The 115,343-nt window shown below is 67.3% G+C and carries 93 protein-coding genes and 1 pseudogene (2 of these 94 running past the window's edge); 59 read left to right on the top strand and 35 right to left on the bottom strand.

Translation table 11 applies throughout. The annotated features are described in order from the left end of the window. Window positions 1-173, top strand: partial view of a manganese-binding transcriptional regulator MntR gene (gene mntR, locus CKW06_RS14015; RefSeq protein WP_005413716.1) — the final stretch only. Its footprint begins 298 nt before the window's first position; 173 of the gene's 471 nt are visible here — the last part of the coding sequence; its start codon lies beyond the left edge, outside the window; its stop codon occupies window positions 171-173. 40 nt (window positions 174-213) lie between these two features. On the opposite strand, the gene CKW06_RS14010 is transcribed toward mntR, so the two are convergent. The 4 genes from CKW06_RS14010 to fabR form a co-directional block, all read right to left on the bottom strand. Further along, a complete protein-coding gene (locus tag CKW06_RS14010; RefSeq protein ID WP_024957652.1) occupies window positions 214-762 on the bottom strand; it encodes a thioredoxin-like domain-containing protein in 549 nt (182 codons plus the stop codon). After that, complete coding sequence (locus CKW06_RS14005; RefSeq protein WP_024957651.1) at window positions 752-2,911, bottom strand: TonB-dependent receptor plug domain-containing protein; 2,160 nt, start codon at window positions 2,909-2,911, stop codon at window positions 752-754. Before CKW06_RS14005 ends, CKW06_RS14010 begins: the two co-directional genes overlap by 11 nt. Before the next feature lie 260 nt (window positions 2,912-3,171). Further along, a complete protein-coding gene (locus CKW06_RS14000) occupies window positions 3,172-5,529 on the bottom strand; it encodes an autotransporter family protein (RefSeq protein ID WP_024957650.1) in 2,358 nt (785 codons plus the stop codon). 366 nt (window positions 5,530-5,895) lie between these two features. Beyond that, window positions 5,896-6,552, bottom strand: a complete 657-nt coding sequence (gene fabR / locus CKW06_RS13995) for an HTH-type transcriptional repressor FabR (protein ID WP_005409961.1) — start codon at window positions 6,550-6,552, stop codon at window positions 5,896-5,898. A gap of 92 nt (window positions 6,553-6,644) precedes the next feature. Here fabR and CKW06_RS13990 point away from each other — a divergent pair, with 92 nt between their 5' ends. Both CKW06_RS13990 and CKW06_RS13985 read left to right on the top strand, forming a co-directional pair. Continuing rightward, on the top strand, window positions 6,645-7,715 hold the full coding sequence (locus CKW06_RS13990; RefSeq protein WP_050426960.1) for a ferredoxin reductase: 1,071 nt from the start codon (window positions 6,645-6,647) through the stop codon (window positions 7,713-7,715). Window positions 7,716-7,726: 11 nt separating this feature from the next. Then, window positions 7,727-8,875 carry a fatty acid desaturase family protein gene (locus CKW06_RS13985; protein ID WP_024957648.1) on the top strand — a complete coding sequence of 383 codons (1,149 nt, stop codon included), beginning with the start codon at window positions 7,727-7,729 and terminating at the stop codon, window positions 8,873-8,875. Between the two features lie 5 nt (window positions 8,876-8,880). On the opposite strand, the gene CKW06_RS13980 is transcribed toward CKW06_RS13985, so the two are convergent. The 5 genes from CKW06_RS13980 to CKW06_RS13960 all read right to left on the bottom strand — a co-directional run bounded on the left by CKW06_RS13980 (window position 8,881) and on the right by CKW06_RS13960 (window position 12,762). Further along, the gene (locus tag CKW06_RS13980; RefSeq protein ID WP_024957647.1) at window positions 8,881-9,216 is read right to left on the bottom strand and encodes a tetratricopeptide repeat protein; all 336 of its coding nucleotides are present in this window, start codon (window positions 9,214-9,216) and stop codon (window positions 8,881-8,883) included. Further along, window positions 9,216-9,791, bottom strand: a complete 576-nt coding sequence (locus CKW06_RS13975; RefSeq protein WP_024957646.1) for a flavin reductase family protein — start codon at window positions 9,789-9,791, stop codon at window positions 9,216-9,218. The genes CKW06_RS13980 and CKW06_RS13975 overlap by 1 nt, the downstream gene beginning before the upstream one ends. Continuing rightward, window positions 9,788-10,417: a superoxide dismutase gene (locus CKW06_RS13970; protein WP_038646098.1), complete on the bottom strand. Its 630-nt coding sequence runs from the start codon at window positions 10,415-10,417 to the stop codon at window positions 9,788-9,790. The genes CKW06_RS13975 and CKW06_RS13970 overlap by 4 nt, the downstream gene beginning before the upstream one ends. A gap of 245 nt (window positions 10,418-10,662) precedes the next feature. Further along, window positions 10,663-12,183: a thioredoxin family protein gene (locus tag CKW06_RS13965; protein ID WP_038646095.1), complete on the bottom strand. Its 1,521-nt coding sequence runs from the start codon at window positions 12,181-12,183 to the stop codon at window positions 10,663-10,665. Window positions 12,184-12,312: 129 nt separating this feature from the next. After that, the gene (locus tag CKW06_RS13960) at window positions 12,313-12,762 is read right to left on the bottom strand and encodes a GNAT family N-acetyltransferase (RefSeq protein ID WP_024958579.1); all 450 of its coding nucleotides are present in this window, start codon (window positions 12,760-12,762) and stop codon (window positions 12,313-12,315) included. Window positions 12,763-12,828: 66 nt separating this feature from the next. Here CKW06_RS13960 and CKW06_RS13955 point away from each other — a divergent pair, with 66 nt between their 5' ends. The 10 genes from CKW06_RS13955 (at window position 12,829) to CKW06_RS13910 (ending at window position 24,639) form a co-directional block, all read left to right on the top strand. After that, window positions 12,829-13,764: a TIGR03571 family LLM class oxidoreductase gene (locus CKW06_RS13955; RefSeq protein ID WP_024958580.1), complete on the top strand. Its 936-nt coding sequence runs from the start codon at window positions 12,829-12,831 to the stop codon at window positions 13,762-13,764. 125 nt (window positions 13,765-13,889) lie between these two features. Further along, window positions 13,890-14,201: a DUF3817 domain-containing protein gene (locus tag CKW06_RS13950; protein WP_024958581.1), complete on the top strand. Its 312-nt coding sequence runs from the start codon at window positions 13,890-13,892 to the stop codon at window positions 14,199-14,201. Between the two features lie 153 nt (window positions 14,202-14,354). Then, a complete protein-coding gene (locus CKW06_RS13945) occupies window positions 14,355-15,551 on the top strand; it encodes an MFS transporter (protein ID WP_024958582.1) in 1,197 nt (398 codons plus the stop codon). Continuing rightward, a complete protein-coding gene (locus CKW06_RS13940) occupies window positions 15,548-16,741 on the top strand; it encodes an isochorismate synthase (RefSeq protein ID WP_024958583.1) in 1,194 nt (397 codons plus the stop codon). The genes CKW06_RS13945 and CKW06_RS13940 overlap by 4 nt, the downstream gene beginning before the upstream one ends. Next, a complete protein-coding gene (locus tag CKW06_RS13935; RefSeq protein ID WP_024958584.1) occupies window positions 16,738-18,390 on the top strand; it encodes a (2,3-dihydroxybenzoyl)adenylate synthase in 1,653 nt (550 codons plus the stop codon). The genes CKW06_RS13940 and CKW06_RS13935 overlap by 4 nt, the downstream gene beginning before the upstream one ends. After that, window positions 18,390-19,022, top strand: coding sequence for an isochorismatase family protein (locus CKW06_RS13930; RefSeq protein ID WP_024958585.1), 633 nt, complete (start codon window positions 18,390-18,392; stop codon window positions 19,020-19,022). Before CKW06_RS13935 ends, CKW06_RS13930 begins: the two co-directional genes overlap by 1 nt. Next, the gene (locus CKW06_RS13925) at window positions 19,022-19,279 is read left to right on the top strand and encodes a phosphopantetheine-binding protein (protein ID WP_024958586.1); all 258 of its coding nucleotides are present in this window, start codon (window positions 19,022-19,024) and stop codon (window positions 19,277-19,279) included. The genes CKW06_RS13930 and CKW06_RS13925 overlap by 1 nt, the downstream gene beginning before the upstream one ends. Then, window positions 19,276-23,166: an enterobactin synthase subunit F gene (locus tag CKW06_RS13920; RefSeq protein WP_024958587.1), complete on the top strand. Its 3,891-nt coding sequence runs from the start codon at window positions 19,276-19,278 to the stop codon at window positions 23,164-23,166. Before CKW06_RS13925 ends, CKW06_RS13920 begins: the two co-directional genes overlap by 4 nt. Next, entirely contained in the window at window positions 23,157-23,915 is a 759-nt protein-coding gene (locus CKW06_RS13915) for a 2,3-dihydro-2,3-dihydroxybenzoate dehydrogenase (protein WP_024958588.1), read from the top strand. The genes CKW06_RS13920 and CKW06_RS13915 overlap by 10 nt, the downstream gene beginning before the upstream one ends. A gap of 277 nt (window positions 23,916-24,192) precedes the next feature. Continuing rightward, the gene (locus CKW06_RS13910) at window positions 24,193-24,639 is read left to right on the top strand and encodes an REP-associated tyrosine transposase (RefSeq protein ID WP_024958589.1); all 447 of its coding nucleotides are present in this window, start codon (window positions 24,193-24,195) and stop codon (window positions 24,637-24,639) included. A 363-nt stretch (window positions 24,640-25,002) separates the two neighbouring features. Here CKW06_RS13910 and CKW06_RS13900 read toward each other — a convergent pair whose 3' ends face one another. The 4 genes from CKW06_RS13900 to CKW06_RS13885 are packed head-to-tail and all read right to left on the bottom strand — an operon-like array spanning window position 25,003 to window position 28,924. Then, window positions 25,003-25,437: a DUF2894 domain-containing protein gene (locus CKW06_RS13900; protein ID WP_076738475.1), complete on the bottom strand. Its 435-nt coding sequence runs from the start codon at window positions 25,435-25,437 to the stop codon at window positions 25,003-25,005. Beyond that, the gene (locus CKW06_RS13895) at window positions 25,361-25,999 is read right to left on the bottom strand and encodes an OmpA family protein (RefSeq protein WP_024958591.1); all 639 of its coding nucleotides are present in this window, start codon (window positions 25,997-25,999) and stop codon (window positions 25,361-25,363) included. Before CKW06_RS13895 ends, CKW06_RS13900 begins: the two co-directional genes overlap by 77 nt. Then, the gene (locus CKW06_RS13890) at window positions 25,996-28,260 is read right to left on the bottom strand and encodes a DUF802 domain-containing protein (protein WP_024958592.1); all 2,265 of its coding nucleotides are present in this window, start codon (window positions 28,258-28,260) and stop codon (window positions 25,996-25,998) included. Before CKW06_RS13890 ends, CKW06_RS13895 begins: the two co-directional genes overlap by 4 nt. Window positions 28,261-28,270: 10 nt before the next feature. Continuing rightward, window positions 28,271-28,924 (bottom strand): DUF3348 family protein, encoded by a 654-nt coding sequence (locus CKW06_RS13885; RefSeq protein ID WP_024958593.1) that lies wholly within the window; start codon window positions 28,922-28,924, stop codon window positions 28,271-28,273. A 145-nt stretch (window positions 28,925-29,069) separates the two neighbouring features. Here CKW06_RS13885 and CKW06_RS13880 point away from each other — a divergent pair, with 145 nt between their 5' ends. Beyond that, a complete protein-coding gene (locus CKW06_RS13880) occupies window positions 29,070-29,990 on the top strand; it encodes a M14 family metallopeptidase (RefSeq protein ID WP_024958594.1) in 921 nt (306 codons plus the stop codon). On the opposite strand, the gene eptA is transcribed toward CKW06_RS13880, so the two are convergent. The 12 genes from eptA to CKW06_RS13810 all read right to left on the bottom strand — a co-directional run bounded on the left by eptA (window position 29,894) and on the right by CKW06_RS13810 (window position 41,727). Then, the gene (gene eptA, locus CKW06_RS13875; protein WP_024958595.1) at window positions 29,894-31,705 is read right to left on the bottom strand and encodes a phosphoethanolamine transferase EptA; all 1,812 of its coding nucleotides are present in this window, start codon (window positions 31,703-31,705) and stop codon (window positions 29,894-29,896) included. The two genes, CKW06_RS13880 and eptA, sit on opposite strands and share 97 nt — an antisense overlap. 73 nt (window positions 31,706-31,778) lie before the next feature. Next, window positions 31,779-32,165, bottom strand: a complete 387-nt coding sequence (locus CKW06_RS13870; RefSeq protein WP_005409934.1) for a diacylglycerol kinase — start codon at window positions 32,163-32,165, stop codon at window positions 31,779-31,781. Window positions 32,166-32,224: 59 nt separating this feature from the next. Continuing rightward, the gene (locus CKW06_RS13865) at window positions 32,225-33,457 is read right to left on the bottom strand and encodes a sensor histidine kinase (protein WP_024958596.1); all 1,233 of its coding nucleotides are present in this window, start codon (window positions 33,455-33,457) and stop codon (window positions 32,225-32,227) included. Beyond that, entirely contained in the window at window positions 33,454-34,128 is a 675-nt protein-coding gene (locus CKW06_RS13860) for a response regulator transcription factor (RefSeq protein ID WP_012480497.1), read from the bottom strand. The genes CKW06_RS13865 and CKW06_RS13860 overlap by 4 nt, the downstream gene beginning before the upstream one ends. A gap of 104 nt (window positions 34,129-34,232) precedes the next feature. Then, window positions 34,233-34,763: a Cif family virulence factor gene (locus CKW06_RS13855; protein ID WP_024958597.1), complete on the bottom strand. Its 531-nt coding sequence runs from the start codon at window positions 34,761-34,763 to the stop codon at window positions 34,233-34,235. Window positions 34,764-34,798: 35 nt separating this feature from the next. Continuing rightward, window positions 34,799-35,251 (bottom strand): YbbD-related protein, encoded by a 453-nt coding sequence (locus tag CKW06_RS13850; protein ID WP_024958598.1) that lies wholly within the window; start codon window positions 35,249-35,251, stop codon window positions 34,799-34,801. Window positions 35,252-35,282: 31 nt separating this feature from the next. Further along, window positions 35,283-35,891, bottom strand: a complete 609-nt coding sequence (locus CKW06_RS13845) for a hypothetical protein (protein ID WP_005413686.1) — start codon at window positions 35,889-35,891, stop codon at window positions 35,283-35,285. 859 nt (window positions 35,892-36,750) lie between these two features. Then, a complete protein-coding gene (locus tag CKW06_RS13830; protein WP_005413685.1) occupies window positions 36,751-37,098 on the bottom strand; it encodes an RcnB family protein in 348 nt (115 codons plus the stop codon). Window positions 37,099-37,232: 134 nt separating this feature from the next. Then, window positions 37,233-38,669, bottom strand: coding sequence for an efflux transporter outer membrane subunit (locus CKW06_RS13825; protein WP_024958601.1), 1,437 nt, complete (start codon window positions 38,667-38,669; stop codon window positions 37,233-37,235). Beyond that, entirely contained in the window at window positions 38,666-39,550 is an 885-nt protein-coding gene (locus tag CKW06_RS13820; protein WP_024958602.1) for an HlyD family secretion protein, read from the bottom strand. The genes CKW06_RS13825 and CKW06_RS13820 overlap by 4 nt, the downstream gene beginning before the upstream one ends. Before the next feature lies 1 nt (window position 39,551). After that, on the bottom strand, window positions 39,552-39,761 hold the full coding sequence (locus tag CKW06_RS13815; RefSeq protein ID WP_024958603.1) for a DUF1656 domain-containing protein: 210 nt from the start codon (window positions 39,759-39,761) through the stop codon (window positions 39,552-39,554). A gap of 4 nt (window positions 39,762-39,765) precedes the next feature. Next, a complete protein-coding gene (locus CKW06_RS13810; protein WP_231910777.1) occupies window positions 39,766-41,727 on the bottom strand; it encodes an FUSC family protein in 1,962 nt (653 codons plus the stop codon). 79 nt (window positions 41,728-41,806) lie between these two features. Here CKW06_RS13810 and CKW06_RS13805 point away from each other — a divergent pair, with 79 nt between their 5' ends. Further along, window positions 41,807-42,601, top strand: a complete 795-nt coding sequence (locus CKW06_RS13805; RefSeq protein WP_024958605.1) for an AraC family transcriptional regulator — start codon at window positions 41,807-41,809, stop codon at window positions 42,599-42,601. A 35-nt stretch (window positions 42,602-42,636) separates the two neighbouring features. Here the strand turns inward: CKW06_RS13805 and CKW06_RS13800 are convergent, their stop codons facing one another. Further along, window positions 42,637-43,458, bottom strand: a complete 822-nt coding sequence (locus CKW06_RS13800; protein WP_024958606.1) for an alpha/beta fold hydrolase — start codon at window positions 43,456-43,458, stop codon at window positions 42,637-42,639. A 356-nt stretch (window positions 43,459-43,814) separates the two neighbouring features. Here CKW06_RS13800 and CKW06_RS13795 point away from each other — a divergent pair, with 356 nt between their 5' ends. Both CKW06_RS13795 and CKW06_RS13790 read left to right on the top strand, forming a co-directional pair. Beyond that, window positions 43,815-48,482, top strand: a complete 4,668-nt coding sequence (locus CKW06_RS13795) for an RHS repeat-associated core domain-containing protein (RefSeq protein WP_231910775.1) — start codon at window positions 43,815-43,817, stop codon at window positions 48,480-48,482. A gap of 357 nt (window positions 48,483-48,839) precedes the next feature. Further along, window positions 48,840-49,175 (top strand): DUF6984 family protein, encoded by a 336-nt coding sequence (locus CKW06_RS13790; RefSeq protein ID WP_024958378.1) that lies wholly within the window; start codon window positions 48,840-48,842, stop codon window positions 49,173-49,175. Window positions 49,176-49,220: 45 nt separating this feature from the next. Here CKW06_RS13790 and CKW06_RS23975 read toward each other — a convergent pair. The 4 genes and pseudogenes from CKW06_RS23975 to CKW06_RS13770 form a co-directional block, all read right to left on the bottom strand. Next, window positions 49,221-49,409: pseudogene (locus CKW06_RS23975) on the bottom strand (hypothetical protein); the annotation flags it as partial. A gap of 117 nt (window positions 49,410-49,526) precedes the next feature. After that, the gene (locus CKW06_RS23615) at window positions 49,527-50,336 is read right to left on the bottom strand and encodes a hypothetical protein (protein WP_024958379.1); all 810 of its coding nucleotides are present in this window, start codon (window positions 50,334-50,336) and stop codon (window positions 49,527-49,529) included. Further along, window positions 50,315-50,815, bottom strand: coding sequence for a hypothetical protein (locus tag CKW06_RS13775; RefSeq protein WP_024958380.1), 501 nt, complete (start codon window positions 50,813-50,815; stop codon window positions 50,315-50,317). Before CKW06_RS13775 ends, CKW06_RS23615 begins: the two co-directional genes overlap by 22 nt. A 206-nt stretch (window positions 50,816-51,021) precedes the next feature. After that, the gene (locus CKW06_RS13770; RefSeq protein ID WP_024958381.1) at window positions 51,022-51,399 is read right to left on the bottom strand and encodes a hypothetical protein; all 378 of its coding nucleotides are present in this window, start codon (window positions 51,397-51,399) and stop codon (window positions 51,022-51,024) included. A gap of 573 nt (window positions 51,400-51,972) precedes the next feature. On the opposite strand from CKW06_RS13770, the gene CKW06_RS13765 reads away from it, so the two are divergent. Next, the gene (locus tag CKW06_RS13765) at window positions 51,973-52,302 is read left to right on the top strand and encodes a hypothetical protein (protein WP_005416862.1); all 330 of its coding nucleotides are present in this window, start codon (window positions 51,973-51,975) and stop codon (window positions 52,300-52,302) included. Here the strand turns inward: CKW06_RS13765 and CKW06_RS13760 are convergent. After that, window positions 52,296-52,700 carry a hypothetical protein gene (locus CKW06_RS13760; protein ID WP_024958877.1) on the bottom strand — a complete coding sequence of 135 codons (405 nt, stop codon included), beginning with the start codon at window positions 52,698-52,700 and terminating at the stop codon, window positions 52,296-52,298. The two genes, CKW06_RS13765 and CKW06_RS13760, sit on opposite strands and share 7 nt — an antisense overlap. Window positions 52,701-52,894: 194 nt before the next feature. On the opposite strand from CKW06_RS13760, the gene moaA reads away from it, so the two are divergent. The 19 genes from moaA (at window position 52,895) to CKW06_RS13665 (ending at window position 72,832) form a co-directional block, all read left to right on the top strand. After that, window positions 52,895-53,875, top strand: coding sequence for a GTP 3',8-cyclase MoaA (moaA, locus tag CKW06_RS13755; RefSeq protein ID WP_038646093.1), 981 nt, complete (start codon window positions 52,895-52,897; stop codon window positions 53,873-53,875). An 8-nt stretch (window positions 53,876-53,883) separates the two neighbouring features. Next, window positions 53,884-54,879, top strand: coding sequence for a bifunctional molybdenum cofactor biosynthesis protein MoaC/MoaB (gene moaCB / locus CKW06_RS13750; protein ID WP_038646091.1), 996 nt, complete (start codon window positions 53,884-53,886; stop codon window positions 54,877-54,879). Continuing rightward, the gene (locus CKW06_RS13745) at window positions 54,879-56,132 is read left to right on the top strand and encodes a molybdopterin molybdotransferase MoeA (RefSeq protein WP_038646088.1); all 1,254 of its coding nucleotides are present in this window, start codon (window positions 54,879-54,881) and stop codon (window positions 56,130-56,132) included. Before moaCB ends, CKW06_RS13745 begins: the two co-directional genes overlap by 1 nt. Then, window positions 56,132-56,392 carry a MoaD/ThiS family protein gene (locus tag CKW06_RS13740; RefSeq protein WP_019337814.1) on the top strand — a complete coding sequence of 87 codons (261 nt, stop codon included), beginning with the start codon at window positions 56,132-56,134 and terminating at the stop codon, window positions 56,390-56,392. Before CKW06_RS13745 ends, CKW06_RS13740 begins: the two co-directional genes overlap by 1 nt. 3 nt (window positions 56,393-56,395) lie before the next feature. Beyond that, on the top strand, window positions 56,396-56,896 hold the full coding sequence (locus CKW06_RS13735) for a molybdenum cofactor biosynthesis protein MoaE (protein WP_024958916.1): 501 nt from the start codon (window positions 56,396-56,398) through the stop codon (window positions 56,894-56,896). A 108-nt stretch (window positions 56,897-57,004) separates the two neighbouring features. Then, complete coding sequence (gene mobA, locus CKW06_RS13730) at window positions 57,005-57,547, top strand: molybdenum cofactor guanylyltransferase (protein ID WP_038646084.1); 543 nt, start codon at window positions 57,005-57,007, stop codon at window positions 57,545-57,547. Continuing rightward, window positions 57,544-57,909 carry a hypothetical protein gene (locus tag CKW06_RS13725; protein WP_038646082.1) on the top strand — a complete coding sequence of 122 codons (366 nt, stop codon included), beginning with the start codon at window positions 57,544-57,546 and terminating at the stop codon, window positions 57,907-57,909. The genes mobA and CKW06_RS13725 overlap by 4 nt, the downstream gene beginning before the upstream one ends. 145 nt (window positions 57,910-58,054) lie before the next feature. Continuing rightward, window positions 58,055-59,473 (top strand): NarK family nitrate/nitrite MFS transporter, encoded by a 1,419-nt coding sequence (locus CKW06_RS13720; protein ID WP_024958836.1) that lies wholly within the window; start codon window positions 58,055-58,057, stop codon window positions 59,471-59,473. A gap of 72 nt (window positions 59,474-59,545) precedes the next feature. Further along, window positions 59,546-63,301, top strand: a complete 3,756-nt coding sequence (locus CKW06_RS13715) for a nitrate reductase subunit alpha (RefSeq protein ID WP_038646080.1) — start codon at window positions 59,546-59,548, stop codon at window positions 63,299-63,301. Beyond that, window positions 63,301-64,845 carry a nitrate reductase subunit beta gene (narH, locus tag CKW06_RS13710; RefSeq protein ID WP_032959969.1) on the top strand — a complete coding sequence of 515 codons (1,545 nt, stop codon included), beginning with the start codon at window positions 63,301-63,303 and terminating at the stop codon, window positions 64,843-64,845. The genes CKW06_RS13715 and narH overlap by 1 nt, the downstream gene beginning before the upstream one ends. Beyond that, the gene (narJ, locus tag CKW06_RS13705) at window positions 64,845-65,525 is read left to right on the top strand and encodes a nitrate reductase molybdenum cofactor assembly chaperone (protein WP_038646078.1); all 681 of its coding nucleotides are present in this window, start codon (window positions 64,845-64,847) and stop codon (window positions 65,523-65,525) included. Before narH ends, narJ begins: the two co-directional genes overlap by 1 nt. After that, window positions 65,522-66,229, top strand: coding sequence for a respiratory nitrate reductase subunit gamma (gene narI, locus CKW06_RS13700; protein ID WP_010485313.1), 708 nt, complete (start codon window positions 65,522-65,524; stop codon window positions 66,227-66,229). The genes narJ and narI overlap by 4 nt, the downstream gene beginning before the upstream one ends. Window positions 66,230-66,232: 3 nt before the next feature. After that, window positions 66,233-67,132: a peptidylprolyl isomerase gene (locus CKW06_RS13695; RefSeq protein WP_032959967.1), complete on the top strand. Its 900-nt coding sequence runs from the start codon at window positions 66,233-66,235 to the stop codon at window positions 67,130-67,132. Window positions 67,133-67,171: 39 nt separating this feature from the next. Further along, on the top strand, window positions 67,172-68,503 hold the full coding sequence (locus tag CKW06_RS13690) for an MFS transporter (RefSeq protein WP_038646068.1): 1,332 nt from the start codon (window positions 67,172-67,174) through the stop codon (window positions 68,501-68,503). Window positions 68,504-68,721: 218 nt separating this feature from the next. Further along, window positions 68,722-69,936, top strand: a complete 1,215-nt coding sequence (locus tag CKW06_RS13685; protein WP_038646065.1) for an oxygen-independent coproporphyrinogen III oxidase — start codon at window positions 68,722-68,724, stop codon at window positions 69,934-69,936. Window positions 69,937-69,947: 11 nt separating this feature from the next. Next, on the top strand, window positions 69,948-70,724 hold the full coding sequence (locus CKW06_RS13680) for a helix-turn-helix domain-containing protein (RefSeq protein ID WP_010485317.1): 777 nt from the start codon (window positions 69,948-69,950) through the stop codon (window positions 70,722-70,724). 19 nt (window positions 70,725-70,743) lie between these two features. Beyond that, window positions 70,744-71,487, top strand: a complete 744-nt coding sequence (modA, locus tag CKW06_RS13675; RefSeq protein WP_038646061.1) for a molybdate ABC transporter substrate-binding protein — start codon at window positions 70,744-70,746, stop codon at window positions 71,485-71,487. Between the two features lie 3 nt (window positions 71,488-71,490). Further along, window positions 71,491-72,174, top strand: a complete 684-nt coding sequence (gene modB, locus CKW06_RS13670) for a molybdate ABC transporter permease subunit (protein WP_005409908.1) — start codon at window positions 71,491-71,493, stop codon at window positions 72,172-72,174. Further along, the gene (locus tag CKW06_RS13665; protein ID WP_038646058.1) at window positions 72,164-72,832 is read left to right on the top strand and encodes a sulfate/molybdate ABC transporter ATP-binding protein; all 669 of its coding nucleotides are present in this window, start codon (window positions 72,164-72,166) and stop codon (window positions 72,830-72,832) included. The genes modB and CKW06_RS13665 overlap by 11 nt, the downstream gene beginning before the upstream one ends. A gap of 492 nt (window positions 72,833-73,324) precedes the next feature. Here CKW06_RS13665 and CKW06_RS13660 read toward each other — a convergent pair whose 3' ends face one another. After that, complete coding sequence (locus tag CKW06_RS13660; RefSeq protein ID WP_038646055.1) at window positions 73,325-74,854, bottom strand: diflavin oxidoreductase; 1,530 nt, start codon at window positions 74,852-74,854, stop codon at window positions 73,325-73,327. Then, window positions 74,851-75,279, bottom strand: a complete 429-nt coding sequence (locus CKW06_RS13655) for a PAS domain-containing protein (protein ID WP_005409905.1) — start codon at window positions 75,277-75,279, stop codon at window positions 74,851-74,853. Before CKW06_RS13655 ends, CKW06_RS13660 begins: the two co-directional genes overlap by 4 nt. Window positions 75,280-75,858: 579 nt before the next feature. Between CKW06_RS13655 and glgA the strand changes: the two genes are divergently transcribed. The 7 genes from glgA to glgX are packed head-to-tail and all read left to right on the top strand — an operon-like array spanning window position 75,859 to window position 87,853. Beyond that, window positions 75,859-77,247 carry a glycogen synthase GlgA gene (gene glgA / locus CKW06_RS13650; protein ID WP_229297726.1) on the top strand — a complete coding sequence of 463 codons (1,389 nt, stop codon included), beginning with the start codon at window positions 75,859-75,861 and terminating at the stop codon, window positions 77,245-77,247. Beyond that, the gene (locus CKW06_RS13645) at window positions 77,244-79,481 is read left to right on the top strand and encodes a 1,4-alpha-glucan branching enzyme (RefSeq protein WP_038646052.1); all 2,238 of its coding nucleotides are present in this window, start codon (window positions 77,244-77,246) and stop codon (window positions 79,479-79,481) included. The genes glgA and CKW06_RS13645 overlap by 4 nt, the downstream gene beginning before the upstream one ends. After that, window positions 79,478-81,196, top strand: coding sequence for a malto-oligosyltrehalose trehalohydrolase (gene treZ, locus CKW06_RS13640; RefSeq protein WP_038646050.1), 1,719 nt, complete (start codon window positions 79,478-79,480; stop codon window positions 81,194-81,196). The genes CKW06_RS13645 and treZ overlap by 4 nt, the downstream gene beginning before the upstream one ends. Further along, the gene (locus tag CKW06_RS13635) at window positions 81,193-83,037 is read left to right on the top strand and encodes a 4-alpha-glucanotransferase (RefSeq protein WP_038646047.1); all 1,845 of its coding nucleotides are present in this window, start codon (window positions 81,193-81,195) and stop codon (window positions 83,035-83,037) included. Before treZ ends, CKW06_RS13635 begins: the two co-directional genes overlap by 4 nt. Then, on the top strand, window positions 83,034-85,607 hold the full coding sequence (gene treY, locus CKW06_RS13630; RefSeq protein ID WP_038646044.1) for a malto-oligosyltrehalose synthase: 2,574 nt from the start codon (window positions 83,034-83,036) through the stop codon (window positions 85,605-85,607). Before CKW06_RS13635 ends, treY begins: the two co-directional genes overlap by 4 nt. Continuing rightward, complete coding sequence (locus CKW06_RS13625; protein ID WP_005413658.1) at window positions 85,576-85,746, top strand: DUF2934 domain-containing protein; 171 nt, start codon at window positions 85,576-85,578, stop codon at window positions 85,744-85,746. The genes treY and CKW06_RS13625 overlap by 32 nt, the downstream gene beginning before the upstream one ends. Further along, window positions 85,733-87,853 (top strand): glycogen debranching protein GlgX, encoded by a 2,121-nt coding sequence (gene glgX / locus CKW06_RS13620; protein ID WP_038646041.1) that lies wholly within the window; start codon window positions 85,733-85,735, stop codon window positions 87,851-87,853. The genes CKW06_RS13625 and glgX overlap by 14 nt, the downstream gene beginning before the upstream one ends. 52 nt (window positions 87,854-87,905) lie before the next feature. Here glgX and CKW06_RS13615 read toward each other — a convergent pair whose 3' ends face one another. Then, window positions 87,906-88,220 (bottom strand): AzlD family protein, encoded by a 315-nt coding sequence (locus CKW06_RS13615; protein ID WP_005409898.1) that lies wholly within the window; start codon window positions 88,218-88,220, stop codon window positions 87,906-87,908. Next, on the bottom strand, window positions 88,217-88,948 hold the full coding sequence (locus tag CKW06_RS13610; RefSeq protein WP_038646038.1) for an AzlC family ABC transporter permease: 732 nt from the start codon (window positions 88,946-88,948) through the stop codon (window positions 88,217-88,219). The genes CKW06_RS13615 and CKW06_RS13610 overlap by 4 nt, the downstream gene beginning before the upstream one ends. 127 nt (window positions 88,949-89,075) lie before the next feature. Between CKW06_RS13610 and CKW06_RS13605 the strand changes: the two genes are divergently transcribed. The 15 genes from CKW06_RS13605 to CKW06_RS13535 all read left to right on the top strand — a co-directional run. Beyond that, window positions 89,076-89,540, top strand: a complete 465-nt coding sequence (locus CKW06_RS13605; RefSeq protein WP_005413654.1) for an Lrp/AsnC family transcriptional regulator — start codon at window positions 89,076-89,078, stop codon at window positions 89,538-89,540. A gap of 553 nt (window positions 89,541-90,093) precedes the next feature. Beyond that, entirely contained in the window at window positions 90,094-90,774 is a 681-nt protein-coding gene (locus tag CKW06_RS13600; RefSeq protein ID WP_038646034.1) for an STN domain-containing protein, read from the top strand. Between the two features lie 16 nt (window positions 90,775-90,790). Beyond that, on the top strand, window positions 90,791-91,321 hold the full coding sequence (locus CKW06_RS13595) for an RNA polymerase sigma factor (protein ID WP_038646494.1): 531 nt from the start codon (window positions 90,791-90,793) through the stop codon (window positions 91,319-91,321). Between the two features lie 69 nt (window positions 91,322-91,390). Next, window positions 91,391-92,371: a FecR family protein gene (locus CKW06_RS13590; RefSeq protein WP_038646031.1), complete on the top strand. Its 981-nt coding sequence runs from the start codon at window positions 91,391-91,393 to the stop codon at window positions 92,369-92,371. Window positions 92,372-92,429: 58 nt separating this feature from the next. Further along, window positions 92,430-92,981, top strand: coding sequence for a hypothetical protein (locus CKW06_RS13585; RefSeq protein WP_038646028.1), 552 nt, complete (start codon window positions 92,430-92,432; stop codon window positions 92,979-92,981). 120 nt (window positions 92,982-93,101) lie between these two features. Then, complete coding sequence (locus CKW06_RS13580; RefSeq protein ID WP_032964911.1) at window positions 93,102-93,686, top strand: hypothetical protein; 585 nt, start codon at window positions 93,102-93,104, stop codon at window positions 93,684-93,686. Between the two features lie 57 nt (window positions 93,687-93,743). Next, window positions 93,744-94,181, top strand: a complete 438-nt coding sequence (gene gspG / locus CKW06_RS13575) for a type II secretion system major pseudopilin GspG (protein ID WP_024958831.1) — start codon at window positions 93,744-93,746, stop codon at window positions 94,179-94,181. Between the two features lie 9 nt (window positions 94,182-94,190). Beyond that, window positions 94,191-95,096 carry a type II secretion system minor pseudopilin GspK gene (gspK, locus tag CKW06_RS13570; protein ID WP_038646025.1) on the top strand — a complete coding sequence of 302 codons (906 nt, stop codon included), beginning with the start codon at window positions 94,191-94,193 and terminating at the stop codon, window positions 95,094-95,096. After that, complete coding sequence (gene gspL / locus CKW06_RS13565) at window positions 95,093-96,256, top strand: type II secretion system protein GspL (RefSeq protein ID WP_038646022.1); 1,164 nt, start codon at window positions 95,093-95,095, stop codon at window positions 96,254-96,256. The genes gspK and gspL overlap by 4 nt, the downstream gene beginning before the upstream one ends. Next, window positions 96,253-96,780 (top strand): type II secretion system protein GspM, encoded by a 528-nt coding sequence (gene gspM / locus CKW06_RS13560; RefSeq protein ID WP_038646019.1) that lies wholly within the window; start codon window positions 96,253-96,255, stop codon window positions 96,778-96,780. Before gspL ends, gspM begins: the two co-directional genes overlap by 4 nt. Continuing rightward, window positions 96,777-99,158, top strand: coding sequence for a type II secretion system secretin GspD (gene gspD / locus CKW06_RS13555; protein WP_038646017.1), 2,382 nt, complete (start codon window positions 96,777-96,779; stop codon window positions 99,156-99,158). Before gspM ends, gspD begins: the two co-directional genes overlap by 4 nt. Continuing rightward, window positions 99,155-100,588 (top strand): type II secretion system ATPase GspE, encoded by a 1,434-nt coding sequence (gene gspE, locus CKW06_RS13550; protein WP_024956494.1) that lies wholly within the window; start codon window positions 99,155-99,157, stop codon window positions 100,586-100,588. The genes gspD and gspE overlap by 4 nt, the downstream gene beginning before the upstream one ends. Before the next feature lie 7 nt (window positions 100,589-100,595). Then, a complete protein-coding gene (gspF, locus tag CKW06_RS13545; RefSeq protein WP_005409884.1) occupies window positions 100,596-101,795 on the top strand; it encodes a type II secretion system inner membrane protein GspF in 1,200 nt (399 codons plus the stop codon). A gap of 410 nt (window positions 101,796-102,205) precedes the next feature. Next, complete coding sequence (locus CKW06_RS13540; RefSeq protein ID WP_005409883.1) at window positions 102,206-103,381, top strand: substrate-binding domain-containing protein; 1,176 nt, start codon at window positions 102,206-102,208, stop codon at window positions 103,379-103,381. A gap of 199 nt (window positions 103,382-103,580) precedes the next feature. Continuing rightward, window positions 103,581-115,343, top strand: the 5' portion of a protein-coding gene (locus CKW06_RS13535) for a filamentous haemagglutinin family protein (protein ID WP_024956495.1). Its footprint extends 621 nt past the window's final position; the window shows 11,763 of its 12,384 coding nt (coding positions 1-11,763); its start codon is at window positions 103,581-103,583; its stop codon lies beyond the right edge, outside the window.

Raw genomic sequence — 115,343 nt, 5'->3', positions numbered from 1 at the left:
TGGCACATGCCAGCCGCCAGCGCCACCAGACCGTGGAGCGATTCCTGCTGGCGCTGGGCGTGGACGCGGATACCGCGCGGCGCGATGCCGAGGGCATCGAGCACCATGTGAGCGAGCAGACGCTGGCGTTGTTTGAAGCGTTCGTGCGCAAGGCCGAGGGCGGGGCGCCGTAACGGTAGCGCCGGGCCATGCCCGGCGGCATTTCGCGCGACCCTAGAATCCAGGCGGGCAGCGTGCCTGTTCCTGCGCGAACGCCCGTTTCGTCCATTCCTTCAACACCGGCTGCAGGCCTTCATAGCGCCGGCCTTGCCAGCCATTGGCCAGCACCGTGCCGTCGGCATCGATCAGTACCAGATTCGGCGGTGCCAGCCCGGCCAATGCCTGCAGCGCCGGCATGCGCGCGGCGCGGCGCGGGTCCAGTACCGGCCACGGCATGTCCTGCGCGTGCATGTAGCGGCGCAATGCAGCCTCGCTCTCATCCAGGCTGACGTACACCACTTCGGTATCGGCGCCGGCCTCGCGCAACGCGTCGCGCACGCTGCGCAACGTGGGTACGAAGGCGTGGCACGGTGCACACCAGTCGGCGCCGAAGTACAGCGCCACCAGTTTCGGCGGCGGCGTCCACTGCATCGGCCGCAGCGAGCGCTGTTCCGGCCGCATCAGCGAGGCCGAAACCTGCGCGTGCAGGTCCGCAGCCACCGCCGGTGCGGCCAGCAGCGCGGCACAGGCCAGCAACAGCGCTCGCAGTGCTTCAGAACGCATAGCGCAGGTTGACGTACCACGAGCGCGCGAAACGCGGCCCGTAGACATAGTCGCTGTCACGCAGCGCGCCCATCTCCAGATCCTTCTGGCGCTGATCGAACACGTTCTTGACGCCTGCGGCTACCGACACTTCCTGCTGCGCCTGCGCGCCCAGATGCCGGTGCCAGCGCGCACCAAGATCGGTGACCAGGAACGAGCGCGTACGGTGCAGCTCGCCCAGCCGGTTTTTCAGCACCGACATCGGGCCGGTGTGGCGCAGCGCGACGAAGGTTTCCCACGGCTCGGCGGGCATCCAGCTGAGCTGGGCCAGGCCGGTCCAGCGCGGGGTCTTCAGGTAGTCGCGGCTTTCGATCACGGTGTCGCCGCCATCGCCGGTGTCGTCGAAGATGCGCTGCGGTTCGCGGAAGCGTGAGCGGTACCACGAGGCACCGGCGGTCAGGCGCCACTGCGGCGACGGCTGCCAGCCGAGGTTGGTTTCCGCGCCCAGCACGTTGGAGCCGGAGGCGTTGTAGCGCAGCTGGCTCAGCTGTCCGTCATCGCCACGCTGGATCTCGCCCAGCGCGAAGGTGTCGCGGATGCGTGCATAGGAGGCAGTGGCATCCCAGCTCCACACCGGATTGGCCGGGTCCGAGCGCCAGTCGAAGCCGAACAGGGTGGTCAACGCGCGCTCTTCCTTCAGGCCGTCGGTGTTGCGCACGCGCACCTGTTCGCCACCCAGCGTGTCGACATGCACGTCCTCGACGAAGATCTCGGGAGCACGGAAGCCGGTGGCGATGCTGGCACGCCACTTCAGGTTGGGCGTGGCCTGCCAGGCCAGCGCGATGCGCGGCGAGAACACCGCGCTGTCCAGTTCCGAGCTCTTGTCCACGCGTGCACCCAACACCAGGTCGACGTTGTCGCGCAGGCTCCACTCGTCCTGGATGAAGGCGCCCAGGTTGTGGAAGGTCGCATCCTCCAGTACCGCAAGACGCTGGCCGTCACCGGTGCGGTTGTCGTCGCGCAGCGCCTCGTGCTTGTACTGCACGCCGAAGGCCAGCGCGTGCGCACCCAACCGCCAGTTCAACTGGCTGTCGATGTAGTGCAGCGGGTTGTGGGTGCGGCCGTACTGGCGCCACGAACGCGAGGCCGCGCTGCCGGCCACGTTCGGGTCCAGCTGCGACGGGTCATAGCCCGGCGCGGACGGATCGGTAACGACGTCGCCCAGACCGCCATAGAAGCTGTCGCGGTCAATGTCGGCGAAGGCGTAGGCCAGGCGGAAATCGACGTCGGCATTGATTTCCTGGTCCCACGACACGCTGCCGCGGCGGTATTTCGTATCCAGCGATTCGGCGATGTTGGCCAGGTATTCCGGCTGGTCCAAGCGGTTGCCGCCACGCCGGGTTTCATCGGTCACCTGCAGGTCCAGGCGCAGCCGCGTTCCCGGCGTCGGTGCGTACCAGGCCTGCAGCCCGCCGACCTTGAGGTTCTTGCGGGTGATTTCGGTGTAGCCGTCACCGTTGTAGTCGATGCCGCTGTTCCAGTTGCGCTGGGCAATCACCGACAGGCCGGCGTCTGCTTCCTTGGCCACCAGGTCCAGCCGCACGTCGGCGTTCTTCTGCGGCGTGCCTTTCAGGACATCCACGCCGGCCTGCACATGGCCACCGCTGCGCGCCGGCAGCGGCGGAATCAGGTTGATCACACCGGCGACCGCACCCGGCCCATACAGCGCCGAACCACCGCCGTTGACCACTTCGATGCGGTCGACGAACCCGGCCGGGATCTGTTCCAGGCCGTACACGCTGCCCAGCGTGGACAGCAGCGGGATGCCATCGAACAACAGCTGGTTGTAGGCGCCGGGCAGGCCCAGCAGCTGTACTTCGCTGGTGTTGCAGTTCTGGCAGTTGCTTTCCACGCGCAGGCCGTTGATCAGCTCGGCTGCACGCGAGAAGTCGGTGGCCGCGCGCAGCGCGATGTCTTCCTTGCGCAGCACTTCGGTGCGGATCGGGACATCGGACAGCAGGCGTTCGCTGCGGGTGGCGGTGCTGACCTTCACCTGCACGCGATCCAGCTCGGTCGGCTTCGGTGTGGCGGCCAGTGCGGGCAGCGGCAGGGTCAGGGCGATGGCGGCGGCCAGGGGCAGCCGATGAAAGAGGGGTGTGGCAACGGGCATGAGGGCGTCGTCCTTGGGAGAGGAAAGGCGGCGAGGGCGACCTGGCTGACGCATATGAAAGCAGAGGGTCATAGATATAGCAACGGCTATATAAATAAGTCAGTGCAATCACGAAGCCGAAAGCGGGATCAGGACATCGCGGACGACGGTGTTATAACATTACAAAGTAACGCCAGAACCCTGCCGGATGTCATGCACGGCAGGGAGCGAGGGAAGTTGAGGAACGCCGCCCCAGGCCTGGGCCCGGGGCGGCGTTGGCCTTACCAGGCGGCGCGCAGGCCCACCTGGGCACCATGGTTGCGGTAGCCGCTGTCGCCACGCTGCACACGCAGGTCACCCCATGCGCTCCAACGCTGGCCCAGCTGCAGCTGGGCACCGGCCTGCACTTCGTAACGGTTCTCCGGCGTCTTCGCGCTCAACGACTCGCTGTTGAAGCGCATGGCCTCATCGCGCTGGCCACGCAGCCAGTTCGCTGCCAGGAACGGCTGCACGCGGTTGCCCTGCAGCGTGCTCTGGCCAAACAGGCGCAGGCCGAGGCGGCTGTTGAGGCCGCCGCCGCGACCGTCTTCCACCGTGGTGCCATTGTCTTCGACCAGGCTGTCGCCGTCGTAGTCGGTCCAGGTCAGCTGCGCCTGTGGCTGCAGGTACAGCGTGCTGGCCTCAGTGCTGCGGATGGCCCAGGCATAACCGGCTTCCAACGATGCACTGCGGGTCCTGGAGTCGTAGGTCTCACGGGCGATGCCTTCGCTCTGCACCTCGTTGTCGAAGCGCGCCGCCTGCAGCCAGCCGTCCACATACAGGCCGGCACTGCTCTGTGCATCCTGCACCCAGCCCAGGTAGACACCGGCCGACTTGCCCTTGATCTTGCCGCGGGTGCCATAACCGCTCAGCGTCGACACCGCCTGTGTGGTCGCCTCGCCGGTGCCGAGCATCACGCCGGCCTGGCCACGGCCATCGCCCCAGCGCCAGACATCGCTGCCCAGCTGCAGGGTGTTGATGTGGGTACGGGCGTCGACCTGGCCGGCCACGTTGGCCTGCAGCTGGTCACGCCCGGCGCGCACCCAGCTGCCGATGCGGGCGCGGTCGAAGCCGGGCTCGCCGCGGTCATGGCGGCGCAGCTGGAACATCTGCACGGCCGCGGCCTGGTTGGCCAGGTACGCGCCCGGCTCCGGACGCAGCACGGGGACCGGATCGACCGGATCGGTGGGATCGACCGGGTCCACAGGGTCGACCGGATCCACCGGGTCCACCGGCGTGCACTCCGGCAGCGACGGATTGATATCGCACGGATTGCCGGTGTAGGCCGAGGTCAGGTACCAGTTGCCGTTGTTGGCGCCCGGCGTGCCCTTGCGCAGGAAATACTCGTACATGCCACCGATGGCGCGGCCCTGCAGTGCGAGGTGGCCATTGCTGGCACCGTCCACCTGCATCAGCGGAATGCCGTTGACGGTCTGTGCGCCAGCACCGGCAATGTTGTTGACGGTGACCTGGGTGGTGCCGCTGGTATCACCGGTCACGTGCATGCGCGAGCTTGCTGCGTCGTCGCCGGCCAGCACCGTGTTGAAGTGCAGGGTGCCGCCATTGCCGGTGTAGTTGCCGTTGACGGTCAGCTGCGGATACGCCGCAGTGTTTGCAGCACCAAGGAAAATGTCACTTCCCGCACCCAGAGTGAGGTTGCCGGTGTTGCTGTCGCCGGACAGTGTCCAGCGGCCGCCCTGGTCGACGATGACGTCGGCTGGGCCGAGGATGCGGCCGGTGAGGTCGAGGCCGTCAAGGAAGCGCAGCGTGCCGGTGGCGGTATCGGCAATGGTGAAGTTCCCGGCCAGCGTGGAAGTTCGGCCGGTAAAGTCGAACAGGGCACCTGCGTTGGCCTGCAGGAGGTTGCCGTTGCCACCCTTCAGCGTGGCGCCGTTCTGCACGACGAAGCGGTTGACCTGCGGAGTTGAGCCCACGGCTTGCGCGCTGAGCGCTGCGCCAGCGGTTCCTTCCACCGAAGAGCCATCGACAAGTACGTACCACCCATCCGGGCCGATGGCGGGTTGGCCGCCAGCGTTGAGTCGGCTGTAGATGCCATCCTGCGCGCCAACGACGGAAGAACCGCTGCGCAGTTCCAGAATGCCCGCCAGTATCTCGACGCCGTGCACATTGCCAGCAAAGGCCGTCGATGAGGCACGGATGGTTCCGCCGCCCGAAATGCGCGAAGCCGTGAAAGGACTTTCGACGCGGCTGTTTGAAATGGTGATGACTGTGCGCGCCGATGCCGGGTTGGACAGTACTGCACCAGTGTTCAGGCCGACCAGCGTGCTGCCTCGGATGTCGCCGACGGAATCCGTCAACGTGACCTGGCCGGCGGATGCGTTGCTGAGGGTGAGTGTCGAAACTTGCGAATTTACTGAGCCGACGCGAGTGCCGTCGACGGTCAGCTGCGAATTGCCACGGAGCGTGAAGTCCTGCCCGACCCAGACATGGCCCGGAACGACCGTAGCGGATGCGCCGTTGGTCAGATCAACGGCCGCGGCCTCCAGGGAGGGCACGAGAATCAGCCCGGCGAGTGCAAGCGCCAACCGCGAATGGACGAAAGTGGAAGGAAACTTCGGCGTGAACTGCATCATGCGCATGGGTGTTTCTCCTTGAAGCTCATTGGGGTGGGACCTGCATCCGCAGGGCCGGAGGCGGCACTGTGCGGATCGGGTCTTGCCTGGGCCATACAATTAATCTGAAACGACTGCAGCGGCACTTGCCGGATTCAAACCTCGTTCAATAACTCACCAAACTGAATGGAGCGCGCGGTCTGAATAATTCAGCGTGCGTGAGGGCGCAGTGAATGGCGCGTGGAAGATGCCCAAACTGCCCGTTCGCAATGCAGTTCTGTGATGGCACCCGCAGTTCCCCGGCACGGCGGCGCCGTGGGAGGCTCCATGGAGTCGGGGGATGCGGGCCAGGACCCCTTCCTGCGGAAAGGGATCCGGCCCAGGGGAGCTTGATCAGCCGCGGCGGAACGCGGCGGGGGTGCGGGCGCCGACGATGATCATGCGGATCATCGTGGAGATCTGCTCGACCAGTTCCGGATCCTTCTCCGGCGGCAGGTCCATGGCGGTGGCGCCCATCGCGAACACCAGCCGGGTGATGGCCTTGGCCACCAGTTCCGGGGCATGCAGTACGGCGCCATCCAGTGCGGCCAGACGCACCAGGTCGTGCTGCAGCTCTTCCTCGAAGTAGTGCAGTTCGCGTTCGACCGCGTGCTTGAAGTCGTCCGAGCCGACCGCGCCTTCGCGCAGCAGCACGTGCAGCAGCTTGTCGTCGGCGCGCAGCTGCTCCATGAAGGTCTCCACGGAAACGCGCACCACGCTGGTGGCGGTGGAGGTGGCGCGCTGGCGGGCCTCGCCGATGATGGTGCGCAGCGAGCGGCCGGCGGCGTCGATCAGCGCCACGGCCAGTTCATCCATGTCGCGGAACTGACGGTAGAAGCTGTTCGGCGCGATGCCGGCCTCACGTGCCACTTCGCGCAGGCTGAGCGTGGACAGGCTGCGGTGCGGCCCGATCAGTTTCAGGGCGGCGGCCAGCAGATCCTCGCGGCTCACCGTACGGCGGGCCGGGCTGTTGGCATCTTCGGGCGTCGACAAGGCGGTGGCGGCGGCCATGGGGGTTCCGGTGGGGCGAGGCTGAATCATACCCAATCCGGTTCAATATACACATGTATACACAGGTGTATGTGCGCCCGTATAGTTCGCTCATGAGCGCTGTCGTCCGTCCGTCCCTGTTCTCTCCGTACCGCTGGGTCTCGCCGTCGCTGTTCGATTTCTGGGCGGGCCAGCTCAATCCCCTGTGGACCCTGCGCGAGCCGGTGGCCCGCCTGGTCCGGCGTGAGCCGGCCGGCGAGGGCGCGGCGACCCTGGTCCTGCGCACCAACCGGCACTGGGCCGGCATGCGCGCTGGCCAGCACGTCACCCTCGGCGTCGAGATTGAAGGGCGCTTGTGGCAGCGCAGCTACAGCCCCACCGCACTGGGTCGGCGAGAACTGGCGATCACCGTCAAGGCGATCGACGGCGGCCGGGTCAGCCAGCATCTGGTCAACCATGCGCAGCCGGGCGAACTGTTCCGCCTCGATGCCGCCTTCGGCGAATTCCATATGCCGGCCGCGGCGCCGGTGCTGCTGCTGGCTGCCGGCAGTGGCATCACGCCGATGCGCAGCCTGTTGCGCGACGCCTGCCATCGTCCGCTGGCAGCGCCGGTGGACCTGTTCTACTGGGAGCGCACCGCCGCCCATCTGCAGTTCCGTGATGAACTGCAGGCGCTGGCCGCGGCGCATCCGAACCTGCGCGTGCACCTGCTGACCACCCGCGAGGGTGAGGCGCCGGCAGCGCGAATCGATACCCATGATCTGCAGGTGGCCGGCGATGACACGCCGCTGGCGCAGCGCCATGTGCTGGCCTGCGGCCCGGACGGCTTCGTTGCTGCTGCGCGTGAACGCCTGGCGCAGCAGGTGGCTGGCTTCCAGGCCGAAGCCTTCACCCCGCCGGCACCGCTGCGCGATGCCAGCAGCGAAGGCGAGGTGTCGCTGACGCTTGCGCGCAGTGGCCGTCAGCTGAGCGTGCCGCGTGGCCGCTCGCTGCTGGAAAGCCTCGAAGCCCACGGCATCAAGCCCAAGCATGGTTGCCGCATGGGCATCTGCAACAGCTGCAGCTGTGACCGCGTCAGTGGCGCCACTCGCCATCTGCGCACCGGCGACCTGCAGTCCGAATCGGCACAGCCGGTGCGGATCTGCGTGAGCGCACCGACTACCGACCTGACCCTGGATCTCTGAGGACGCCTGCCATGACCCGCGCTACCGACCGTGCCCTGAGCACCGCCGAGATGCATGCCTTCGGTGAGGAACTCGATGCGATCCGCGACCGTGTGATCGGCAGCCTCGGCGCCTCCGATACCCGCTACATCCGCCGCGTGGCTGCCGCCGTGCGCTGGTTCGGCGTGGGGGGGCGCGGCCTGCTGTTCCTGGCGGCGTTCTCGCCGCTGTTCTGGATGCCGCTGCTGTGGCCGGCTGCGATCACCGGCACGCTGCTGCTGGCGCTGTCGAAGATCCTGGAGAACATGGAGCTGGGCCACAACGTCATGCATGGCCAGTTCGACTGGACCGGTGACCCCAAGCTCAATGGCAACACCTACGAGTGGGACATCGTTGCCACCGCCGACAACTGGCGCAAGACCCACAATTTCCGCCACCACACCTACACCAACGTGCGTGGCATGGACGATGACATCGGCTACGGCCTGCTGCGCATCTTCCCGGAACAGCGCTGGAAGCCGTTCTATCTGCTGCAGCCGATCATCGCACCGATCTTCGCGCTGCTGTTCCAGTGGGGCGTGGCCGCGCAGGACCTGCGCCTGGGCCGTTGGCTGAAGGGCCGCATCAGCGGCCGTGCGATGTGGATGCAGACCCGCCCGGTGGCGCGGAAAATGGCCCGCCAGGTGCTGAAGGACTACGTGTTCTTCCCGCTGCTGGCCGGCCCGTTCTTCCTCACCGTGATGCTGGGCAACCTGGTCGCCAACGGCCTGCGCAACATCTGGACCTACGTGATCATCTTCTGCGGCCACTTCACCGCCGAATCGGAAACCTTCCCGAAGGAATGCCTGCGCAATGAATCGCGCGGCCACTGGTACCTGCGCCAGCTGCGCGGTTCGTCCAACATCAGTGGCGGCTTCCTGATCAACGTGCTGTCGGGCAACCTCAGCCACCAGATCGAGCACCACTTCTACCCGGACCTGCCGGCCAACCGCTATGCGGCCATTGCCAAGGAAGTGAAGGACATCTGCCGCCGTTACGGCCAGCACTACAACAACGGCTCGCTGCCGCGTCAGTTCGGGCAGGTGGTCTGGCGCATCCTGCGTCACGCGTTCCCGAGCAAGCCGCGCCGCCTGCCGATGTCGGACATCATGTCCGCACCGGCATCGGCCAACGCGGGCTGATCGACTCAGCCCGCTTTCGCCAGGTCCGCCTGCTCGCGGTCCAGGCGTCGCAGGAACACCTGCATTTCCTTGCGTGCCTGCTGGTCGCCCTTGCTGCCGGCCACGCTCAAGCCGCGTTGCCATGCTTCGCGCGCCGCCTGCGGCTGGCCACTGGCCAGCCAGGCCTTGCCCAGCAGCTTCCACGCCGCCGAGTATTGCGGATCAAGCACCACGCAACGGCCCAGATGGGTCGCCGCGCGCACCGGGTTGCCGGCATCCAGCCAGCCCTTGCCCAGGCCGAAGCGCAGCAGCGCGCCGTCCTTGCCGTCGGCAAGCATGCATTCCAGAGCTTCAATGTTCATCAGCGCACCTCCACCAGCAGCTCGGCCGGGCCGGGCTGGAAGCGGCCCCGATGGAACAGCAGCGGCGCGCCGCCGTTCTCGTGCACTTCGATGATGCGGCCGGCCAGCAGCAGGTGATCGCCCACCGGCCACTGTGCGTGGCGGGTACAGGTGAGATGGGCCACCGCACCGGCGATGCGTGGCGGGGCGTCCTCGTCGTCATCCAGCAATGCCAGGCCGTCGAAGCGGTTGCGTACCTGCGGATCGGCAAAGCGCCGGGCCAGCGCTTCCTGGTCGGCCGCCAGCACGCTGATCGCAAAGCGGGTGGCGCTCTGGAAGGTGGACAGGCTCTGCGCGTGCAACGCCAGGTTCCACAGCACCAGGGGCGGCTGCAATGACACCGGCACGAACGAATTGATGGTCAGGCCGATGGGCTTGCCCTGCGCATCGCGTGCGCAGACGATGGCCACGCCGGTAGGAAAGTGGCCGAGCAGCCGCCGCAGTGCACGCGGCGGCATCTCGACCGACGGCACCGGCGCCGGGGCGGGGAATACCCCCGCCCACGGCCCGGCGTACGGCAGTGTCTCGCCGCTCATGAGGCCCTGGCCTGGCGGTAGCGCCGGCCGACCTCGGCCCAGTTGATGATGTTGAAGAACGCACCGATGTAGTCCGGGCGACGGTTCTGGTAGTGCAGGTAGTAGGCGTGTTCCCAGACATCCAGTGCGAGGATCGGGGTGTTGCCCGACAGGCCCACGGCTGCACCCATCAACGGGCTGTCCTGGTTGGCGCTGCTTTCCACCTGCAGGCGGCCATCGCGATCGCTGGTCAGCCAGGCCCAGCCGCTGCCGAAGCGGGTCTGCGCCGCCTTGGTGAAGGCGTCCTTGAAGGCATCGAAGCCGCCAAGATCGCGGTCGATGGCGGCGGCCAGCTCATCATCGGGTGCACCACCGTGGGTGCTGAGTACGGTCCAGAACAGGCTGTGGTTGGCGTGGCCACCACCGTTGTTGCGGACCGCGCCGCGCTGCGCCTCGGGCACGGCATCGAGGTTGGCGATCAGCGCCTCGACCGGCTGCTCGGCGATGCCTGCCTGCTCGGTGGCGGCGTTGAGGTTGTTGACGTAGGTCTGGTGGTGCTTGCTGTGGTGGATCTCCATCGTGCGCGCATCGAAATGCGGCTCAAGGGCGTCGTAGGCGTAGGGGAGCGGGGGAAGCGAGTACGACATTGAAGCAATCTCCGTGGGGAAGGCCAGAGGGCTGGCCGTGGGGAGACTGTTATCGCACCTCAACATTGGTTGAGGTCAAGGGGCGGGGGGGGGGGGATGCGTGAAAGGGAGCAAGAGCGGCATGGTAGTGCCGGCCGCTGGCCGGCAATCAGCGAAGGTCGGGTTGCCGGCCAGCGGCCGGCACTACCAGAACCCGCTTTTCGAACCTCACCGGCGCGCTGACGTGCCCGCTGCCAGCGTTATCATCAACTCAACCAGTCCTTGCACGCACCATCAACCTGTTCGCCGCACGCCTGCTGCATCCGCTGCTGCAGCCGCGCCAGCGTCTCCGCACCCTGGTGCTTGCCGCTCCACGTCTTCAACTGCCCGGCCAGGCGCTCGAAGCGCTGGCGGGTGCGCTGGTGGTAGCCCGACGGCTGCGCTTCCAGTTCGGCGATCAGTGAGGCGGTGGCCTGCTCGATGCGCGGTGCGTCGTCCGGTGCCAGCTTCAGCAACCCTTCCACGTACAGCACGCCCCACTGCACGCGGGTGGCCGGGCCCTGTGCACCGTCGTAGGCGCGCTTCAACCACTCCAGTGCACCGGCGGTATCGCCGCGCTGCTCGGCCAGTTCGGCCAGCTCGGGCATGTAGTAATACGGCTGTTCGCTGCGCTTCAGCTCGGCCAGCAACAGCGCCTCGGCACCGGCGTCGTCGCCAACCTCGCGCAGCGCATGGACCGCGCTGCTGATCGTGGCCTGGCGCGCATGCGCATCGGTGGCGGCGGCATCGGCAGCGGCCACGCGCTGCTTGACCCGATCAACCAGGGCCGCGGGCAGTGCACCCTTCGGCTGCTGCTGGCGGGCCAGCGATACTTCGGTCAGCGCACGCGACAACGCGTCGTCGGCGCGATCACCGCGCTCGGCATCTGCGCGCTCCAGTGCGACCAGCAGCTGCTGTCCCAGCGTGTTGCTGGTGGCCGGCCCGGCACTGGCCTGCTTGACCAGTTGCACGCCCGCATAGCCCAGCAGCTCCCGGTTGCGGCGCACTTCCGCCGGTTGCGCCAGCACCGCCTGCAGCAGCTCGCGTACTTCGGTGGGCGAGGCATCGGGCTTTTCGGCGGTTGCCAAGGCAAGCAGAGCGAAGCGACGCTGCAGGGCGGCATCCGGTGCCGCCTTGGACAACTGGCGCAGTACGTCCTGGCTCTTGCGCTCGCCGGCGAGGCGGTTGGCGTCCACTTCCCAACCGTAGTCGCCCAGTACCTGCCAGTCTTCGGCGGCCAGGCGGTCCGGCGTCGCCAGCGCGGTGGCCAAGGTGGCGGCAACAGCACTGCGGCGGCCTGCGGCAACGGTCAGTGCCCGGGTCAGTTCGGCGGCGTCGTTGCCGCCGGCCACGCGGGTGATTTCGTTGCGCTGTGGGTCCAGCACGATCAGGGTCGGATAGCCGCGTACGCCGAAGCGTTCGCCCCAGGCCTGCGCACCTTCTTCGTCGCCATCCAGATAGACGGGCACGAATTTGCTGGTCAGCGCGATGAAGGCCGGGTCCTTGAACAGGCCCGCCTTGAGCTGGTTGCACGGTGGGCACCAGACCGCGCCCCAGTACAGCAGCACCGGCTTGCCGCTGTCGGCGGCTTCGGCGAAGGCATCGTCCACATCGCCCTGGCGCCAGGCGATGGCGGACGCCGGCGCGGGTGCCTCAGCGGAGTTGGCGGTGGAAACCGGGGCCGGGGTGCAGGCGCTCAGCGCCGAAGCCAGCAGCAACACGGAAAGCGCGACGCGCATCGGCAGCATCTCGAAGGGCAGGGTGACAGGCCATTGTAGGAACCGCCGGGGAGCCCGCTGATTCAGTTTGCTCATGACGGGCGTGCTGCAGGGCATGACGCCCACCGGGCATTGCCGGGCAACGCCGGGCGGATGCCTTCAGGCCGCTGCCCGCACCATCTGCTGATACACCAACCCATTGAACTCGCCGACGTCACCGTCCAGCGCAAAGCCATAGCGCAGGTAGGTCGGTACTGCATTGAGCGAGGCGCGCACGGTCAGGACCGGCTCGCGCACCTGTGGAAGCACCGCCTCGAACAAAGCATGGCCGATGCCCTGGCCCTGGCAGGCGGGATCGACGAACAGCATCGCAAGGTGCCGACCCTCCTTCAGTTCGATCACGCCGATGACACGGCCGTCCTGCTCGGCCACCAGGATGTGGTTGTCACCGTGCAGGCGCGCGCCGAACGCTTCGGCAGCGGCGACACTGCCGAAGGTGGCGATGCCGGCCGCGCTGAGCGAAGGCGGGACCGCCGCAGTGAACGCGGCCAGGCACACCGCGCTGATCGCAGGCAGGTCATCGACGTGGGCAGGGCGGATCGTCGGCATGCAGTGTTCTTCCGGTAGTGGGCGGCGCGTCATCGTTGCCGCAGGCCTGCACGCTAAGCTGGCGGCATGAGTGATTTCAATCCTGCTTACGCTGCCTTGTTTCCGCAACAGGGCCTGAGCCTGGGCTTGATGACGCCTGTCGCCGCGCATGGACTGGCCGATCCGAATGAGGCGCGGCGCATTGCGCGACTGGCCGATGATCTGGGCTTTGCCGCATTGTGGACGCGTGATGTACCACTGATGGTGCCGCAGGGTCCGGACGCGACAGCAAGCGCGCTGGATGACCCGTTTCTGTGGCTGGGCATGCTGGCTGCCGCGACCGGACGCATCGTGGTCGGCAGCGCGGCCATAGTGCTGCCATTGCGGCAGCCGCTGCAGGTGGCGAAGTCGGCCTTGAGCCTGGACCGGATCAGCGGCGGACGCTTCGTGCTGGGCCTGGGTTCGGGTGACCGCCCGGAAGAGTTCGCCGCCTTCGGCGAGGACCTGGAGGGCAGGGCGGCGACCTTCCGTGCGCATTGGGCATTGTTGCGGGCGGCGTTGTCGCCGGAGGCCGATGAGCGGACCGCCGTGCTGCAGGCGACCGGTGGTTTCGACGTGCTGCCGGCGCCGGCAACCCGCATTCCGATGCTGGTGGTGGGTACCGCGCGGCAGAGCCTGCAGTGGATCGCGCGCGAGGCCGAAGGCTGGGCCACCTATCATCGCGACGAGGCCGCACAGGAAGGGCGCATCGGCCTGTGGCAGCAGGCGCTGGTGCAGCGTGGTGGGCCAGCCAAGCCGTTCGTGCAGTCGATGCTGCTGGATCTGCAGGCCGATCCGCAGGCGCCAGCCGAGCCGCTGCCGCTGGGCCTGAAGGTCGGCCGCGATGGCCTGCGTGACTATCTGCTGCGCGTGCATGCGCAGGGCGTGGCGCACGTGATGTTCAACCTGGTCGACAACGGGCGGCCGATGGACGCGATGCTGCGTGAGATCGGGGAGCAGGTTCTGCCGTACATGCTCCGGTAGGTGTCCACCTGGGTGGACACGTTCCAGCAGTCGAGCACGGCCCGACTCTACATGAGGTTCGCATCTGCGTATCATTCGCATTTGATACCCCGATGCCGGAGCTTCGCGTGACCCAACGTTCCCCCATGCAACCGACCGGCCGTCTGTTCGCCGCGGTCGCTTTCATCGAGGCTGTGACCTGGGCCGGCCTGCTCATCGGCATGTGGATGAAGTACGGCCCAATGGCCAGCGTGGCGCTGGTGAAGCTGTTCGGGCCGCTGCACGGCGTGGCCTTCCTGGTCTATGTGGCAGTCACCCTGTTTGCGGCGGTGCGCCTGCGCTGGCCGTGGTGGGCCAGCGCCCTGGCGCTGCTGGCGGCGATCCCGCCGCTGGTGACGCTGCCGCTGGAGTGGTGGTTCAAGCGCCGTGGCCTGCTGGGCCTGCGTGCGATGCGCTGAACCCACTGTTGCGCGCCCATTCAAGAGAATGGGTATCAAATGCAAATACGAGCCGTTATCATTTAAGGGTGGCGTCCGGTCCTGAGCAGGGCCGGTGCCGGGCGGGGTGCGCAGGCGTGCCCGGCCATCCTTTCCTGTTACGGCTGGTGTTCCATGCACGCACGTCCCGTCGTTCCCGGCTTGCCGGCGCTGGTGTTGGCTGCCCTGATCGGCACCATGGCGATGATGTCCTTCGTCGCCGTGATCGGCCCGGTGGTCCGCATGCTCGGCTTGTCCGAGTGGCATGCCGGCCTGTCGGTCACCGCCGCAGGCGTGTTGTGGATGCTGGCCGCGCGCCCCTGGGGCCAGCTCAGCGACCGCATCGGCCGCAAGCGCGTGCTGATGCTGGCGATGAGTGCCTATACGGCGGTCTACATCGCACTGGCGGTGTTCATCGACGTCGCCCTGCAGGCGGTGCCGCCGGTACTGGTGTCGGTGCTGGTGCTGGTGGGCGCGCGCGGCTTGATCGGGCTGTTCTACGCGGCCGTGCCGCCCACGGCCGCTGCGCTGATTGCCGACAAGGCACCGACCGGGCAGCGCGCCAGTTTCCTAGCCCGGCTGGGCAGTGCCAACGCGCTGGGCATGGTACTGGGTCCGGCCGCTGCCGGCTGGCTGGCCTATACCAATCTTTCGCTGGCGCTGTACGTGGCCGCGTTGCTGCCGTTGCTGGCACTGGCATTGCTGGCCTGGCGGCTGCCGGCTACACCACCGGTGGTGGGCGCGTCCGCACAGCGCCGCACGCCGATGAGCCGTCTCGACGCGCGCCTGCGCCTGCCGCAGCTGGCAGCGTTCATCGCGATGGTCTCGGTGACCATCGCGCAGGTCACGGTCGGCTTCTTCGCGATTGATCGCCTGGGCCTGGATGCGGCGGCCGGTGCACGCATGGCCGGCATCGCACTTACCGCCGTTGGTGTCGGCCTGATCCTGGCGCAGGCGCTGGTGATGAAGCTGGAGGTGCATCCACGCCGTTGGATCGTCCTTGGCGCCCTGATTTCCGGCATTGGCTTTGCTTCGGTGGCGGGCGTGCAGCAGGGCTGGCAGTTGCCGGCGGCGTACGCGCCGGCTGCGTTTGGCATGGGCTTCGTATTCCCCTCGTTCCAGGCGCTGGCCGCCGATGCGGTGGAGGCGCACGAGCAGGGCGCCGCCGCCGGCACCGTCGCTGCCGCGCAGGGGCTGGGCATGGTGGCCGGGCCGATGCTCGGCACGCTGTTGTATCGCGGCGGGCCGAGCCTGCCTTACCTGCTGGTCGGTGCGCTGCTGCTGTTGCTGTGCGCGCTGGCTGCAGCGCATCGGACGAAGGAGACCCCATGAACGATTCCCTGATGCAGGGCGCGTGGCCGGAGGCTGCGTCAGCGTCACTGGACAGCACCGACGACGCGTCGCTGTTCCTGCTGCAGCATGCCGGCCAGCACGTGCATGCACGCGGCTGCCGCGCCACGCTGCCGGCCGGTGCACTGGCGACATTGGCAGAACGCGTCTCGGCGTTCTTTGCCCGGCAGCGTGGCGGCCCGGGCCTGCTGGTTGGCGCAGTGCCGTTCGAACCGCGTGCGGACGATGCGCTATTCCAGCCCGAGCGCCTGCTGCCGGCGCTGGCACTGCAGCCGCAGGCCGCACCGCCGCTGGACGGTGCCCTGAAGGCCGAGCCTGCGCCGCAGGACTATGCGTCAGCGGTTGCCGCGGCGGTGCAGGTACTGCGCGCGCCCGAACTGAACCTCCAGAAGGTGGTGCTGGCGCGCAGCCTGCTGGCACGCACCCGCCAGGCGCTGTCTCCGGACGTGCTGCTGGCACGCCTGGGCGCAGATCCGTCGGTGGCGACCTACGCGGTGCCGTTGCCGGTGGAGTTGGGCCAGGCGCCGGCCTGGCTGGTGGGGGCGACGCCGGAACTGCTGCTGCGCAAGCGCGGCGCCGAGCTGTTGTCGCATCCGCTGGCGGGTTCCGCGCGGCGCAGTGCCGATGCCGCCGAGGACGAGCGCGCCGCGCAGGCGCTGCTGGCCTCGAACAAGGACCATGACGAGCACCGCCACGTGGTCGAGGCCATCGTCGAGGGCCTGGCGCCGTACTGCAGCCATGTCGATGCACAGCCGCGCCCGGTGCTGCATGCCACCGCCAGCATGTGGCACCTGGGCACCCGCATCCACGCCACCCTGAAGGATCCGCAGACGTCTGCCGCCGAACTGCTGGCGCAGCTGCACCCCACGCCGACAGTCTGCGGTACGCCACGGTTGGCGGCGCTGCAGCGCATCCGCGAGCTGGAACCGGTGCCGCGCGGCTTCTACGCCGGTGCCGTGGGCTGGTTGGACGCGCAGGGTGACGGCGACTGGTACGTGGCGATCCGCTGCGCGCGCCTGCAGGGCACGCAGCTGCGCCTGTATGCCGGTGCCGGCATCGTCGCCGAGTCACACCCCGAGGCCGAGGTGGCCGAAACCGCAGCGAAGTTCGCTGCCCTGTTGAACGCGCTGGGTGTCCATGAATCCGCGCCCGCCATCGAGCCTGCCGCATGAGTACCTCCACTGACTCTTCCCGCCTGCCGCTGCAGCAGGTGTGGCCCGACGCGCTGGTGGCGCGCTATCGCGAAGCCGGTCACTGGCGTGGCGAGACCTTCCCGGGTTTCCTGCGCGAGCGTGCAGAACGCTATGCCGATGACATCGCGGTGGTCGCCGGCGACGTACGCCTGAGCTATGCGCAGCTGTGGCATGAGGCAGGCCGCATCGGTGCGGGCCTGCTGGCGCTCGGCCTGCAGCCTGGCGAACGGGTGCTGGTGCAGCTGGGCAATACCGCCGGGTTCATCACCACGGTCTGCGGCCTGTTCCGCGCCGGCCTGGTGCCGGTGTATGCGTTGCCGGCGCACCGCATCACCGAGCTGGTGCACTTCGCCAACAAGGCGGAAGCCAGTGCCTACATCACCACCACACTGCACGATGGCTTCGATCATCGCGGGTTGGCAAGGGCGCTGCAGGCCGAAGTGCCGGCGGTTCGCCATGTGGTGATCGACGGCGATGCAGCGGAGTTCATCGCGCTGGAGGCACTGCAGGGCGATCGCAGCCAGCTGCCGTCCGATCCGGACCCGCAGTCGGTGGCGTTCCTGCAGATTTCCGGAGGCAGCACCGGGCTGTCCAAGCTGATTCCGCGCACCCACGACGACTACATCTACTCGTTCCGCGCCAGCAATGACCTCTGCGGCATCGACCGCGACAGCGTCTATCTGGTCGCGCTGCCGGCCGCGCACAATTTCCCGATGAGCTCGCCCGGTTTCTTCGGCGCGCTGTATGCCGGTGCCCGCGTGGTGCTCAGCCCCGGCCCCGGGCCGGATGCGGCCTTCCCGCTGATCGCCCGCGAACGGGTGACCTGCTGCGGGCTGGTGCCGCCGCTGGCGCTGCTGTGGGCTCAGGCCGCGGCTACGAGCAAGCACGACCTGTCCAGCCTGCAGGTACTGCAGGTAGGCGGCGCCAAACTGGTGCCGGAAGCCGCACGGCGGGTGATCGACGGCCTTGGCTGCACGCTGCACCAGGTGTTCGGCATGGCCGAAGGCCTGGTCAACTACACGCGGCTGGATGATCCGGAGGAACTGATCGTGGCCTGCCAGGGCCGGCCGATCAGCCCGGATGACGAAGTGCGCGTGGTCGATGACCATGACCAGCCGGTGGCCGAAGGCGAGGTGGGGCATCTGCTCACCCGTGGCCCGTACACCATCCGTGGCTACCACAACGATGCGGTGGCCAATGCGCGCTCGTTCACCGACGACGGCTTCTATCGCACCGGCGACCGTGTGCAGCAGCTGCCCGGAGGCTACCTGGTGGTGCAGGGCCGCGCGGGTGACCACATCAACCGAGCCGGCGAGAAGATCTCCGCCGAAGAGATTGAAGATCATCTGCTGGCCCACCCCGGCGTGTTCGACGCCGCCGTGGTCTCCATTCCCGATGAGTATCTGGGTGAGCGCAGCTGCGCCTTCGTGATTCCGCAGGGCGAACCGTTCAAGGCGCCGGCTCTGAAATCCTGGATGCGCGGGCGCGGCCTGGCGGCGTTCAAGGTGCCGGACCAGATCGTGTTCGTCGACAGCTTCGATACCACCGCGGTCGGCAAGATCAGCCGCCGCGAACTGCGCGCGCAGTTGCGTGCGCGTCATCTGCAACAGACAGGAGGAACGCGCTGATGGCGCTGCCCCGTATCACCGATTACCCCTTGCCGACCGCCGCCGAACTGCCGCAGGCACGCGGCCCGTGGCGCCCGCAGCGCGATCGTGTCGCCTTGCTGGTGCACGACATGCAGCGCTACTTCCTGGCCGCATTCGACGCCGGCAATGCACCGCTGCGGCCGGCCGTGGACAACATCGCACGCCTGCTGGCGCATTGCCGCGCGCACGGTATTCCGGTGTTCTACACCGCCCAGCATGGCGACCAGGACCGCCGTGACCGTGGCCTGCAGGCCGACCTGTGGGGACCGGGCATGCGCCGCAGTGCCGACCACGAACCGATCATCGAAGCACTGGCACCGCAGCCGGGCGAGCACGTGCTGGTGAAGCATCGCTACAGCGCATTCCAGCGCAGCAACCTGGAAACGCTTATGCGGGTGCGTGGACGCGACCAGCTGCTGGTGACCGGCGTTTACGCCCATATCGGCTGCACCGCGACCGTGGTCGAGGCGTTCCAGCGTGATATCGAGGCCTTCATCGCCGCCGATGCGGTGGCGGACTTCTCGCGCGCCGACCACGATCAGGCGCTGCACTGGATCGCGCGCACCAGCGGGGTGCCGATGACCACCGACCAGCTGCTGGAGGTGCTGTGATGGCTGCCACCGGTGAGGTGCTGGATCTGGAGCGGATGCGTGCCGATGTGGCGCGCGTTCTGGAGTGCGCGCCGGCCGAGATCGGTGACGACGACAACCTGATCGACCTGGACCTGGACTCGATGCGCATGCTGGGCCTGGTCCTGGCCTGGGGCAACACCGGCCTGCCGCTGGAGTTCTCGCAGTTGGCCGAACACACCACGCTGCGCCAGTGGTGGAACGTGGTGCAGACGCTGCAGGCCGCGCAGAACGCATGAACGCCGCTGCGCTGGCCACGCCGGTGGCATTGACCGAGGCCCAGGCTGGACTGTGGTTCGCACAGCGGTTGGCACCGGACAACCCGTCATTCAATACCGCGCACGCGGTGTGGATCGATGGCCCGCTGGACGTGACCGCGTTCGTTGCAGCGGCAGACCAGGCTGCGTTCGAAGCCCAGGCCTTTGCGCTGCGCTTTGCCGAAGGGGCCGATGGCCAGCCGCTGCAGTGGTACGACCCGGCACACGTGCCGCTGCTTTCGGTGCGTGATGTTTCCGCCGAAGCGGATGCTGCCGCTGCGGCACGCAGCCTGATGCACGCCGACCGGCTGAGCCCGGTCGACCCCGCCCGCGACCGGATCAGCCAACAGATGCTGCTTGAGCTGGGCGGGCAGCGCTGGGTCTGGTACCTGCGGGTGCATCATCTGGGGGCTGATGGCTATGGCATGGCGCTGTTCACCGATCGCGTGTGCGCGTTGTACGCCGGCCGCATGGGTGAGCCACTGCCGGGGCTGGCGGGCGTGCTGGCCGATGATGCCGCTTATCGTGCCGATCCGCGCCGCGCGCTGGCCGGGCAGTGGTGGCGTGAGCACATGCAGGGCGCACCGGCAGGCGTGGGCCTGGCCGGCACGCTCGCGGCCAGTGACGACGCGCTGCGCTGGGTGCAGCCGCTCGATGCGGCCTTCCGTGAGCAGCTGCTGCAGGCCTCGGTGCGTTGGCTGCAGCCCTGGCCGGATGTGCTGGCCGCGTTGTCGGCCGAGTACCTGCGGCGGATGAGCGCGGCCGATGAAGTGGTGCTGGGCGTGCCCTACATGGGGCGGCTCGGCAACGCGTCGGCGCGGGTGCCGGCGATGGTGATGAATGTGTTGCCGCTGCGCGTAGCGGCCGGCGAGGGCAGCGTCGAGGCCTTCACCCGCGGCCTGGGCCGGAAGCTCAGCCAGGGGCGCAAGCACGGCCGTTACCGCGGTGAGCAGCTGCGCCGGGACCTGGGCCTGGTCGGCGCGCAGCAGCGCCTGCACGGTCCGCTGGTGAATGTGCAGCCGTTCTACAAGGCGTTGACGCTGGCCGACGTGCAGGCGACGCTGCAGGTGCTGTGCACCGGGCCGGTGGATGACCTGACGCTGGGCTTCCGTGGCGATGGCCAGGCGCTGCTGGATGTGGAGATCGAGGCCAATCCCGCGCTGTACAGTCGCGAGGATGTCGAGGCGCACGCGGCGCGGCTGCTGCATTTCGTATCGGCGGCGCTGCAGGCTGACGATATCGCAGCCGTGCCCCTGGCGACGCCCAAGGAGGCGCAGCAGGTGCTGCAGGAATTCAATGCCACCGCGCACGCGCTGCCGGAGACGACCCTGGTCGAGCTGCTGCAGCAGGGCATGGATCGGGACCCACACGCGCCTGCGCTGGTGTTCGGCGACGCTGCTTTGGATTACGCAACGCTGGAAGCGCGCAGTTTCGCGCTGGCGGCGCAGCTGCGGGCGATGGATGTCGGCCCGGGCAGCGTGGTGGCGGTGGCATTGCCGCGCTCGCTGGAGCTGGTGATCGCGCTGGTCGCAGTGCTGCGTGCAGGCGCGGCCTACCTGCCGCTGGACCTTGCCCATCCCGACGAGCGCCTTGCGCGTATTCTCGCCTCGGCGCAGCCGGTGTGCGTACTGGCTGCGTCCGAGGTTTCGGCGCGCATGGCTGGCGTACCGATGCTCGCGCCGGAACAGTGGACCGCGCTGAGCTTCGCCGCGCCGTGGGCCGATCCGGCTCCCGGCGATGCGGCCTATGTGATCTACACCTCCGGTTCGACCGGAGAGCCGAAGGGCGTGGTCATCGAACACCGTGCCATCGTCAACCGCCTGCTGTGGATGCGCGAGCACTACGGCATCCGCACCGATGACCGCGTGCTGCAGAAGACCCCGGCAACCTTCGATGTCTCGGTCTGGGAGTTCTTCCTGCCGCTGCTGTGTGGAGCCACGCTGGTGGTCGCCGGGCCGGACGCGCATCGTGATCCTACCGAACTGGCGCGCTTGATCCGTGGGCATGGCATCACCACGGCGCATTTCGTGCCGTCGATGCTCGATGCCTTCCTCGCCTCACCAGCCTCCGAGGGCCTGCAGCTGCGCCGCGTGTTCACCAGTGGCGAAGCGCTGGATGCCGCGTTGCGCGACCGCTTCCACGCGCGTGTGCACGCAGAACTGCATAACCTGTATGGCCCGACCGAAGCTGCGGTGGATGTCAGCTACTGGCCGGCGTCGGCGCAGGATCGCTCGCGGCCGGTGCCGATCGGGTTCCCGGTCTGGAACACCCGCCTGTACGTGCTGGACGCCCGGATGCAGCCGGTGCCGGTCGGTGTGGCCGGTGACCTGTACCTGGGTGGCGTACAACTGGCACGTGGCTATCTGGGTCGCGATGACCTGACCGCCGAACGCTTCCTGGCCGATCCTTTCCTGGCGGGCGAGCGCATCTACCGCACCGGCGACGTGGCGCGCTGGCGCCGCGATGGTGCGGTGGAGTATCTGGGCCGCAGCGACCATCAGGTGAAACTGCGCGGCCTGCGCATCGAGCTGGGCGAGATCGAGGCGGCACTGCGCGAGCTGCCTGGCATGGAGCGGGTGGAAGTGCTGCTGCGCCAGGACGCGCCGGGTGATGCCCGGCTGGTGGCCTATGTGCCAGCGGCGCTTGCCGATGCCGTGACGCTGCGCAGCCACCTGGCCACGCGCGTGCCGGACTATATGGTGCCCTCGGCATTCGTCGGCGTGGACCACTGGCCGGTGACCGCCAACGGCAAGCTCGACCGCAACGCGTTGCCGAAACCAACACAATTTGAAATTGCCGGCTTGGCGCCGCGCACGCCGTTGGAACAGGAACTGGCGTTGCTGTTTGCCCAGGCACTCGGGCGTGAAGTGCCAGTTGCGGTGGATGCGGATTTCTTCAGTCTCGGCGGTGACTCGCTGTCGGCGGTGCACCTGCTGCTGGCCATCGAGCAGCGCTGGCGCTGCGATCTGGGTCTGGGTGCCTTGTTCGCGCAGCCCACCGTGGCCGCGCTGGCGGTTCGCATTGCCGAGCCGCCCGCGCTGGCCGATCACGCGTTGGGGCCAGTGATCGCGCTGGCCGCGACCGACGCTGCCGGGCCCACGCCGCTGTTCGTGCTGCATCCGGCCGGTGGCATCGCCTGGAACTACCGCACCCTGGCCCGGGCACTGCAGCCGGCACGCCCGGTGTATGGCCTGCAGTCGCCGGCACTGGATGCGCGGCAGCCGCTGCCGAGCAGCATCGAGGCGATGGCCAACGACTACGTGCAGCGCGTGGTCGCATTGCAGCCGAAGGGGCCGGTGCATCTGCTGGGCTGGTCGGTGGGTGGCATCCTCGCCCAGGCGATGGCGGTGCGCCTGCATGAGATCGGCCGCGAGGTCGGCGAGCTGGTACTGCTGGACGCTTATCCCAGCGAGTGCTGGCGGGCCGAGCCGGAACCCGATGCCATCGCTGCATTGCGGGCACTGCTGGCGATTGCCGGCCACGATCCGGATGCGCATCCGGAACTGGACAGCCGTGAACGCATTCTCGCGTTCCTGCGACGTGGTGGCAGTGCACTCGGCAGCCTGCCGGATGTGGTGCTCGACGGCGTGGTGCGCGCGGTGACCGGCACCAATCGATTGATCCGCGAACACATCCACCAACCGTTCGACGGCACGCTGGTGCACGTCCGCGCAGGCCGGGATCACCAGGCGCGACCACAGCTGCAGTCGGCGTTGTGGCGGACCCACGCGCGCAAGGTGCAGGCCTTGGAACTGCCGTTCCTGCACGCCGAGCTGACCGGCCGCGATGCGGTGGCGCAGCTGGCGCCGTGGTTGTCGGCGCGGTTGCGCCAATGGGACGAGCAACAGGAGATCGCAACATGCAGTTGACCGGTTTTGATGGCCGCGTGGCGTTGGTGACCGGTGCCGCCGGCGGCATCGGCGAGGCACTGGTACGGCTGTTGGTCGAGGCCGGTTGCATCGCAGTGGCGACTGATCGCGAGGCACCCATGTTCGCGGATGCACGTGTGCAGGCGTTTGCTCTTGACGTGACCGACAGTGCGGCCGTCGACGCCTTGGTGGATCAGGTCGAATCCAACATCGGGCCGATCACGCTGGCGGCCAGCGTGGCCGGTGTGCTGCATGTGGGCGGCGTGACCGAGACCGGCGATGACGACTGGCGCCGGGTGTTCGCGGTGAACACCGACGGCGTGTTCCATGTCGGGCGTGCCTTGGCGCGGGTGATGTCGCCGCGCGGGCAGGGCGCGATGGTCACCGTCAGCTCGAATGCGGCCGGTGTGCCGCGGCATGGCATGGCGGCGTATGCCGCGTCCAAGGCCGCCGCCACGATGTTCACCCGCTGCCTCGGGTTGGAACTGGCGCCGCTGGGCATCCGCTGCAACATCGTCGCCCCGGGGTCCACGTTGACCCCGATGCAGACCGGCATGTGGCAGGACGAGCGCGGTGCCGAGCGGGTAATCGCCGGTAACCTGGAGACCTACAAGGCCGGCATTCCACTGCGCAAGCTGGCCACCCCCGAGGACATCGCGCACTCGGTGATGTTCCTGCTCTCCGACCAGGCCGGGCACGTGGCGATGAGCGACCTGTACGTCGACGGCGGCGCCACCCTGCGCGGCTGAGCCCCGACCGCCGCCTGCCGGCAGTGGTAGTGCCGGCCGCTGGCCGGCAACCCACAGCTCCGGTAGTGCCGGCCGCTGGCCGACAATCCATGGCCCCGGTAGTGCCGGCCGCTGGCCGGCAATCCATAGCCCCGGTAGTGCCGGCCGCTGGCCGGCAACCCACAGCTCCGGTAGTGCCGGCCGCTGGCCGGCAACCTCATTCAACTTCAGACATCTCCCAACCTCCATCGAGGCATGGCCCGACAGCCAACGCGCAATGATCGACCCACCATGGCGCATGAGCAGCCATCGCCTCCGTCTGGGCCGTCACTCGATCATCGGCCAGTCCTACGTTCTGACAACCACGACACACCAGCGCCGCCGGCTCTTTGAAAGCGAAGCTGCAGCAGCATGTGTAATCGACCAGTTCCACTACATCGAACAGCGCGGGCTCGTACAGTCACACGCATGGGTCGTCATGCCGGATCACGTCCACTGGATGTTCGAGCTGCGCGCAGCTCACCTTCCCGACATCGCGCGCCGGATGAAATCGTCGAGCGCGCTCGCCCTGAATCGCCTGGTGGGGCGTCGATGTACGGTCTGGCAGTCTGGCTACTTTGATCATGCCGTGAGGGCCGAGGAGTCGCTGGCGCAGCAAGCGCTGTACATCCTGGGGAATCCGGTGCGCGCCGGTCTTGCTGGGCAGATTGGCGAGTATCCGTATGCATGGTCGGTCTGGTTGTGATGCCGGCCAGCGGCCGGCACTACCAGTGAATGTTCAGCGCAGCCATTCGCTGTTCAGCGCCGCTTGCGCGCGTCTTGGCCGTGGTCGGCCTGGTTGTGATGCCGGCCAGCGGCCGGCACTACCACAGCAAAGGCGAAGCGCAGCGCAGATTGCGTTCCGGCGCACAGAGCAGCCTCGATGGTAGTGCCGGCCGCTGGCCGGCAACCCCATGACCCGCGCGAAGATGCATAGCTGCCGGCCAGCGGCCGGCACTACCAGTCAATGTTCAGCGCGGCCATTCGCTGTTCAGCGCCGCTTGCGCGCGCTTCGGCCGTGGTCGGTCCGGTTTGATGCCGGCCAGCGGCCGGCATCACCAATTGGTGTTCAGCGCGGCTTGCGTGTCCGCTTCGGCTTCGCGGTATCTGCACCGCTGGCGGCGCCGTCCTGCAGCGCCTGCAGCCACGACAACGTATCCACATAGTCGATGAAGTGCCGCAGGTAGCCGGGACTGGTGGCCTGCATCGTGTCCAGCATGCGCTGCACCAGCACCGCCGAGTTCAGCGGGCCGCCGTCGGCCGGGGCCTCGGTGCGCAGTGAGCGGCGCACCTGCAGTTCGCTGCGCAGCTCCGACCACTCGCGCTGCACCTGCTGCAGCATCGGCACCTGCGGGTAATGCGGCAGCGAGCGCGACCCCGCATCGAGGTCGCGCACCAGTGCGCGCAGGCCTTCCAGCGCTGGCGGCTTACTTGGCATGCGGGGCCCTGGGCTTGGGAATCGGCGCGATTTCCACGCGGCGGTTGCGTGCGCGGCCTTCCTCATTGGCATTGGAACTGACCGGCTGCTCGCTGCCGAACGCGGCGGCGAACACGGCGTCAGCCGGTACGCCATCGGCGATCAGGGTGCGGGTCACGGTCAGCGAGCGCTGCGCGGACAGCTCCCAGTTGTCGGCGAAACGCCGGTTGCCTTCGCGTACCGGCGCGTCATCGGTGAAGCCGCTGACCATCAGGATTTCTTCGCGGCTGCCCAGGTAGGCGGCCAGCGGCGCGGCCAGGCTGCGCAGCAGCTCCTGGCCTTCCGGCTGCAGCTGGTCGGAGTTCAGCGCGAACAGCACGCTGCCGCTGATGCCGATGCGTCCATCGACCAGCGTCACGCGGCCGGCGGCCAGCGGTCCAGCCAGCGCCTGTTCCAGCGTCTGCAGGCGCTTGGCTTCGGCCTGGCGCTGTTTTACTTCCTGGTCCAGCCGCTGCGACAGCTCCAGCTGCACCGCGACCACACCGACCAGTATCAGCACGAACGCGCCCAGCAGCACCGACATCAGGTCGCCGAAGGCGGCCCAGATCGGGGCGTGCGAACCGCCATCGACCTCCAGCTCGTCGCTCATGCGCTACCGGCCTTGCCGCGGCGCGTGGCCAGCTGCTGCAGTTCTTCCATCACCTGCTTCTGCGACAGCAGGCTGAGGTCGACCACCTCGCGTGCCTGCGCCACGTAGTAGGCCAGCTGCTCGTCGCTGCGGGCCAGCGAGGCATCCAGTGCGCCGCCAATCTGTTCCAGGCGGCCGGACAGCTCGGTGGAGGCGCTGCCGAACTGCGCGACCGCTTCGCCGAAGCTGCTGGCCAGCTGTCCGACGTCGCCCGCGCTGCCGTGGAGCGCTGCGGCAATGCCATCCAGCTTGCCGGTCTCGGCGGCGATATGGTCGGTGAAGCGGTTGCCGACGCGTTCCAGCAGCTCGGCCGAGCCACCGACCAGTGCGTCCACAGCGGTGCGCTGTTCGTGCGAGGCGTGGTTGATCGCATCCAGCAGGGTCTGCACGGTGGCCAGCAGGCGTCCGCGTTCCTCCAGCATCGCGTTGTCACGCACCAGGCTCTCGGACAGCGTACTGCGCAGCTCGTTGATGACGTCGGCAGCGGCCTTGGGCGCGGCGGCGGCGGTCTGCAGCAGGGTGGACACTTCGGCCAGCGTGGCGCTGGCCTGTGCGCGACCGTTCTCGCCGATCTGCTGTGCGGTCTCCGCCAGCGTGTCGCAGACGCGCTGCTGCTGCGCGGCCAGGCGTTCGCCATTGGCCTGCAGGCGCTCGGCCAGCTCGGTGGAAACGTGCTGCAGAGCATCGCTCCAGCGCTGCAGGCGCTGTTCGTCGCCGGCCTGCAGCTGCGCCTGCAGGGCGGCGTGGGCCTGCTGCAACTCGGCGCTGACCGCGTCCCAGCGCGCCTGGCGTTGCTGCTCGCGGCTGTCCAGGCTGGCCTGCAGTTCGGCGTGCGCGGTCGCGGCGGTGGCCTGCGCTGCCTGCCACTGCTGCGAACGCTGCAGTTCGTGGTCCTGCAGCAGCGACTGGCTGGCGCTGTGCTGCTGCTCCAGTGCCTGCAGCAGCGCCTGCGCACGCGCGTCCAGATGCTCGCTGGCGGCGATCAACGCCTGCTGCTGGCGCTCGACCAGCGCGCTGTTCAGGGCCTGCTGCTGTTCGGCGGCAGCACGCAAGGCCTCCGCATTGTCCTGTGCATCGGCCTGCAGGCGCTCGCCGATACGTGTGACCAGCGCTTCGGCATGCGTGGCCTGGCCATCGCTGAAGGCCTGCAGGTGCTGGCGCAGGTCGCTCACCAGTGCCTGCTGTGCCTGGGTCTGTTCACTCACCACCTTGGCCCAGCTGGCCTCGGTGGCGACGCGACTGCGTTCGAAACCGTCGCTCAGGCCGGCCAGCTGCTGCTGCACGGCCTGCTCGACGCGGGCATGCAGTGCTTCGCCGTGATGGGCCAGGCCAGCCAGGGTGGTCTCGGCCATCGGCTGCAGCGCGCCACCGATGGCGGCGGCGCTGGCTTCGGCGCCTTCGCGCAGCGACTGCTGCAGCGAGACCGCCAGGCGCTCCTGCAGCGCCTGGCTCTGGGTCAGGAACTCGGCCTGGCCGGCCAGCAGGCGCTCATTGGCAGCGGCACTGTGCTGTTCAAAGGTGCTGGTCATCGCCTGCAGGCGGTCGACCAGCGCCGGCAGCGCCGCGGACTGTGCCTGCAGCAGGCGCAGCGACTCGGCGCGCTGCCAGGCCTGCGAGTACGGATGCAGGTCGCCGGAAATGGCGCGATCCAGCTGCTGCACGGCCTGCAGGCGGTCACGACGCAGCAGCGCCGCCAGCAGGCCGAGCATGGCCGAGCTGGCCACACCGGCGATCGAGGTGCCGAATGCCACCGCCAGGCCCTGCACCGGCGAGGCCAGCGAGCCGCGGATCGCGGCCATGTCGGTCGCGCTCTGCAGGGCCAGTCCGGTGCCACGCAGCGTGTCCATCATGCCCAGCAGGGTGCCGAGCATGCCCAGCAGCACCAGCAGGCCGACCAGGTAAGGGGTCAGCACCGGAGCGGGCAGGGCGGTACGCTCGCCTTCCACGCGCAGGCGCACGGCGTTGCGCAGGCCTGCCGGCACGCGCTCCAGCCAGGGAGCGAGGCTCTCCTTCGCACTGGACAGGTCGTTCAGTGCACTGCGCAGGCCGTTGCTGGCCTGGCGGTAGCGGTACAGCTCCACGCCACCGGCGATGTAGCAGGCCGCGATGATCGCCGCCACCGCTGCACCCAGCGGATGCACCGAAACATAGCCAATGCCGATCCAGCACACGGCCAGCAGGCCGACAAGGAAAACAACGACATGGAAAGCAGTTCTGGACATGGTGTTCCGGTTAGTGGGAGCGCAGGGCGTCTTGCAGCCCTTCGATCGGGTGGAAGCGCAGCTGCAGCTCGGCGAGCAGCAGGGTGCGCATGTCATGGCGGAAGGCCGCGCGCCAGCCGGGCTGGCCGTGCACGCGTTCAAAACGGGCGCCGAGCACGGCCGGCGCAGTGGCCAGCAGGCTGTGCTCGCGCGGGGTGAGGGTCTGTTCCATCACCGCGTCGACCTCGGCCAGCCGCGCCAGCTCGGGCGAAACCTGCACCAGCTGGTCGCGCAGGCGGCCGCGCAGGCGCCCGGTGGCGGTCTGGATGGCCTGCTGCAGTACCCGGTAGCGCTGGCGCAGCGAGGCGAAGTTGGGTGCAGCGGCAGCTTCGGCCAGATCCAGCAGGCGCTCGGCCTCGGCGTCCTCACTGATCGAGGCCAGCAGGCTGGTGTGCGCCTGGACGCAGTCGGCCAGCACATCCTCGACGGCTTCGGCGGCTTCACCGGGCTCGGGCAAGCGTCCGCCGAGCGCCCCGGACAGGGCCACGGCACGGCTCCAGTCCACCCACTGGCCGAGCCGATCGGTCAGGGCGGGACTGCTGGCCGGCATCGCGCCGTCGCTGAGACGGGCGAGCAGGCGGAGGAATTCCGGTCCACCCAGGACCGGCTGCGCTGCTTTCGCCATCAAGGGGTGAGGGGCCAAAAACCATTGATTTTACAACCAGATGACCTTGGCTGGATGAAGGCGGGGCCGGGGGAGGGGACCCGCGGGCGCGACAAGGCTTAGAATGACCGGCTGCACCCATCCCGTTCGACCCCTGGAGTACCCAATGACTGTTGCGCAGTTCTACCCGATCGGCACCCCCGGACAGCCCTGGGGCGACGCGGAACGCGCACAGTGGCGGGCCCGCCAGCAGCGCCAGCGCAGCTACCACGATGACGTTGTGGCAGCGCTCGAGCGCCTGGACGACAGCTTCGATGTGATCCAGTACGGCCAGCTGGACTATGCGCCGGACCATTACCCGCTGTTCGCCGTGGTCAACCACGACTGGAACCCGGCGCTGCCGACCGCACTGATCACCGGTGGCGTGCATGGCTACGAGACCAGCGGCGTGCATGGCGCCCTGCAGTTCCTGGAACAGCAGGCTGAGCGTTACCTGGGCCGGCTGAACCTGATCGTGGCACCGTGCGTCAGCCCGTGGGGCTACGAACGCATCCAGCGCTGGAACCCGGATGCCATCGACCCCAACCGCAGCTTCCGTGACGGCGGCCAGATCGAGGAAGCGGCCGCGCTGATGGCCTGGGTGGCCGAGCGCAAACCGAACCTGCTGGTGCACCTGGACCTGCACGAGACCACCGACAGCGACCTGCACGAGTTCGATCCGGCGCGCTGCGCCCGCGACGGCAAGCCGTTCGAGCGCGACACCATTCCGGATGGCTTCTACGTGATCGGCAACAGCGAAGACCCGCAGGCCGAGTTCCAGAAGGCCCTGATCGCTGCGGTCGCGCCAGTCACCCATATCGCCCCGGCCGACGCCGAGGGCAACCTGGTCGGCTTGCCGCTGCAGTCACCGGGCGTGGCGTGGGGTGAGTCGCGGTCGATCGGCGCCTGCGCCGGCTTCACCGACGCGCGCTTTGCCACCACCACCGAGGTCTACCCGGACAGCCCGCGCACCAACCCGCAGGAGTGCAACGACGCCCAGGTGGCGGCGGTGTGTGCGGGTCTGGATTTCGCCCTGGCGGCGCAGTAACGCGCCACGTTCCGGGCAGCGACCGGCATCAACCGGCGCCGTTCTTTGGCTGGCGAGGTGGCCACAGCCGGCGAAGCCGACGCGCGGCAGCCGGCGAAGACATCCAGATCGGGCTGGTACACCGTGCTGTTGACCCCGAACAGGCCCAGCAGTGAGTGGAAGACATTGTCGTGGCTGTGCGCCCGGTGCAGGGCAATCCCGCGCAGGCAGGCCAGGTCCACGCCCGCGTTGCGGCTGAACTCCGGTGAGAACCACATCACCATCGGCACCTGGGTCTGCTCGCGCGGCGCGATGAAGTAAGGCGTGCCGTGAAGGTACATGCCACGTTCGCCGAGCGACTCGCCATGGTCTGACACATAGATCAGCGCGACATCACGCTGGTCCGAATAGCCCTGCAGCAGGTCGATGGTCCTGCCAAGCATGCGGTCGGTGTGGACCAGGGTGTTGTCATAGGTGTTGACCAGCGCCTCGTTGCTGCACTGCTGGATCTGGTTGCTGTCGCAGGTCGGACTGAATGCCCGCGACTGTGCCGGGTAGCGTTCGAAGTAGGTCGGGCCGTGGCTGCCAAGCTGGTGCAGCACGACCAGGGCGTCACCGTTCATGGCGTCAATGCGTGTACCGAGCTGATGCAGCAGCACCTCGTCATAGCAGGTGCCGTCGGCATTGACACATTGGCCGGCCACCTTCAGCGCGGGCATGTCCTCGGTCGGCACGCGTTCGCACACGCCTTTGCAGCCACCGTTGTTGTTGTTGCGCCAGAGCACGCTGATGCCCGTGCGCTGCAGGATGTCGAGCACGTTCTCCTCGGTCGCTGCGCGTACATCGTCATACTGGCGGCGGGTCATCTGCGAGAACATGCAAGGCACCGAGATCGCCGTTGCGGTTCCGCATGAGGAAACATCACTGAAGCTGATGACGCCTTCCTTGCGCGATAGCCGGGGATTGGTCGCGCGTGGGTAGCCGTTGAGCTGGAAGTTCTGTGATCGCGCGGTCTCGCCGACGACCATGACCACAAGCTTCGGACGCGGGCCCGGTACGCGCCGTGCGTCCATGCCGATCGGGCGCAAGGGTTGCTGGCGGGCGCTGTAGAGGCCTTTCAGATAACCGTGGGTATGGCGCACGACATTCAACGGCAGCACCTGGTCACGGAGATAGCGGTTGTTGCGCAGCAGCGAGGAGTAGTCCTTGTAGAACGCGAAGCCGATTGCCAGCAGTACCAGCAATGACGCCAGAGCGCTGGCCGGCCACACCAGCAGCGAACGTATCGAGCCGGCCCCGCTGGTGGTGCGCACCAGGGCGAGCCCGGCAGCAGGCAGCACGCCCAGCGCCAGCAGGGTCAACAGTAGTGGCAGCGACAGATAGGCGTTCAGTTCGGCCTGGTTGGTCTCGAACACGTTCTGCACCATGCTGCGATCGATCAGCACGTTGTAGTGCAGCATGAAGTAGCTGCAGGCGGCGCTGACGACAACGAGCAGCACCAGCAGCGGCCTGCGCAGGAATGGCAGTGCCAGCAGTGGCGTCAGCATCAGGTTGAACAGGCAGAACAGCACCACCGGCAGGCTGGCCAGGAACAGCACGCTGCGCACGCTGTTGAGGTCGACCAGCCCCCACAGCGTCTTCCAGAGGGCGATGTTTCCAATCGTGGTGAAGAACAGTGCGACGGCCCAGACCAGAACGATCGGATGGGGCCGTGGAAAACGGCGGCATTGACGCACGAGCAGGTTCCGTGGAGCGGGAGTGCGCGCAGTATCGAAACCGCTTTATCAGGAAGTTGTCAGGTTGGGCGGACTAGCCCAGCAGGATCACGCCCCACACCGCGCCCACCATCAACAGTGCGGTGGTCTGCGCGGCGCTGCCCATATCCTTGGCGTTCTTTGACAGGGGATGCTGTTCCAGGGAGATGCGATCAACCACCGCTTCGATCGCCGAGTTGAGCAGTTCCACCAGCAGGCTGATGAAGCAGACCGCAAGCACTATCGCGCGCTCGACCGCGCTGATGTCCAGTACGAACGCTGCAATGATCAACAGCGCGTGCAGAAGCAGCAGCTGGCGAAAGGCAGCCTCGCCGCGGAAGGTGGCGACGAAGCCATCACGCGAATGGATGAGGGTGTGGAAGATGCGGCTCAGGCCGGTCTTCCCATGCGGGTACTTGCCGCTGTCCTTGGGGTGCTGCATGCGGTTTCCGCCGTGAAGTGAGCAATCCCCAGCATGTGCACGCGTGCGTCAGGAAATCGTCAGAGGGGCCACTCCAGGCTGAACCGGCATCCCTGCTGCGATGAATGCACCGTCATCCTCCAACCCAGGTGCTCGACGATGCGCTGCACGATCGACAACCCCAGCCCCTCGCCGCTGTGCACGCTACCGGGCACGAAGCGCTGGAACAGCTGTGGATCGATACTGGAGGGCAGGCCGGGCCCCGTGTCGGCGACGATGAGTGCGGCGTCGTGGAGGGTGATCCGGACTTCGCCGCTTTCGGTGTACTGGCAGGCGTTGCGCAGAAGGTTCCAGATCACGCTGTGCGCAAGATCCGCGTTGGTGTGCAGCACGGTGTCATGCCGGGCATCAAACGCAACGATCACCGGCTTGCCGGAAAGCCAGGGCTGGCAGCGATCCATGCAGCATTCAACCAGCGCACGCAGGGCCACCTCGTTGCGTGGCACGGTGCTGGGGGCGCGAGAGAGCAGCAGCAGGCAGGTCAGCTGGCGCTGCATCTCCTGGGTGGTGCGCAGGATGCGCTCGGCACTGGGAACCAGGTGGCTGTCGGCCGGAAGCTGGCAGGCCAGCGTCTCGGCAGCACCACCGATGATGGCCAGGGGCGTGCGCAGCTCGTGGCTGGCATCGCCGCTGAAGCACTGTTCGCGATGCAGGAACCGTTCGAGCTCGTCACTATGGCGGGCAAAGGCGCGCGCGAGCACGCCGATCTCATCGCGTGCGTCCTGGTAGGGAAAGGGCTTGTGGCCGTCCTGCACCGCATCGGCCAATCGTGTGATGGGCGCGATGACGTGGGTCGCGACCTTGCGACCGATCAGGAAGGCGCCAAGCACGCAGATCGAAATGACCAGTGCCGCAAAGGCATTGATCAGGTATTCCAGATAGCCATAGGGGGCTGCGTCCTGCAGTAGGTAGTAACGTTGGCCGGCACTGTCGAACACGCGCAGGTGCCACTCGTTGGGTGCTGCTTCGCCGTGATATCCCGGGCCATATTGGCGCAGCACGACAGGCACGTCCTGGGCATCGAACAGTGCGCTGCCGGAGGGCAGGTCGGGACGCCGACCACGGGCGAGTTCGTCCTGCAGGCGGCGTACTTCATTGTCCTGGGTCCGCGCGACGACAGCGGCCCGGACCTGGTCGTAGTCCACCTGTTCGGCCAGTACGATGAAGCCCATGGCACCGGCCATCAACAGCACGAACGAGATCGTGATGCGGGTGCGCAGGCTCAGGCGGCGGTAGAGGGAGGCACGGGTCACGCCTGCATGCGCCAGCCGACGCTGTGCACCGTGGTGATCAGCGCGGTGTCGAAGCTGCGGTCCACCTGCAGGCGCAGCTCATGGATGTGGGTTCGCAGCGCGCCGCTGTCCGGTGGCTCGTCGCCCCAGACCAGGTACTCCATTTCCTGCTTGCGCACCACGGCCGGCGCCGCACGCACCAGGCACATCAGCAACTTGTGCGACGTGGGCGTCAGCGCAATGCAGCGGCCTTGCCGCCAGGCTTGTGGCGAGCGCGTGTCCACCTGCAGGTCCTTCCACGCCAGCACGCTCTGGACCTGGCGACCCTGCGCCCGTCGTACCAGGGCCTTGATCCGCGCATCCAGTTCCGTCAGCGAGAACGGTTTGACCAGATAGTCATCCGCGCCCAGGGCCAGGCCCTGCACGCGGTCTTCGACCGGATCGCGCGCGGTCAGCATCAGGATCGGCACCGGGTTCTGGAACTCCTGGCGCAGCTTCTGGCACAGCGTCATGCCGTCCAGCCGCGGCAGCATCAGGTCCAGCAGGATGGCGTCGTAGTCGTCTTGCGTGGCCCGGCGCAGTCCGCTGGCGCCGTCGCGGGCGTCGTCCAGGACGTAGCCCAGCGGTTCAAAGAAGGCATACAGGTTGGCCACCAGCTCGGGGTTGTCTTCGATGATCAGCAGGCGGGTCATGGCATGCGTCCTTGCGCGTGGCCGAACTCTGCCCGATCGCTGGCCGAATGCCAATGCCCTTGCTGAATGGATCGCGGCCTGGGTTCGGCCCCATCAAGCGACGTTCAATCGGCCGGGCTGCGTGAATCGCGGACCGAGTAGATCACCGAGAAGATCTTCCAGCCCTGTTCGGTGCGGATCAGCTGCCACATTTCCTTGCCCCAGTTGGTCTTCACCCCATCGTCGTGGAAGCTGTAGTCAAACGAGACCGAAGCCACATCACCATCCGTCTCGATCTTCGTGTTGGAGAACTTCTCTTCCTTCGGCTTCGGCGAGGCCACCGCCCCGTCGATCAGCGCGATGAAGTTGTTTGCAGGAATCTGCCGTGCCTTGATTGCATCGGGCTTGGCCTTGCGGATGTCCTGCAGGCGCACGTCCTCGGAAACGAACTGCCAGCCGATGTCTTCTGGTTTGTCCGAGAAGAACAGGCCCATGTAGGTCGGCTTGTCCTTGTTGATCAGCGAGGTGCGGAACGCTTCGACCACCTGTTCGATCGCCTTGACGTCGGCGGGGGCATTCTGCGTGGCGTAGGCCGGCAGCCACGCCGGAAGCAACAGGGCGAGGGCGACGAAGCGTGCGCGTGCGTTGGGCATCATGGTGTCCTGAAGAGGAGTGAAGTGGCGCGGGCGCATCACCGCGCGTAGGTTCGCCAGAAGAGCACGTGGTCTTCGGCCCTGTTGATGGCCACGAAGACTGATTTTCCGGATTCGGGCGCGCAGCGAAAGACGCGGTACGACGACTTGAGCGTCCCGTCGCCCGGCCACCAGTATCGATCGAACGCAACAGGATCGCTGTTACTGAATGTCGTTGCCTGGCAATCCGCAGGCAGCTGCAGTAGTACCGCAGGGGGCTTGGTGAAGGCCAGCGCGCTGGTGTTCGAGTCGAGGTCGTGCACCTCGCGCAGGTCGGTCGCCTCGTGGGGCACCCAGCCGGGAATCCATCCCTTGTTCACCATGTCGGAGTCAAGCGCCTCGCGCAGAGTGTCGAACGAACTGTCCATCACCAGGCCGCAGGCGCATAGCACCGTGCAGGCCGCCAATGGAAAGGCAGATCGCAACTTGATCCAGGTGGTGGGTGGAAACATGGTTCCTGTTGCCCCGAGGAATGCCGTCCGACTATCGGGTCAGTGCGTCGAACAGGCGATTGCGGTCCGCATCGCTCATCGACCAGCTCTGCCCGAGCGGGGCCATGCGCACGGATTCGGTCTGGCCGCATGCCCGGTACTGCCAGGTTTCCGAGCCATCGGGCTGGGCGGCCACGTCGATGCCGTCCAGGCGCGCGCACTGCAGCCGGGCCAGCACCATCGGTGCAAAGTGCAGCATGTAGTGCTGCACCCGGTCGGCCGGCATTGCCGTGCCGGAAGGCAGCGGGTGGGCCGGGCCGTACTCGGCGAGGAGGCCAACGCAGGTCGCTGCGGCGGACAAGGTATTGCGGCCGAAGGCGCGGGAGGCATCCCGCTCCACGCTCTTTCCCAGAATCTTGCCTTCCTTGCTGCTGGCATAGGCCTCGGCGGCCTGCAGTTGCGCGGCGTCGAGTGTCGACAGCCAGTGCTTGCGGCCCTCCTGCAACTGCAGTTCCAGGCCGGGCAGGCTCTTCTGGCAGCGCGCGGCGATCGCCTGTGTCTGCACGAAATCCTGCCCACGATCACCCGGTGGTGCGGCCGCTGTTGCCGCCGCTGGGGCAACAGCCAGGGCCATGCAGGCGATCACCAGATTCCGTCCCATTCCATTGCGCATCCTGCACCCCATGGAGAGTTTGACGGCGCACGCTAGCACGGATGCCGGGCGCCGCAACAGACCCGCTTGTCGAGGTTTGACGTTGAAGAAGGTCTGCGCGGATGATGCGCGGGCGCGCGGCGCAGGAGGGGATCTGTCAATGAGGACACTGATGTGGGGGTTTGCCGGCCTGTTCGTGGCGTACGTTGCCAGTTGCTCGGCGATCTCAGCGTGGCATTCCCACGCGCTTGCCTCGGTCCCGGTCGGGGCGAGCAGGGCCGAGGTACTGCGGGCGCTGGGGCACCCTGACGTGGTGGAGCACGCCGGTGTTCCCTTTGCGCGCTATGCGAGCAGTGGATGCAGTGGTCGCTGTGCGCAGCGATGGTGGTATGAGAACCGGCTGGGCCTGGATACCGAAGCCTGGTCGGTAGAGCTGGATGCTTCCGATCGCGTGCTCGCAACGTCGCGCTGGACATCACCGTAGAAGACCGCGACGAGCGCATGCGCATCCACCGTCCTTTCATATTTATCGCAAGCCTGGCCCTGATGGCGTGGTGCACGTTGATGGGCATACTGGTGCTCATCTATGGCTTCGACGAGCAGGGCCTGCGGTGCGGCAGGCTGTGCTCACTGGAGGTCTCCATCCGCCTGCTCTTTGGTGATCGGGGATTCGAAATACTGGTGGCGATGGGGTTATTTGCCACAGCGCTGATGTGCGGGCGTACCGCACTGCGGGAGGGCATGCATGCCGGGCGGCCACGGAGGCAGGCGGGGCGCCGTGGGCGCAAACACCGCCGACCGGGGCGACCCCGGTCGTAAGGTGTCTGCACCGAGGTAAATCGCTCAGTGTGGGACGCTGCAGGTCGCTTCAGCGATGCAGCGCGTCAATGATCAACCCGGTGGCGATCTCCACCAGCAGGTACTCGCTATCGGACTGGCGCACCCAACGCCGGTCGCGGCCCGGCTCGCGCAGGTCATAGCGCGCGTAGTCGTCCACCCAGTAGCGGCGGTCCACTTCGGCCCACGGCAGGCGCTCGCCACGTCGCCAGGCCTTCTTCTGCCAGCCCGGCGGCGGCGCGTCGCGGTGGTGCGGGCCGCCTGCGTGCGGCGGCGGGCCGTTGCCTCGGGCGTGGTGCGGCGGATCGGCGAAGGCGGGGGCCGCGGCCAACGCGGTGGCTGCGCTCAATGCGATGGCAAGCAAACGTGTGGTCTTCATGGGGATGCCTCCGTCATGGCCGCAGCATGCGGCGCTGTGGCGGGAATATAGGGCAATCCATGTGAATGAATGCGGGTGTAGGCGGTAATTTCCTGAACAGACGGCGCGGCCTGCAGTCGTTGCCAGACAACGGGTCATTGGACCCCGCCCGGGACCGAATCCGTTGCAGCCCAGCCTCCGCCCAACGACACGAAAAGATCCATCTGCCGGTCAATGCGTTCCGCGCGCGAGGCGGCCAATGCGGACTCCGCATCTGCCAGCTCCGCCTGGGCCGAAAGCACGTCTAGAAAATCGATCCTGCCGAAGCGGTAGAGGTGCTGTGCCTGTTCGGTGGCCCGGGCTGCGTCCCGACGCGCGTGCGCCAGGCTGCGCTCGCGTTCAAGCTCCTGCGTGCAGGCAGAAAGCGCGGTCTCGGTCTGGCGCAGTGCCTTCAGCACGACTCCGTCAAAGGAAGCGAGAGCGGTCTCCGCATTGGCACCGGCCGCCGCGATGCGGGCCTTGGCTACGCGGCGGTTGGGCCAGTGCCATGACAGCACGGGACCGATGCTCGCACCGAAGCCGTCGGCCGACAGCAGATGCGCCGGTGTGCCGGCCACGCCCGAGGAGGCGCCCAGGGTGATCTGCGGATAGAGACCCGCCGTCTCGACACCGATCATTGCAGTCGCGGCGGCCAGGCTGCGTTCGGCTGCGCGTACGTCAGGGCGCCGCTGGAGCAGCTGCCAGCCGTCACCGATCGGCAATGCTTGCTGCAGCTCAGGGGGCTGTGGGCACCCTTCTGCTTCCCTGGGATAGTCTGCCGGGACTTTGCCCATCAGTGCGGCCAGTTCGAACAGTGAGGCCTGCCGTTCCGCCAGCAAGTGCGGTATCGCCGCCGCGCTGCGATTGACGGCTGCACCGGCACGGCTGACATCGAAGTCCGTTCCGCGCCCGCCGGCAGCAAGGCGTCGGGTTGCCTCCAGCGTGGCGCGCTGTATCGCCAGCACCTGCCGGGTTGCGGCGAGCGTGTGATTGCTGGCGCACACCTGGAGATAGGCACGGGTGACGGCAGCAGCGACGACCACGCGGACCTGGTCGCGTGCCGCAGCGACAGCCTCCGCGTCCGCGTTGGCGGCTTCGATGCCGCGGCGGATGCCACCTGCGAGATCCAGCGGATAGGAGAGGTGGAGGCCCAGCGCGTACGACTGCGGCGCGGCCGACGCCTGGGTGTAGCCACCGGTATGGGTGAGGGTGCCCGATGCATCCACGTCCCCTTGCACGGCACCGCGCGCGCGGTACTCCAGCACGGTCGCGCTGGCGCGCCGGAGGTTGGCATCGGCGGCGCGCAGGTCGGTATTGGCCGCCAGAGCATCGCGTACGTAGGCGTCAAGCTGGGGGTCGCCATACAGTTGCCACCATCGATCCGGTGGCGCGTCGTGGCTGAACGATGCCTCCTGGCCCGAGACGAACGCCCGCGCCGCCCGTGGGGAGGCTGCGACAGCGCTCGCCGGCAGGTGATAGTCGGGGCCGGACACGCAGGCCGTCATCGGCAGCAGCAGGGCAAACAACCCACAACGTACTGTCCGCACGCTCACTTGCAGGCTCCCGCTGCCGAGGGCGTGATGGTCACATTTGCGGTGCGACCCACGATCAGGCGCGTATCCAGCGGCGCATCATCGATACGGATGCGTACCGGGATGCGCTGTGCCAGCCTCACCCAGGTATAGGTCGGCGCCACGGCTGGCAGCAGGTTGTGCGTGCTTGAGCGCTGATCGTCGGCAATGCCGGCGGCGATGCTGTCAACGTGTCCGCGGACATCGCGGGTGTCGCCCATCAGCCGCGCCACCGCGGCATCGCCCTCGGTGATGCAGGCCAGTTTGGTTTCCTCGAAGTAGCCCTCGATACGCAGGCTGCGGGTGTCGATCAGCGCCAGTGCCTGCGCACCGGGTTGCAGGTAGTCGCCCGCGTGCAGGTCCAGGTTGGTGACGATGCCGTCGGTACTCGCGCGCACCTCGGTGCGTTGCACGTTGAGCTGGGCGACGCGCTGTTCGGCCCGTGCCTGCGCCAGCGCTGCCAGCTCGGTATCGACCTTGGCGGCATTGCGTTCGCGGGTTTCCGAGGCGACAAGGTTGCCAAGTGCGTTGTCCCGCGTCGATTCGCGGCGGGCCAGCGCCAGCGTGGCGCGAGCGCTGCTGACCGCTGCGTCGGCCTTCTCAAGCGCGGCAGCGAAGCGCGGTTGATCCAGCACCAGCAGCAACTCTCCGGCGCTGACCCGCTGGTTGTCGTGCACCAGCACCTGGGTGACCAGCCCCCCCATGTCCGATGCAACGCGCACCACATCGGCGCGCACCCGCCCATCCCGCGTCCATGGGCGTATTTCGTAACGATTCCAGAGGGACAGTGCGGCGACGACAGCAATCGCGAATACAACCAGCGTAGCGCTCCAGCGCCCGATGACGGCAAGCAGGTGTTTCATTTCATTTCTCGAGCAGGGGCGGGAGCCGGATCATCAGCTCCGCCAGGATCACGAACAGGGACAGGCCCACCAAGGGCCGCGCGGCGAACAACCGGTACAGGCCGAGTCTGGCGAGCAGGCGTGAGGTCAGCATCGACAGCACCAGCGCGGCGGCGGCCACGGCGAGCAGGCCGGGAATGAGCACGCCATCAATGGAAAGATCAGAAAGCATGAGGTCAGTGCCGATGGGTGAGCGGGGAGGCCAGCAGGTCGCGGCGCAACCCGCAGAGGAGGTGCGACAGATGCTCACGATCAGCCCCGCTGCTGGCCGCAGCTGCCTCGCGCAAGCGGTCCAGCAGTTCCAGAAGATGGATGTCGACACTGCGTGGCGCGTGAGTGCGCATCCTGAAATGTGCGGCGATGCGCTCGACCAGCGCGGCGTGAAGCGACTGGGTGCGCGGATCGCCCAGGCGCCTGCCCAGTGCGCGGAGTTGGCTGGATGCACGTGCCGCACGAACGTCCGCAAACAATGCCCGCAGGTCGTGCGCGGCGCTGGAACGGCCCTGCAACCTGGGAGCGAGCAGCCCGATTCGATCCAGCATGCGGCTGAGCCAGGCGCGGGTCACATCACCTTGACCGGCGGCGTGTCGTGCGATGTCCCGACGGATGGAACCCTCCAACCGTGTGCGGTTGCGGCCCGCATTGGCGGTCTGGAACAGCTGCATGCTGCACAGTGCCATTGCCGTACCGACGCACAGCGCAACGCTGTTGTTGAGTGCGCCGACGATGTTGACCGTATTGGTCGCACCCAGGCCTGCGATGAGCGGAAACGTCAGCACCACGCCCAGCGCAGCCATAATGAAGGGCGGCCGGGCCAGGAACGATCCGCACAGCAGCAGCACCGGCGCCAGCGCGGCCATCAGGCCGACGAAATCGGACAGCGCGGGGAAGATCAGCAGACCGTAGAGCAGGCCGACGGCAACGCCGATGCACGATCCCACCAGATAGCGCATGACATGCGGCGCAGGCGCTTCGATCGTGCCGAACAGAACGCACGCCGTGCCGATGATGGACACCGCCGTGGCGCCGTCCGACCAGCCGGTAACGATCCACAGCACGCAGCTCAGCAGGATGCCTACGAACGCCCCCAGTGCGCTGCGCGCGGCGTTCCTGTGATCCCGGTGAATCACTGCGCCCTGCACATTCCGCGCAAGACGGTCAGGCACATGCAGGCGCCAGTCGGGGCGGGCAGTGTGCAGTTGTGCCTGCAGCACGCGGCAGTCGGCGTGGGCGAGGTCGAGCTCGGCCTGTTGCGCGGCGAGGCTGGCCTGCAGCAGATCGCGCCAGCCGCTTGCATCCATTGTGCCGGCCTGCGGTGAACGCAGCCGAGCGATGGAATCTTCCACCGCGCTGGACAGCATCAGTACGTCCAGCATCCGGTCATGCAGGGCACGCAGGATCTGCACCTGGGCCACGCCGTGGGCGCTGTCGAAGGGCAGGTGGATCGACAGCACATGCAGCTCGAGCAGGTCGGCGGCCACTTTCGAGCGGTCCGTCGCCAGCACCGTGTCCGATGCACTGGCGCGCATGTCGCGTGTCCATCGTTCCGCATCTTCCAGCACGGCAGCAACCCGTGCGTGCACGCGCATCGAAACCCGGCGCGGCAGCACCAACCCATGTACCAGCGTGGCGGCCAGGATGCCGATGGCGATTTCCTGCACCCGCGTGATGGCAATGGTGAACACCTCTCCCGGCACCATCACCGCAGGAAACCCGATCAGGCTGGTGGTATAGCCGGCCAGCAGGAACGCGTACGCACGTGGCGTGCGGTCGAGCATCGCCAGGTACAGGCACAGCGCCATCCAGGTGGCGAGCGCGGCGCTCAGCACCAAGGGCGCATTGGCGAAGCGTGGCACCAGCGCGACGGTGGCGACGGCCCCGCCCACGGTACCGAGCAGGCGGAACAGGCCGCGGCTGAGCGTTGCCCCGGAAAGAGGCTGTGATACCAGATAGACCGTGCCGATCACCCAGAACGGGCGGTTCAGGCCGACCCTTAGAGAGACATAGAGCCCCAGCGACGCGGCGAGCAGGCATTTGAGCGAGAACAGCACCGCCTCCTGGTCGGTCCTGACGGCAGGGCTTTTAAACCGCGCAAATGCCTGGAGCAGGTGGGGGCGGAGCAGGGTGGGGGAGTGCATGCAGCTCATGCTAGTGACCGGCCGCACTGGCGAATTTCGCTACAATGACAATCAATCGCTAAAACCGGTCAAAGTGAGAATGGCTCGCATTTCGCTCCCCGGCTTTGACCTGGACCCGGACGAGACCGATCGCCCGGCGGTTGCCAGCCGCCTGCAGGTGGCCGAGCACGACGCGGAAATTCCGGTGCATGAGCATCGAAAGGGTCAGCTCATTCTTGCGCTGCATGGGGCGGTGACCTGCGAAGTGGCCAATGCGCTGTGGATCGTGCCGCCCCAGTGTGGCGTCTGGATTCCGGGCGGCATGCCGCACAGCAACCGCGCCACCGCCAACGCGCGCCTGTGCTACCTGTTCGTCGAGCCCGGCATCGTCGACCTGCCGGCGCAGTGCGTGACGCTGGCCATCTCGCCGATGCTGCGCGAGATGATCCTGCACCTGGCCGACGCGCCGCTGGACTATCCGCATGGCAGCCACACCGACCGGCTGGCGCGGGTGTTGCTGGACGAGCTGGTACAGATGCCGGCTGAGCATCTGTCGCTGCCGGTCAGCCATCACCCGAAGGTGCGTGCGCTGGCTGGGGCGCTGTCGGCGGATCCGGCAGACCGCAGCACCATCGGCCAGTGGGCCGTGCGCCTGGCCCTGGGCGAGCGCACGTTGACCCGCCTCATCGAACGGGAAACGGGACTGTCCTTCGGGCGCTGGCGGCAGCAACTGCACCTGCTCATCGCCATTCGGGAACTCGCCGCCGGTGCACCCGTACAACGCGTTTCCGAGACGCTGGGCTATGAGTCGGTGACGGCCTTCATCACGATGTTCAAGAAAGCGCTTGGCCTTTCCCCGGCGCGGTACTTTGCGGTGCGCCTGCGTGGGCAGTAGCCGGGGACAGCCCGGGAAGCGCCTGCCTGGAACAGCTACTTCGAGGTGCCGGAGACCGATTGAATCGCTGCCACCACCGCAGCGGGATCCTCGCGCTGGAGGGTGTGGCCGGTTGCCAGGTAGCGGTGCGAGCCGCGCGTGAACCCCGAGAAGAGCAGGGCGTGCTGCGCCTTCCAGAGCGCCTTGCCCGCTGCGGTTTCCTCGAAGAACAGCGGTTCGGCAGCCAGCTGGGTTGCAGTCAGCAGCGCTACCGGCACGTCCGGCATCGTGCGCGGGGTTTCCGCACCGGGTGCATCCAGCTGTTCGGTCAGCACGGCGTAGTCGGCGGCCATGGCTGGCGGCAGCATCGCCCGCAGCTGGGCATCATCTGCCTGCACGCGGGCACTGTCGGCCTGCTTGAACGCATGGCGCTGACCCATCGTGGCCGGGTCCACCAGCACCAGGCCCTGCAGGCGCTCCGGATGGCGGCGTGCAAACTCCGTAGCCAGCAGGCCGCCATAGGAGTGACCCACCAGCACAACGCGGCGACCGGGAGCGAGCGTATCGATCACGGCCGTGAGGTCGGCCAGATGCGCATCGATGCGCTTGGGGTGACCGTCGCTGCCGGACTTCCCGAGTCCCGCACGGGCGTAGGCGATGCTGTGGTAGTCGCGCCCCAGACCGGCAACCACCTCCTTCCAGGCCCCCGCGCCCTGCCCGAAACCGGATTCAAAGACCACGGTGATCGGGCCGGCCCCCATCTCTTCGGCCTGCAGTGTGTAAGCGCCTCGATCCACCTGGATTTCCCCTGCGTGCGCGGTGCCCACTGCGGCCATCATGGCGGCCAGCGCCCACAACGTCACTCGGCTGCTCTTCATTGCCATTCCCTTGGGCCGTGACGCGTGCCAGCCCTTCCGATGGGTCAGGTCTGCAGCGGAGTGCCACAGCCTGCCGACCTCGCGACAGGTCGTGCTGGTAATGTAGTGAGGTATAACACCTAATCCCCGTGCAGGAAGTCATGGGGACAGGGCGTAGCCTGCGGAATGGCGTTGGATGCCTGATTCTGTGATCGGTTACGCGGCTCCACACTTGAATGTGCAAGCGGCCTCGACGATAAAGGCGGCATGTGGCACTGCCGCATTCCGGACCAGGGACGATCCGAAGCATGGCGCGGGGCACAGCTCCGCGTTCTCGTTCCCGCCGGCGCTGTGTTCGTCCAGGAAGGAGAACAGGGATGTTGGAACGACTGAAGACCATTTCGTGTGCCGTGCTGGCGATCGTTGCCGTTGGCTGCATTGCGCCGGCTGTTGTACAGGCGCAGGAAAGCAAGATCACCTGGCGTATTTCGCAGCCCGGCGGCAATTCGACGCAGTACAAGACCCAGCAGCAGGCGGTGCAGGCGATCAAGAGCCTGCCCGCACCGAGTCCGTTCCCGCCGGAGTTCCAGTTCGGTTGGCAGTCTGTCGACAAGATCAAGTCGAAAGTCGTGGACTTGAACGGAAATACGTCGATCACCTACTGGATGGGGAAGGCACAACCCTCCGATCCAGACTGGACCTATCTGAGCACAGCGGAGTTTCCGACCGAAGAGGCGATGGTCGCGAGTTATCTCGCTGAAGTCCAGGCAAGTAACCCTGTGTGTCCGGGTGCTGCTGTTACACCACAGGGTGACTGGTTCTCCGGCGTGCCCGAAATGGAAGGCGTAGTCGAGTCCAGGTTCTATCAAATCACCGATATGATCGGGGAGAACACGGCCGAATCGCCCTGCGCTCCCTACGTGAGCCAGATGGCCTTCGGCCGCAAACGCCGGCTTGATTGCCCTGTTCCACTTACGCAGTGGTCCAACACACACAACGCCTGCGTGAACGAGGAGTTCGTTGTGACCATCACCTCCAAGTCGCAGAAGTGCGACAAGGATGGCGCTGGCACGAATTGTGAGTCGGAAGAACAGGGGGAGGCCGCGAACAAGGCGCCCTGCGACGGAGCCGTAGGCAACCCTTGCGACGTAAAAACAGGCGAGAAGTACGAAATCGCACAGGATTTCGATCTGGGCTGGATCGCACTGACGCGCTTCTATCACTCCGGTATTTCTACTTCATCCGGTGGCTTCGGCTATGGCTGGACCCATTCGCTGGGCGCCCACCTGGCACTGGATGGTGTTGACAGTGTTGGCATCATTGAAAGCACCGGTTTCCAGCGGGCGTTCAAGAAGATCGGCCAGGCCTATGAGGCGGACGACGACAGTGGTGACCGTCTGGTCCAGAACGGCAACTGGACACTGTATTCGGCGGGTTCCATCTCGACCTTCGGCGCGGACGGGCGTCTGACCGCCAAGCGCTTCCCGGATGGCACGTCGCTGACCTACATCTACGATGACAGCGACCGCCTTGCGGCCGTCACCCACAGCAGTGGCCGCACACTGGAGTTCGTCTACCAGTCCAACGACTATGAGGCGCTGATCAGTTCGGTGCTGGTCGAAGGCATTGCGCTCGCCACTTATACCTACACGCCGCAGAACCAGGTCGCCACGGTGACCTATGCGGGTGGCGGTGTGCGTACGTATCACTACGAGAACCAGGCTTTCCCCCAGCACCTGACCGGCATCACCGCCGAGGACGGTCGCCGCTACAGCACCTTTACCTACGATTCCATCGGCCGTGTGATCTCCAGTCAGCATGCCGGCGGTGCCGATGGTGTGACATTGGCCTACAGCCCCAACGGCGGTGCAGTCGTGACCGACGCGCTTGGGCGGCAGACCGACTACACCCTGACACCCGGCGGCGGCACCGCGCCGTCGCGCAAGGTAACCGGCCTGAGTGATTCGCAGGGAACCGTCAGCCGGACCTACTACGACCAGAGTGTCGACTTCCGCCGGCGCCTGGATACCTACACCGATCGCCGCGGCATCCAGACCAAGCACACCTATGCGCAGGGCACCGATCCGGTGAGCGGTCGTGCCGTCAGCATCCATACCGTGACCGAAGCGGTCGGCCTGCCCGAACAGCGGGTGGTGACCACCGCGCGCGACGTCGAAACCAATGCGGTACTGACCACCCGCATCGGCAATCGTGAAACCCGAACGTCCTTCAATACCCGGCGTCAGCCGACAACCAACACGGTGACCGACACCGCTTCCGGTCAGACGCGCATCACCAGCTACACGTACTGCGAAGCCGCTGATGTGGCAGCGGCAGGCAGCTGCCCGGTGGAGGGGCTGCTGAAGAGTGTGGATGGCCCGCGCACGGATGTGGCCGATGACGTTAGCTATGCCTATTACTCGGCGGATGATGCAGGGTGCGCGACCGGAGGTGCCTGCACCTATCGCAAGGGCGACCTGCGCAGCGTGACCAATGCGCTGGGCCAGACGGTCGAGACCTCGGCCTACGACGCGTTCGGGCGGCCGTTGTCGGTCAAGGACGCCAACGGCGTGGTGACTGATTACACCTACCATCCCCGCGGCTGGCCGACCTCCATCACCGTGCGCGGCGCGACCACTGCCGAGAATCGGGTCACCCAGATCAGCTACTGGCCGACCGGCCAGGTGCAACAGATCACCGAGCCCGACGGCAGCAGCGTTTCCTATGTCTACGATGCGGCGCTGCGCTTGACCGATATCGAGGACAACGCGGGCAACACGATTCACTACACGCTGGACAATGCCGGCAATCGCCTCAAGGAAGAGACGCTCGATGCAGGCGGTACCCTGCGCCGTACCCTGGCACGGACGTTCAACACGCTCGGTCAGCTGACCGCGCTGAAGGGCGCCGGCAATCATGCTACCGGCTTTGCCTACGATGCCAACGGCAACCCCCAAACGATCACCGACGCCCTGCAGCGCGTGACCAGCCAGCAGTACGACCCGCTCAACCGATTGGCGCAGACCCTGCAGGATGCCGGCGGCGTGGCGGCGGAGATCCGCAGCCAGTACAACGCGCTGGACCAGGTCACCCAGGTCACCGACCCGAAGGGCCTGCATACCACCTACGCCTATAACGGTTTCGGTGATATGACCGGGCAAGTCAGCCCGGACAGTGGCGCCAGCAGCTTCACCGTGGACGCCGCCGGCAATCGCAAGACGGCTACCGATGCGCGTGGCGTCACCGCCACCTATCACTACGATGCACTCAACCGCCTGATCGGTATCGCCTACCCGGACCCCAATCTGGACGTGGGCTACAGCTACGACGTGGCACCTGCCGCGTGTACCGCCGACGAGCGCTTTGCCAAGGGGCGCGTGGGGCAGGTGTTGCACGCCAATGGCAGCACCCAGTACTGCCATGACCGCTTTGGCCAGGTCACCCGCAAGGTGCAGACCGTCAATGGTGTCGCCAGCACGCTGCGCTACGCCTACAGCAAGTCGGGTCGCCTGACGGCGTTGACCTACCCCGACGGCAGCGTGGCCGACTACGTGCGCGATACCCAGGGCCGCATCAGCCAGATCGGCCTGACCCGCCCCGGCCAGGTACGGCAGATCGTGGTGAACAACGTGACCTATGCGGCCTTCGGCCCGGCGACCGGCTGGACCTACGGCAACGGCCGCCAGCTGCAGCGTCCGTTGGATCTGGATTACCGCCCGCAGGCGGTACATGACTCGGCCGCAGGTGGCCTGTCGCTGGGCTATGGCTACGACCCGGTCGGTTCGATCACCGAGCTGAAGAACGGCGCAGGTCCGACGGTGCTGGCCAAGTACGCCTACGACACGCTGGGCCGCCTGACCCAGACCCAAGACGGCGCGACCGGCACGCCGATTGAAACCTATGCGTATGACGCCACCGGCAATCGCACCGCGCTGACCACCTCGGCAGGCACCGCCAGCTACAGCTATCCCGCAACCAGCCACCGGCTGACCGCCGTGGACGGCGAAGCGCGCACCCATGACGCAGCGGGCAATACCACCAGCATCGGCAGCAAGACCTTCACCTACAGCGATGCCAACCGCCTGAACGCGGTGAAGCAGGGCGATGCCGTGCTGGAAAGCTACGGTTACAACCATCGCGGCGAGCGCGTGCTGCGTACTCCAGCCGGTGGCGCAGCTCAGATCACGCTGTACGATGAGGCCGGGCAGTGGCTGGGCAACTACTCGGCCACGGGGCAGGCGCAACAGCAGGCCATCTGGCTGGATAACTACCCGGTGGCGCTGATCAACGTGCCGGCTACCGGCGTGCCGGAACTGGCCTACGTGCAGCCGGATCATCTGGGCACACCGCGCGTGGTGATTGATCCGGTGAGTGATGTCGCGATCTGGGAGTGGAACAACAGGAGCGAGGTGTTCGGTAACCAGATTCCGAGTGCTGATCCGGATGGCGATGGTGTGGCGTTCGAGCTGGCACTGCGTTTCCCGGGCCAGCAGGCGACGGATGTGAGTGGGTTGTTCTATAACTACCAGCGTGAATACGACCCGGCGGTGGGGCGGTACTCGCAGAGTGATCCGATTGGGCTCGCAGCGGGGCCAAACACCTTTGGCTACGTGATGGGAAATCCGATGAGTTGGATTGACCCTGAGGGCTTGGAAGTACTTGTATGTTGTCAGCCGGCCTTTGGAGTATCCAACAATCCAATTGATCACCAGTGGATTCGTACGGATACAGTTGAGGCAGGCATGGGTGGCACTCGTGGAAACGTACCTGGTAACGACAGTGGAGACATGCCAGGCGATCCCGTGCAGGTGACCAACCATGTCGGTCGTAGCAATGAGCCTGGAGCATCATGCAAAGTGGTTAAAAATGTCGACGAAGCAAGAGTCAATTCCCAGCTTCAGATAGGGAGATCACTTGGTAGGTGGGGGCCTACGAACCATTGCCAATCATTTGTAGCCAAGACACTTTGGAATGCTAGTACAGTCGAACTGCAGCAAGAGCAGAACAAGCGATTGCTCAACTCGAAGGTTCCTGGGCTGAGGTAGGTATGAAGAGATACATGACATGCGTCCTGCTGGCGTTGCTTTCTTCGGCATGTGCGGATCAGAAGCAGGGCGCAACGACGAATTCGTTCGACGATGAGCGGATAGAATGTGTTGAGCCCGCTCGACTGAAGATCGAGCCGTGGGGAAAAGCGGGCTCTTTGAAGGGGTGCGAGATTGCTGATGGTCCATTTGTCGCCGCAGATGATGGGTATATTCGTATGCGTGGACAGTTTAAGAATGGGCATAAGGCCGGTGTGTGGCGATGGTACGACCGAAGTGGAAATGTCACTAAAGAAGTCAATTACTCACAGTAGTCTTTGCGGGGGAGGCTGGATGCAGTGTCCTGAAGGACATTCCGTGCCCAGATTCCTCACCCCCGACGAGGTCTCCCTCATCCACAGGCTGCTGCCCGAGACGACCGAGGTGTCCGAACGGTTGTTGAAGGATCTGGCGCTCGCCCAGGTGGAGGACGTGGAGGTCGTCGGATTCGGGGGCGTGGTGTTCCTGTCCAGCACGACCCAGGTCTTCGGAAGTGACATTGCCACGGCGATGCTTGCCGATGCCGACGGCGTGCCGGTGAGAGTCACCCTGTGCCTGGACAATCACGATCAGCTCTTCGAACTGGAGCTGTGGAAGGTGGACTTCTCACCGATCATCGGCGTCAATCTGAGGAGCGCTTTCAGCGAGCACTGACGCCTGCTGAAAGCGATCCAAGCTGAAGGGCGTTACGCATGCCCTTCACCCTTCGGGCTGCAACCGCCCCACCCCCTGCGCGCAAAGCGACTGGCAAGCCATGACCAATCCCTCCATCATCCGGTCGCCCAGGTACTGCCCGGGTTCGCCGTTCTGCCGGGTGCGTTCCGCCGCCAACCGCATTTCCAGCACCACCCGCAATCCATTCAACGCACAATCGGCATCGGCATCGGCATCGGCATCGGCATCGGCATCGGCGCGGCGCGGCGAGAGCTTGGCAGCGAGCAGGCAGTTAAGCCGTCCGATGGTGATTGGCCCTTCGTCGATGGGCCTGCCGAACGGCTCAGCTCATCATTGACTCGCTTCAGTGGCCATACGGATTTCCTGAAGCGTCTTGAACCGGGGCATGGTGCGACTCTCTGGCCTGCTGCTGCCATCGGGATAGTAAAAGATGGTCTTGTTGCCTTCGCGCTTTACTTTGGGGCTCACTGAGTGAGTCAGGAATCCGGGATGATAGGCGGGTTCGAAGTGGATGACGCGCGCGTCAAGCGCGCGATATCTTATGAATGTGGGCTCGTCCGTGGTCAGGGTGATGATCTTTCGATGTCCGCCGATGAAATGTTCACTCAGCCACGGATAGTAGTCACGCTTTATTGACATGACACCGTCAGTGCTGACGTTGGGTTCGGCGTTGGGGGCACCATATGCGGAACGGACCTCGTCAAACATTACAACGACGTCGCCGCCCATGCCCTGAATCACATCACCTCCAAATCTGGATGGATCTCCGTGCTCGACTCCAAAGGTTACGTTGCTGAGTTTCCAGCGGCACGCGCCGCCGCCATCGACTGCCATTGAGGCCTTGTAAACATTTGTTCCTGGGCGGCGCACGGGTCGAATCTCCAGTGGCGCATAGTTGTCTCGTGTACGTTTTCCCCAGTCCAGCATGGACCGGTACGTTGTGGTGCATCTCGTCGAGCGGTACATCACCCGCATATCTCGGGCCACAAGTTCCTCGGGCACCGTGACGGTCACCTTGACCGTGCCTAACTCCGGCTTGGGTGAAAGTGCTTGATTCCGGGTAAGGTGACAGCCGCTTAGAAGCAGGAGGCCGAGGATCGCTGCTTGTTTCGGAAGGCTCATCTGCCGGAGTCGGGACATGCGGCCCCCTTCTGAATGCTGACGATGCCATCGGTGTCCTCTTTCAAACAGAATGTGGCTTCATAGATGGCGGTGGGAAAGTACCAAAGATTCGGAATGTTCCGGCTTGCTTGGAAATAGTAGATTGTGTTCAATTTCAATTGAAAATTTTCCCTATTGTCTTTTGGCCCATCCCGCTCGTAGCCGTCTGGTATTGAGCCGTATGCAATGCAATTGCCAGGCTTTAGCTTCATTGGCTTGGCATCGTCCTTCAGGCGGATGGCCCAGCTTTCGGATTCGAGCGTGTAGTACTCCAGCAGTAGCAGGTTGGCCACTGGGAACGAACCCTTCGCTTTTTCCGGTATGAAGATCGCGGGTGTGCCATCCACAAGCCTGATATCTGCCTCTTCTCTGATCAGCTGGAACGCGTGCGCCATGTCTGGGGCCACGCAGCAACCGGCGGCCACGAGCAACGCCAAGGTGCTTTTGAAATTCTGCATTGGTTTCTGATGCCTCCGTCTGCACAGCTCTGAAAGTGCGAGTGATTCAATTGCCCTGATCACCCTTGCCAGCATGGTCGTGTGGTCAGACGGAAGGGGGCGCGGCATTCTGGAGCGGCCGTCACAGGGCGAGTAAGGCGAAGGGCGTCGCATTTGTGCGGGCGAACGCCGGGGCGAAAAGGGGGCAAAGGCGACATCGATAGAGGCTACTGCTCACCCACCTGCAAGCGCCCCACCGCCTGCGCGCACAACGACTGGCAGGCCATGACCAACCCCTCCATCACCCGGTCGCCCACGTACTCTTCCGGCTCGCCGTTCTGCCGGGTGCGTTCCGCCGCCAGCAGCATTTCCAGCACCACCCGCAACCCGTTCAACGCGCAATCGGCATCGGCGAGGGCCAGGCAGCGGCCGGGCAGTTGATGCCGCTCCGGCCAGGGTTGTCCGTCGGCTGCTGCACCGGAGCCGATGCGGTTGAGGTTGGCAATGAAGGTGTTCCTGTCCACCGCAGGCGCAGTCTGTGGCGAGCCGTCGTCGCGGGCGGTGCTGCGGTAGGCGTGCAGATGCGGGAAGTCCGATTCGTTCATGGCAAGGCTCCGTGCAGGGCAATCGGTAGCCGCCACCCATAAAAGTGGCGGGCGGTACGTGGTTCGAATCCGGGTTGGTCCCAAGCCGGTGGGCGCGAACGCCCCCACGCACCGCCCGCCATAGCCGGCAGACGGATTGCCAGCCGGCGCCACGGAATGTGGACGCCGACTGGCAAGCGCAATCACTCAGGACCAACTCGGGATTCGAAACCCGGCCACCCTTTTCCGGTGGCACGCCATCTGAGCCCGTGGCGCTGTGCAATGCCAATCAGAAGAGTTGCAAACATCACTCGATTGGAGACGCTTTCGGCATTCTCCCACGCTGTTAAGCACCGCCAGCGCTAGCTGGCGCGGCGGTCCGCCCGCACCGTGCAATCTGCGACAGGTGTCGAGGTTGGGGGGCGTTAGGGAACAAGGGGGGGAGGGGCGATGACGACAGGCTCTGAAGGGAAGGGCCTGAGTCGAGCATGGCCCGCCTCTACAAGCGTCAAAGCGTGACGTGCGACTCGGGTTGACGTTCCCAGCCACCAAGCGCAGGCTTGTTCAGCACGTTTCCTAAACAGAAGGAGACTTATGACCGCGACCGCTTCGCTGCACCCCACCCCCGACACCCAGGGCCGTTCCCGCCTGTGGAGTGTGTTCTGGCTGCAGGGCGTCATTCCCAGCAACATTCTGTGGGCGGTAGCCCTCTGGGCGCTGGCTAACCAGCGCACCACGCTGCTGTTGGGGGTATTTGCCGTGCTGCTGCTCTATACCGGTTGGATCATCCCGGCGGTCTGGCGGGCGGCGCCCACCGCGCACAACCCCAACCTGGGCGTGGCGGCGCGCGGGCTGACCGTGGCCTGGGGGCTGAACACCGTGCTGGTGATCTTCTTCCTGACCCTGCAGCTGGTGGCTCAATAGAACTGAACGGGCTCGCCGCCACGGTCGAAGGCGGCGAAGCGGCCGATCTGACCGTCATGGATGGCGTTGACCATCAGCTTCAGCGGGCGCGCGGCTTCGTCGCTGTTGGGTGCGAAACCGCCTCTGCCATCCAGCGCCGCCACGAACACCAGGTCCCAGTCGATGCCGGTGGTGGTCGACTCGGCCGCCAGCGCCTGGAAGCTGGGCACCTCGGCCGGCAGCTTGTCCACGCACAACACCGGCGACAGGGTGCCGCCCTCGCGGCGGTCATGCCGGTCGCGCTGGTCACTGGTGGGCGATTCGGGCAGCTCGGCGCGCACGAATACGAACAGCAAGCGTTGCGGTTCAGCCTGCTCGCCGGCGGCATGCAGCAGTTGCTGGAAATCGTTCATCATCATGAGGGTTGTCACACGCCCGCTGCACGGAAAGCCGCATGCTGCCACAACGCCTGCCGCGCGGGGCCGAACACGATTGATTTAAGTCATGCCCATGGAACTGAAGGCCGCGTACTCTGGCAATCGTTCCAGCAGGCGAGGGTATCCGGGCCGTTCCGGGCACAGGCAAGACGGTGGAGCAACAAGGTGGACCAGCCATGAGCCAACTCACCGACGGTTTCGGACGCAGCTTTCCGTACCTGCGCCTGTCGTTGACCGAAGCCTGCAACTTCCGTTGCAGCTACTGCCTGCCCGACGGTTACCAGGCCGATGGCCGCCCGCGCTTCCTGCAGGTGGATGAAATCTCGCGCCTGGTGCGTGCGTTTGCCGCGCTGGGCATGAGCAAGATCCGCCTGACCGGCGGTGAGCCCAGCCTGCGCAAGGACCTGGACGAGATCATCGCCACGGTTGCGGCGGTGCCGGGCATCCGCAAGGTGGCCATCACCACCAACGGCACGCTGCTGCCGCGGCGCCTGCCGGGCTGGCACCGGGCTGGCCTGACCGCGCTGAACGTGAGCATGGACAGCCTGCAGCGCGAACGCTTCAAGACCATCACCGGGCATGACCGCCTGCCGGAGATCGAACAGGGCCTGGCCCTGGCGCAGGCGCTGGGCCTGCCGGCGATCAAGCTCAACGCGGTGCTGCTGCGTGGCCTGAACGACGACGAGTTGCCGCAGTGGATGGAGTACCTGCGTGACCGCCCCTTCAGCGTGCGCTTCATCGAACTGATGCGCACCGGCGACAACGAAGCCTATTTCCAGCGCCACCACCTGCGTGCCGACGTGGTGATCGAGCAGCTGCTGGCCGCTGGCTGGCACGAGCGTCCGCGCGTCGCCGATGCCGGGCCCGCGCGCGAGTTCGGCCACCCCGACCATCGCGGCAGCATCGGCATCATTGCCCCGTATTCGCGTGACTTCTGCAAGGGCTGCAACCGCCTGCGGGTGACCGCCAAGGGCGACCTGCGGCTGTGCCTGTTCGGCGAGTTCGGCGTACCGCTGCGCCCGCTGCTGCAGCGCGATGAGGACCACGACGCGCTGCTGGCACGCATCACCACACAGCTTGGCCTGAAAGCGGCCGGGCATGGACTGCACCAGGGCCAGACCGGGCTGACCCCGCACCTGGCCTCCATCGGAGGATGAGCAACACGATGAGTGGGGAATTGAACGCGGCCTTCCATATGGCCGATGTCCGTAACAAGCGCATCAGCCGCCGCCGTGCGGTGGCGGTGGGCGAGCTGCATGCCGGTCCAGTGGCCTATCCGCTGATCGTCGAGCGCCGCCTGCCCAAAGGCGATGCGCTGGTGATGGCCGAGATTGCCGGCCTGCAGGGCGCCAAGATGGCGTCGATGCTGATGCCGCTGTGCCATCCGCTGCCGCTGGAACTGGTGCAGGTGTTCTGCGCGCCGGTGCCGGAACGGCAGGCGATCCGCGTGTGGTGCGAGTGCGCCAGCGAGGCGCGCACCGGCGTCGAGATGGAGGCACTGGCCGGCGTCAACGCGGCGCTGCTGACCCTGTACGACCTGAGCAAGCCGGTGGAACCGGCCCTGCGCATCGAAGGCATCCGCCTGCTGTTCAAGGAAGGCGGCAAGCGCGGCGTCTGGCTGCACCCCGACGGTATGGACGATGCCGAGCGCACGCGTTTCAAGCCGCGTGCGCCGAAGGGACTGGAGGGCGCGGCCTGCGCGGTGATCACGCTGAGCGATCGCGCCAGCGAGGGCACCTATGACGATATCTCTGGCCCGACCCTGGTGACCGGCCTGAAAAAGCTGGGTGGTGAGGTCGTGGCCGCCGAGGTGTTGCCCGATGGCATCGAGCCATTGGCGGGCCGCCTGCAGGCCTTGGCCGCCGACGGTGTGCGCCTGTGCCTGTGCACCGGCGGTACCGGGCTGGGCCCGCGTGACCTGACCCCGGAGGCGCTGCGTTCCCTGGACGCGCGGCCGGTGCATGGCCTGGCGCAGATGGTGCGGGCACTGAGTGCACAGCACACGCCGATGGCCTGGCTGAGCCGCGCCGAGGTGGTGCAGCTGGGCAACATGCTGGTGTTCGCATTGCCCGGCAGCCCGAAGGCGGCGGCGCAGTGCCTGGACATCCTGGCGCCGGTACTGGGCCACGCCCTGGCGATGGTCGAGGGTGGTGGCCACTGATGATTGCCTACAGCGATGCCTTGCAGCACCTGCTGGACGCGGCCACGCCGCTGCCGACCGAGCGCCTGCCGCTGCATGAGGCCGGCGGCCGCACCCTGGCCAGTGACATCCACAGCGGGCAGTCGTTGCCGCCGTTCGACAATTCGGCAATGGACGGCTTCGCGCTGCGCGCCAACGGCGCGACGTTCGAGTCCGGTACCGAATTCGCGGTGCAGGGCTGGCAGGCAGCCGGCGATGCCGGCGCCGAAGGCGGCGAGGGTGCCTGGGAAATCATGACCGGTGCGCGCATGCCGTCCGGGCTGGACACAGTGGTACCGGTCGAGAACGTGGACATTCTCGCCAGCGAGGAGGGGCGCCCGACCCGCATCGCCCTGAAGGCATCGGTGAAGCCGGGCCAGCATGTGCGCCTGCGCGGCCAGGACGTGAGCGAAGGCGAGCGCGTGCTGCAGGCCGGGCAGGTGCTGGATATCAATGCGCGCACCCTCCTGCATGCCATCGGCGTGGGCCAGGTGGCGGTGGTGGCACGGCCGAAGGCGGCGGTGATCGCCACCGGCAAGGAGCTGGTGACCGAGGCGGCGCAGACGCTGGAGTCCGGGCAGATCCGTGACAGCAACCGGCCGTATCTGGTCGGCCGCCTGCAGGCCGCCGGTGCCGAGGTGGTCTGGCAGGGCACGGTGGGCGACGACGTGGCCGCGTTCAATGCGGTGCTGGATGAAGCGCTGGCCGCTGGCGCGCAGCTGCTGATCAGCACCGGCGCGGTGTCGGCCGGGCGCTACGATTTCGTTCCCGATGCGCTGCGCGGCCGTGGTGCGCGCATCGTGTTCCACAAGGTGGCGATCCGCCCGGGCAAGCCGCTGCTGTTCGCGGTGCTGCCCAATGGTGCGCTGTACTTCGGCCTGCCGGGCAACCCGGTCTCCGCTGCCGTGGGCCAGCGTTTCTTCGTCGAGCCGGTGCTGCGCCGCCTGCTGGGGCTGGCGCCGGAGCTCATGTTGCAGCTGCCGCTGCAGGCCGACGTGCGCAAGCCGCCGGGCCTGCGCTTCCACGCGCGTGCGCGGGTGGAAATGGACGGGCAGGGACGCCTGAGTGCGCGCGTGCTGGCCGGGCAGGAGTCGTTCCGTTTGATGTCCATGCTGCAGGCCAACGCCTGGGTGGTGCTGGAGGCCGAGGGAGACCTGGCCAGCGCTGGCACCTACGTGCGCGTGCAGGGCTGGGGTCACCACGAACCGGTGCAGCTGGTGAGCCAGGAGTCATGATGAAACAGGTGAATCTGCAGTTGTTCGGTGCGTTTTCCGATCTGGATGCCAGCCGCGAGATCGCCGTGGATGTGGCCGGTGGCACCGTGGCCGATCTGCGCCAGGCGCTGCGCGAGCTGCTGCCGCTGCGTTGGCCGGGTTTCCGTGCCGGCCTGCTGGACTACTCGGCGTTCGCCGACCAGCAACGCGTGCTGCGCGACCACGAGGCGCTGCCCGACGATGGCCGCGTGGCGATCCTGCCACCAGTGAGCGGGGGCTGAGCGATGAGCGAGAAGATCATCGCGAAGGTGGTGGACCGCGCGCAGGCGGCGATCGATCCAGCCGAGGGCATTGCTGCGGTCTCTGATCCGGGCTTCGGCGGCATCGACGTGTTCATCGGCAAGGTGCGCGACGTCAACATCGGCCGGCGGGTGACCGGGATCACCTACGACCTGTTCGAGCCGCTGGTGCTGAACGAGTTCAAGCGCCTGGCCGCCGAGGTCGAGGCGGCGTTCGGTCCGAAGCTGAAGCTGTATGTGGCCCACACCAAGGGCCGGTTGGGCATCGGCGATGTGGCGGTGGTGGTGGCCGCGGGCAGCCCGCACCGCGACGAAGCGTTCCGCGCCTGCCGGCAGTTGATCGAGGTGGTCAAGCACCAGTGCCCGATCTGGAAGCAGGAACATTACGAGGACGGCGACAGCGAGTGGAGCGAGGGGTGCAGCCTGTGCCATGCGGACAGCGAAGCTTCGCACTCCCATGACCATACGCATGACCACGGGCATTGACCGCGCCCTTCGGAGGGGCGCGGGACTCAGTAGATCCACGCCATGCGTGGATGAGGCCTTTCCCGTGCATCCGGCCGGCGCAGCCACGCATGGCGTGGCTCTAATGCGATGAGCATCAACGGCATCGTGCTGGCCGGTGGCCTGTCCACCCGGATGGGCCGCGACAAGGCGCTGCTGCCGTGGCAGGGGCGGACCCTGCTGGAACACATGCGGGGCCTGTTGATGCAGGCCGGCGCAGGCGAGGTCTGGGTCAGCGGAAACTACCCGGCGTTCGGCGGCGTACCGGACCGCGTGGCACGTTGTGGGCCGCTGGGCGGGCTCTACAGCGTGGCGATGCGCATGCCCGATGGCCCTGCCTGGGTGGTGCCGGTGGATACGCCGCTGCTGCCGCCGCGATTGCTGGAGCAATTGCGTGACGGCCATCGCGGTCCATGCACGATCTTTGCGGGCCACCCCCTGCCCATGCTGGTGGATATAGACGATGCTTGTCGCAATGTACTTGAATCGATGCTGGGTGACCCGGACGGCCCGCGCTCGCTGCAGGCTCTGCAGCGTCGTCTTGACGTGAATTCCGTGGCCCTGGCGCCGGTTGACGAGGCCGGGCTGGTCAACTGCAATACCCCCGAACAATGGGAGGATGTTGCGTCATGAAAGTGCAGTTGCAGGACCAATCGGTACGGCTTCGCCTGGACGAGGCCGAACTGGCGCGCCTGCTGGCAGGTGAATCGGTCGAGAACATCACCCGCTTCGGCGGTATCGAGGGCTGGGGCATGGCGGTGTCGCTGCATGGCGGTGATCAACCGGTGCTGCTCGACGGAGGCACCTTCTGCCGCCTGGTACTGCCGCGTCCGGCCGTCGAGGCATTGGCGGCACGGCTGCCGTGCCGGGATGGCCTGCCATTCGACATTGCCCTGGAAGATGGAAGCCAGCTTCAGCTGCAGTTCGATGTGGACGTGCGCGACAGCGTACGCCAGCGCGGGGTGACCCGCCGCAGCACCGCTTCATCGGTTTGACATTTGTCAGGGGCAGGGTGGAAACCGGCCGCTGATTGATCCAGATCAACCCCGTCGTTGTTGCTGCACGGCCTAATGGCTGCATGACGACGGGTCACAACTTGAAACGCAGTACCCACGTCCTTCCACAGCCTTGGAGCCATGTATGACCGTCGGTAGCGATCCTGTTGTCCGCAGCACTGCCAGTCCCGGTCGCGTCATCAGCGACTGGACGCCGGAGGACCCGGGCTATTGGGAGCGCACCGGCAAGCGGGTCGCCACCCGCAATCTGGTCATCTCGATCCCCTCGCTGCTGCTGGCCTTCTCGGTCTGGGTGCTGTTCTCGGCGGTGTCGATCAGCCTGCCGAAGATCGGCTTCAACTTCAGCACCGACCAGCTGTTCTGGCTGGTGGCGCTGCCCAGCCTGTCCGGCGCGACCCTGCGCATCTTCTATTCGTTCGTGATCCCGATCTTCGGCGGCCGCCGCTGGACCGCGCTGTCCACCGCATCGCTGCTAGCGCCGACGCTTTGGCTCGGCTATGCGGTGCAGGACCCGGCCACGCCGTACTGGGTGTTCGTGGCTATCGCGATCCTGTGTGGTTTCGGTGGCGCGAACTTCTCGTCGTCGATGTCGAACATCTCCTTCTTCTACCCCAAGCAGAAGCAGGGCCTGGCGCTGGGCCTGAACGCCGGCCTGGGCAACGTGGGCGTGTCGGTGGCGCAGGCGGTGATTCCGCTGGTCATCACCGTGGGCGTATTCGGTGCGCTGGGTGGTGCACCGCAGCCCGCGGTGGAGGGTGGGGCACCGCTGTTCCTGCAGAACGCCGGTTTCATCTGGGTGCCGGCCATCGCGCTGTGCGCCATCGCGGCCTGGTTCGGCATGAACGACCTGACCAGCGCCCGCTCGTCGTTCTCCGAGCAGGCGGTGATCTTCCGCCGCAAGCACAACTGGCTGATGTGCTGGTTGTACATCGGCACCTTCGGTTCCTACATCGGTTTCTCGGCCGGCTTCCCGATGCTGGTGAAGAGCCAGTTCCCGGACGTGAACCCGCTGGCCTATGCCTTCATCGGCCCGCTGCTGGGTGCACTGATGCGCTCGGTGGGTGGCAGCATGGCCGACCGCTGGGGTGGCGCACGCCTGACCTTCTGGGTGTTCGCACTGATGATCGCAGCCGTGTTCGGCGTGCTGCACTTCCTGCCCAGCGATGGCCAGGGCGGCAACTTCTACGGCTTCCTGCTCAGCTTCATGGCGCTGTTCGTGCTCAGTGGCATCGGCAACGGCACCACCTTCCGCATGATCCCGGTGATCTTCCGCACCCTGCATGAGCGCTGGTCGGCCAACGACAACGCCGAGGGCAAGGCCACGGCCGCACACCAGGCCAGCATCGAGTCGGCCGCGGTGGTCGGTTTCTCCGGTGCGATCGGTGCCTACGGCGGTTTCTTCATTCCCAAGAGCTACGGCTCGTCCATTACGTTGACCGGCAGCCCCGACATGGCGCTGTACGGGTTCGTTGTTTTCTATGTCACCTGCCTGGCCGTGACCTGGTGGTGGTACTACCGGCGCGGTGCCGAGACACCCTGCTGACGACATGAAAACGCACCGCAGCCAGATGACACACACAGCCACGATGCCGATGTCCGCAAAGGGAGATCCCCGATGAGTTATTTCCTCGATCGCTTGCAGTTCTTCAAGCGTGACCCCCAGACCTTTGCCGATGGCCATGGTTTTGCCAAGAGCGAGGGCCGCGACTGGGAAAACAGTTACCGCGCCCGCTGGCAGTACGACAAGATCGTACGATCCACCCATGGCGTGAACTGCACCGGCTCCTGCAGCTGGAAGATCTACGTCAAGAACGGCCTGGTCACCTGGGAAACCCAGCAGACCGACTACCCGCGCACGCGCCCGGACCTGCCCAACCATGAACCGCGTGGCTGCCCGCGTGGCGCCAGCTATTCCTGGTACCTGTACAGCGCCAACCGGCTGAAGTACCCGCTGATCCGCGGCACGCTGCTGCGCCTGTGGCGCGAAGCACGCAAGAGCAAGGCCCCGGTCGATGCCTGGGCCAGCATCGTGGAGGACAAGGAGAAGGCGCGTTCGTACAAGACCCGCCGCGGCATGGGTGGCTTCGTGCGCCTGCAGTGGGAAGAGGCCAACGAGATCATCGCCGCCTCCAACCTGTATACGGTGAAGCAGTACGGCCCGGACCGCGTGGTCGGGTTCTCGCCGATTCCGGCGATGTCGATGGTGTCCTACGCCGCCGGTGCGCGATATTTGTCGCTGCTGGGTGGCGCCTGCCTGTCCTTCTACGACTGGTACTGCGACCTGCCGCCGGCCTCGCCGCAGATCTGGGGCGAGCAGACCGACGTGCCCGAATCGGCCGACTGGTACAACAGTCGCTACATCATCGCCTGGGGCTCGAACGTGCCGCAGACGCGTACGCCTGATGCACATTTCTTCACCGAGGCGCGCTACAACGGCACCAAGACGGTGGCGATCTGCCCGGACTATTCCGAGCTGGCCAAGCTGACCGACCACTGGCTGCACCCCAAGCAGGGCACCGACGCGGCGCTGGCCTTTGCCTTCGGCCATGTGATCCTGCGCGAGTTCCATGTTGATTGGCCCTCGCAGTATTTCCAGGACTACTGCCGCCAGTACTCGGACATGCCGATGCTGGTGCGTCTGGAGCGTCGCGACGATGGCCGCCTGGTGGCGGGCCGCTTCCTGCGTGCCAGTGAGCTGGGCGGGCTGGGTGAAGCCAATAACCCGGACTGGAAGACCCTGGCCTACGACGAGAACAGCGGCCAGATCGTGGTGCCCAACGGCTCGATCGGTTTCCGCTGGGGCGAGAAGGGTCGTTGGAACATCGAAGAGAAGGCCAGCAACGGCGCCGACACACGCCTGCGCCTGAGCTTGTCCGACGCCAACGACGGCATCGAGGCGGTGAGCTTCCCGTACTTCGGTGGCATTGAAAGCGACGGCTGGACCGCTGCACCGGCCGAAGAAGTACTGGACCGCAACATTCCGGTGCGCCGGCTGGCCACGGCCGATGGCGGCGAGACGCTGGTGGCCACGGTCTACGACCTGCTGCTGGCCCAGTATGGCGTTGACCGTGGCTTTGGCGGCGGCAACGTGGCATCGAGCTTCGATGACATGGTGCCGGGCACGCCGGCGTGGCAGGAGCGCATCACCGGCGTGTCGCGCGCCGAGGTGATCGAGATCGCGCGAGAGTTCGCGCGTACCGCCGACAAGACCCACGGCCGATCAATGATCATCGTCGGCGCGGGCATGAACCACTGGTTCCACAACGACATGAACTACCGCGGCCTGATCAACATGCTGATCATGTGCGGCTGCGTGGGCCAGACCGGTGGCGGCTGGGCGCATTACGTGGGCCAGGAAAAGCTGCGCCCGCAGACCGGCTGGCAGCCGCTCGCATTCGGCCTGGACTGGAGCAAGCCGCCGCGCCACATGAACGGCACTTCGTTCTTCTACTTCAACACCGGGCAGTGGCGCTACGAGAAGCTGCAGGTGGACGAGCTGCTGTCGCCGCTGGCCGATGCGAGCAAGTACGGCGGCAGCCTGGCCGACCTGAACCTGCGCGCGGTGCGCATGGGCTGGCTGCCGAGCACCCCGCAGCTGGACCGCAACCCGCTGCAGCTGGTACGCGAGGCCGAAGCGGCCGGCGTGGCCCCGGCGGACTATGCGCTGGGCAAGTTCAAGGACGGCTCGCTGGACTTCGCCTTCGCCGACCCGGACGCCAGCCAGAACCACCCGCGCATGATGTTCATCTGGCGCTCGAACCTGCTGGGTTCCTCGGGCAAGGGCCACGAGTACATGCTGCGGCACCTGCTGGGTACGCGCCACGGGCTGCAGGGCAAGGACCTGGGCGAAATGGGCGCAGTGAAGCCGCAGGAGGTGAAGTGGCGCGACGAGGCGCCGGAAGGCAAGCTGGACCTGCTGGTCACGCTCGACTTCCGCATGTGCACCACCGCGCTGTACTCGGACATCGTGCTGCCGACGGCAACCTGGTACGAGAAGGACGACCTCAACACCTCGGACATGCACCCGTTCATCCACCCGCTGTCGAAGGCGGTGGACCCGGCCTGGGAATCGCGCAGTGACTGGGACATCTTCAAGGAGGTGGCCCGCACCGTGAGCGAGATGGCGCCGGGCGTGCTGGGTGTGGAGAAGGACCTGGTGCTGGTGCCGACCCTGCACGACACCCCCAACGAGCTGGGCATGCCGTTCGGCGTAGCCGACTGGAAGAAGGGCGAGTGCGAGGCCATTCCGGGCCAGACCATGCCGTCGATGACGGTGGTTGAGCGTGACTACCCGAACCTGTACCGCAAGTTCACCTCGCTCGGCCCGCTGCTGGACAAGCAGGGCAACGGCGGCAAGGGCATGAGCTGGGATACCAAGCACGAGGTCGAGTTCCTCGGCAAGTTGAACCACACCGTGCACGAAGAAGGCGTAAGCCAGGGCCGCCCGGCCATCTCGACCGCGATCGACGCGGCCGAAGTGATCCTGCACCTGGCGCCGGAAACCAACGGCCACGTGGCGGTGAAGGCCTGGGAATCGCTGGGCACCTTCACCGGCCGCGAGCACACCCACCTGGCCGTGGGAAAGGAGCACGAGGCGATCCGCTTCCGTGACATCCAGGCACAGCCGCGCAAGATCATTTCCTCGCCGATCTGGTCGGGCCTGGAAGACGACAACGTCAGCTACAACGCCGGCTATACCAACGTGCACGAGCTGATTCCGTGGCGCACGGTGACCGGTCGCCAGCAGTTCTACCAGGACCATGAGTGGATGATCGACTTCGGCGAGGCCTTCATGAGCTACCGGCCGCCGGTCAACACGCGCACGGTGGAGCCGCTGCTGAACCAGCGCCCGAACGGCAACAAGGAGATCGTGCTGAACTGGATCACCCCGCACCAGAAGTGGGGCATCCACAGCACCTACAGCGACAACCTGATCATGCAGACACTGTCGCGCGGTGGCCCGATCGTGTGGATCAGCGAGGACGACGCGCGCAGCGCCGGCATCGTCGACAACGACTGGATCGAGCTGTTCAACGTCAACGGTGCGATCGCCGCGCGTGCGGTGGTCAGCCAGCGCGTGATGCCGGGCATGGCGATGATGTACCACGCCCAGGAACGCATCATCAACGTGCCGGGCTCGGAGATTTCCGGCACCCGCGGCGGCATCCACAACTCGGTGACCCGCATCGTGCTCAAGCCGACCCACATGATCGGCGGCTACGCGCAGCTGGCCTATGGCTTCAACTACTACGGCACCTGCGGTACCAACCGCGACGAGTTCGTGATCGTACGCAAGATGGACAAGATCGATTGGTTGGACGATGAGCAGCCTGCTGGTGCTTCGGCATCGGCCAGCAAGGAGGTGGTGTGATGAAGGTCCGTGCACAGATCGCGATGGTGCTGAACCTGGACAAGTGCATCGGCTGCCACACCTGCTCGATCACCTGCAAGAACGTCTGGACATCGCGCGAGGGCGTCGAGTACGCCTGGTTCAACAACGTGGAAACCAAGCCGGGCATCGGTTACCCGAAGGAATGGGAGAACCAGGACAAGTGGAACGGCGGCTGGGTGCGCACCCGCGCCGGCAAGCTGGTGCCACGCGCGGGTGGCCGCTGGCGCATGCTGGCCAAGATCTTCGCCAACCCGGACCTGCCGCAGATCGACGACTACTACGAGCCGTTCGATTTCGACTACCAGAACCTGCACACCGCCAAGGACAGCCAGCACCAGCCCACCGCGCGGCCGCGTTCGCTGATCAGTGGCGAGCGCATGCAGAAGATCGAGTGGGGCCCCAACTGGGAGGAGATCCTCGGTTCGGAGTTCAGCAAGCGCTCGCGCGACTACAACTTCGACCAGGTGCAGAAGGAGATCTACGGCGCCTTCGAGAAGACCTTCATGATGTACCTGCCGCGCCTGTGCGAGCACTGCCTGAACCCGGCGTGCGTGTCGGCGTGCCCCTCCGGCGCGATCTACAAGCGCGAGGAAGACGGCATCGTGCTGATCGACCAGGACAAGTGCCGCGGCTGGCGCATGTGCGTGTCGGCCTGCCCATACAAGAAGATCTACTACAACTGGAAGAGCGGCAAGTCGGAGAAGTGCATCTTCTGCTACCCGCGCATCGAGATGGGTGAGCCGACCGTGTGCTCGGAAACCTGCGTGGGCCGCATCCGCTACCTGGGCGTGATGCTGTACGACGCCGACCGCATTGCCGAGGCCGCTTCGGTGGCCGCCGAGAAGGATCTTTACCAGGCCCACCTGGACATCTTCCTGGATCCGAACGATCCGGCGGTGATCGCCGCCGCGCGCAAGGAGGGCATCCCGGACAGCTGGCTGGAGTCGGCCAAGCAGTCGCCGGTGTACAAGCTGGCGATCGACTGGAAGCTGGCGCTGCCGCTGCACCCGGAATACCGCACGCTGCCGATGGTCTGGTACGTGCCGCCGCTGTCGCCGATCCAGTCCGCCGCCGAGCGTGGCCGCGTGGGCATGAGCGGCGAACTGCCGGACGTGGCGTCGCTGCGCATTCCGATGCGCTACCTGGCCAACCTGCTGACGGCCGGTGACGAGGCGCCGGTGGTACGCGCGCTGGAACGGCTGATGGCGATGCGTGCCTGGCGCCGGGCCAAGAACGTGGACGGCGTGGAAGACACCGCGGTGCTGGAACAGACCGGGCTGAGCATCGCCCAGGTGGAAGAGATGTACCGCTACCTGGCCATCGCCAACTACGAGGACCGCTTCGTGATTCCGACCGGCCACCGCGAGTACGCCAACGACGCCTTCGGCGAGCGCGGCGGCTGCGGCTTCACCTTCGGCAACGGCTGCAATGGTGACAGCCCGGCTGACCTGTTCGGCCAGCGCAAGACCACCACCTTCGTGGTGGACAAGGGCCCGAACCACCGCCGCAAGGAGGTGGTGTGATGAGCGTGCTCAAGCTGGTCGGGGTGTTGCTGGACTACCCCCACGAAGAACTGTGGGAGCACGGCGAGGAACTGCTCGCCGCCTGTGACGACCCGGCGCTGAACGCCACCCGCCGCCAGCAGCTGCGCAGCTTCGTGCAGCAGCTGCTGGCCACCGATGCGCTGGATGCGCAGGCGGCGTGGCTGGCCAGTTTCGACCGCGGCCGCTCGATGAGCCTGCTGCTGTTCGAGCACATCCATGGCGAGTCGCGCGACCGCGGCCAGGCCATGGTCGATCTGGTCGAAACCTACCGCCGCAACGGCTTTGAACTGGATGCCCGCGAGCTGCCGGATTACCTGCCGTTGCTGCTGGAATTCCTGGCCCATCGCCCCGGCAGCGAGGCCCGCGAGTGGCTGCACCACATCGGCCATATCGCCGGGATGCTGGCGGCGCGTGCCGCCGAGCGTGAGCTGCCGCACCGGGTGCTGTTCGAGATCCTGGTCGAAGCCGGTGACGGCAAGGCCGATCTGCAGGCGCTGCGCCAGCGTGCCAGCGAGGAAGTCCGCGACGATACCGCCGAGGCCATGGACCGCTTGTGGGAGGAGGAGGCGGTGCGCTTCGGCGCCGAAGCCCCCGCCGAAGACTGCAAGCCGCCCGTGCGTTCGCCGGCCCGTCCTTCGCATCGAGAGGTCCAGCCATGAGTTACTCCCTGCATCAATTCGCCTTCCAGTACTACCCGTACATCGCCGTGGCCGTGCTGCTGATCGGCAGCTGGGCCCGCTATGACAAGGCCATGTACACCTGGCGCACCGGCTCCAGCCAGATGCTGTCGGACAAGGGCATGCGGATCGGCAGCAACTGCTTCCACATCGGCATCCTGGCCATCCTCGGTGGCCACCTTGTCGGTCTGCTGACCCCGCACGCAGTGTACGAGCACTTCATCACCTCCTCGCAGAAGCAGATGCTGGCGATGGTGGTCGGTGGTGTGTTCGGCGCACTGTGCTTCATCGGCATCAGCATCCTGCTGGTACGCCGCCTGTTCAACGCGCGCGTGCGGGCCACCGGCAGCTTCGGTGACACCCTGGTGCTGGTGTTGCTGTTCGCCCAGCTGTGCCTGGGCCTGTACAGCATCCGCATCTCGTCCGGCCACCTGGACGGCGGGGTGATGGTGCAGCTGGCCGAGTGGGCGCAGCACATCGTGACCTTCCGTGCCGGTGCCGCCGACTACATCGAGGGCGTCAGCTGGGTCTACAAGATGCATATCTTCCTGGGCCTGACCCTGTTCCTGATCGCGCCGTTCACCCGCCTGGTGCACGTGTGGAGCATTCCGATCAGCTACCTGTGGAGGCCGTACCAGGTGGTGCGCCGCCGCCAGGCCACGCTGCGCTACGGGCCGCGGGAGTAAGCCATGGGCAGCCTGCCGAAGTTCCTGCCGATCACCGTGATCGACTCCGCCGCGCCGGTTCCTGCCGAGGCGCATTCGCATCACCATGACGCGGCAGCGCAGGGGGCGCGCTCGCTCGGGCAGCCGGCGCCGTGCCGGCTGTTCGTGGACGAGACCGCGATCAGCGAGGCCGACATCGCCCGCGAGATGCAGCACCATCGGGCGATGCGCCCGGAACAGTCACGTGCCGAAGCGGCACGTGCACTGGTGGTGCGCGAGCTGCTGCGCCTGGAAGCGCAGCGGCTGGGCCTGCAGGCACCGGAGGGCAACCGGGTAAGCGATGAGGAAGTGCTGATCCAGCAACTGCTGGAAGACGCGATCGAAGACCGCGTGCCGACCGATGAAGACTGCCGGCGCTACTTCGTGCAGAACCCGGAGCGCTTCCGCTCTCCCGACCGTGTGCGCCTGCGCCATATCCTGCTGGCCGCGCCGGCCGACGACGTGGCTGGGCGCTTCGCCGCACGTACCGAGGGCGAGCGGCTGGTCGGGCTGCTGAAAGAGTCGCCGCACCTGTTCGCCGATTTCGCCCTGCGCCATTCGCGTTGCCCATCCAGCAGCGAGGGCGGCGACCTGGGCTGGCTGCAGCGTGGGCAGACCACGCCGGAGTTCGACCGCCAGGTGTTCCGCCTGCGCGAGGGCCTGGCCGGTTTCCCGGTGGAATCGCGCTGGGGCTACCACGTGGTCTGCGTCGATGCACGCGAGGAAGGCCAGCCGCAGCCGTTCGATGCCGTGTTGCCGCAGCTGCGCGACTACCTGGAACTGCAGGTGCGCCAGCGCGAGGTGCAGGCCTACCTGCTGCAGCTGCAGGAACGCTACCCGGTGCGCGGGCTGGATGCGATCGAAGCCGAAGCGGATATCGGCTGAAGCGGATATCGGCTGAATCCCCATGAACGAGGAGAATTCATGAACCAGGCCCTTGCCCCCGCCAGTGCCGGTCAGCAGCAACGTGCGCTGTGGCTGACTACGTTCGCCTTCACCGTGTGCTTTGCGGTGTGGATGATCTTTTCGATCATCGGCATCCAGATCAGTCAACAGCTCGGCTTGAATGACACCCAGTTCGGCCTGTTGATCGCCACGCCGGTGCTGACCGGTTCGGTCAGCCGGGTCTTCCTCGGCATCTGGTCCGACCAGTTCGGTGGCCGCAAGGTGATGGTGCTGGTGATGCTGTGTGGCGCAGTGGCCACCTGGATGCTGACCTACGCGCAGACCTACACCCAGTTCCTGATTGCCGCGCTGTGCGTGGGCATCGCCGGCGGCAACTTCTCGGTGGGCGTGGCCTACGTCTCCAAGTGGTTCCCGGCCAGCAAGCAGGGCACCGCGCTGGGCATCTTCGGTGCCGGCAACATCGGCTCGGCGGTGACCAAGCTGCTGGCGCCGCTGGTGATGGTGGCAGCCGGCTGGACCATGGTCGCCAAGGTCTGGGCCGTTGCGCTGGCTGTCACTGCGGTGCTGTTCTTCCTCTTCAGCAAGGAAGACCCGTCGCTGGAGCAGCGCCGCCGCGAGGGCGTGAAGCCGGTGCCGTTCGCCGAGCAGATGGCACCGCTGAAGAACCTGCAGGTCTGGCGGTTCTCGCTGTACTACTTCTTCGTGTTCGGCGGCTTCGTGGCGCTGGCGCTGTGGCTGCCGCACTACCTGGTGGGCGCCTATGGCATGGACGTGGGCCATGCCGGCATGCTGGCGGCGTGCTATTCGATCCCGGCCAGCCTGTTCCGCGTGGTTGGTGGCTGGATGTCGGACCGGATGGGCGCGCGCCGGGTGATGTACTGGACCTTCGGCGTGTCGGCCATCTGCACCTTCCTGCTGGCCTACCCGGATACCGAGTATGTGGTGAAGGGCATCCATGGCCCGATCCACTTCCATCTGGCCATCGGCGTGGTGATGTTCACCGTGCTGGTGTTCGTGCTGGGCTTCTTCATGTCGCTGGGCAAGGCCGCGGTCTACAAGCACATCCCGGTGTACTACCCCAAGCACGTGGGTGCCGTGGGCGGCGTGGTCGGCATGATCGGTGGTCTGGGTGGCTTCATCCTGCCGATCGTGTTCGGTGCATTGAACGATGCGGTGGGCATCTGGAGCAGCTGCTTCATGCTGCTGTTCGTGCTGGTGGCCGCTGCGCTGGCATGGATGCACTTCGCGATCCGTCGCATGGAACGCCGCCACTTCCCGCAGATCGACCGCGAAACCGATCTGCCCGAAGCCATCGATGCGGCCGCCGGCGAGCGGTTGCGCGGCGGGTGACGGTCTTTGCCGGCGAGCGGCCGGCACTACCAGGGCGGCGCGCCGTGCGTCCGTTGATCGTTCGCGCGGCGGGTGAAGGGTGCTGCCGGCCAGCGGCCGGCACTACCAAATGGTGGGTGAAGGGGTAGTGCCGGACGCTGGCCGGCAGCAACCGCCAGATGCGCCACGCTTGATTTCAATCAGGGCCACGCGAAGAGGAACGCCCGAAGATGTCTGCCATGAGCTTCCACGTTGACGAGAGCGAGGACACTGCGCTGCAGGCTGCATTGCTGCGGCAACCGCGGCACGTGCTGTTTCCGCCGGCTGACCAGTTCAGTACTGGTTTTGGCGAAAGCGGCTGGCGCGCTGCCATGCGCGCCAGCAATGAGCACCTGATCCCACGCGGCTTGACGCTCGGCTTCCAGGCCGGTCGTGGCGGGCGCGATGTGCCGCCGCAGGCCTATCTGGACACCTTGCTGCTGGCGCTGCGGCTGCAGGCCGACGTGCTGGCCGAGGACCGTGAAGTGGTGGCGATGGTACTGCAGCTGGGGCTGGCCGAGACGTTGCCGCCGCCGCAGCTCGGCCAGCTGCTGGATGCGGTGCCGCAGCACCTGCGCACCGTGGCGCGGCCCCAGGTGGAGGTGCGGCTGGACGCAGGCAGCGCGCTGGCGCCGGCGCAGCTGCGTGCGGTGGGCTGCACCCGTTTGAACGTGATCGATCGCGCCGATGCACCGGGGCCGACCCTGCTGGCACAGGCGCGACAGGTGGGCTTCACCGCGCGCTACTACCAGTTGCGGGTACCCGGCAGCGAGGACGCTGGCTTCATTGAACGGCTGCACGAGGTGCTGGCCGAGGCACCGGAGCGCATCCTGCTGCCGGCGCCGTGTGCGCTGCCAGAATACCCCTCGGCCGTCCATTGGCTGCAGGCCTGGCGCCTGCTGCGCGCTGCGGGTTACGAACCGATTGGTGGCGATCACTATCAGCGCGGCGATCTGCCGAACCCGCACGGTCCGGGCGATGGCCAGCGCCATTGCGATCTTGCCAGCGTGCCACGCCGCGACCGCAGTGATTTCATCGGGCTTGGCCTGTCTGCCTGCAGCCAGATCGGCGAGGTGTTCTACCGGCTGGAGGACGAACTGGGCGAATGGCGTGCGCGGCTGCAGGCGGGTCACATGGGAGTCTCCGCCGGGCTGATCCTGTCCGAGGACGAGCGGTTGGTGGCCGAAGTGGCGCAGAGCATCGCCTGTGACCACGCCCTCGATGCGGCTGCCTTCGAGTGGCGCAACGATGAACCGTTCGAGGAATGTTTCGCCGAACAGCTGCCCGCGTTGTCGCCGCTGCTGGCACGCGGCTGGGCGCAGTGGGATGCGCGCGTGCTGCGCCTGGCCGAAGAAGGGCGCCTGCTGTGGCGTATGATGGCCGCATGCTTCCGGCCGGCGGCCGCCATCGCTTGAGTCTTGCCCCGATGTCTTCAATTCCGCCTTCGCAGGGCCGTCTCGGCCGGGCCACACCCAACCCCGCCGCCGCCGATGATGGCGACGCACTGCACTTCTGCAGCACCTGCGCGTTCTCCGACGCATGCATGTCGCAGGGTTACGACAAGACCGCACTGGGCGACCTGCACGTGCTGGTCGACCATGTCGGTCCGTTCCATGCAGGTGACTACATCTTCCGCGCCGGCGAATCGTTCGATTCGATTGCTGCGGTGCGCGCGGGCATGGTCAAGACCTTCGTCGATGACAGCCAGGGCAACGAGCAGGTGCTGGGCTTCAGCCTGCCGGGCGAAGTGATCGGCCTCAACGCGATCCACGGTTCGCGCTTCCCCTGCAATGCGGTGGCGCTGGACACCGTGCACCTGTGCCGCATCTCGTTCCCCAAGCTCAGCCTGTTGGCGACCCGCATGCCGGGGCTGCAGGCCAAGCTGTTCAGCCTGCTCAGTGCGGAGATCGGCAAGGTCGCGACCCTGGCCGCCAACCACCGTACCGAAGAACGCATGGCCGCGTTCCTGCTGGACATGTCCGAGCGCTACGCGCGGCGCGGTTTCTCCGCCACGCGCTTCAACCTGACGATGGCGCGTACCGAGATCGCCAATTACCTGCGGATGGCGCCGGAAACCGCCAGCCGCGTGCTGCGCCGCCTGAGCGATGATGGGATCATTGCGGTGAAGCAGCGCGAGATCCTGTTGCTGCAGCCCGAGCGCTTGGCAGCGCTGGCGGTGGCCGACGAATCCGATCCGAACTGAACCTGGCCGGGAGCCGACGATGAAGCGAGCTGGACTGTTGTTGCTGGGACTGCTGGCTACGGTACCGGCCTGGGCGGCCGAGCTGACGGTGTCGGCGGCTTCGAGCCTGACCGAGAGCTTCCGCGAGCTGGGCGCGGCGTATGAGAGGGCGCACCCGGGAACCAAGGTCGATTTCAACTTCGCCGCATCCGGCGTGCTGCTGCAGCAGATCAGCCGTGGCGCACCGGTGGATGTGTTCGCGTCGGCCGATGAAACCACGATGGACCAGGCCCAGCAGCAGGACCTGCTGGCGGCCGGTACCCGCGAGGTGTTCGCGGTGAACGCGCTGTGGGTGGTGGTGCCACCGCAGGCCAGGGCCGCGCCGCGCACCTTGAAGGACCTGGCTGGTGCCGGTGTGCAGCGCGTTGCGCTGGGCAACCCGGACAGCGTGCCGGTCGGCCGCTATGCCACGGGCGCGCTGGAAGCGGCGGGCCTGTGGCCGTCGGTGCAGGGCAGGATCATCACGACGCAGAACGTGCGCCAGTCGCTGGATTACGTGGCGCGCGGTGAAGTGGATGCCGGCTTCGTCTATGCCACCGATGCACAGGCGATGCCCGACCGGGTGCGCCGCGCCTTCGCGGTTCCGGTGGCGGGGCGCATAGCCTATCCGCTGGCGGTGACCAGGGCCAGCGCGCAGCCGGCCGAAGCCAGGCGCTTCACCGCCTTCGTGCGTTCGGCGCAGGGCCAGGCGATCCTGGCCAAGCACGGGTTCGGCAAGCCCTGACGCATGGATCTGGACTGGAGCGCACTGGGGTTGTCGCTGAAGGTGGCCGGCTGGGCCACCGCGATCAATCTGGTGCTGGGCGTGGCACTGGGCGCGCTGCTGGCGCGGCGGCGCTTTCCCGGCCGCGAGCTGCTGGATTCGCTGCTGACCCTGCCGATGGTGCTGCCACCGACGGTACTGGGCTATTACCTGCTGGTGCTGATCGGCCGCAACGGCCCGATCGGCGCGTGGCTGCAGTCGTGGTTCGGCATCAACCTGGTGTTCACCTGGCAGGCCGCGGTGATCGCCGCGGCGGTGGCTTCGCTGCCGCTGGTGTTCAAGCCGGCACGCGCGGCGTTCGAAGAAGTGGACGGGCAGCTGGAGCAGGCCGCGCGCACGCTTGGAGTTTCCGAAGCAGCGGTGTTCTTCCGCGTCACGCTGCCGCTGGCGTGGCGCGGCATTCTTGCCGGCCTGCTGCTGGCCTTCGCACGCGCGATGGGTGAGTTTGGCGCGACATTGATGGTGGCCGGCAGCATTCCGGGACGCACGCAGACGCTGTCGATCGCCATCTACGAGGCGGTGCAGGCCGGCCAGGATGGCAAGGCCAATGCGCTGGTGATCCTGACTTCGGTGGTGTGCATCGTGATCCTGTTGCTGGCAGCGCGGCTGGTGGGCGGACGTCGCCGGGAGCTGCGTGATGTGGCTTGACCTGCAGGTGCAGCGCCGCCTGCAGGCGGCCGGCCAGGATTTCGTGTTGGACGTATCGCTGCAGTGCACGCAGCGCCAGGTGGTGCTGTTCGGGCCTTCAGGCGCCGGCAAGAGCCTGACCCTGAAGGCGGTGGCCGGGCTGCTGCGGCCGGGCCAGGGCCATGTGCGCCTGCAGGGGCAGACCCTGTTCGACGCGGCCACCGCTGTGGATCTGCCGCCGCAGCGCCGCCGGCTGGGCTACGTGTTCCAGGATTACGCGTTGTTCCCGCACCTGAGCGTGCGCCAGAACGTGGCGTTCGGGCTGCAGAAGGGTTGGCTGAATCCGCGGGTCGGCCAGCGGTTTGATGCGGTGGAGCAGTGGCTGCACGCATTCCGCATCGACACGGTGGGCGACCTGCTGCCGTCGCAGGTCTCCGGTGGCCAGCGCCAGCGCACTGCATTGGCGCGCGCCCTGGTGACGCAGCCGCAGGCGCTGCTGCTGGATGAGCCGTTCTCCGCACTGGACCATGACCTGCGCCAGCATCTGCGTCAGGAGCTGGAAACGGTGCTGGACCGGACCGGCATCCCGTTGCTGTTGATCAGCCACGATCCACAGGACGTGGCCATGTTCGGTCAGCAGGTGGCGCGCGTGGTGGATGGTCGCATCGTCGGCGGTTGACCCGTGATGGACGCACCGGCGATGGTTGGTCACATCTGATGGTAGTGCCGGCCGCTGGCCGGCAACCTCGGTATCCTGAGCAGCCGGCCAGCGGCCGGCTCTACCGTGATGCACGGGCGATGGTTGGCTACATATTCTGGTAATGCCGGTCAGCGGCCGGCTCTACCGTGATGCACAGGCGATGATTGGCTACATGTTCTGGTAGTGCCGGCCGCTGGCCGGCAACCAAGGGATACTGGGCAGCCGGCCAGCGGCCGGCTCTACCGTGATGCACAGGCGATGATTGGCTACATGTTCTGGTAGTGCCGGCCGCTGGCCGGCAACCAAGGGATACTGGGCAGCCGGCCAGCGGCCGGCTCTACCGTGATGCACAGGCGATGATTGGCTACATGTTCTGGTAGTGCCGGCCGCTGGCCGGCAACCAAGGAGTACTGAGCAGCCGGCCAGCGGCCGGCTCTACCGGTCCAGGATTCGTGCAGTCCAGTGGTACGATCAATACAGCTCACAGTGCGTGCGGCCTTCACCGCGCAGCGCGTCCCAGCGTCCCTCGCCGCCGATGGCATCGATGGCCTCGCGCACCGCGCCCTCCAGATGGCGCTTGTTGCCGCACAGGTAAAGATGCCCGCCGCAGACCAGGACGTCGCGCACTTCGCTGGCGCGCTGCTGCAGCACATGCTGCACATAGATCTTTTCAGCGCCATCGCGCGAGAACGCGGTATGCAGGCCGGCCAGCACGCCACGCGCGTGCCAGTCCTGCAGCTGGTCGCGATACAGGTAATCGTGCTGGCGGTGCTTCTCGCCAAACACCAGGTGCACCTCGCGTTCGCAGCCGTTGGCCTGCAGCTCCTGCATCAGGCCCATCAGCGGTGCGATGCCGGTGCCGGTGCCGACCAGCAGCAGCGGCGCCTGGCCGGTATCGGGCAGGTGGAAGCCAGGGTTGGAGCGGCAGTACACACGGGCGTGGTCGCCGCCATGCAGCAGGCTGCCGGTGGCAGTGCCGAAGCGTTCGCGGCCGCGCAGGGTGTAGCGCACTTCGCGCACGCACAGGCTCAGCTGGTCGTCGCACGGGTGCGAGGCGATCGAATAGGCACGCGGCAGCCGCGGTGACAGCAGTTCGCGCAGCCGGGCAAGCGGCACGCTGTCCGGCGTGGCGTGGTCCTGCAGCACGTCCAGCAGGTCCAGGCCGTGCAGGTAGGCTTCCAGCTCGCGCTTCTGGCTGACCTTCAACAGGCCCTTCAGTACCTCACTACTGCCGAGCTTGGCCAGTTCGCGCAGCACGCCCTTGCTCAGCAGGCGCAGCTCGCGGTCGTGCAGGGCGGCCACGGCGGCGGTGTCGCCGTACCAGGTAGCCAATGCCTGCAGCAAGGCAGGGTCGTTCTCGGGTACCACGTGCAGGGTGTCCCCCGCGCGGTAGGCCATGCCACTGCCGGCAATGTCCAGTTGCAGGTGCCAGGCGGCCGGGTCGCTGCTGTTCAAGCGGCGGCGTTCGAGGATGGGAGCGGCAAAGGCATTGTCTTCGCCATAGGCGGTGACCTGCAGGTGCAGGTGCTGGCCAGCGCTGAGGTCGCCATCCAGCACCTGGCCGAGCACCGGCTGCCATTGCTGGAAGAACTGCTCGTAGCCCAGATCGGCGTCCACCCGATGCAGCAGCGGCTGCGCCTGGCGCTCGCTCAGCGCGGCATCCAGCGCCTTGGTGAAGCCGCAGAAGCTCGGGTAGCCGGTATCACCGAGCCCGAACACTGCATAGCGCAGGCCGCTCAGCGTCGGGATCTGGCGCAGCGTTTCGAAGAACTGCTCGCCATTGGCTGGCGGCTCACCGTCACCGAAGGAACTGGAGATCGCCAGCAGCACATCGCCTTGGCCGAGACTGGCTACGTCGATGTCGTTGAACGGGAGCACCTGCGGCCCATGCGGCTGCAGTTCCGCGCCCAGGCGCTGGGCCAGGGCGCGGGCGTTGCCCGACTCGGACGCGAAACCCACCAGCAGACGGCTGAAGGGCGTACTGGTCGGGAGAGCGTTCACGCGGCCTCGTAGAAGTCGTCGAACTTTTCCTTGCTGAACTCGACCAGGTCGTAGTTCTGCATCAGGTCGTTCACCACGCGGCGGATGCTGATGTAGGAGGTGATGTTGCCGTCTGCGTCGAACAGCGGCTGCACGGTGGTGTCGACCACGTAGAGCACGCCGCCCTTGCCGAGGTTGGGCACGATGCCGGTCCAGGTCTTGCCGGCCTTGATGGTGTCCCACATGTCCTTGTATACGGCCTTGGGCACGTCCGGGTGGCGCACGATGCTGTGCGGCTGGCCGATCAGCTCTTCGCGGGCGAAGCCGGTGAGCGTGCAGAACAGGTCATTGGCGTAGGTGATGTTGCCCTGCAGGTCGGTGGTGGAGATCACCATGACGTTCTGCATGGCGTTCAGCAGCTGGGCGTTGTCGGGGGTGTAGCTCATCGCAGGGTCCTTGTGGATGCCGGCCGCGCCGGCGTGTTCGGGTCCTGCATAGGAATACGCCCGCGCGGCGGCGGGCGGTTTGACATTGGTCAAGCGCGTAGCGCGAAGGCCTGCGACCGGGTGTCGCAGGGTGAGTCTCTTAAAGACCAATCCAGCTCGGCTCAGGCGGCACGTGGGATTGCCAACAGCCGGGCATGGGCTCGGCCCCATCGCAGGAGACACGGGCAGGAGGCGGGCGCATGTCATGTGTACTGAGCTCATGACGTGTTGTCACAAAGAAATCGCCATGGCTTCACGGTTGATTGATCGCATGCAGGGCTATTGTCGTCCTGAGCCTCTCGCTGACGTCCCCCACGTCCTGCGTCGACTTCCTTCCCACCATCAGCGCCCGTCCGGGCGCCGCTGGCGTCCGTCTGCCTGAAATACCCGAGAGCCCCTCCCATGGCCCGCGCTGTCCAGTCCGCTTCATCTGTTGCGACCTCTCCCGGTTCGCTCGTGCCGATCGGCACCCGGCGTGGCCACTCGCAGCCACTGCAGCTGCCGGAGCTGGTACAGCGTGTGTTGTTCGTCGCGACCGAGATGGCCGACTTCATCAAGGCCGGGGGCCTGGGCGACGTGGCCGCAGCCCTGCCGCGTGCGGTACGCGGCGCCTGTGATTCGCGCGTGCTGCTGCCCGGCTACCCGGAGGTACTGCAGCGCCTGCCACAGCTGCAGCGGGTGGGACAGGTCAGCGCGAGGGCGGGCCTGCCTGCGTGCGGGATCGGCATGGCAGTGCAGGCAGACGGCCTTCCGATCTACGTGCTGCTCTCGCCAGAGCTGTACGAGCGCGAAGGTTCGCCATACGTCGATGGGCAGGGCCAGGAGTGGAAGGACAACGCGGTTCGCTTCGCCACGCTCTCACACGCGGCGGCGGAGATTGCGGCCGGGCGTGCCGGGCTGGACTGGTCGCCGCAGCTGCTGCACCTGAATGATTGGCCTGTGGCCATGGCGGCAGCCTACGTGCGTTGGGACCGGACCACCGTGCCGACCCTGCTGACCATCCACAACCTGGCTTACCAGGGGCTGTTTCCGTATGCGCTTGCACCTGTGCTGGGCGTACCGGTCGAACACCTGGATGAACTGCACTTCCACGGGCAGATGTCGTTCCTGCAGGGTGGCATCACCAATGCCACGCGCCTGAACACGGTCAGCCTGCGCTACGCGCAACAGATCACCGCCCCGGACGATGGTTGCGGACTGCATGATCTGTTGGCCCGGCGCGCCGCCGGCGGCCACCTGAGCGGTATCGTCAACGGCATTGACGCCAGCTGGGACCCCCGTCGTGACATCCATCTCAAGGCCCACTTCGGCATTGGTGAGTGGACCGGGCGCGCCACCAATGCGCACGCGGTGCGCAGTGCATTCGGCCTGGCGCCCTCGGCCGGCCCGCTGTTCGCGGTGGTCTCCCGCCTGGTGCACCAGAAAGGTCTGGACATCACATGCGACGTGGCGCCGCAGATCGTGGCGGCCGGCGGCCAGCTGGTCATCATCGGTGGCGGCGAGCCGCAGGTGGAAGCGCAGGTGCAGGCGCTGGCCCGGCGCTACCCCGGACGGGTGGGCGCATTCATCGGCTTCGAAGAGGCGCTGGCCCGCCAGATGTTTGCTGGCGCCGATTTCCTGCTGATGCCTTCGCGTTTCGAACCCTGTGGGTTGAGCCAGATGTACGCGCAGCGCTTCGGCTGCCTGCCCATCGCGCACGCGACCGGCGGGCTGGTGGATACCGTCGAGGATGGCGTGACCGGATTCCTGTTCCACGGCGCCAATGCCGATGGCCTGCGCCGCTGCGTGGAACGGGCGATGCGCACCTTCCGCCTGCCCGGCCTGCTGCAGGCCATGCGCCGCGCGGCCATGCTGCGGCCGGGCGGTTGGGATGCGGCGGGGCGCGCATATCTGGCCCTGTACCAGCAGACCTGCCAGGTGGCCGCATGAGTCACGACAGCCTGCAGCCGGTCGCCCTCGAGGACGAGCCCATGGCGACTGCCGGACGGGAGGAGGGCGTGGTGGCTCCGGCCCTGGACGACCTGGTTCATGCACGGCCGGCCGATGCGTTTGCCTGGCTCGGGCCGCACCAACAGCCCGATGGCCAGCGCCAGCTGCGCGTTCTGGTGCCCCACGCGCGTCGCGTGGAGGTGATTGCGGGCCCGGAGCGGCGCTGGGATCTGCAACCGGGCCCCTTGCCCGGCCTGTTCGAAGGTGCAGCAGGTGAAGCGCCCGTGCCGTTGCTCGCCCTGCATTTCGAGCAGGGTGTGGAGCAGGTGCACGATGCCTATTCCTTCGGTCCGCTGCTGGATGAGGCGCTGCTGCAGCATTTCCATGCCGGTGACGCTGATGCAGCGCGCCAGTTGGGCGCAGTAGCGATGCAGGTACAGGGTATCGACGGCGTGCGCTTCGCGGTGTGGGCCCCCAACGCACGAAGGGTTGCCGTGGTCGGCGATTTCAACGGGTGGGATGGCCGGCGCCATCCGATGCGGCTGCGCCACACCGCTGGCGTGTGGGAGCTGTTCCTGCCTGGCGTGCAGGCCGGTGCCCGCTACAAATTCCGCATCGTCGGCGCCGACGGCCGGGTGATGCCCGACAAGTTCGATCCGATGGCGCGCTGGGCCGAGCTGCCACCGGCCACCGCCTCGCGGGTGCCTTCGGCCGCGCCGATGCAGTGGCACGATGATGCATGGTTGGCGGCGCGGCGGCAGGCCGGAACCTGCACGCCGCTGTCCATCTACGAAGTGCATGCGGGCTCCTGGCAGCGCAGCGACGATGGTTCGCCGCTGGACTGGGACGCCCTGGCCGACCGGTTGATTCCGTACGTGGCAGGGCTTGGCTTCACCCACATCGAGCTGCTGCCGGTCAGCGAGCATCCCTTTGGCGGTTCCTGGGGCTATCAGCCACTGGGGATCTACGCGCCAACGGCGCGCCATGGCACGCCACAGGCCTTCGCACGCTTCGTGGACCGCTGCCATCAGGCCGGCGTAGGGGTGATCGTGGACTGGGTGAGCGCGCACTTCCCGAACGATGCGCATGGCCTGGCCGGGTTCGATGGCACCGCGCTGTACGAGCATGCCGACCCGCGCGAAGGGGTGCACGCCGACTGGGACACGCTGATCTACAACTATGGCCGCAACGAAGTGGCCGCCTACCTGATCGGCAGTGCATTGGAGTGGGTGGAGCGGTTCCACATCGATGGTCTGCGCGTGGATGCCGTGGCGTCGATGCTGTACCGGGATTACAGCCGTGCCGAGGGCCAGTGGATACCCAACGAGCAGGGTGGGCGCGAGAACCTGCAGGCGGTCGCTTTTCTACGGCGGATGAACCAGACGCTGAGGGAGCGCTTCCCGGATGTGCTGGTGATCGCCGAGGAATCCACCGCATGGCCAGGGGTGACCGCGCCGGTGGAGCAGGGCGGGCTTGGTTTCACCCACAAATGGAACATGGGCTGGATGCATGACACCCTGCAGTACCTCGGGCGCGATCCGGTTCATCGCCAGCATCACCATAGTGAGATCAGCTTCGGCCTGGTCTACGCCTTCTCCGAACGGTTCGTGCTTCCGCTTTCGCATGACGAGGTGGTGCACGGCAAGGGAGCGCTGCTGGCCAAGATGGCGGGCGAGCCGGCGCAGCGGCTGGCCCAGCTCCGCGCGTACTACGGTTTCATGTGGGCGCACCCGGGCAGCAAACTGCTGTTCATGGGCGGCGAGTTTGGCCAGGGACAGGAGTGGTCGCACGATGCGGCACTGGACTGGGCACGGGCGGCCAGCAACGAGGGCCAGGGCCTGTCGCGCGTGGTGGGCGACCTCAATGCCGTGCTGCGCTCCGAACCCGCGTTGCACCGCGACGAACGCGACGAACGCGGTTTCGACTGGAGCGTGGCCGACGACAGCCGCAACAGCGTCTACGCCTTCATCCGCCGGGATCCGGCCGGTAGCGGCCGCACCCTTCTGGTAGTGAGCAACTTCACTCCGGTACGTCGCGACGGCTACCGGGTCGGTGTGCCGCAACCGGGGTGTTGGACCGAACGGCTCAACACCGACAGCGGTTACTACGGTGGCGGCAACGCGGGAAACCTCGGCGCAGTGCATACCGAGCCGAGGCCGATGCATGGTCACGCGCAGTCGCTGCGGCTCACACTGCCGCCGCTGTCCACGCTGTACCTGCAGGTTGATGCATGACCGCAGTGGCGCCGCGCCTGGGCGCATGGCCGGTGGCCGGTGAAGGTGTCGAGTTCCGCGTGTGGGCACCGGACGCAGGCACCGTGGCGCTGTGCCTGCAGGGCGTGCTGCGGCCGATGCACCGCGACCCGGACGGCTGCCACTGGCTGCGGACACAGGCGTCGCATGGTGACCGCTACCGGTTCCGCCTGCCGTCCGGCCAGGACGTGCCCGACCCGGCCTCGCGCTGGCAGCCGGACGGCATCGACGGCGACAGCGCGGTGGTGCTGGATACGGAGGCAGCGTGGCCTGCCTGGCACGGGCATGCCTGGCAGGACCTGGTGATCTATGAAGTGCACATCGAGGCCGGCGGCGGGTTCGCGGCGTTGACCGCGCAGCTGCCGATGCTGGCGGCCCTGGGCATCACCGCCATTGAACTGATGCCGGTCGCGCAGTTTCCCGGTGGCCGCAACTGGGGCTACGACGGCGTGTTCCCGTATGCGCCGGCCCATGCCTACGGCGGGCCGGCAGCGCTGAGGACCTTCATCGAGGCGGCGCACGATGCAGGGCTGTCGGTGCTGCTGGATGTGGTCTACAACCACTTCGGACCGCAGGGCAACCACCTGCGCGACTACGCGCGCGGGTTCTTCCGTGACGATCGCAGCACGCCGTGGGGCGAGGCCATCGACTTCCGCCAGCCCTGGGTGCGGCGCTTCTTCATCGACAATGCGCTGATGTGGCTGCGCGACTATGGCGTCGACGGACTGCGCCTGGATGCTGTGCACGCCATTGACGATGACCGGTTCCTGCAGCAGCTGGCCGATGAGGTACGCGCTGCGGTGCCGCAGGCGCACCTGGTGCTGGAGAACGAACGCAACCAGGCGCGTTGGCTGCGCGGCGCCTATCAGGGGCAGTGGAACGACGACTTCCACAACACGCTGCATGTGATGCTGACCGGCGAGCAGGAAGGCTATTACGCGGCCTATGCCGGGCGCGCCGAAGCACTCCTGGCGCGCTGCCTGGCCGAGGGATTCGCCTGGCAGGGCGAACCGGACCTGCGCGGCGATCCCCGCGGCGAACCCAGCGCCGACCTGTCGCCCGCGCGTTTTGTGGTATTCGCGCAGAACCATGACCAGGTGGGCAACCGCGCTTTCGGCGAGCGCCTGTCGATGCTGATCGATCCTGCCCGGCTGCGCGCGGCGCTGGCCCTGACCCTGCTGACGCCGATGATCCCGCTGCTGTTCATGGGCGAACCGTGGCAGGTGCAATCGCCATTCCTGTTCTTCACCGACTACGCGCCACCGCTGGACGAGGCGGTGCGTGAAGGGCGTCGCCGTGAGTTCTCCGGTTTCAGTGCCTTTGCCGACGCCGCCGCGCGCGCGCGTATTCCGGACCCGAACGATGCGGCGACCCTGCAGGCGTCGTACACGCCGCCGCCCGGCGATGATCCCTGGTCGCAGCACTGGCTGCGCTGCACGGGTGAGTTCCTCGGCCTGCGCAGGCGCTATCTGCAGCCGGGCCTGCTGCAGGCGCGGTCGCTGGGCGCGCGCGTGCTGGGCCAGGGCGCGGTGCAGGCGGGCTGGCAGTTGCCCTCGGGCCAATGGTGGATCGCGATCAACGTGGGCCCTGTGCCGGTGGCGCATGCGGTGCCGGCCGGCGAGTGCGTCGTTGGGCCGGACGCGGCCGCGATGCTGCCGGCAGGCGGCGGTGCGCTTGCGCGCTGGATCGCCGCATGAATACGGATGCGGCGGTGCGGGAGGCGGCTCGCCGTGTGGGCCTGCTGGTCCGCTGGACCGACGTGGCCGGAGCAGAGCGCGAGGTTCCGCCCGACGTGCTGCGCGCCGTGCTGGCGGAGTTCGCGTGCGACGGTGCGCCGGTGGCCCACCCGTTGCTCACCGCCTGCTGTGGTCAGCTCCTGGCCATGCCTGAGGCAACGGGCGCGGCGTGCTGGGTGGATGAGCAGGGCGCAGCGTTGCCTGCACGTGCGGATGCGCAAGGGCGCTGGCGGGTTCCTGATCAGCCAGGCTATTGGCAGTGGCGCCAGGGCGGGCAGCAACAGGCGGTTGCGGTGGCACCGCAGCGTGCCTGGTGGCCGCAGGGCCTGCTGCGCGGTTGGGGTCTGTCGGCGCAGGTCTACAGCCTGCGCGCGCCCGGTGATGCCGGCATCGGTGACAGCGCCGGCTGTGCGCGGTGGCGCGAGCTGCTGCACCGTCACCGCGGCGATGCACTGGCGTTGAGTCCGCTGCACGCCGGCCTGCCACCGGGCACGGGCTACAGTCCTTACTCGCCCAGCGACCGGCGCTGGCTCGATCCGCTGCAGGTGTCGCTGCCGCAGGTTTTGCCGGAGGCCGCCAGCAGCGTGTTGCGCGAGGACGAAGCACTGGCGATGGCCGTTGAAGCGGCTACCGCAGCACGCCGCATCGACTGGCCGCACTCGGCGGCAGTGAAGTGGCGCTGGCTGCGCCAAGGGCGCCAATGGCTGCGGCAGCAGGCGCCGGCACAGTACGAACAGATGCAGACGTGGTGCGATGCGCAGGGCGAACCCCTGCTGCAGTATTGCGAGCACGCCGCCGACCGATTCACTGGAAGCGCCGACGACCATGCGTTTGCGCAGTGGTTGGCGCGGCAAGGCTGGGCGCAGGTGCAGGCGGGACTGCGCAACGACGGCGCATCGATCGGACTGATCGCGGATCTGGCAGTGGGTTGCGCACCGCAGGGCGTCGAGGCCCGGACCGGCGGCGACCGCCTGCTGCAGGGCCTCGAGCTGGGCGCGCCGCCGGATGCGTTCAATCCGCTGGGCCAGGCCTGGGGTATCACCAGCTGGTCACCCTCTGCGTTGCAGCGTGAGGGGTTTGAACCGTTCATCCGCGTGTTGCGCGCCGTGATGGCGGGTCGCGGTGGATTGCGCATCGACCACATCCTGGGCCTGCAGCGGCTGTGGGTGCTGCCGCGTGGCGCAGGCGCCGGGCAGGGGGTGTACCTGCGCTATCCGTTCGATGATCTGATCAACCTGCTGGTGCTGGAATCGTGGCGCCATCGCTGCGTGCTGATCGGTGAGGACCTTGGGGTAGTTCCTCCGGGTATCCGCCAGCGACTGGCAGCCCGTGGCGTGCTGGGGCTTGAGGTGCTGCCGTTCGCCCGCAACGGTGAGCGCTTCCTGCCGGCGCCACGGTGGCGCCGCGATGCGGTGGCCATGCCCTCCACCCATGATCTGCCGCCGCTGGCCGGCTGGCTGCGCGGGCGCGACCTGCGCTGGCGTGCACGGCTGGGTGAGCTGACCGAGCTTCCCGCGGCGCTGCACGCGCGTGCCAGCGAGGTACAGGCGCTGTCCGCAGTCGCCCGGCGCGAGGGCGCGACGCTGGAAGCGCGTGCGCTGTCACTGGCGGCGCACGCACCTTCACGGCTGGCGCTGCTCCCGCTGGAAGATGCGCTGGGCAGCCGCGCGCAGGTGAACCTGCCGGGTACCGTCAACGGTCACCCGAACTGGCGCCGACGCTTGCCGCTTGCGTGGGATCCGGACGCGGCCGACGCGCGCATTGCCCGGTTCAGCGCCACGCGGCGCAAGGCGGGACGATGACCCGGTTGCGTGCCACCGCACGCCTGCAGCTGCATGCAGGCTTCAACTTCGAGGCCGCTGCGGCGCAGCTGCCGTACTACGCCGCGCTGGGCGTCAGCCACCTTTACCTGTCGCCGATCAGCGCTGCGATGCCAGGGTCCATGCATGGCTACGATGGCATCGACCCGGCCCGCATCAATCCGGAACTGGGCGGCGAAGATGCCTTCCAGCGATTGGCGACAGCGGCGCGCGCGCATGGCATGGGCCTGATCCTGGACATCGTACCCAACCATCTTGCGGCATCCCCGCAGACGCCCTGGTGGAACGATGTGCTGCTGCACGGGTGCAGAAGTCCCCATGCCGGATGGTTCGACATTGACTGGGAGGCGCCGGGCTGCGAGGGCCGGCTCTGGCTGCCTGTGCTGGACCGGCCACTGCACGACGCCGTGCGCGATGGCGTGTTGCGCGTAGCAGTGGACGATGAGCGGCCGACGCTGCGTCATCACGGGCTGGCATTGCCGTTGTCTCCGCGCAGCCATCCGCTGGCACCCGCGCAGTGGCCGGCATGGGCGGAACGCTGCAACCGCAGCGTCGAACGGTTGCACACGCTGCTGCAGCGGCAGCACTACCGGCTGGCTTGGTGGCGCACGGCGGCCGATCAGGTGAACTACCGGCGCTTCTTCGACATCAACGAACTGGCCGCACTGCGGGTGGAGCGCGACGATGTGTTCGCGGCGGTGCATGCGCTGCCGTTGCGGCTGGTGCGTGCGGGGTGGGTTGACGGCCTGCGCATTGACCATGTGGATGGCCTGTCGTCACCCGGGCCGTACCTGCAACACCTGCGTGCGTCGCTCGACGCGGCCTGCGCGGCAGGCGGTCGCGACCCACAGGCAGTGAGCGTGCATGTGGAGAAGATACTGGCGGAGGACGAACAGCTGCCCGATGGCTGGGCCTGCGACGGCACGACGGGCTATGACTTCATGGACCAGGTTGGCGCCTGGCTGCATGATCCGGCTGCTGCACCCGCGCTCTCCCGCACCTGGCAAGCGGCGAGTGGCGACGCGCGCAGCTTTGACGACTTGCAGCAGGATGCCCGCAGCATGCTGCTGCGCACGTCGCTTCACACCGACTTCCAGCGACTGCTGCGCAGCGCGCAGCGGGTCCTGCAGCCCCGGCTGGCCGAAGCCGATATCGGAGCCGCTGCGCTTGCCCGTGCATTGGCCGCGCTGCTGCGGCACTACCGTACCTACCGCCCCTATTCGCTGCAGGATGCAGGTGAACGGAAGGCCTTGGTGGACGCTGCCGCGGCAGCACGCGAGGCACTGGACGGTACGGCACACGCGGCACTGGATCTGCTGCTGCGGGCACTTCCCGGCGAGGCGGAGGCCGAGCGCGCGCTGCGGGTGAGATTCGGGCAATTGGCCGCGCCGTTGAATGCCAAGTCGGTGGAGGACACAGGCTTCTATCGTTACTTCAGGCTGCTGTCGCGCAACGAAGTCGGAAGTGATCCGCAGCGGCTGGGCATGGAGGGACGCGAGCTGCTGGAACACGCAGTGAGACGCCTGCAGCGCCATCCGCGGGCATTGCTTGCGCTGGCGACCCACGATCACAAGCGCGGGGCCGACAGCCGGGCGCGGCTGGCGGTTCTCAGCACCTGCACGGTCGCGTGGCGGGAGGCTGTGCGGCGCTGGAGCCGGATGTCGACCCGCGCGGGCGCGCCGATGCCGTTGCCGGGTGCCGAGGCCTATGCGCTGTGGCAGGCGCTCGTGGCCGCGTGGCCGATGCACGGTAACCCGGGCGCCGACTTCGCATCGAGGATGGTGCAATGGCTGACCAAGGCGTTGCGCGAGGGCAAACGGGTCAGCAGCTGGTCCGATCCCAACGTGGCGGTGGAGGAGGCCGCCGCGCAGTGGCTGCACGCGCTGCTGCATGGAGCGCCATTGCAGCCGGTGCGGGAGGCGCTGGCGACGTTCGTGGCGCGCATTGCGCCGGCCGGCGCCTGCAACGGCCTGGCACAGCTGTGCCTGCAGCACTGCTTGCCCGGCGTGCCCGACCTCTACCAGGGCGGAGAAGGCTGGGACCTGAGCCTGGTGGACCCGGACAACCGGCGTGCCGTGGACTATCCAGTGCGGCAGGCGTGGCTGCGCGATACGCGCGGTTGGCCCGCCCTGCTGGAGGACTGGCGGGACGGTGGCATCAAGGCATTTCTGCTCAGGCGCTTGCTGGAGTGCCGCCGCAGGCACCCGCAGCTGTTCCTGCACGGCCAACTGCAGCCGCTGTCCGTACCGGCGCGTTCGCCCTGGCTGGCATTCGCGCGCAGGCATCAGGCGCAGGTGCTGCTGGTGATCGTGCGGCGTGGTTCGCCCACCGCCGTGCCCGGGCCCGGCCTGCACGCAGCACACGACGTCGGCACTGGCGTGATGCTGCACGGGCTGCCGACAGGCCGCATGCGCAACCTGCTGGACGGGCGCATCGAACATTTCAAGGCAACCGAGGACGCGGCACGGCTTCTGGCTGGCAGCCCGTTGGCGGTATGGATCAACGAGGAGACGGACAGGAATGGACAGCAGGGAACGACGGCAGCGGATTGAGGCATTGGCCCATCAGATATGGGAAGCGGAAGGGCGCCCGGACGACCAGCAGCAGCGGCATTGGCACATGGCCGAGCGCCTGGTGGAAGCCGAGATTGCCGCTGCGCGCGACGAGGAGGGAACCGATGGCCAGCCGTAAGTGGACGCAGACCTCGCGGGTGCGCGAAGGCCGGCCGTTCCCGCTGGGAGCGACCTGGGACGGCTTGGGTGTGAACTTCGCGCTGTACTCTCGGCACGCCACCCGGGTGGAACTCTGCCTGTTCGACGCGCGCAACCGTGAAGTCGAGCGTATCGCGCTGCCCGAGTACACCAACGAGATCTGGCACGGCTACCTGCCGGACGTGCGGCCCGGGCAACGTTACGGCTACCGGGTGCACGGCCCGTATGCCCCGGAAGAGGGCCATCGCTTCAATCCCAACAAGCTGCTGCTGGACCCCTACGCCAAGCAGATCGTCGGCGAACTGAAGTGGGCCCCACACCTGTTCGGCTACACCCTGGGTCACCGCGATGGCGATCTCAGTTTCGACCGCCGCGACAGCGCCAGTTACATGCCACGCTGTGCCGTGATCGATCCGGCCTTCAGCTGGGGCGTCGAGCGTGCACCTGCCACGCCCTGGGACCGGACCGTGATCTACGAAGCCCACGTGCGCGGACTGACCATGCAGCATCCCGACGTCCCGCAGGCCGAGCGCGGTACCTTCTCCGCGTTGCGGCACGATGCGGTGGTCGACCACCTCAGCCATCTGGGGGTGACCGCCATCGAGCTGCTGCCGGTGCATGCCTACGTGGATGACCAGCAGCTGCTCGAGCGCGGGCTGCGCAACTACTGGGGATACAACACCATCGGCTTCTTCGCGCCGCAGGCACGCTATCTGTCGCTGGGCACCGTGGCCGAGTTCAAGCAGATGGTCGCGCGCCTGCACAACGCGGGCATCGAGGTCATCCTGGACGTGGTCTACAACCACACGGCCGAAGGCAACGAGCTGGGCCCTACGCTGTCGTTCAAGGGCATCGACAACGCCAGCTACTACCGTTTGGCCGATGATCGCCGCTATTACATCAACGATACGGGTACCGGCAATACGTTCGACCTGACCAATGCCGGTGCGCTGCGCATGGTCATGGACTCCCTGCGCTACTGGGTGACCGAGATGCGGGTGGATGGGTTCCGCTTCGACCTGGCAACCATCCTCGGCCGCGAACGGCATGGCTTTGACGCCTCGGGCAGCTTCCTCGATGCGGTACGCCAAGACCCGATCCTGAGCCAGGTGAAGCTGATTGCCGAGCCATGGGACATCGGCCCGGGCGGCTACCAGCTGGGCCAGTTTCCGCCGGGCTGGGCCGAGTGGAACGACCGCTTCCGCGACACGGTGCGCGCGCTGTGGCGTGGCGATGGCGGGCAGCTGGCGGAGTTTGCCACGCGCTTCACTGGCTCGGCCGACCTGTTCGAACACCACGGCAGGCGACCGTCGGCCAGCATCAATCTGGTGACGGCGCATGATGGATTCACCCTGCACGATCTGGTCAGCTACAACGATCGCCACAACGAGGCCAACGGCGAGGACAACCGTGACGGCCACTCGCACAACCTCTCCAGCAACCACGGCGTGGAGGGAGACACCGATGATGCGGCGATCCTTTCGTTGCGTGCGCGGCAGATGCGCAATCTGCTGGCCACGCTGCTGCTGGCGCAGGGGACGCCGATGCTGCTGGCAGGCGATGAGTTCGGCCATTCGCAGCAGGGCAACAACAACGCCTACTGCCAGGACAATCCGCTGAGCTGGATCGACTGGGAGCGCGCAGCATTGCCGGCTGCACAGGCGCAGGTGGCGTTCGTGCGGCGGGCGCTGTCACTGCGCCGGCGCTACGGCCTGCTGCGCCGGAACCGGTTCCTGCGCGGCGAGTACGATGAGGCGCTGGGCCTGCGCGATATCGACTGGCGGCATCCCGATGGTCGCGGCATGGAGGAAGCGGACTGGCATGACGCAGGGCTGCGTGCGCTGCTGATCGTGCTGGACGGTCGCAGCCCGGACAGTGGCCTGCGCGAGCCCGGGCGGCATGTCAGCCTGGCCCTGCTGTTGAACGCCGGGGAGCAGCCGCAGCGGTTCTGTGTGTCAGACGACGCCCTGTCGTTCCGGCGCGTACTCCTGCAGACCGACGAAACGCCGTTGGAGCCGGATGAGGAAGGCGCCTGGACGCTGCCGCCGCGCAGCCTGTGCCTGCTCGCGGCAAGCAGCAGCGCGTGATTGCACTGCTGCGCCACTACGGACCGCCGGGCATTGCCCGGCGGACCGGTAGCTACCCCATCAGATAGCGCAACACACCCGCCGAGACCACGCCGATCAGCACCGTCGGCAGCATCGACAGCCGCGTGGCGGCCAGCAGGGTGATCGCCAGTGCGGCCAGGTCGGCGGGCTTGTCGGCGACGAAGTCCGGCGCGATCACCGAGATCAGCACGCAGCCCGGTGCGGCTTCCATCACCGTCACGGCGCGTTTGCTCAACGTGCGGTTGCGCAGCGCGAGGAAGCCGACGATGCGGGTCAGGTAGGTGGCGGCGGCCATCAGCACGATGGTCAGTACCGAAGTCCAGTGGATCAGTCCATTGAAGATCATGCTGCGTCCTCCGCCAGCTGCCAGGCGGCGGCCAGGCCGGCCAGTGCGCCGCTGGCCACGTACCACGCACCTGGCACCAGCAGGTAGGTAGCAGCGGCAACGACCAGGCTGACCAGCCACGGCCGTGCCGCCTTCATGCCCTGCCACATGCCGCGCAGCAGTACCAGGAACACGGCGGGGAAAGCCATGTCGAAGCCGTAGGCATGGATGTCGCCCAGCATCGGACCGACGATCGCGCCCAGCGCGGTACAGGCCACCCAGACGGTATACAGGCCTGCCGACACCCCCAGGTAATAGGCCAGGCTGAAGCCGAGCGCACGGCGGCGCGCATCGGCCACGCCCATCGCCCAGCTTTCGTCGCACATGAAGAACAGCGCCGGCAGCACCCGGCGGCGCGGCAGGTGCTGGAGCAGCGGGGCCAGGCTGGCGCCCATCAGCAGGTGACGGCTGTTGACCAGCGCGGTGATCGCCACGATCAGTGCAATGTGCGGTGGCGAGGTCCACAGTTCGACGGCGGCGAACTCCGAGCCGCCAGCGAAGTTGAGGCCGGTCATCAGCGGCACTTCCAGTGCGCTCAGGCCCTTCTGGGCTGCCTGCGCGCCGAGCACCAGGGCGAAGGGAATGAAGCCGATCATCACCGGCACGGCGGCGCGCAGGCCGCGCAGGAATTCGGCACGCGGCGCGGTATCGCAGGTGTCAGGCAGGGGGAGGGCGGTACGGGCGTCCATCGAACGGCACAACAAGGTGGGGGTGGCCCATGCTAGCGGTCCAATCGCGAAATTGGGTTGCGTTGATGCCACTTGATTCTGGATGATTGATATTTCATGCGGCCAGAAGTGGAAGGGGTGAAATTCCATGCAGTACCAGCTCGACAACCTCGATCGGCGCATCCTCGACGCCCTGCAGCGCGACGGCCGCCTGCAGAACCTGGAGCTGGCCCGTCTGGTCGGGCTGTCGCCGTCGGCCTGCCTGCGCCGGGTGCGGCTGCTGGAGGAAGGCGGCTACATCGACCGCTATGTGGCCTTGTTGAACGAGGCCAAGGTGGGCCGTGGCTTCACGGTGTTCGTGCGGGTATGGCTGCGCGGGCAGGACGAGGACACCACCAACCACTTCATCAACAGCATCAAGTCTTTCCCGGAAGTACTTGAATGCCATCTGATGGCCGGTGACTGCGATTTCCTGCTGCGGGTGGCGGTGGCCGATCTTGATGCCTACCGGCAGTTCCAGATGCAGCACCTGAACCGGATCGCCGGGGTGCAGAACACCAAGACCGAGATACCGATGCAGCGGATCAAGCAGACGACCCAGCTGCCGCTTTGAGGAATGGGTGGTTGCGGCCGGGTTGCACCCGGCACCCGCGGGTAGTGCCGGCCGCTGGCCGGCAATCTCAGGAGCAACAGCCGGAGCAACAGCCGAAGCAACAGCCGAAGCAACAGCCGAAGCAACAGCGTGCATTCCGTGGGATGGCGGGGTCGGTCCGGTTGCAGGGGACGCCGTAAACCCCTCCTTGGGGGCTTGGCCGCGGCATCCATGCCGCGGACGCCCCCGCAACCGGACCCACCCCGCCTTCGACAGATTTCCACGATCTGCCGGAACGGCATGAGCTGCTCTTGGTGGGTGTCGACCTTGATCGACACGTTTGGGTCGGCACGGGCTCTGACCCCTGTGCGCAGATGATCATGTCTGTCCGATTCATTGACTCCTGACGCGTGACTGGCTCCACGGAGCCTGCCTCGACGCCAGGCCGTGGGCGGCGGTCATCGCAATGACATCTGGCACCGGTACGGTTTGAGCCCGCTTGCTGGTCGCGCGCGGGCCGGGGTTCCGGTCGTGGTGCGCGTCCACTGCAGCTGCTGTCGCTGCCGAGGGTCATGTGTTCTACGTCAGGGGGCTGAATGGACACCATGCGGTCAGAACTTGGAAGGTGGCCATCGCCGCATGGCTGCTGCTTTCCTTTGCCGCTGCCGCGCAGGACGGTGTTCATGCCTACGATATCCCCGCGCAGCCGCTGGAACAGGCGGTCGAGCGCTTCAGCGTCATCAGCGGGTGGTCGGTGATGTACCCGGGCGATCTTGCCGCGGGCCGCAGCAGCCATGCGCTGCGCGCCAGCCTGCCGCCGCTGCCTGCCTTGCAGGTGCTGTTGCAGGACTCCGGTATCGAGGCCGAGGTGATCGGCGAGCAGCGTGTGGTGCTGCGCCGGGGGACACCCTCGGCCAGCGAAGCCGGTGTTGGCGCCGAACTTCCCGAGGCCGAACGTCGGCGTCGCTACGGCGGGCTGCAGCAGCGCCTGCGTGCGGCGTTCTGTGACGACCCGGAGATCGCGCCCGGCCGCTATGCCGCGACGCTGCGTTTCCATGTCGACAGCGAAGGCCAGGTGCATGCGCCCGAGCTGTTGTCAGGCAGCGGCAGCGCCCGCCGCGATGCGCGCCTGCTGCAGGCGATGCACGGCCTGGTGCTGGCGACCGAGGCCGCCGCGCTGCCGCAGCCGGTAACGCTGCAGATCCGACCTTCCGGCACCGACCACGACTGTGGCCGGCGCACGCCCCTTCCATGACTTCAAGGATTCGAACATGAGCAACGGTACGGCTGGGGCAGTTGACCTGATGGACCACCTTCTGGGTGCCTACGATGAGCTGAAGCGCCGGTTGGTGCGCAAGCTGGGGTCGGAGGAGCTGGCCGGCGACGCGCTGCAGGACACCTGGATGCGCCTGAGTGCGCGCCGTGACCGTCTGGATGCCGTGCAGAACCCCGCGGCCTACCTGCTGCGCATGGCGATGAATACCGTGATCGACCGCCAACGAGCAGATCACCGCCTGCTGAGCCTGGAGGAGGTGGATACGCTGATGGACATGGCCGACCCTGCACCCGGCCCGGCGCAGGCGGCCGAACTGGACTTCGCGCTGGAAGACATGGTCGGCCTGCTGCAGCGCATGCCCGAGCGCCGTCGCCGCATCCTGCTGGCGATCCGCGTCGATGGCCTGCAGCAGCGCGACGTCGCCGATCACCTTGGCGTGTCTCTGCGGCTGGTGCAGCGTGAGCTGAAGGCGGCCCAGGACTACCTGGCCGAGCGCAGCGGGCGGGGGCGCCAGGTGCGGTTCTGAGCGACGGCATCCGTCTACACTTTGACGCCGAGCAGAACCCCGCAGCGTGCGGGTCCGGCATGAGCCCCCATGGATCCTGACGATCGCCCGCAACGCCCGCTGGATGCCGTCGAGCGTCAGGCCCACGCGTGGGTGGTGCGGCTGACCTCGGGCGAGGCGACCGCCGCCGACGGGCGCAGGTTCCGTACCTGGTGTGAGGCTGACCCGCGCCATCGCGAAGCGTTTGGCCGTGCGCGCCGGCAATGGGAGCAGGTACGCCTGGCCGGCGAGCAGCTGCCCGCGGCCGAGCGTCAACCGGTGGCGCCGACGCCGGCCCAGCGCTGGAGCCGGCGCGCCTTCCTGGGCGCCGCGATTGCCGCCCCGGCCAGCCTGGTAGTGGTGGCGGCGATCCGCCCGCCGCTGGGGCTGTGGCCTTCGGTGACAGCCATGGCGGCCGATTTCCACACCGGCACCGGTGAACGTCTGCAGATCGCGCCCTTGCCACAGCTGAAGATCGAACTGGATACGCAGAGCAGCCTGCGCCGCCGCGCGGACGCGCAGGGCGAAGGCTTCGAGCTGGTGCAGGGCCAGGCCGCGATCGAAACCGGGGCTGGCCTGCGCCTGGCACTGTTCGCGGGCCCGGGTTGCGTGATTGCCGATGAAGGCGCAGTGCGCCTGGATGTGCGCAACACCCACGGCCAGGTACGGGTGACCTGCCTGCAGGGCAGCGCCCGCATCGAGCATCCGCAGGGCCGGCTGCAGCTGCAGGCCGGCCAGCAGACCCACTATGACGAGCGCCTCAGTGGCGTGGTGGCCGAGGCCGTGGCTTCGGAGGTGAGCGCCTGGACCGAAGGCATGCTGGTGTTCCGCCGCGCACCGCTGCGCGAGGTGGTGGACGAGATCAACCGCTACCGGCGTGGCAAGGTGCTGTTGGGTGAATCGGCGTTGGCGCGGGCGCCGGTCAGCGGCCGCTTCCGCATTGATGATCCGGATGCGGCACTGGAGCAGCTTCGACTGACGATGTCGCTGGATCTGCGTCGCTTTCCGGGTGGCATTGCCGTCCTTGGATAGATGAAGACGCTGGCCGTGCGCACCGCGCAGGGCTGTTGCAAGCAAGGAGAAGCCAAGGATGCGCAACGAGACCATCGGTGTGCTGGATCTGCGTCGCAATCTGTCGGCGCTGCTGGAAACCACGCAGCGACGGCCGTTGATGGTGCATCGCTATGGCTCGCCATGGGTGTGCGTGGTGTCCGATGCGCAGTGGCAGCAGCAGGCGGTGCTGCTGGACTTCGATCCGCAGTCGCACCCGCTGGCGATGCTGCTGCGCCTGCAGCAGCAGGTGCTGCCCCTGGCTGAAACCGGGGCACTGCCGCCTGCGGCACTTGCGCGCGCACTGCTGTTGATGGATATGCATGGCATCGACGATCTCGCACAGCTGCACGAGCAGGTGCTGCACCATCGGTTGTGGCATTGGTTCGTGGCGGGCACCCATGGCGTGATGGACGGCTGGCAGCTGCCCGCGGTGCGCATTGCGATGGCGTCATGGTGCGATGACGTGGGCATGACCGATGCACTGGTCGCGTTCGCTGCACGCAGCGACGTGGCGGTACTTGCCCGGCGCTGCGGGGGATCTGCACCGCAACTGCAGCGCGAAGCCTGCAGGCGGATGACGCTGCGATGACGTTGCCGATGAAGCGCCACCCAGCGCACAGAGTTGCTTTCGCGTTGTCGCTTCACCTGCCTTGCTGACGTCTTCTCCAGAGTACGACGCACCACGCGTCGCGGAGCACGGGCGGCGCCGATGGCAGACAGTCGCAGGATCAGCATGCTGGAGCTGGATCGTCACCTGAGCCAGTCACTGGAGCAGGCACGGCATACGCCATTGAACGTGCAGCGCTACGGGCACTCCTGGGTATGGGTGCTGTCCAGTGACGCCTGGGCAGACGCGGCGCGCTGGGCGGCACTGGATGGTAGTGCGCACCCACTGGCGGCGCTGCGAAAAGCCCTCGATCTGCAGCTGCGGCCCTGGCCCGAGGCGGCCATGAGCCCGCTGCCGCTTGATGCAGGCGATGCACGGCTGCTGCAACGCGCGGCCCTGCTGGTGGTCATGCGCGATCTGAACAGTGCCCAGCGCGTGTACGACGACCTGCGCTATCACCAGGCCTATCGGATGTTCATCGGCCTCGATCATGGAACAGCGTGGTCGCCGATGCAGTGCGTGCGCCTGCTGCAGGCCTGTGCGCACCCGTTGCTGCGCGGCTGCATCGACGATGCGCTGGCCAGCGTGCCGCAGCATCTGTTCGAGTCTGCATGTGCACCGGCTGCACGTGTAGCGCCTGCACCGGCACACGCGCAGCGGATTTCCGGCGGATGTTTATCGTACTGACACATGCACCGCTGACCATGGCGCAGCGGTCTCTTCCAGGATGATGAGGGCGGAACAATGGCAAGGCAGGTTCGTGGTCGCAGGGCTCGGCAGCAGGGTTTCAGCCTGATCGAAATCATGGTGGTGGTGGTGATCATCGGCATCCTCGCCGCATTGATCGTGCCGCGGTTGATGGACCGTCCCGACCAGGCGCGCGTGGTGGCGGCGCGCCAGGACATCGCTGCATTGATGCAGGCGTTGAAACTGTTCAAGCTGGACAACGGTCGCTATCCCAGTGCCGAGCAGGGCCTGCAGGCGCTGGTGAAGCCGCCGCAGGGCAGCGGTGGATTGCCGGTAACGCCGTATCTGGATCGCCTGCCCAATGACCCGTGGGGCCATCCGTACCAGTATCAGATACCAGGCACCCACGGCGACATCGATGTGTTCTCGCTGGGTGCGGACAGCAAGCCCGGTGGCGACGCCGGGAATGCGGACATCGGTTCCTGGCAGCTGTGAGGCAGGCCGATGTCAGCCCGGATGCGTTCTGTTTCGAGTGTCCGCCAACGTGGCATGGCGGTGATCGTCGCCCTGCTGGTGGTGGCACTGGTGGCGGTGATTGCCACCGCACTGCTGACCCGGCAGTCGGCCCAGCTGCGTGCGCTGCGTGGCGACCAGCTGCGCGTACAGGTACGCATGGCGGTGGACGCAACGCTGGAGCGTGCGGCACAGCAGCTGCGTGAGGATGTAAAGGAACAGCTGACCACGGTGCGCAGCGGGCGCTGGGCGCGCCCATTGGAGCTGCAGGCGCCGTTGCCGGTGCAGCTGCAGCTGGTCGATGCGCAGTCGATGTTCAACCTGCGCAACCTTCTTGCGCATGGCAGGCCGGACCCCGAGGCGCGGCGCGCGTTCATCGCGTTGTGTGCCGGGCAGGGGCTGGGCCAGGGCGCCTGCGCATCCGCCGCCGACCACATCCAGGCGCGCCTGCGCGATGGCGACATGCAGGCGCAGGCGCCGCTGCCGCGCGAATCACTGATCGAACAAGCGCTACCTGGTGCCGATCCGATGCCGTTGCAGGCGCTGGCGCGGCGTACCGTGGTGTTGCCGGCGCAGACCCTGGTCAACGCCAACACCAGCGACCTGCGCGTCCTGCAGGCGGTGACGCCTGCGGTCGAGCCGGCACGGCTGCAGGCGCTGCTCGGTGAGCGCGATGCTGGCCATTGGCTGCTCAATCGCGGCGACATCGCCAACCGACTCCAACTGAGCAACGAACAGATGGCCGTGCTTCCCCTGGGTATCCATAGCGAATGGTTCCTGGCCGTCGGCCAGGTGCAGGCTGACGGCAGTGCGGTCGATTTTCGCGCGCTGTTGTGGCGCGAATACCGCGACGATGGGGTGCGTGTGCAACGGGTGTGGACGAGGATCGGCGCATGAACGTGCAGCTTCGGGTGCGCCTGCCGGCGCTGGAGCGCCTGCACGCGGACAGCGCGGTGGACTGGGCGCAGCTACACAAGGGCGATGTACTGGCTCACGGTCGCGACACGCTGGCGGCGCTGGGACTGCGGCATCCGCAGGCCGCGGTGCATGCCTGCCTCGATCCGAACGACCTGATCCTGCTGGAGCTGCAGCTGCCGCCGTTGTCCGGGCGCCGCCTGCAGTCGGCGCTGCAGGGTGAGGTGGAGGCGATGCTGCTGGATGACCTGCAGGAGGTGGCGCTGGCCCACGGTGCGCAGGCAGCAGACGGCACGGTTCCGGTGGCCTGGCTTGGCCAGCAGGCCATCGCGCAGGTGCAGCAGATGCTGGCCTCGTGTGCGCTGCGGCTGCAGGCGCTGTATCCGACGCCACTGCTGCTGCCCTGGCAGGACGGCCAGGCCACGCTGCAGGTCAGCGGCGAGCACCTGCTGGTACGCAGCGGGCGCGATCGGGGTTTCGTTCAATGGTATGGCGGACGTGACGCGTGTGCGGTGATGCAGGCGCTGGCCGTGCGCCTGCAACAGGCCGGCGTGCAGGCCGTGCAGTGGATCGATAGTGTGCCGCCGACGTGGCCGGACAGCCTGCCGGCCACCGCCGTCACGCATGAACGGCAGACCTCTGGCCCCTTGCCAGGCTGGTCATTGCCGCTGCCCGGCGCAGGCCGGCAAGCACCGCGACTGGCGATCGGCCTGGCACTGGCAGCAGTGCTGCTGGCTGCACTCGGCCTGCAGCTGCAGGTCTCGCGTTGGCGGATCGAGGGCGAGGCCCTGCAACAGGACATGGCGCGCCAGTTCAGCGCGCGCTTCCCGGAAATCACCGATGTGGTGGACCCGGTGTTGCAGGCAAGGCGAGCACTTGCGGTGCCGCTGCCGGCGCCGCCGTTGCCGCCGCTGCAGCGTCAGGTTGCCAGCACGCTGCAGGCGGTTCCGGAGCTGGCCGGGCAAGTGCGCAGCCTGCATTACCAACCCGGGCAGCTGGACATGGAGCTGGATGCCGATGCCCAGGCATTGGCCGACGATCCGCAGCGGCTTGAGCACTGGCAGCAAGCAGTTCAGGCACAGGGCCTGCGGCTGGCGCGCGAAGCCGGTGGACACCTGCGAGTGAGCGGAGCTGGGCAGTGACGACCCGCACCCTATGGCTGGGCGAGGGGCTGGTGGGCCTGCAGCACCGCTGGCAACGCCTGCCACCGCGCGACCGGCGGATGCTGTGGGTGATGGTGGTGGCGCTGCTGGTGGCGGGCCTGTGGTCGTTGTGGCTGGAGCCACTGCTGAAGCAGCGCACGTATTGGCAGGCCGAGCTGCCGCGGCTGCAGGCGCAGTCCCGCGCACTGGCACCGCTGCTGCGCGCCCGTGAGCGCCAGCAGCTGGCGCAGAGCCAGCACCCGACACTGGCCGGGCTGCGCGATGGCATCAAGACCGCCGGCCTTGCCGCCGGCCTGCATATCGAAGCGCGCGACGGGCGTTGGCACCTGCAGGTGCAGGCAGTGCCCGCCGACGCGCTGTGGAACTGGCTGCTGCCCGTGCTGGCCGATCCGGCCATCGAACTGCAGCAGCTGCAACTGACACGCACAGGGGATGCGAACATGCCGGCGGCACGGATTTCCGGAAACATCGTGATGGTGGCCGCCGCGGGTGCCCATCCATGAGGGCGATGCGTAGCTTTGCCTGCAGTACCGCACTGGCCCTGATCGTGTGCATGGCCCACGCACCGGCGCTGGTACTGGCGCAGGACGCCCGTGATGAGCCGGTGCAGTTGAACCTGGTCGACACCGATATCGGTGGCGTACTGCGCATGGCAGCGCGCTTCACCGGGCGCCAGTTCCTGGTCGATCCACGGGTGACCGGCAAGATGACAGTGGTTTCCGATGGCCCGGTCAGCCGTACCCAGGCCTACCAGTTGCTGCTGGGCGCACTGCGCATGCGCGGCTTCGCCGTGGTCGAGAACGGCGGCGTCAGCCGGGTGGTGCCGCAGGCCGATGCCAAGCTGCTCGGTGGCCGCGTTGGCAGCGGCGGTGCGGGGGGCGAGGTTGCCACGCGCACCTTCGCGCTGCGCTACGAGAACGCGGCCGCGCTGGTGGCGGTGCTGCGGCCGATGATCAGCCCGGACAATCCGATCACTGCCAATCCGGGCAACAACACGCTGGTGATCACCGACTATGCCGATAACCTGGAGCGCATCGCGCGGGTGATCGCCAGCGTGGATACACCGGCCGGCATGGACACCGATGTGGTGAAGCTGCAGCAGGGCATTGCCGTTGACGTCGCGGCGATGGTCGCGCCGCTGCTGGATGCGCAGGGCGCCGAGCCCACCCAGAAGGTGGTGGTGATGGCCGACCCGCGCAGCAACAGCGTGCTGCTGCGGTCCAGCAGTCCCGGCCGCAACCGCCTGGCGCGGCAGCTGGTGGAGAAGCTGGACCGCGCGCAGGACGAGTCCGGCAACCTGCATGTGGTCTACCTGCGCAATGCCCAGGCCAACCAGCTGGCCGGTGTGCTGCGTGGCGTGGTGGCCGGGCAGAGCGATGCACCAGCGATGGGCAGCAATGAAGGCATCACACCACTGCCGGGTGACGCCAACCGTTCCACGCCCGCGCAGCCGTCGCAGCTGCAGCAGGCCAAGACCGGCGGCAACGCGCTGGAATCACAGCGGCTCGACCCGAACCGCCGCGACCCGATCGATGCGGGAAGCACCGGCTTCAGCCAGAACGGCATTTCGGTGCAGGCGGACGTGGCCACCAACACGCTGCTGATCTCGGCGCCGGAACCGGTGTACCGCAACCTGCGGCGGGTGATCGATCAGCTCGACCAGCGCCGTGCACAGGTGCTGGTCGAGAGCCTGATCGTGGAGGTCAACCAGACCGATGCGGCAGAGCTGGGCGTGCAGTGGATGCTGGGCAATGGCCGTACCTTTGGCGGCACCCACTTCGGTGGTGCCACCGGCGGCAGTGGGCTGAGCACCACCGCACGCACCACGCTGGACGTGCTGCCCAAGGATGGCCTGAAGATCGGTGTGATCGACGGCACCATCAATTTGCCCGGTGTCGGCCAGATCCTCAACATGAAAGCGCTGGCCAACGCGCTGCAGAGCAAGGGCGGCGCCAACATCCTGTCCACGCCAAACCTGATGACGCTGGACAACGAAGCGGCCAGCATCATGGTCGGCCAGACCGTGCCGTTCGTCAGCGGCCGCTACGTGACCGACGGTGGTGGCGGCAGCAACAACCCGTTCCAGACCATCGTGCGCGAGGACGTGGGCCTGAAGCTGCGGGTGCGCCCGCAGATCTCCGAGGGCGGCACGGTGAAGCTGGACATCTACCAGGAAGTCAGCAGCATCGACGCGCAGAGCGCGAACAGCACGGCCGGCATCATCACCAACAAGCGCGCCCTGGATACCAGCGTGCTGCTGGACGATGGCCAGATCATGGTGCTGGGTGGCCTGCTGGAAGACAGCGTCAGCCATGGCCGTGATGCGGTGCCGGGGCTGGGAAAGATCCCGGTCCTGGGCGCCTTGTTCCGCAGCGACACGCGCAAGCGCGCCAAGACCAACCTGATGGTGTTCCTGCGCCCGCACGTGGTGCGTGACCCGGCCGCCGGCCAGCGCCTGACCCGCGACCGCTACGACTACATGCGCAACGCGCAGGCGGGCGCGCAGCCGGCACAGAGCTGGGCCTTGCCGGCGCTGTCGGCACCGCAGCTGCCACCGCAGGACCTGTCTGTCCTCGGCCAGGGCAATGCACGCGATGACCAGGGCCAGCCGCTGCAGAACAGCAGCCTGGCGGCGCTGTACCCGTCCGGTGACGGCGATGCGCAGCTGGTGCAGTTCGCGCAGGGGCTGGACCCGGCGCGTGCCAGCCAGGGCGTGGCGCAGGTGCGTGCACTGGGCCTGCAGGCCTATGCCGAAGCGACGCCCGGCGAGAGCGGGCAACGCCTGCGCGTGCGATTGCCGCGCGATCCGGCGACGCTGGACCCTGCGCTGCAGCAGCTGCGCGGGCTGGGCTACACGCCGGAACTGGTGATCGGGCCGTGAGCGCTTCCGCGCCGCTGCCGTACGCCTGGGTGCGCAGCCATGGCGTGATGCTGTCCGAAGTTGGCGGCGAGCCCGTGTTGCTGGGCACCGCCGACACCGCAGCGTGGGCTGTGGCCGAGCTGCGCCGCCGGCATGGCCCGCTGTCGTTCCAGGCGCTGGACGCTGCGACGTGGCAACAGCGGTTGGGTGAGCAGTACCGTGACGGCGGCGATGCCGCTGCCGTGGTGGGTGCCGCCGAAAGCGAAGTCGATCTGGACCGGCTGATGCAGGACATGCCGGAGGTCACCGATCTGCTGGATGCTCAGGACGATGCGCCGGTGATCCGCATGATCAACGCGCTGCTGGCACAGGCCGCACGCGATGGCGCCAGCGATCTGCATATCGAACCGTTCGAGACCCATTCGGTTGTGCGCTACCGCGTGGACGGCACCCTGCGCGACATGGTGCAGCCACGGCGCGCACTGCATGCGGCGCTGGTATCACGCATCAAGATCATGGCGCACCTGGACATTGCCGAGAAGCGCCTGCCGCAGGACGGGCGCATCGCCATCCGCGTGGGCGGGCGGCCGCTGGATATCCGTGTCTCCACGGTGCCGACCGCTCATGGCGAGCGTGCTGTGCTGCGCCTGTTGGAAAAGGATGCCGGTCGCCTGCAGCTGCAGCGCCTCGGCATGGCCGATGACACGCTGGCCACGTTCACCGGGTTGATCCGTCAGCCGCACGGCATCGTGCTGGTCACCGGGCCGACCGGCAGCGGCAAGACCACGTCGCTGTACGCCGCACTGGGCCAGCTCGACAGCAGCACCAGCAACATCCTCACTGTGGAAGACCCGGTGGAGTACGACTTCGCCGGCATCGGCCAGATCCAGGTCAACGCGCGCATCGGCATGAGCTTTGGCACCGCGCTGCGTGCGATCCTGCGCCAGGATCCGGACACCATCATGATCGGTGAGATCCGCGACCTGGAGACCGCGCAGATTGCGGTGCAGTCGTCGCTGACCGGGCATGGCGTGCTGGCCTCGCTGCACACCAACGATGCGATCTCGGCGGTGACCCGCCTGGCTGACATGGGCGTGGAGCCGTTCCTGCTGGCCTCGTCGCTGCGCGGCGTGCTGGCGCAGCGGTTGGTGCGGCGGCTGTGCACGCAGTGCCGTCGTGCCGAGGTGGACGGCGAGGGTCGCACCGTATGGCGCGCGGTGGGCTGCGCGGCCTGCGCCAACAGCGGCTATCGGGGTCGTACCGGCATCCATGAACTGTTCGTGGTCGACGACCGCGTGCGCGCACTGATCCATGAAGGGCAGGGCGAGCCTGCGCTACGCGAGGCGGCCCGGCGGGCCGGCATGCGGACCCTGCGGCAGGATGGCCAGCGCTGGGTCGACAGCGGGGTAACCACGCTGGAAGAGATCCTGCGCGTCACCGGCGACGATTGAGGCCTGCATGGCACTGTTCGACTACCAGGCTGCCAACGCGCAGGGCCGCATCGAAAAGGGCCAGTTGGATGCCGACAGCCCGCGCGGTGCTCGCCAACTGCTGCGCGGGCGCGGGCTGACCCCTGTGCAGGTGAGTGCGGCGCGCAGTGCCGGCAGTGGCTGGGGCGCTCGCCGGTTGTCCGCCAGCGAGTTGGCCTGGGCTACGCGCCAGCTGGCCAGCCTGTTGGCGGCCAGCCTGCCGCTGGAAGGCGCATTGAGTGCGGTGATCGAGCAGGCCGAACGCCCGCACGTGGCCCAGGCGCTCACCGCAGTACGTGCCGACGTGCGTGCCGGTCAGCGCTTGACCGTGGCGCTGGCAGCGCGGCCACGCGATTTTCCGCCGATCTATCGGGCGCTGGTGGGAGCAGGCGAAGACTCCGGCGATCTGGCACGGGTGATGGAGCGCCTGGCCGACTACATCGAAGAACGCAATGCGCTGCAGGCCAAGGTACTGACCGCCTTCATCTACCCAGCGGCGATCAGCCTGGTATCGGTGGCGATCGTGATCTTCCTGCTCAGCTACGTGGTGCCGCAGGTGGTGACCGCGTTCGTGCAGGCGCGGCAGACGCTGCCCATGCTCACGCAGATGATGCTGGGCGCCAGCGCGTTCGTGCGCAGCTGGGGCGTGTGGGCAGGGCTCGGCATCGCTGCGCTGGTGGTGGCCTGGCGGTTGGCCCTGCGCAGGCCCGAGCTGCGCCTGCGCTGGGACGCGATGCTCATGCGGGTGCCGATGGTCGGGCGATTCGTGCTGGGTGTGAACAGTGCGCGCTTCGCCTCGACACTGGCGATCCTGCTGGATGCCGGCGTGCCGCTGCTGCGTGCACTGGAGGCGGCGCGGCAGACCCTGGGCAATGCGCTGCTGGCGCGCTGTGCCGACGATGTGTCCGCGCGCGTGCGCGAAGGTGCCGCGCTGGGTGCTGCGTTGAAGGTACAGAAGGTGTATCCGCCGATCCTGGTGCATCTGGTGGCCAGTGGCGAGAAGACCGGTTCGCTGGCGCCGCTGCTGGATCGCGCCGCGCAGACCATCTCGCGCGAGATCGAGCGTCGCGCGATGGCACTGACTGCGTTGCTGGAGCCAACCATGATCCTGGTGATGGGCGGCGTGGTGCTGACGATCGTGCTGGCGGTGCTGATGCCGATCATGGAAATGAACCAGTTGGTGCAGTGATGCGCAACGCGCATCACAGGTAGAGTCGACTGTTAGTCGACCAGCGCGGAGATCGAGTGCATTCAGATCGTTTCCGCGTGCGAAAAGCAGTCGACTAACAGTCGACTCTCCCCAGTCGATCCCATCGGGTCGATCCCATCAGGTCGATTCAATTCAGTCGATTCAATTCAGTCGATTCAATTCAGTTGATCGGGCGGCGTCGTTGGAATGTGGCATGGGTCGATTCTCCACACAATCCTCCACACCTTTTTTCGATCTTCCACAGGTTTCTTAAGCGGCCTGTCATCGGCGCGGACCAGCATGGACACGTCGCCGCAGAGTGGGCTGGGAGGCCCTCGGCGGCAGCAGGCGTGTAGTGACCGTTCCTCCCTTGGTGTTTCCCTTCGCAGTAAACCCTTCAGGAGAAGATCATGATCAAGTACAAGACCCTGGCCGCGCTGGTTGCCACCGCGCTGCTCGCTACCGTTGGCGCCGCCTCCGCGCAGACCGTTACCGGCGGCGGTGCTTCGCTGCCGGCCGACCTCTACAAGGGTTCGTCCGACAGCATCCTGCCAGCCAACTTCACCTACGCCGTGACCGGTTCGGGCACCGGCAAGAAGGCCTTTCTGGAGAACAACTCGCTGCTGTTCTCGACCACCGGCACCGTGCACTTCGCCGGCAGCGATTCGGTGCTGAGCAGCACCGAGCTGAGCACCTACACCACCAACTTCAACCAGCCGACCAACGCCAACCGCTACGGCGCGCTGATCCAGGTGCCGTCGGTGGCCACGTCGGTCACCATTCCGTTCAACAAGGCCGGTTCGGCGGTGGACCTGAGCGTGGCGCAGATCTGCGGCGTGTTCTCGGGTGCGATCAGCGACTGGTCGACCATCGATGCCAACCGCAGCGGCCCGATCCAGGTGGTGTACCGCCCGGAAAGCAGCGGCACCAGCGAAATGTTCAGCCGCTTCCTGACTGCGGCCTGTGCGGCTGAGAACGCTGGCACCTCGAACCTGGTAGGTGGCAAGTTCGCCATCAAGTCGACCTTCGCCGACCTGTACAAGCGCGATGCCAACGGCAACCTGCCGGCGTTCCTGGTGGCCGCGCCGGCCACCGGTGGCACCTCGCTGTACAACGCTGTCTACGCTGCTGAAGGCCGTATCGGTTACGTTGGCCCGGACGTGATTCCGAGCGTGACCGATGCGACCAAGGTCGCCAAGGTCAAGGGCTTCTCGCCGGATCAGGTGAGTGTGCAGGCCACCCTGGACACCGTCGCTCCGCCGACCGGTACCGCTGCCGAGGACCCCGCCAACTGGGTGCCGGTGTTCGGCAACCCGTCGGCCGGCTATCCGATCGCCGGCTACACCAACCTGGTGATCGGCCAGTGCTACAAGGATTCGAGCGTCGCCACCAGCCTGCGCGGCTTCCTGGCCCGCCACTATCCGGCGACCTACACCGTCGCGTATGAGAAGTCGATCACCGACCACGGCTTCATCCCGCTGACCAAGGCCTGGCGCGATGCGATCCGCAACCGTTTCGTGCTGGCCAGCAGCACTGCCGGCCTGAACAATCCCAGCACCTGCGCCGGCATCGGTCGTCCGCTGTAATCCGCAGCACTGATTGAATCCTGCTTGACCCGACGCCGGCCCCTGGGCCGGCGTCGCCATTTCCGGGACGGTGCCGCCGCCGCAGTGTTTCGCTGTCGGCTTCGTGTCACGTGAACCGTCTATCAGTGGCAGGGCATGCGTTGCGCGTGTCTCCCCGATCGTCGCCGCAGCCGCGGCCCACCAGGTTGATGAGGTTCCGATGTCGCACCCGCTCCCGTCCGCTGTTCATCCGGCCGCGCCGATGCGCCGCAATCATCCGATGGCGTGGGCCATCGCGGTCGCCTTGGGCAGCATGGTGGCCCCGGCCAGCCAGGCGCAGCAGGCGTTCAGCCCGGGCTGGTTCGCCGAGCGGGGCGCGGCCCAGGGCAGCGCGGCACAGAGCGGCCGGATGCCCAACGGGGTGCCGATCCAGTTCCAGTTGCCGGCCCAGCAGCAGGATGCAGCACGGCAGAAGCTGCAGCAGTCGATCGACAACCTCGGTACGGCTGCGCAGGCGATTGCCCTGCAGCAGCGCCTGCAGGAACAGGCGCGGCAGGCGCGCCGCGAGGCTGGCTTCATCGTTGCGGATGGCCTGGGCAAGGATGGCCTGAGCGTCGACCAGAACCCGCTGACCCGCGGCTGGCTCAATGCGCGCGACGCGATCCAGTCGCAGGGCAGCGACGGGCGGGTGCAGGTTACGGTCGAGCAGACCGCGGACAAGGCGATCCTGAACTGGGAGACCTTCAATATCGGCGGCAACACCACGCTGAACTTCCTGCAGAACCCTGACTGGGCAGTCCTGAACCGCGTCAATGATCCGCAGGCGCGGCCCAGCCAGATCCTGGGCCAGCTGAAGGCCAATGGCACGGTGTTCGTGGCCAACCGCAACGGGGTGGTGTTCGGCAACAACAGCCAGGTCAATGTACGCAATCTGCTGGCGGCTGCAGCACGGATCAGCGATGCGCAGTTCCGTGACAACGGCCTGTACAGCCCCGACGCCAGCAGCAGCGCGCTCAGCGATGCATTTGGCAAGGTGATGGTGGAGCAGGGTGCCCGCATCGCGACCCATGAGCCGACCAGCGCGACGCGCGGCGGTGGCTACGTGCTGCTGGCCGGGCACAGCGTGGAGAATGCTGGCCATATCGAGGCGCGCAAGGGCCAGGTGCAACTCGCTGCCGGTGACAGTTTCGTGATCCGGCGCGGCGTGGGTACGGCGACCAATACCAGCTCCACCACCCGCGGCAATGAAATCGCGCCGCGCTTCGTCGCTGGCAGCACGGCGGGCAGCGTGCGCAACACCGGTCTGCTGCGCGCCCGCGAGGGTGACGTGACCCTGGCCGGGCGCAACGTCGAGCAGGCCGGTGTGGCCGTGGCCAGCACCACGCTGGCGCAGCGCGGCACCGTGCATCTTCTGGCTTCGGCCAGTGATGCCGGCAGCAGCGTCACGCTTGCCGATGGAGCCACCACGGCGGTGCTGGTCGAGGACGATGGCAAGGCCACGGTGCTGGATACGCAGCGCAACAGCCTCATCAAGGAGTCGGCCGAGCAGGACGCGATCCGCGCCGGCGCGCGCTCGGCGACCTTCGACAATCTGTCCCAGCACAATGATCGCCGGGACCAGTCGCGGGTGGAGATCGTCTCGGGTGGCAACATCCATTTCAGTGCGGATTCGCTGACGTTTGCCACGGGCGGCCAGATCATCGCCGACGCGGCAGCCCGCAGCTACGTAGACGACGCGGCACGCGTGGATGTTTCCGGCGCAGTGGGCGTACAGGTGTCGATGGAAAGCAACAATGTCCAGGTCAAGGTGCAGGGCAACGAACTGCGCGATGCCCTGGACAACCGCGACAGCGGCAAGCTGACCAGCAGCGAGGTCTGGGTCGACCGCCGCAGGCTGGTCCACGTTCCGGCCGGTACCGGGGGCTACGCGGGTGAGCGCTGGTACGCGGCGGGTGGCCTGCTGGAAGTGGGCGGCTACCTTGACAACCAGGGGCACTCGATCGGCGAATGGGCCGCGCAGGGAGGCACCGTCCTGCTGGGCGGCAGGGAAGTGATCACGCATGGCGGCTCACGCATCAACCTTGCCGGTGGCAGCCTGGATGTGCAGAGCGGCGTGATCCGGCAGAGCTGGGTGCGCGGCGTCGATGGCCAGGTCTACCGCCTTGATGACGCGCCGGCGGAGATGCGGTTCGATGGCCTGTACAGCGGCCATGAAGTAAAGCAGGAGCGCTGGGGCATCACCGAGACCTTCCGTGATCCGATTGTATTCGCGGCGCAGCGTGTCGATAACGGATACACGGTCGGCCGCGATGCAGGACGCCTGATCATCTCCGCACCGACCGCGGTACTGGACGGAAAGGTTGAGACGGCTACCTTTCTGGGCGCGCAGCAGAACCGCAGGCCGGATACCGCGCTGGAGGGTTATGCGCAGGCGCAGACGGCGGTCGCGCGCAATGCGCAGCTGTACCTGGGGCGCTACGACGGCCAGGGCCGCAGCGGTGTGTTCGGCTCGGATGTGCGCCTGGATGACAAGGCTCGGACGAAGGCCGCGTGGTCGCTGCTGGCCCCGGTCAACGAAGTGCGGCGTGGCACCGTGTGGCTGGATATCGCAGAGCTGAGTGCCCAGCAGTGGGGACGGATCGACCTGGCGACCGCTGATCGCATCCGCATCGACGGCAGCCTTCGGCTTCAGGCAGGCGGACAGCTCAACCTGACCGGCAGCGAGGTGGAACTGGCAGGCGACATCGGCATCGCCGGCGGCCAGCTGTCGGCGGGCAACCTGCTGGATGTGCAGGGCCGGCCGACGGCGCTGCTGCATGATGGCCGCGCGCGCACCGCCATCGCCGACGGCACGCGGATCGATCTCTCCGGTGAATGGAGCAATGCGTCACTGGCGACGCCGCGCGACGCGAGCGGTGCCTGGACGGATGGCGGCCGCCTGAGCCTGGGCAGCAGTCATGACGTGGTCGTGGGCGCCAAGGCAACGGTTGACGTCGAGGCCGGTGCTGCGCTGGACCTGCGCGGCAAGGCCCATATCGGCAAAGGCGGCAGCGTCAGCCTGCAGGCGAACAGCAGTACGGTGACGACCGACGGCAGTGGCCGGGTGCAACTGGGCGACGGAAGCCGGTTCAGTGGTCGAGGACAGGGCGGTGGTTCCTTCTCGCTGGGGACCGGTGGCCAGGTGCGGCTGGGCGATGCGGACCTGGCGGGCACATCGCTGCGACTGGACCCCGGCCTGTTCGGCAGTGGCTTCGCGCAGTACGACATCAATGGCCACCACGGTGTGGAGGTGGCCGATGGCGCGCGGCTGGTCGCTGCCCTGCCAGGCCTGCGCCTGACCCAGGACGCGCGGATGGCGACCGACCGGGCGTCCGCACTGGCAGCGTGGGACGCGCCGCTGTACAGCGCCGATCCGTCGAGCGGGCGCGTCAGCCAGCGCGCGGGTGCGAGCATCAGCCTGCGTTCGGAGCGCAACAGCGTGGGCGGTGACCTGCGGGTTGGCAAGGATGCACTGGTGGCGGTTGATCCAGGGCAGACGATCTCGCTGCTCGGTGCAGGCAACATCGATGTTGAAGGCACGCTGCGCGCGAAGGGCGGCCGCATCCTGATCGACGATGTGCGCCCGGAAAACGCGCTGTACGCCGGGCAGCGCACCGAACGCACCTGGCGTTTCGCCGAGGGCGCGCTGCTGGATGCCGATGCAGACGCGATGTCGCTGCCCGATCCCAGCGGCCGCCTGCGCGGGCAGGTGCGCGCAGGTGGCCGCATCGAGATTGGCGGGGCGCTGGACTGGGAGACCACCGCATTCGTCGACAACCGACCACCGGAAGCCTTCGTGGTGGTCGAACGCGGTGCGCGCCTGCAGGCGCGCGGCGCGTCGGCCGAACTGGACATCGATGGCCAGGGCCGCGTGCGCGTGGACAGCGACGGCGGGCAGATCGTGCTGCGTTCGGCCAACGCGCTGTACCTGGAGGGCGGGATGGACGCGGCCGCCGGTGGTGCCGGCGCACGCGGCGGCACGCTTGGCCTGGCCTTTGGCGGGAGCATCCATGCACGTGGTGCCAGCGACGAGGTACTGCGAGCGCGTGCGATCAGCCTCAGCCAGCACAGCGCACCGGCGCAGCCACTGCCGGCCGCATTGGAATATGGCCACGCCGCGTTGTCGGTCGAGCAGCTGCAGGCCGGCGGTTTCGACAACCTGTCCGTGTTCGGTGACATCCGCGCGGTCGGCGACGTCGACCTGCGCCTGGCCCAGAGCCTGCGCATCCATGGCCAGGGCACTTCGAGCCTGGGCATGGCCGTGGATGCCGGGCTATCGTCTGGGCTGCGACTGAGTGCGCCCTATGTTCGCCTGGCGCAGGCACGCTGGCGCCAGATGCCGGGCGAGAACCTGCAGGGCACCGCCGCGGTCGCTTCGTCCGGGCCGGAAGATCACGCGCTGGCGGTGCAGGCCGAGCTGATCGACATCCGCGACGTCACCTGGCTGCCGGGTTTCAAGCATGTGGCGCTGGAAAGCCGCAGTGACGTGCGCCTGACCAACGGCATTGCCAGCAGTGGCAACACCAGCGCGTTGATGACGGCTGGTTCGATGGACGTGACCGCTGCGCGCCTGTACCCCACCACAGGCGCGGTCGGCACGCTGGTGGCCGGCGCGTCGGCGCAGACCGTGCAGACCGCTGATTACTGGGCCGATCCGGATGCCGTGCTGCGCATCCACGGCACCGGTGCGGACACGAAGCCGGCGCCGGAATCGGCGCTGGGTACGCTTCGCCTGGTGGCCGCCACGGTGCAGCAGGGCGGCAACGTACAGGCGCCGATGGGCACGCTGCAGCTGGGTGGCCTTATCCAGAACGGAACCGTCGGTAGCCGGGTGGAACTGCTGCCAGGCAGCGTCACCTCGACCAGTGGCGCCGGCTTGTCGCTACCCTATGGTGGCACCGTCGATGGTGTCGACTGGCGGGTCGGTACGCGCAGCCTGGGTTCGCTGACGCCGGCCGGCATCTCCTCGATGGGGGTGACCCTGAAGGCGAATGAGATCGAGGTGGCGCCGGGGGCCCTGCTGGACATGTCCGGCGGTGGTGAGTTGACCGGTGCCGCCTTTGTGTCAGGACGCGGTGGCTCTGTCGACGTGCTGCGAACGGCGTTGGCCGACGCCAATCCGCGCTATGAATTCAGTGCGTCGGGCAACCCGGTGTATGCGATCGTGCCGGGACGCGCCGGGACATTTGCCCCCAGCGGCGAGGAAGGATTCGCCGCACCGGCCGTGGGCCAGCAGATCACCGTGCCGGCGGGCGTGCCCGGCCTGGCGGCAGGCACCTACACGCTGATGCCGGCCAGCTATGCGCTGCAGCCCGGTGCATTCCGGGTTGAGCTGGGCGCCACCGGCACCTCGGGCATCGCGCAACCCATCGCGACCGGTACCGGCACCTGGCGTGTGTCCGGGCAGCAGCGCACGGCGCTGGGCGCGGCAATCTCGCCGTTGCTCACCGACATCCTGCTGACCCCCGCCGCAGTAGTACGCCGGCACTCGGGCTACAACGAAACCTCCTACAACAGCTTCGCGCAATCGGTGGCCGACCGCCGCGGCGAGTCGCGTGGCTGGCAGACCATCGATGCGCTCGGGTTGACCCTTGCGTTGGGCGAAGGCGCAGGTCGTGCAGACACGCCTGCCATCCGCTTCGCCGGCACCGCGCGGTTCGGCGCCGCCACCGACAACGGGCGAGGCGGCACGCTGACAGCCACGTTGGCCAGCCCGGCGGTCGGTTCACTGGAGATCGTCGACGGCGGTGCGCAATCGCAGGCGCGTGATCGCGGTGCCACCTTCAGCGACGACGCGCTCAATGCCTTCCTGCCGGCGCGGATGATGATCGGCGGGCAGTTCAACCAGGAGGCCTCGCAGGTGGCGGTGACCGGCCAGGCGCGCAGCGTGGCGATCCGTTCCGGCGTCACCTTGAACGCACCGGAAGTGCTGGTGGCAGCGGCCTCCGGTGGCAGCGGCGTGCTGGTCGAGGCCGGTGCGACCCTCGATACACTGCCGTTCGCATCCGCCAACGCGAATGCCAGCGCGACCCTGCCTTACCAGGTCTCCGGCGGCCTGCTGGCGGTGTCCAACCAGCGCCTGAACCTGATCACCGGCACCACCGGGGTGGAGGCCGGTCCAGTGGCGATCGACATCGGGGGGTGCCAGACGGCGTGCGACGGCCAGACCCGGCTGGTTTCCGATGGCAGCATCGCGGTAGCGACCGATGGCGCGCTGCAGATGCGCGACTCGGCCAGCTATGGCACCCGTCAGCTCGGCCTGAGCATGGCGGCGCTGAACCTCGGCAGTGCCGAAGCGATCGCCCTGGCCGCTGCGGCAGGGGCGCTGCCCAGTGGCATGACCATGAACCAGTCCGTGCTGCAGCAACTGCTGCGCGGCAATGATGCCACCGGCGCGCCGGCGCTGGACACGCTGAGCCTGGTCGCGCGGGACTCTGTCAACGTGTTCGGCAGCGTCGACCTGGACGCGCGCGACAGTGCCACCGGCCGCAGTGGCCTGCAGACGCTCGTGCTTGGTGCGCAGGCCATCCGCGGCTACGGTGCTGCGACTGACCGGGCGCGCATCCTGGTGGACACGCTGGTCTGGGACGGCTCATTGGCGGCGAGCCAGGCGCCGGGCAGTGACGCGTCGGTGCCGCCGGCCGATCCGATGGTGAACCGGCTCGGCGCCGGGCAGCTGGACATCTTTACCCGCCAGCTGCAGCTGGGGCGGGCGCCATTCAGCCGTCCCAGTTCTGAAGTACCTGCGAACCGGCAGGTGCTCGGATTCAGTGCGCTGAACCTGAGTGCTTCGGAGCAGCTGTCGTTCTCCGCGCAGGGCACGCTGGACGTGTTCCAGCAGCGCGGTGACTATCTGGCCGACAAGGGCTGGCAGTACAGCGGAGGCAGCCTGGGTATCGATACACCGCTGTTGACGGCCGATCCCGCCGCGCGGCTGCGCGTGCGCACCGGCGGCGACTTCCGCCTGCAGGGGGGCACCGGCAAGGCGGGTGGCGATGCACTGGGCAGTGAGCTGAGCATCGACGCCAACCGGATCACGCTGGACAGCACGATCGCGCTGGCGTCCGGACGGCTGTCGGCGAACGCACGCCAGGGCATCACGCTTGGCAGCCGGGCCGCGTTGGATCTGGCCGGACGCAAGGTCTCGCTGTACGACGTGGACAAGTTCAGCTGGGGCGGCGATGTCCTGCTGTCCAGCGACACGGGTGACATCCGCGCCGATGCGGCCTCCCGCATCGATGTTTCCGCCCGCAACAACCGAGGCGGACGCCTGACGGTCACCGCAATGGCCGGCCGAGCCGATCTGGCCGGTGTTCTGCAGGGTGCCGCCACTGGTTGCTACGATGCCGGTGGCACGCTGGTGCCCTACGACGGTGGCGAACTGGTGGTGCGGGCACGCCAGCTGCAGGACTTCGCCGGCCTCAACCAGCGATTGACCGCCGGCGGCGTCGTCGGCGGTCGCAGCTTCCAGATCGGTGAGGGCGATCTGCGGATCGGCGACGAAGTGAAGGCGCGCCGGGTCGATATCAGCGTCGATGCGGGCAGCCTGACCGTGGCCGGCCGCATCGATGCCAGCGGCGAGCAGGTCGGCAGCATCCGCCTGTACGCCCGCGATCAGTTGCAGGTGGACGGCACGCTGGACGCGCACGGTACCGGCCTGCGCGTGGACAGCCATGGCAAGATCATCGACAGTCCAAACCGGGCCACCATCACGCTGGGCAGCGCCGAAGGTGCCGTCGGCCTGGGCAGCGCGGCGCAGCTGGACCTGCGTGCGGGCAGCGATGTTACCGTCGGTGGACGTCCTGGCCAGAACGATGGCACCCCGCGCGGCACGCTGAAGATCGATGTGCCGCGGCTGGGCAGCAACGACGCGGCGATTGCCGCGGCCACCGGCCTGCGCATCGATGGCGCGGCCGACATCCAGCTCAATGGTGTTCGCCGCTACGACGATGCGCCCCTGGCAGCCACCGCTGACGTGCGCGGCAACCGCGCGCAGCTGGTCACCCAGCAGTGGCTGGACCAGGTGGTCGATCCGCACAGCGTGGCCTGGATCGATGCTGCGCTGGACAACGCGGATCTGCAGCAGCGCACGCGGGCGCTGGGCGATGTCCGCCTTCGTCCCGGCGTGCAGGTGCTGGCGCGGCGCAGCGACGCCAACCCGGACGGCGACCTGACCATTGCCGGCGACATCGATCTGTCCGGCTACCGCTACGGGCCCGAAGCCAACCGCGCCGATCCATCGCGGCGTGGCTTCGGCGAATCGGCCTCGCTGGTGCTGCGGGCCGAAGGCAACATCAACGTCTACGGCAGCATCAACGATGGGTTCGCACCGCCGCCGTCCACGCCGGATGAGGGTGGCTGGCAGCTATATGAGGGTCGCAATGGCAGCGCGGGGCAAACCCCCTTTGGCGGCGGCCTGGTGGTGCCGGTGGACGGAGTGAAGCTGCAGCCCGGCACCGAGTTCCAGGCCGGTACCCGCCTGAACTATGACGTGCCGGTCGAATCGGTAACGCTTCCGGTCGGTACCGTGCTGCCCGCGCCGATGGTGATCTCGCAGAACCTGCGCCTGCCAGCGGGCACGGTGCTGGGTGCGGCGGTGACCACCGACTCCGGGCAGACGCTGGCGGCGGGCACCGTGCTGCAGGAGCCGCTGGTGTTGGCGGCCGGTGCGCGCCTGGGGGCCGGCTTCCGCCTGCGCAGTGCGGTACAGATGGCGGCACAGGAATGGCCCGCCGGCGCGATGCTGCCGGTTGCGTTGCGCCTGGCACGGGAAGTCGAGCTCAAGGTGGGCGCGTACATCCCATCGTTGACCAAGGTGGAGTTGCCCGGCAACGGGCCGGTGAATCTGCGGCCGGCCGATGCCGGCGGCAACCAGGGGCGCAACTGGGCGCTGGCGCCGATGCTGGCCGAGGGCACCACCTCCTGGGACCTGACCGTGGTTGCCGGTGCCGATGCCGGGGCAGCCGACCCACGCAGCCGGCGCTGGGGCAGTGAAGGCAGCGTGATGCTGGCCGACACCCACCAGGGCTCGATCGGTACGGTCAAGACCGAAATCGTCTGGGTGGGTGATCGTGCGTTGACTGAGCGGGCATCGCTGGACTGGATCGGCGACACCTCCTATGCAGGCCGTCCGATCGCGGAGTTGGCCGACATGTTCGGCTTCACCGAAGACGAGTTCTGCGCGATGTCGGCCGACTACTGCGGCCCGGCCCCCCGCCAGGTGGCCGCGCAGGGCTCGCTGGATTACTGGGGCGACGAGTCCTACGTAGGCACCCCTGCGAAGGACTTCGCCGCGATGTTTGGCATGACCGAAGACGAGTTCTGCAGCACGGCGCCCACCTACTGCGCCGGCGGTGGCACGCAGACCGAAGTGACCACTTACGGCAAGCGCGCAGGCACGCCGGCGCGGAGCGTGCTGCGCACCGGCAAGGGGGACCTTGAACTGCTCGCTGCCGGTGATGTCGTGATGAAGTCCGGCTTCGGTGTGTACACGGCGGGCGCTCCCACCACGCTGGGCGAGGGCCGCGACGCTGCCTTCAATTCGCCCCGTGCAGCAGCCCCCAGGAACACCGCACTGCTGGGTCCGAACCTGGTGCCGGGCAGCTATGATGCCGCGTTGGCCGGCTACCAGGCCTGGTATCCCGATCATGGCGGCAACCTGCGCGTCGAAGCCGGGCGCGATATCGTCGGTGACGTCTGGACCGGGCGCGCAGAGTCGGGCACCAGCGAGCGCGACTGGGCGCTGTATTCCAGTGCCGCGGTCGGCAATTGGCTGTGGCGGCAGGGAACCGGCAGCACCACCGGTGTGGAGCCGGTGCCGACCAGCTGGTGGGTGAACTTTGGCGCCTACACCAACGTGTCCGCTGCTGCTGGCGCCTCTCCGCGGATGGTCGGCTTCACCGGCTTCGGTACATTGGGCGGCGGCAACCTGACGCTGGAGGCCGGGCGTGACGCCGGCGTGCGCGATGCGATAGGTGACGCGCTGGACTCGACGATCGCACCGCGCTCGGGTGCGATCATCGCGGCGGTGGGATCGACCGGCCGGGTCAGCGATGGCCAGCTGCACCTGACCGGCGGCGGCGACCTGCAACTGCGTATCGGTGGCGCACTGAATCCGAATCTGCGGGCGACGTTCTCCAGCCTCAATGCCTCCAGGGCGGGACAGAATCTCGACCTCAACGGTACCTTCAGCAATCTGCGTGGCAGCCTGCAGCTGGATGCGGGACGCATCGGTGCAATGGGCGTCACCCTGGAAAGCTACGCGACGCTGGGCCAGCTGCGTGCGGCCGATCTGTTCGCCGCCGACGCCGCTCGCCCGATGGGCGGGCCGGTGCTGGTGCTGGGCGATGCGGTCGCGCAGCTGCAGGCGCGGGGCGATGTGGTGCTCGGCGGCGTCGCCGATGCCGGCCGGGTTCCGCTGGCCAACTACAGCGCGGTGCTGCTGGATGATGGCGCGCGCGCTGCAGGCAGTACGTGGTTCTCGCTGTGGACCGCCAACACGGCCGTGGATCTGTTCAGTGCCGGTGGTGACCTCGCGCCAGGCCTCGCCGGGCCGGAAAACGTGACGGGCAGCAATCTGTGGCGCGAGCAGGTCCAGCTTGTTGTGCGTGGCGGTGATGATCTGCTGAATTACTGGCTCTATCCTTCGCGCTTCAGCGCGATTGCTGCGCAGGGTGACATCAAGCTGGACCGGATCAGCACCACGCCGGGGACGCAGGATGTGATCCTGCTGGCACCCTCGGCGACAGGACGGTTGGACGTCCTGGCCGGTGGCGGCATCTTCGCCCAGCCTGGCGCGACCCAGATCGCGCGCTCGGCCAGTGACGCGCGCCTGCCGGGACCCTTCGACCCGGCATTCATGGCCGAGCAGGGGGATTCCGCAGGCAATGTGACCCGCACGCGGCACAACCTGTCGGTCGACGGCAACATTGCATCGCCGGACGCGTCGCTTCCGCTGTTTGCGTTCGGTCCGAATACTCCGCTGTCCTCCGTGTCTGCGGCCCTGGCGCCGAGCCGTTTCTACGCGGTGCAGGGCGACATTATCGGCCTGGCCACCGGCGCCCGGCGCACGCTGAATCCCAACGCGGGGCAGCGCACGCAGTTGAACTGGTTCGAGGCCGCCGGCGCCGTGCAACTGCGCGCAGGCCGGGACATCCTCGGGGTGTCGATGACCGCGTTGAACACCGCGCCCACCGACATCACGGTGGCGGCGGCAGGCCGCGACATCGTGCATCTGAACGCGACCATCGCTGGCCCCGGCAACACCGAGATCAGTGCCGGCCGCCAGCTGCGCCAGGAGGATGCGGGCAGCATCGTCAGCCTCGGTGGCATCGTGCAGGGCGACACCCGTCCCGGCGCCAGCATCGCGCTGACGGCCGGCAACCAGCAGATCGACTTCGCGGCCCTGCGTGCCCGTTATCTGGACCCAGTCAACCTTGCCGATCCCGCGCAATCGCTTGCATCGCAGCCGGGCAAGGCAGTCAAGGTCTACAACCAGGAGCTGAAGCAGTGGCTGCAGCAGCGCTTCGGCGTGGCTGCCGACGGCGACGGGGCGCTGGCCGCGCTCGATGCGCTGCCGCAGGAACAGCAGCGCATCTTCCTGCGCCAGGTCTATTACGCCGAGCTGCGCGAAGGTGGAAGGGAATATACCGATGCAGAAGGGCCCCGCTTCGGCTCCTACCTGCGTGGGCGCGAAGCCATCGCCACGCTGATGCCGGACAGGAATGCGGCCGGTGCGACGATCGACCGTACCGGCGATATCCTGATGTACGGCGGCTCCGGCGTGCGTACCGAAGCCGGCGGCAACATCGAGCTGATGGCACCGGGTGGGCAGATCGTGATCGGTGTGCAGGGCGTGGTGCCACCTGCCAGCGCCGGCCTTGTCACTCAGGGGCAGGGCGATATCCGCCTGTTCAGCCAGGACAGCGTGCTGCTGGGCCTGTCG

Source organism: Stenotrophomonas maltophilia (assembly GCF_900186865.1).
Lineage (GTDB): Bacteria > Pseudomonadota > Gammaproteobacteria > Xanthomonadales > Xanthomonadaceae > Stenotrophomonas > Stenotrophomonas maltophilia.
The sequence above is the reverse complement of the archived record's forward strand: the minus strand, read 5'-3'. Positions and strand labels throughout refer to the sequence as shown.

Bases quoted from the DNA above. Each gene is read 5' to 3' on its own strand.
- CKW06_RS13915 (WP_024958588.1), top strand. From the start codon at position 23,157: ATGCAGTTGACCGGTTTTGATGGCCGCGTGGCGTTGGTGACCGGTGCC.
- CKW06_RS13870 (WP_005409934.1), bottom strand. From the start codon at position 32,165: ATGCAGCACCCCAAGGACAGCGGCAAGTACCCGCATGGGAAGACCGGC.
- CKW06_RS13775 (WP_024958380.1), bottom strand. From the start codon at position 50,815: ATGCAGAATTTCAAAAGCACCTTGGCGTTGCTCGTGGCCGCCGGTTGC.
- CKW06_RS13595 (WP_038646494.1), top strand. From the start codon at position 90,791: ATGAGCAACGGTACGGCTGGGGCAGTTGACCTGATGGACCACCTTCTG.
- gspD (WP_038646017.1), top strand. From the start codon at position 96,777: ATGAGGGCGATGCGTAGCTTTGCCTGCAGTACCGCACTGGCCCTGATC.
- CKW06_RS13770 (WP_024958381.1), bottom strand. From the start codon at position 51,399: ATGAACGAATCGGACTTCCCGCATCTGCACGCCTACCGCAGCACCGCC.
- mobA (WP_038646084.1), top strand. From the start codon at position 57,005: ATGAGCATCAACGGCATCGTGCTGGCCGGTGGCCTGTCCACCCGGATG.
- CKW06_RS13740 (WP_019337814.1), top strand. From the start codon at position 56,132: ATGAAACAGGTGAATCTGCAGTTGTTCGGTGCGTTTTCCGATCTGGAT.
- CKW06_RS13540 (WP_005409883.1), top strand. From the start codon at position 102,206: ATGATCAAGTACAAGACCCTGGCCGCGCTGGTTGCCACCGCGCTGCTC.
- CKW06_RS13855 (WP_024958597.1), bottom strand. From the start codon at position 34,763: ATGATGCCCAACGCACGCGCACGCTTCGTCGCCCTCGCCCTGTTGCTT.
- CKW06_RS13760 (WP_024958877.1), bottom strand. From the start codon at position 52,700: ATGATGATGAACGATTTCCAGCAACTGCTGCATGCCGCCGGCGAGCAG.
- CKW06_RS13850 (WP_024958598.1), bottom strand. From the start codon at position 35,251: ATGTTTCCACCCACCACCTGGATCAAGTTGCGATCTGCCTTTCCATTG.
- CKW06_RS13940 (WP_024958583.1), top strand. From the start codon at position 15,548: ATGAACGATTCCCTGATGCAGGGCGCGTGGCCGGAGGCTGCGTCAGCG.
- narH (WP_032959969.1), top strand. From the start codon at position 63,301: ATGAAGGTCCGTGCACAGATCGCGATGGTGCTGAACCTGGACAAGTGC.
- CKW06_RS13610 (WP_038646038.1), bottom strand. From the start codon at position 88,948: ATGGACGCCCGTACCGCCCTCCCCCTGCCTGACACCTGCGATACCGCG.
- CKW06_RS13970 (WP_038646098.1), bottom strand. From the start codon at position 10,417: ATGTCGTACTCGCTTCCCCCGCTCCCCTACGCCTACGACGCCCTTGAG.
- CKW06_RS13615 (WP_005409898.1), bottom strand. From the start codon at position 88,220: ATGATCTTCAATGGACTGATCCACTGGACTTCGGTACTGACCATCGTG.
- CKW06_RS13880 (WP_024958594.1), top strand. From the start codon at position 29,070: ATGACTGTTGCGCAGTTCTACCCGATCGGCACCCCCGGACAGCCCTGG.
- moaCB (WP_038646091.1), top strand. From the start codon at position 53,884: ATGAGTGGGGAATTGAACGCGGCCTTCCATATGGCCGATGTCCGTAAC.
- CKW06_RS13975 (WP_024957646.1), bottom strand. From the start codon at position 9,791: ATGAGCGGCGAGACACTGCCGTACGCCGGGCCGTGGGCGGGGGTATTC.
- CKW06_RS13895 (WP_024958591.1), bottom strand. From the start codon at position 25,999: ATGAGCGACGAGCTGGAGGTCGATGGCGGTTCGCACGCCCCGATCTGG.
- CKW06_RS13860 (WP_012480497.1), bottom strand. From the start codon at position 34,128: ATGACCCGCCTGCTGATCATCGAAGACAACCCCGAGCTGGTGGCCAAC.
- CKW06_RS13580 (WP_032964911.1), top strand. From the start codon at position 93,102: ATGGCAGACAGTCGCAGGATCAGCATGCTGGAGCTGGATCGTCACCTG.
- CKW06_RS13810 (WP_231910777.1), bottom strand. From the start codon at position 41,727: ATGCACTCCCCCACCCTGCTCCGCCCCCACCTGCTCCAGGCATTTGCG.
- CKW06_RS13585 (WP_038646028.1), top strand. From the start codon at position 92,430: ATGCGCAACGAGACCATCGGTGTGCTGGATCTGCGTCGCAATCTGTCG.
- CKW06_RS13890 (WP_024958592.1), bottom strand. From the start codon at position 28,260: ATGTCCAGAACTGCTTTCCATGTCGTTGTTTTCCTTGTCGGCCTGCTG.
- CKW06_RS13920 (WP_024958587.1), top strand. From the start codon at position 19,276: ATGAACGCCGCTGCGCTGGCCACGCCGGTGGCATTGACCGAGGCCCAG.
- CKW06_RS13950 (WP_024958581.1), top strand. From the start codon at position 13,890: ATGCAACCGACCGGCCGTCTGTTCGCCGCGGTCGCTTTCATCGAGGCT.
- CKW06_RS13645 (WP_038646052.1), top strand. From the start codon at position 77,244: ATGAGTCACGACAGCCTGCAGCCGGTCGCCCTCGAGGACGAGCCCATG.
- treZ (WP_038646050.1), top strand. From the start codon at position 79,478: ATGACCGCAGTGGCGCCGCGCCTGGGCGCATGGCCGGTGGCCGGTGAA.
- CKW06_RS13955 (WP_024958580.1), top strand. From the start codon at position 12,829: ATGAGTGATTTCAATCCTGCTTACGCTGCCTTGTTTCCGCAACAGGGC.
- CKW06_RS13745 (WP_038646088.1), top strand. From the start codon at position 54,879: ATGATTGCCTACAGCGATGCCTTGCAGCACCTGCTGGACGCGGCCACG.
- gspL (WP_038646022.1), top strand. From the start codon at position 95,093: ATGAACGTGCAGCTTCGGGTGCGCCTGCCGGCGCTGGAGCGCCTGCAC.
- CKW06_RS13655 (WP_005409905.1), bottom strand. From the start codon at position 75,279: ATGAGCTACACCCCCGACAACGCCCAGCTGCTGAACGCCATGCAGAAC.
- narI (WP_010485313.1), top strand. From the start codon at position 65,522: ATGAGTTACTCCCTGCATCAATTCGCCTTCCAGTACTACCCGTACATC.
- CKW06_RS13665 (WP_038646058.1), top strand. From the start codon at position 72,164: ATGTGGCTTGACCTGCAGGTGCAGCGCCGCCTGCAGGCGGCCGGCCAG.
- CKW06_RS13830 (WP_005413685.1), bottom strand. From the start codon at position 37,098: ATGAAGACCACACGTTTGCTTGCCATCGCATTGAGCGCAGCCACCGCG.
- CKW06_RS13765 (WP_005416862.1), top strand. From the start codon at position 51,973: ATGACCGCGACCGCTTCGCTGCACCCCACCCCCGACACCCAGGGCCGT.
- CKW06_RS13605 (WP_005413654.1), top strand. From the start codon at position 89,076: ATGCAGTACCAGCTCGACAACCTCGATCGGCGCATCCTCGACGCCCTG.
- CKW06_RS14000 (WP_024957650.1), bottom strand. From the start codon at position 5,529: ATGCGCATGATGCAGTTCACGCCGAAGTTTCCTTCCACTTTCGTCCAT.
- CKW06_RS13930 (WP_024958585.1), top strand. From the start codon at position 18,390: ATGGCGCTGCCCCGTATCACCGATTACCCCTTGCCGACCGCCGCCGAA.
- CKW06_RS13680 (WP_010485317.1), top strand. From the start codon at position 69,948: ATGTCTTCAATTCCGCCTTCGCAGGGCCGTCTCGGCCGGGCCACACCC.
- gspG (WP_024958831.1), top strand. From the start codon at position 93,744: ATGGCAAGGCAGGTTCGTGGTCGCAGGGCTCGGCAGCAGGGTTTCAGC.
- gspF (WP_005409884.1), top strand. From the start codon at position 100,596: ATGGCACTGTTCGACTACCAGGCTGCCAACGCGCAGGGCCGCATCGAA.
- fabR (WP_005409961.1), bottom strand. From the start codon at position 6,552: ATGGCCGCCGCCACCGCCTTGTCGACGCCCGAAGATGCCAACAGCCCG.
- CKW06_RS23615 (WP_024958379.1), bottom strand. From the start codon at position 50,336: ATGTCCCGACTCCGGCAGATGAGCCTTCCGAAACAAGCAGCGATCCTC.
- CKW06_RS13685 (WP_038646065.1), top strand. From the start codon at position 68,722: ATGAGCTTCCACGTTGACGAGAGCGAGGACACTGCGCTGCAGGCTGCA.
- CKW06_RS13735 (WP_024958916.1), top strand. From the start codon at position 56,396: ATGAGCGAGAAGATCATCGCGAAGGTGGTGGACCGCGCGCAGGCGGCG.
- modB (WP_005409908.1), top strand. From the start codon at position 71,491: ATGGATCTGGACTGGAGCGCACTGGGGTTGTCGCTGAAGGTGGCCGGC.
- CKW06_RS13820 (WP_024958602.1), bottom strand. From the start codon at position 39,550: ATGAAACACCTGCTTGCCGTCATCGGGCGCTGGAGCGCTACGCTGGTT.
- CKW06_RS13985 (WP_024957648.1), top strand. From the start codon at position 7,727: ATGACCCGCGCTACCGACCGTGCCCTGAGCACCGCCGAGATGCATGCC.
- narJ (WP_038646078.1), top strand. From the start codon at position 64,845: ATGAGCGTGCTCAAGCTGGTCGGGGTGTTGCTGGACTACCCCCACGAA.
- CKW06_RS13980 (WP_024957647.1), bottom strand. From the start codon at position 9,216: ATGAACATTGAAGCTCTGGAATGCATGCTTGCCGACGGCAAGGACGGC.
- CKW06_RS13635 (WP_038646047.1), top strand. From the start codon at position 81,193: ATGAATACGGATGCGGCGGTGCGGGAGGCGGCTCGCCGTGTGGGCCTG.
- CKW06_RS13590 (WP_038646031.1), top strand. From the start codon at position 91,391: ATGGATCCTGACGATCGCCCGCAACGCCCGCTGGATGCCGTCGAGCGT.
- glgA (WP_229297726.1), top strand. From the start codon at position 75,859: ATGGCCGACTTCATCAAGGCCGGGGGCCTGGGCGACGTGGCCGCAGCC.
- CKW06_RS13720 (WP_024958836.1), top strand. From the start codon at position 58,055: ATGACCGTCGGTAGCGATCCTGTTGTCCGCAGCACTGCCAGTCCCGGT.
- CKW06_RS13725 (WP_038646082.1), top strand. From the start codon at position 57,544: ATGAAAGTGCAGTTGCAGGACCAATCGGTACGGCTTCGCCTGGACGAG.
- CKW06_RS13690 (WP_038646068.1), top strand. From the start codon at position 67,172: ATGAACCAGGCCCTTGCCCCCGCCAGTGCCGGTCAGCAGCAACGTGCG.
- CKW06_RS13965 (WP_038646095.1), bottom strand. From the start codon at position 12,183: ATGCTGCCGATGCGCGTCGCGCTTTCCGTGTTGCTGCTGGCTTCGGCG.
- CKW06_RS13815 (WP_024958603.1), bottom strand. From the start codon at position 39,761: ATGCTTTCTGATCTTTCCATTGATGGCGTGCTCATTCCCGGCCTGCTC.
- CKW06_RS14005 (WP_024957651.1), bottom strand. From the start codon at position 2,911: ATGCCCGTTGCCACACCCCTCTTTCATCGGCTGCCCCTGGCCGCCGCC.
- CKW06_RS13945 (WP_024958582.1), top strand. From the start codon at position 14,355: ATGCACGCACGTCCCGTCGTTCCCGGCTTGCCGGCGCTGGTGTTGGCT.
- CKW06_RS13960 (WP_024958579.1), bottom strand. From the start codon at position 12,762: ATGCCGACGATCCGCCCTGCCCACGTCGATGACCTGCCTGCGATCAGC.
- CKW06_RS13935 (WP_024958584.1), top strand. From the start codon at position 16,738: ATGAGTACCTCCACTGACTCTTCCCGCCTGCCGCTGCAGCAGGTGTGG.
- moaA (WP_038646093.1), top strand. From the start codon at position 52,895: ATGAGCCAACTCACCGACGGTTTCGGACGCAGCTTTCCGTACCTGCGC.
- CKW06_RS13715 (WP_038646080.1), top strand. From the start codon at position 59,546: ATGAGTTATTTCCTCGATCGCTTGCAGTTCTTCAAGCGTGACCCCCAG.
- glgX (WP_038646041.1), top strand. From the start codon at position 85,733: ATGGCCAGCCGTAAGTGGACGCAGACCTCGCGGGTGCGCGAAGGCCGG.
- CKW06_RS13845 (WP_005413686.1), bottom strand. From the start codon at position 35,891: ATGGGACGGAATCTGGTGATCGCCTGCATGGCCCTGGCTGTTGCCCCA.
- CKW06_RS13900 (WP_076738475.1), bottom strand. From the start codon at position 25,437: ATGAGGAAGGCCGCGCACGCAACCGCCGCGTGGAAATCGCGCCGATTC.
- CKW06_RS13695 (WP_032959967.1), top strand. From the start codon at position 66,233: ATGGGCAGCCTGCCGAAGTTCCTGCCGATCACCGTGATCGACTCCGCC.
- gspK (WP_038646025.1), top strand. From the start codon at position 94,191: ATGTCAGCCCGGATGCGTTCTGTTTCGAGTGTCCGCCAACGTGGCATG.
- CKW06_RS13625 (WP_005413658.1), top strand. From the start codon at position 85,576: ATGGACAGCAGGGAACGACGGCAGCGGATTGAGGCATTGGCCCATCAG.
- CKW06_RS13910 (WP_024958589.1), top strand. From the start codon at position 24,193: ATGAGCAGCCATCGCCTCCGTCTGGGCCGTCACTCGATCATCGGCCAG.
- CKW06_RS13885 (WP_024958593.1), bottom strand. From the start codon at position 28,924: ATGGCGAAAGCAGCGCAGCCGGTCCTGGGTGGACCGGAATTCCTCCGC.
- CKW06_RS13990 (WP_050426960.1), top strand. From the start codon at position 6,645: ATGAGCGCTGTCGTCCGTCCGTCCCTGTTCTCTCCGTACCGCTGGGTC.
- CKW06_RS13800 (WP_024958606.1), bottom strand. From the start codon at position 43,458: ATGAAGAGCAGCCGAGTGACGTTGTGGGCGCTGGCCGCCATGATGGCC.
- CKW06_RS14010 (WP_024957652.1), bottom strand. From the start codon at position 762: ATGCGTTCTGAAGCACTGCGAGCGCTGTTGCTGGCCTGTGCCGCGCTG.
- treY (WP_038646044.1), top strand. From the start codon at position 83,034: ATGACCCGGTTGCGTGCCACCGCACGCCTGCAGCTGCATGCAGGCTTC.
- CKW06_RS13795 (WP_231910775.1), top strand. From the start codon at position 43,815: ATGTTGGAACGACTGAAGACCATTTCGTGTGCCGTGCTGGCGATCGTT.
- modA (WP_038646061.1), top strand. From the start codon at position 70,744: ATGAAGCGAGCTGGACTGTTGTTGCTGGGACTGCTGGCTACGGTACCG.
- CKW06_RS13805 (WP_024958605.1), top strand. From the start codon at position 41,807: ATGGCTCGCATTTCGCTCCCCGGCTTTGACCTGGACCCGGACGAGACC.
- CKW06_RS13925 (WP_024958586.1), top strand. From the start codon at position 19,022: ATGGCTGCCACCGGTGAGGTGCTGGATCTGGAGCGGATGCGTGCCGAT.